At 50.0% G+C, this 111,859-nt stretch carries 136 protein-coding genes, 5 tRNA genes and 1 pseudogene (1 of these 142 running past the window's edge); 121 read left to right on the forward strand and 21 right to left on the reverse strand.

The window, feature by feature from the left end:
- The first annotated feature begins 180 nt into the window (after positions 1 to 180).
- Genes NST04_RS28320 through NST04_RS28335 form a run of 4 tightly spaced genes read left to right on the forward strand, consistent with a single transcriptional unit; the run spans position 181 to position 4,729 of the window.
- On the forward strand, positions 181 to 1,815 hold the full coding sequence (locus NST04_RS28320; RefSeq protein WP_341187236.1) for an ABC transporter substrate-binding protein: 1,635 nt from the start codon (positions 181 to 183) through the stop codon (positions 1,813 to 1,815).
- Positions 1,816 to 1,843: 28 nt separating this feature from the next.
- Positions 1,844 to 2,797, forward strand: a complete 954-nt coding sequence (locus NST04_RS28325) for an ABC transporter permease (RefSeq protein WP_445321983.1) — start codon at positions 1,844 to 1,846, stop codon at positions 2,795 to 2,797.
- A 12-nt stretch (positions 2,798 to 2,809) separates the two neighbouring features.
- A complete protein-coding gene (locus NST04_RS28330; protein ID WP_341187237.1) occupies positions 2,810 to 3,739 on the forward strand; it encodes a carbohydrate ABC transporter permease in 930 nt (309 codons plus the stop codon).
- Between the two features lie 54 nt (positions 3,740 to 3,793).
- On the forward strand, positions 3,794 to 4,729 hold the full coding sequence (locus tag NST04_RS28335; protein ID WP_341187238.1) for an AraC family transcriptional regulator: 936 nt from the start codon (positions 3,794 to 3,796) through the stop codon (positions 4,727 to 4,729).
- A 356-nt stretch (positions 4,730 to 5,085) separates the two neighbouring features.
- Here the strand turns inward: NST04_RS28335 and NST04_RS28340 are convergent, their stop codons facing one another.
- Both NST04_RS28340 and NST04_RS28345 read right to left on the reverse strand, forming a co-directional pair.
- Positions 5,086 to 6,081 carry an S-layer homology domain-containing protein gene (locus NST04_RS28340; RefSeq protein ID WP_341187239.1) on the reverse strand — a complete coding sequence of 332 codons (996 nt, stop codon included), beginning with the start codon at positions 6,079 to 6,081 and terminating at the stop codon, positions 5,086 to 5,088.
- A 77-nt stretch (positions 6,082 to 6,158) separates the two neighbouring features.
- A complete protein-coding gene (locus tag NST04_RS28345; protein ID WP_341187240.1) occupies positions 6,159 to 6,998 on the reverse strand; it encodes an aldo/keto reductase in 840 nt (279 codons plus the stop codon).
- Positions 6,999 to 7,746: 748 nt separating this feature from the next.
- Between NST04_RS28345 and NST04_RS28350 the strand changes: the two genes are divergently transcribed.
- From NST04_RS28350 to NST04_RS28460, 23 genes are all read left to right on the forward strand, one after another.
- Positions 7,747 to 8,364, forward strand: coding sequence for a winged helix-turn-helix domain-containing protein (locus NST04_RS28350; RefSeq protein WP_341187241.1), 618 nt, complete (start codon positions 7,747 to 7,749; stop codon positions 8,362 to 8,364).
- Between the two features lie 120 nt (positions 8,365 to 8,484).
- Positions 8,485 to 8,940, forward strand: coding sequence for an SRPBCC family protein (locus tag NST04_RS28355; protein WP_340756364.1), 456 nt, complete (start codon positions 8,485 to 8,487; stop codon positions 8,938 to 8,940).
- An 8-nt stretch (positions 8,941 to 8,948) separates the two neighbouring features.
- Positions 8,949 to 10,271 (forward strand): beta-ketoacyl-[acyl-carrier-protein] synthase family protein, encoded by a 1,323-nt coding sequence (locus NST04_RS28360; RefSeq protein WP_341187242.1) that lies wholly within the window; start codon positions 8,949 to 8,951, stop codon positions 10,269 to 10,271.
- Positions 10,268 to 11,515, forward strand: a complete 1,248-nt coding sequence (locus tag NST04_RS28365) for a beta-ketoacyl-[acyl-carrier-protein] synthase family protein (protein ID WP_341187243.1) — start codon at positions 10,268 to 10,270, stop codon at positions 11,513 to 11,515. Before NST04_RS28360 ends, NST04_RS28365 begins: the two co-directional genes overlap by 4 nt.
- 60 nt (positions 11,516 to 11,575) lie before the next feature.
- Entirely contained in the window at positions 11,576 to 11,794 is a 219-nt protein-coding gene (locus tag NST04_RS28370) for a phosphopantetheine-binding protein (protein WP_341149271.1), read from the forward strand.
- Positions 11,791 to 12,171: a holo-ACP synthase gene (acpS, locus tag NST04_RS28375; RefSeq protein ID WP_341187244.1), complete on the forward strand. Its 381-nt coding sequence runs from the start codon at positions 11,791 to 11,793 to the stop codon at positions 12,169 to 12,171. Before NST04_RS28370 ends, acpS begins: the two co-directional genes overlap by 4 nt.
- A 20-nt stretch (positions 12,172 to 12,191) precedes the next feature.
- Entirely contained in the window at positions 12,192 to 13,391 is a 1,200-nt protein-coding gene (locus tag NST04_RS28380) for an MFS transporter (RefSeq protein WP_341187245.1), read from the forward strand.
- 10 nt (positions 13,392 to 13,401) lie between these two features.
- Entirely contained in the window at positions 13,402 to 13,782 is a 381-nt protein-coding gene (locus NST04_RS28385) for a cupin domain-containing protein (RefSeq protein ID WP_341187246.1), read from the forward strand.
- A gap of 50 nt (positions 13,783 to 13,832) precedes the next feature.
- A complete protein-coding gene (locus NST04_RS28390) occupies positions 13,833 to 14,798 on the forward strand; it encodes an amidohydrolase family protein (protein WP_341187247.1) in 966 nt (321 codons plus the stop codon).
- 8 nt (positions 14,799 to 14,806) lie between these two features.
- Positions 14,807 to 15,568, forward strand: coding sequence for a cyclase family protein (locus NST04_RS28395; RefSeq protein ID WP_341187248.1), 762 nt, complete (start codon positions 14,807 to 14,809; stop codon positions 15,566 to 15,568).
- Positions 15,569 to 15,621: 53 nt separating this feature from the next.
- Entirely contained in the window at positions 15,622 to 15,930 is a 309-nt protein-coding gene (locus NST04_RS28400; protein WP_036723289.1) for a TIGR04076 family protein, read from the forward strand.
- Positions 15,931 to 15,946: 16 nt separating this feature from the next.
- Complete coding sequence (gene hemW / locus NST04_RS28405; protein WP_341187249.1) at positions 15,947 to 17,314, forward strand: radical SAM family heme chaperone HemW; 1,368 nt, start codon at positions 15,947 to 15,949, stop codon at positions 17,312 to 17,314.
- A 14-nt stretch (positions 17,315 to 17,328) separates the two neighbouring features.
- Positions 17,329 to 17,646, forward strand: a complete 318-nt coding sequence (locus NST04_RS28410) for a carboxymuconolactone decarboxylase family protein (protein ID WP_341187250.1) — start codon at positions 17,329 to 17,331, stop codon at positions 17,644 to 17,646.
- On the forward strand, positions 17,636 to 19,018 hold the full coding sequence (hemW, locus tag NST04_RS28415; protein ID WP_143804436.1) for a radical SAM family heme chaperone HemW: 1,383 nt from the start codon (positions 17,636 to 17,638) through the stop codon (positions 19,016 to 19,018). The genes NST04_RS28410 and hemW (NST04_RS28415) overlap by 11 nt, the downstream gene beginning before the upstream one ends.
- Complete coding sequence (locus NST04_RS28420; RefSeq protein WP_341187251.1) at positions 19,015 to 20,457, forward strand: U32 family peptidase; 1,443 nt, start codon at positions 19,015 to 19,017, stop codon at positions 20,455 to 20,457. Before hemW (NST04_RS28415) ends, NST04_RS28420 begins: the two co-directional genes overlap by 4 nt.
- Positions 20,454 to 21,626: a flavodoxin family protein gene (locus tag NST04_RS28425; protein ID WP_341187252.1), complete on the forward strand. Its 1,173-nt coding sequence runs from the start codon at positions 20,454 to 20,456 to the stop codon at positions 21,624 to 21,626. The genes NST04_RS28420 and NST04_RS28425 overlap by 4 nt, the downstream gene beginning before the upstream one ends.
- A 39-nt stretch (positions 21,627 to 21,665) precedes the next feature.
- Positions 21,666 to 22,424, forward strand: coding sequence for an alpha/beta fold hydrolase (locus tag NST04_RS28430; RefSeq protein ID WP_341187253.1), 759 nt, complete (start codon positions 21,666 to 21,668; stop codon positions 22,422 to 22,424).
- A 2-nt stretch (positions 22,425 to 22,426) separates the two neighbouring features.
- Positions 22,427 to 23,710, forward strand: coding sequence for a B12-binding domain-containing radical SAM protein (locus NST04_RS28435; RefSeq protein WP_341187254.1), 1,284 nt, complete (start codon positions 22,427 to 22,429; stop codon positions 23,708 to 23,710).
- A 26-nt stretch (positions 23,711 to 23,736) separates the two neighbouring features.
- Complete coding sequence (locus NST04_RS28440) at positions 23,737 to 25,023, forward strand: B12-binding domain-containing radical SAM protein (protein ID WP_341187255.1); 1,287 nt, start codon at positions 23,737 to 23,739, stop codon at positions 25,021 to 25,023.
- A 4-nt stretch (positions 25,024 to 25,027) separates the two neighbouring features.
- Complete coding sequence (hemW, locus tag NST04_RS28445; protein ID WP_341187256.1) at positions 25,028 to 26,326, forward strand: radical SAM family heme chaperone HemW; 1,299 nt, start codon at positions 25,028 to 25,030, stop codon at positions 26,324 to 26,326.
- Between the two features lie 204 nt (positions 26,327 to 26,530).
- Positions 26,531 to 27,148 carry a hypothetical protein gene (locus NST04_RS28450; protein ID WP_341187257.1) on the forward strand — a complete coding sequence of 206 codons (618 nt, stop codon included), beginning with the start codon at positions 26,531 to 26,533 and terminating at the stop codon, positions 27,146 to 27,148.
- Positions 27,149 to 27,850: 702 nt separating this feature from the next.
- Positions 27,851 to 28,654, forward strand: coding sequence for a hypothetical protein (locus NST04_RS28455; RefSeq protein WP_341187258.1), 804 nt, complete (start codon positions 27,851 to 27,853; stop codon positions 28,652 to 28,654).
- Positions 28,655 to 28,793: 139 nt separating this feature from the next.
- Positions 28,794 to 29,198 carry a VOC family protein gene (locus NST04_RS28460; RefSeq protein ID WP_341187259.1) on the forward strand — a complete coding sequence of 135 codons (405 nt, stop codon included), beginning with the start codon at positions 28,794 to 28,796 and terminating at the stop codon, positions 29,196 to 29,198.
- A 53-nt stretch (positions 29,199 to 29,251) separates the two neighbouring features.
- Here the strand turns inward: NST04_RS28460 and pyk are convergent, their stop codons facing one another.
- Entirely contained in the window at positions 29,252 to 30,682 is a 1,431-nt protein-coding gene (pyk, locus tag NST04_RS28465; protein WP_341187260.1) for a pyruvate kinase, read from the reverse strand.
- Positions 30,683 to 30,821: 139 nt separating this feature from the next.
- Between pyk and NST04_RS28470 the strand changes: the two genes are divergently transcribed.
- The 13 genes from NST04_RS28470 to NST04_RS28530 all read left to right on the forward strand — a co-directional run bounded on the left by NST04_RS28470 (position 30,822) and on the right by NST04_RS28530 (position 41,426).
- Positions 30,822 to 31,724 (forward strand): LysR family transcriptional regulator, encoded by a 903-nt coding sequence (locus NST04_RS28470; protein WP_341187261.1) that lies wholly within the window; start codon positions 30,822 to 30,824, stop codon positions 31,722 to 31,724.
- Between the two features lie 58 nt (positions 31,725 to 31,782).
- Positions 31,783 to 32,556: a creatininase family protein gene (locus NST04_RS28475; protein WP_341187262.1), complete on the forward strand. Its 774-nt coding sequence runs from the start codon at positions 31,783 to 31,785 to the stop codon at positions 32,554 to 32,556.
- 125 nt (positions 32,557 to 32,681) lie between these two features.
- Positions 32,682 to 33,602 (forward strand): helix-turn-helix transcriptional regulator, encoded by a 921-nt coding sequence (locus NST04_RS28480; protein WP_341187263.1) that lies wholly within the window; start codon positions 32,682 to 32,684, stop codon positions 33,600 to 33,602.
- A gap of 93 nt (positions 33,603 to 33,695) precedes the next feature.
- Positions 33,696 to 34,613: a DUF2785 domain-containing protein gene (locus NST04_RS28485; RefSeq protein WP_341187264.1), complete on the forward strand. Its 918-nt coding sequence runs from the start codon at positions 33,696 to 33,698 to the stop codon at positions 34,611 to 34,613.
- The gene (locus NST04_RS28490; protein ID WP_341187265.1) at positions 34,610 to 35,272 is read left to right on the forward strand and encodes a Type 1 glutamine amidotransferase-like domain-containing protein; all 663 of its coding nucleotides are present in this window, start codon (positions 34,610 to 34,612) and stop codon (positions 35,270 to 35,272) included. Before NST04_RS28485 ends, NST04_RS28490 begins: the two co-directional genes overlap by 4 nt.
- Before the next feature lie 102 nt (positions 35,273 to 35,374).
- Positions 35,375 to 35,833, forward strand: a complete 459-nt coding sequence (locus NST04_RS28495; RefSeq protein ID WP_341187266.1) for a RidA family protein — start codon at positions 35,375 to 35,377, stop codon at positions 35,831 to 35,833.
- A gap of 26 nt (positions 35,834 to 35,859) precedes the next feature.
- A complete protein-coding gene (locus NST04_RS28500; RefSeq protein WP_341187267.1) occupies positions 35,860 to 36,852 on the forward strand; it encodes an HD domain-containing protein in 993 nt (330 codons plus the stop codon).
- Positions 36,853 to 36,974: 122 nt separating this feature from the next.
- Positions 36,975 to 37,460 (forward strand): ferritin-like domain-containing protein, encoded by a 486-nt coding sequence (locus NST04_RS28505; RefSeq protein ID WP_341187268.1) that lies wholly within the window; start codon positions 36,975 to 36,977, stop codon positions 37,458 to 37,460.
- Positions 37,461 to 37,775: 315 nt separating this feature from the next.
- A complete protein-coding gene (locus tag NST04_RS28510; protein ID WP_341187269.1) occupies positions 37,776 to 38,309 on the forward strand; it encodes a GNAT family N-acetyltransferase in 534 nt (177 codons plus the stop codon).
- 232 nt (positions 38,310 to 38,541) lie between these two features.
- Positions 38,542 to 39,135 (forward strand): zinc dependent phospholipase C family protein, encoded by a 594-nt coding sequence (locus NST04_RS28515; RefSeq protein WP_341187270.1) that lies wholly within the window; start codon positions 38,542 to 38,544, stop codon positions 39,133 to 39,135.
- Positions 39,136 to 39,732: 597 nt separating this feature from the next.
- Positions 39,733 to 40,290 carry a helix-turn-helix domain-containing protein gene (locus NST04_RS28520; RefSeq protein ID WP_341187271.1) on the forward strand — a complete coding sequence of 186 codons (558 nt, stop codon included), beginning with the start codon at positions 39,733 to 39,735 and terminating at the stop codon, positions 40,288 to 40,290.
- A 30-nt stretch (positions 40,291 to 40,320) separates the two neighbouring features.
- A complete protein-coding gene (locus NST04_RS28525) occupies positions 40,321 to 40,800 on the forward strand; it encodes a YbaK/EbsC family protein (RefSeq protein WP_341187272.1) in 480 nt (159 codons plus the stop codon).
- Positions 40,801 to 40,973: 173 nt separating this feature from the next.
- Positions 40,974 to 41,426, forward strand: a complete 453-nt coding sequence (locus NST04_RS28530; RefSeq protein WP_341187273.1) for a GNAT family N-acetyltransferase — start codon at positions 40,974 to 40,976, stop codon at positions 41,424 to 41,426.
- 383 nt (positions 41,427 to 41,809) lie between these two features.
- On the opposite strand, the gene NST04_RS28535 is transcribed toward NST04_RS28530, so the two are convergent.
- Entirely contained in the window at positions 41,810 to 42,520 is a 711-nt protein-coding gene (locus tag NST04_RS28535) for a hypothetical protein (RefSeq protein ID WP_341187274.1), read from the reverse strand.
- Positions 42,521 to 43,016: 496 nt separating this feature from the next.
- Here NST04_RS28535 and NST04_RS28540 point away from each other — a divergent pair, with 496 nt between their 5' ends.
- Positions 43,017 to 43,376: an SH3 domain-containing protein gene (locus tag NST04_RS28540; RefSeq protein ID WP_341187275.1), complete on the forward strand. Its 360-nt coding sequence runs from the start codon at positions 43,017 to 43,019 to the stop codon at positions 43,374 to 43,376.
- A gap of 70 nt (positions 43,377 to 43,446) precedes the next feature.
- Here NST04_RS28540 and NST04_RS28545 read toward each other — a convergent pair whose 3' ends face one another.
- Positions 43,447 to 43,680, reverse strand: a complete 234-nt coding sequence (locus NST04_RS28545; RefSeq protein ID WP_341187276.1) for a helix-turn-helix domain-containing protein — start codon at positions 43,678 to 43,680, stop codon at positions 43,447 to 43,449.
- A 114-nt stretch (positions 43,681 to 43,794) separates the two neighbouring features.
- Here NST04_RS28545 and NST04_RS28550 point away from each other — a divergent pair, with 114 nt between their 5' ends.
- Positions 43,795 to 43,983, forward strand: coding sequence for a hypothetical protein (locus tag NST04_RS28550; RefSeq protein ID WP_341187277.1), 189 nt, complete (start codon positions 43,795 to 43,797; stop codon positions 43,981 to 43,983).
- 174 nt (positions 43,984 to 44,157) lie between these two features.
- Positions 44,158 to 45,291 carry a GGDEF domain-containing protein gene (locus NST04_RS28555; protein WP_341187278.1) on the forward strand — a complete coding sequence of 378 codons (1,134 nt, stop codon included), beginning with the start codon at positions 44,158 to 44,160 and terminating at the stop codon, positions 45,289 to 45,291.
- 90 nt (positions 45,292 to 45,381) lie between these two features.
- Here the strand turns inward: NST04_RS28555 and NST04_RS28560 are convergent, their stop codons facing one another.
- A complete protein-coding gene (locus NST04_RS28560; protein WP_341187279.1) occupies positions 45,382 to 45,954 on the reverse strand; it encodes a CGNR zinc finger domain-containing protein in 573 nt (190 codons plus the stop codon).
- Between the two features lie 171 nt (positions 45,955 to 46,125).
- On the opposite strand from NST04_RS28560, the gene NST04_RS28565 reads away from it, so the two are divergent.
- Together NST04_RS28565 and NST04_RS28570 are read left to right on the forward strand one after the other, a co-directional pair.
- Positions 46,126 to 46,620: a DinB family protein gene (locus tag NST04_RS28565; protein ID WP_341187280.1), complete on the forward strand. Its 495-nt coding sequence runs from the start codon at positions 46,126 to 46,128 to the stop codon at positions 46,618 to 46,620.
- 111 nt (positions 46,621 to 46,731) lie between these two features.
- A complete protein-coding gene (locus NST04_RS28570; protein ID WP_200869223.1) occupies positions 46,732 to 46,902 on the forward strand; it encodes a hypothetical protein in 171 nt (56 codons plus the stop codon).
- Between the two features lie 191 nt (positions 46,903 to 47,093).
- Here the strand turns inward: NST04_RS28570 and cmpA are convergent, their stop codons facing one another.
- A complete protein-coding gene (cmpA, locus tag NST04_RS28575) occupies positions 47,094 to 47,231 on the reverse strand; it encodes a cortex morphogenetic protein CmpA (RefSeq protein ID WP_143804182.1) in 138 nt (45 codons plus the stop codon).
- Positions 47,232 to 47,350: 119 nt separating this feature from the next.
- On the reverse strand, positions 47,351 to 47,710 hold the full coding sequence (locus NST04_RS28580; RefSeq protein ID WP_036697237.1) for a hypothetical protein: 360 nt from the start codon (positions 47,708 to 47,710) through the stop codon (positions 47,351 to 47,353).
- 119 nt (positions 47,711 to 47,829) lie between these two features.
- On the opposite strand from NST04_RS28580, the gene NST04_RS28585 reads away from it, so the two are divergent.
- Complete coding sequence (locus NST04_RS28585) at positions 47,830 to 48,315, forward strand: SprT family protein (RefSeq protein WP_341187281.1); 486 nt, start codon at positions 47,830 to 47,832, stop codon at positions 48,313 to 48,315.
- On the opposite strand, the gene NST04_RS28590 is transcribed toward NST04_RS28585, so the two are convergent.
- On the reverse strand, positions 48,312 to 48,953 hold the full coding sequence (locus NST04_RS28590) for a pentapeptide repeat-containing protein (protein ID WP_341187282.1): 642 nt from the start codon (positions 48,951 to 48,953) through the stop codon (positions 48,312 to 48,314). The genes NST04_RS28585 and NST04_RS28590 overlap by 4 nt on opposite strands.
- A gap of 36 nt (positions 48,954 to 48,989) precedes the next feature.
- Positions 48,990 to 49,418 carry an Lrp/AsnC family transcriptional regulator gene (locus tag NST04_RS28595; protein WP_341188074.1) on the reverse strand — a complete coding sequence of 143 codons (429 nt, stop codon included), beginning with the start codon at positions 49,416 to 49,418 and terminating at the stop codon, positions 48,990 to 48,992.
- Positions 49,419 to 49,556: 138 nt separating this feature from the next.
- Here NST04_RS28595 and NST04_RS28600 point away from each other — a divergent pair, with 138 nt between their 5' ends.
- The 6 genes from NST04_RS28600 (at position 49,557) to NST04_RS28625 (ending at position 53,992) form a co-directional block, all read left to right on the forward strand.
- Positions 49,557 to 50,309, forward strand: a complete 753-nt coding sequence (locus tag NST04_RS28600; RefSeq protein ID WP_341188075.1) for an MBL fold metallo-hydrolase — start codon at positions 49,557 to 49,559, stop codon at positions 50,307 to 50,309.
- A gap of 85 nt (positions 50,310 to 50,394) precedes the next feature.
- A tRNA-Asn gene (locus NST04_RS28605) sits at positions 50,395 to 50,470 on the forward strand.
- A 6-nt stretch (positions 50,471 to 50,476) separates the two neighbouring features.
- Positions 50,477 to 50,565: transfer RNA gene (locus tag NST04_RS28610), tRNA-Ser, on the forward strand.
- A gap of 353 nt (positions 50,566 to 50,918) precedes the next feature.
- Positions 50,919 to 51,953, forward strand: coding sequence for a Gfo/Idh/MocA family protein (locus NST04_RS28615; RefSeq protein WP_341187283.1), 1,035 nt, complete (start codon positions 50,919 to 50,921; stop codon positions 51,951 to 51,953).
- A 20-nt stretch (positions 51,954 to 51,973) separates the two neighbouring features.
- Positions 51,974 to 52,897, forward strand: a complete 924-nt coding sequence (locus tag NST04_RS28620; protein WP_341187284.1) for a helix-turn-helix domain-containing protein — start codon at positions 51,974 to 51,976, stop codon at positions 52,895 to 52,897.
- Between the two features lie 12 nt (positions 52,898 to 52,909).
- Positions 52,910 to 53,992: a Gfo/Idh/MocA family protein gene (locus NST04_RS28625; RefSeq protein ID WP_341187285.1), complete on the forward strand. Its 1,083-nt coding sequence runs from the start codon at positions 52,910 to 52,912 to the stop codon at positions 53,990 to 53,992.
- Between the two features lie 282 nt (positions 53,993 to 54,274).
- On the opposite strand, the gene NST04_RS28630 is transcribed toward NST04_RS28625, so the two are convergent.
- Positions 54,275 to 55,099: a CPBP family intramembrane glutamic endopeptidase gene (locus NST04_RS28630; RefSeq protein ID WP_341187286.1), complete on the reverse strand. Its 825-nt coding sequence runs from the start codon at positions 55,097 to 55,099 to the stop codon at positions 54,275 to 54,277.
- 548 nt (positions 55,100 to 55,647) lie between these two features.
- Here NST04_RS28630 and NST04_RS28635 point away from each other — a divergent pair.
- The 16 genes from NST04_RS28635 (at position 55,648) to NST04_RS28710 (ending at position 70,078) form a co-directional block, all read left to right on the forward strand.
- Positions 55,648 to 56,553: a branched-chain amino acid ABC transporter permease gene (locus NST04_RS28635; RefSeq protein WP_341187287.1), complete on the forward strand. Its 906-nt coding sequence runs from the start codon at positions 55,648 to 55,650 to the stop codon at positions 56,551 to 56,553.
- Positions 56,554 to 56,565: 12 nt separating this feature from the next.
- Positions 56,566 to 57,534 (forward strand): branched-chain amino acid ABC transporter permease, encoded by a 969-nt coding sequence (locus NST04_RS28640; protein WP_341187288.1) that lies wholly within the window; start codon positions 56,566 to 56,568, stop codon positions 57,532 to 57,534.
- Positions 57,503 to 58,285, forward strand: coding sequence for an ABC transporter ATP-binding protein (locus NST04_RS28645; RefSeq protein ID WP_341019197.1), 783 nt, complete (start codon positions 57,503 to 57,505; stop codon positions 58,283 to 58,285). Before NST04_RS28640 ends, NST04_RS28645 begins: the two co-directional genes overlap by 32 nt.
- Before the next feature lie 4 nt (positions 58,286 to 58,289).
- Entirely contained in the window at positions 58,290 to 58,991 is a 702-nt protein-coding gene (locus NST04_RS28650) for an ABC transporter ATP-binding protein (protein WP_341187289.1), read from the forward strand.
- A 77-nt stretch (positions 58,992 to 59,068) separates the two neighbouring features.
- Positions 59,069 to 60,265, forward strand: a complete 1,197-nt coding sequence (locus NST04_RS28655; RefSeq protein WP_340756286.1) for an ABC transporter substrate-binding protein — start codon at positions 59,069 to 59,071, stop codon at positions 60,263 to 60,265.
- A gap of 240 nt (positions 60,266 to 60,505) precedes the next feature.
- Entirely contained in the window at positions 60,506 to 61,642 is a 1,137-nt protein-coding gene (ald, locus tag NST04_RS28660; protein ID WP_341187290.1) for an alanine dehydrogenase, read from the forward strand.
- 169 nt (positions 61,643 to 61,811) lie between these two features.
- Positions 61,812 to 61,886 (forward strand) — tRNA-Glu (locus tag NST04_RS28665).
- 4 nt (positions 61,887 to 61,890) lie between these two features.
- Positions 61,891 to 61,973: transfer RNA gene (locus NST04_RS28670), tRNA-Leu, on the forward strand.
- A gap of 184 nt (positions 61,974 to 62,157) precedes the next feature.
- Positions 62,158 to 63,051: a polysaccharide deacetylase family protein gene (locus tag NST04_RS28675; protein ID WP_341187291.1), complete on the forward strand. Its 894-nt coding sequence runs from the start codon at positions 62,158 to 62,160 to the stop codon at positions 63,049 to 63,051.
- A gap of 106 nt (positions 63,052 to 63,157) precedes the next feature.
- Positions 63,158 to 63,430, forward strand: coding sequence for a hypothetical protein (locus NST04_RS28680; RefSeq protein WP_341187292.1), 273 nt, complete (start codon positions 63,158 to 63,160; stop codon positions 63,428 to 63,430).
- 139 nt (positions 63,431 to 63,569) lie between these two features.
- The gene (locus NST04_RS28685) at positions 63,570 to 65,114 is read left to right on the forward strand and encodes a response regulator (RefSeq protein ID WP_341187293.1); all 1,545 of its coding nucleotides are present in this window, start codon (positions 63,570 to 63,572) and stop codon (positions 65,112 to 65,114) included.
- Between the two features lie 2 nt (positions 65,115 to 65,116).
- Positions 65,117 to 66,040, forward strand: a complete 924-nt coding sequence (locus tag NST04_RS28690) for a cache domain-containing protein (protein ID WP_341187294.1) — start codon at positions 65,117 to 65,119, stop codon at positions 66,038 to 66,040.
- Complete coding sequence (locus tag NST04_RS28695; RefSeq protein ID WP_341187295.1) at positions 66,019 to 66,846, forward strand: sensor histidine kinase; 828 nt, start codon at positions 66,019 to 66,021, stop codon at positions 66,844 to 66,846. Before NST04_RS28690 ends, NST04_RS28695 begins: the two co-directional genes overlap by 22 nt.
- Positions 66,847 to 66,990: 144 nt before the next feature.
- Complete coding sequence (locus tag NST04_RS28700) at positions 66,991 to 68,337, forward strand: ABC transporter substrate-binding protein (protein WP_341187296.1); 1,347 nt, start codon at positions 66,991 to 66,993, stop codon at positions 68,335 to 68,337.
- A complete protein-coding gene (locus tag NST04_RS28705) occupies positions 68,337 to 69,269 on the forward strand; it encodes a carbohydrate ABC transporter permease (protein ID WP_341187297.1) in 933 nt (310 codons plus the stop codon). The genes NST04_RS28700 and NST04_RS28705 overlap by 1 nt, the downstream gene beginning before the upstream one ends.
- Positions 69,266 to 70,078, forward strand: a complete 813-nt coding sequence (locus tag NST04_RS28710) for a carbohydrate ABC transporter permease (RefSeq protein WP_341187298.1) — start codon at positions 69,266 to 69,268, stop codon at positions 70,076 to 70,078. Before NST04_RS28705 ends, NST04_RS28710 begins: the two co-directional genes overlap by 4 nt.
- Before the next feature lie 218 nt (positions 70,079 to 70,296).
- Here NST04_RS28710 and NST04_RS28715 read toward each other — a convergent pair whose 3' ends face one another.
- On the reverse strand, positions 70,297 to 70,494 hold the full coding sequence (locus tag NST04_RS28715; RefSeq protein WP_036697411.1) for a hypothetical protein: 198 nt from the start codon (positions 70,492 to 70,494) through the stop codon (positions 70,297 to 70,299).
- 146 nt (positions 70,495 to 70,640) lie between these two features.
- Between NST04_RS28715 and NST04_RS28720 the strand changes: the two genes are divergently transcribed.
- On the forward strand, positions 70,641 to 71,006 hold the full coding sequence (locus NST04_RS28720) for a helix-turn-helix domain-containing protein (protein WP_341019215.1): 366 nt from the start codon (positions 70,641 to 70,643) through the stop codon (positions 71,004 to 71,006).
- An 84-nt stretch (positions 71,007 to 71,090) separates the two neighbouring features.
- Positions 71,091 to 71,173 (forward strand) — tRNA-Leu (locus NST04_RS28725).
- 119 nt (positions 71,174 to 71,292) lie between these two features.
- On the opposite strand, the gene NST04_RS28730 is transcribed toward NST04_RS28725, so the two are convergent.
- A complete protein-coding gene (locus NST04_RS28730) occupies positions 71,293 to 71,772 on the reverse strand; it encodes a glutathione peroxidase (RefSeq protein ID WP_341187299.1) in 480 nt (159 codons plus the stop codon).
- A 185-nt stretch (positions 71,773 to 71,957) separates the two neighbouring features.
- Here NST04_RS28730 and NST04_RS28735 point away from each other — a divergent pair, with 185 nt between their 5' ends.
- The 5 genes and pseudogenes from NST04_RS28735 to NST04_RS28755 form a co-directional block, all read left to right on the forward strand.
- Positions 71,958 to 72,377, forward strand: a complete 420-nt coding sequence (locus tag NST04_RS28735; RefSeq protein WP_076082511.1) for an organic hydroperoxide resistance protein — start codon at positions 71,958 to 71,960, stop codon at positions 72,375 to 72,377.
- A 279-nt stretch (positions 72,378 to 72,656) separates the two neighbouring features.
- The gene (locus NST04_RS28740) at positions 72,657 to 72,935 is read left to right on the forward strand and encodes a hypothetical protein (protein WP_036727511.1); all 279 of its coding nucleotides are present in this window, start codon (positions 72,657 to 72,659) and stop codon (positions 72,933 to 72,935) included.
- A 126-nt stretch (positions 72,936 to 73,061) separates the two neighbouring features.
- Positions 73,062 to 73,460, forward strand: a complete 399-nt coding sequence (locus tag NST04_RS28745) for a thiol-disulfide oxidoreductase DCC family protein (protein ID WP_341188076.1) — start codon at positions 73,062 to 73,064, stop codon at positions 73,458 to 73,460.
- Positions 73,461 to 73,655: 195 nt separating this feature from the next.
- The gene (locus NST04_RS28750; protein ID WP_341187300.1) at positions 73,656 to 74,816 is read left to right on the forward strand and encodes a hypothetical protein; all 1,161 of its coding nucleotides are present in this window, start codon (positions 73,656 to 73,658) and stop codon (positions 74,814 to 74,816) included.
- Positions 74,813 to 75,700 (forward strand): annotated as a pseudogene (locus NST04_RS28755) (CpaF family protein); the annotation flags it as partial. The gene NST04_RS28750 and the pseudogene NST04_RS28755, both read left to right, overlap by 4 nt.
- A 79-nt stretch (positions 75,701 to 75,779) precedes the next feature.
- Here NST04_RS28755 and NST04_RS28760 read toward each other — a convergent pair.
- The 4 genes from NST04_RS28760 to NST04_RS28775 all read right to left on the reverse strand — a co-directional run bounded on the left by NST04_RS28760 (position 75,780) and on the right by NST04_RS28775 (position 78,991).
- Positions 75,780 to 77,261 (reverse strand): recombinase family protein, encoded by a 1,482-nt coding sequence (locus tag NST04_RS28760; RefSeq protein WP_341187301.1) that lies wholly within the window; start codon positions 77,259 to 77,261, stop codon positions 75,780 to 75,782.
- Positions 77,262 to 77,278: 17 nt separating this feature from the next.
- A complete protein-coding gene (locus NST04_RS28765) occupies positions 77,279 to 78,160 on the reverse strand; it encodes an ImmA/IrrE family metallo-endopeptidase (protein WP_341187302.1) in 882 nt (293 codons plus the stop codon).
- Positions 78,161 to 78,247: 87 nt separating this feature from the next.
- A complete protein-coding gene (locus NST04_RS28770) occupies positions 78,248 to 78,589 on the reverse strand; it encodes a hypothetical protein (protein WP_341029149.1) in 342 nt (113 codons plus the stop codon).
- A 39-nt stretch (positions 78,590 to 78,628) separates the two neighbouring features.
- Positions 78,629 to 78,991 (reverse strand): helix-turn-helix domain-containing protein, encoded by a 363-nt coding sequence (locus NST04_RS28775; protein ID WP_341029151.1) that lies wholly within the window; start codon positions 78,989 to 78,991, stop codon positions 78,629 to 78,631.
- A gap of 159 nt (positions 78,992 to 79,150) precedes the next feature.
- Here NST04_RS28775 and NST04_RS28780 point away from each other — a divergent pair, with 159 nt between their 5' ends.
- From NST04_RS28780 to NST04_RS28910, 27 genes are all read left to right on the forward strand, one after another.
- Complete coding sequence (locus NST04_RS28780) at positions 79,151 to 79,378, forward strand: helix-turn-helix transcriptional regulator (protein WP_341029155.1); 228 nt, start codon at positions 79,151 to 79,153, stop codon at positions 79,376 to 79,378.
- The gene (locus NST04_RS28785) at positions 79,379 to 79,564 is read left to right on the forward strand and encodes a hypothetical protein (RefSeq protein ID WP_341029156.1); all 186 of its coding nucleotides are present in this window, start codon (positions 79,379 to 79,381) and stop codon (positions 79,562 to 79,564) included.
- A 129-nt stretch (positions 79,565 to 79,693) separates the two neighbouring features.
- Positions 79,694 to 80,209: an XRE family transcriptional regulator gene (locus NST04_RS28790; protein WP_341029157.1), complete on the forward strand. Its 516-nt coding sequence runs from the start codon at positions 79,694 to 79,696 to the stop codon at positions 80,207 to 80,209.
- Between the two features lie 9 nt (positions 80,210 to 80,218).
- Positions 80,219 to 80,491 carry a hypothetical protein gene (locus tag NST04_RS28795; RefSeq protein ID WP_341029158.1) on the forward strand — a complete coding sequence of 91 codons (273 nt, stop codon included), beginning with the start codon at positions 80,219 to 80,221 and terminating at the stop codon, positions 80,489 to 80,491.
- Positions 80,488 to 80,760 carry a hypothetical protein gene (locus tag NST04_RS28800; protein WP_341187303.1) on the forward strand — a complete coding sequence of 91 codons (273 nt, stop codon included), beginning with the start codon at positions 80,488 to 80,490 and terminating at the stop codon, positions 80,758 to 80,760. Before NST04_RS28795 ends, NST04_RS28800 begins: the two co-directional genes overlap by 4 nt.
- 1 nt (position 80,761) lies before the next feature.
- Positions 80,762 to 81,013, forward strand: coding sequence for an AbrB/MazE/SpoVT family DNA-binding domain-containing protein (locus NST04_RS28805; RefSeq protein WP_341187304.1), 252 nt, complete (start codon positions 80,762 to 80,764; stop codon positions 81,011 to 81,013).
- A 326-nt stretch (positions 81,014 to 81,339) separates the two neighbouring features.
- Positions 81,340 to 81,585 (forward strand): hypothetical protein, encoded by a 246-nt coding sequence (locus NST04_RS28810; RefSeq protein ID WP_341187305.1) that lies wholly within the window; start codon positions 81,340 to 81,342, stop codon positions 81,583 to 81,585.
- Positions 81,582 to 81,812, forward strand: coding sequence for a hypothetical protein (locus NST04_RS28815; protein WP_341187306.1), 231 nt, complete (start codon positions 81,582 to 81,584; stop codon positions 81,810 to 81,812). Before NST04_RS28810 ends, NST04_RS28815 begins: the two co-directional genes overlap by 4 nt.
- Before the next feature lie 32 nt (positions 81,813 to 81,844).
- A complete protein-coding gene (locus tag NST04_RS28820; protein ID WP_341187307.1) occupies positions 81,845 to 82,147 on the forward strand; it encodes a hypothetical protein in 303 nt (100 codons plus the stop codon).
- Complete coding sequence (locus NST04_RS28825; RefSeq protein WP_341187308.1) at positions 82,144 to 84,132, forward strand: AAA family ATPase; 1,989 nt, start codon at positions 82,144 to 82,146, stop codon at positions 84,130 to 84,132. Before NST04_RS28820 ends, NST04_RS28825 begins: the two co-directional genes overlap by 4 nt.
- Positions 84,133 to 85,191, forward strand: coding sequence for a recombinase RecT (locus NST04_RS28830; RefSeq protein ID WP_341187309.1), 1,059 nt, complete (start codon positions 84,133 to 84,135; stop codon positions 85,189 to 85,191). It abuts the gene before it with no gap.
- A gap of 3 nt (positions 85,192 to 85,194) precedes the next feature.
- Entirely contained in the window at positions 85,195 to 85,902 is a 708-nt protein-coding gene (locus NST04_RS28835) for an MBL fold metallo-hydrolase (RefSeq protein ID WP_341187310.1), read from the forward strand.
- Between the two features lie 17 nt (positions 85,903 to 85,919).
- Positions 85,920 to 86,084, forward strand: coding sequence for a hypothetical protein (locus NST04_RS28840; RefSeq protein ID WP_341187311.1), 165 nt, complete (start codon positions 85,920 to 85,922; stop codon positions 86,082 to 86,084).
- An 11-nt stretch (positions 86,085 to 86,095) separates the two neighbouring features.
- Complete coding sequence (locus tag NST04_RS28845; protein WP_341187312.1) at positions 86,096 to 86,986, forward strand: hypothetical protein; 891 nt, start codon at positions 86,096 to 86,098, stop codon at positions 86,984 to 86,986.
- Positions 86,964 to 87,308, forward strand: coding sequence for a hypothetical protein (locus NST04_RS28850; protein ID WP_341187313.1), 345 nt, complete (start codon positions 86,964 to 86,966; stop codon positions 87,306 to 87,308). Before NST04_RS28845 ends, NST04_RS28850 begins: the two co-directional genes overlap by 23 nt.
- On the forward strand, positions 87,301 to 88,722 hold the full coding sequence (dnaB, locus tag NST04_RS28855; RefSeq protein WP_341187314.1) for a replicative DNA helicase: 1,422 nt from the start codon (positions 87,301 to 87,303) through the stop codon (positions 88,720 to 88,722). The genes NST04_RS28850 and dnaB overlap by 8 nt, the downstream gene beginning before the upstream one ends.
- 14 nt (positions 88,723 to 88,736) lie before the next feature.
- Positions 88,737 to 88,901: a DUF6906 family protein gene (locus NST04_RS28860; RefSeq protein WP_341187315.1), complete on the forward strand. Its 165-nt coding sequence runs from the start codon at positions 88,737 to 88,739 to the stop codon at positions 88,899 to 88,901.
- Positions 88,898 to 89,101, forward strand: a complete 204-nt coding sequence (locus NST04_RS28865) for a hypothetical protein (protein ID WP_341187316.1) — start codon at positions 88,898 to 88,900, stop codon at positions 89,099 to 89,101. The genes NST04_RS28860 and NST04_RS28865 overlap by 4 nt, the downstream gene beginning before the upstream one ends.
- Positions 89,102 to 89,229: 128 nt before the next feature.
- Positions 89,230 to 89,763 carry a crossover junction endodeoxyribonuclease RuvC gene (locus NST04_RS28870; protein WP_341187317.1) on the forward strand — a complete coding sequence of 178 codons (534 nt, stop codon included), beginning with the start codon at positions 89,230 to 89,232 and terminating at the stop codon, positions 89,761 to 89,763.
- 2 nt (positions 89,764 to 89,765) lie between these two features.
- The gene (locus NST04_RS28875) at positions 89,766 to 90,818 is read left to right on the forward strand and encodes a hypothetical protein (RefSeq protein WP_341187318.1); all 1,053 of its coding nucleotides are present in this window, start codon (positions 89,766 to 89,768) and stop codon (positions 90,816 to 90,818) included.
- Positions 90,819 to 90,848: 30 nt separating this feature from the next.
- Positions 90,849 to 91,289, forward strand: coding sequence for a DUF5348 domain-containing protein (locus NST04_RS28880; RefSeq protein ID WP_341187319.1), 441 nt, complete (start codon positions 90,849 to 90,851; stop codon positions 91,287 to 91,289).
- 33 nt (positions 91,290 to 91,322) lie between these two features.
- Positions 91,323 to 91,553 (forward strand): hypothetical protein, encoded by a 231-nt coding sequence (locus tag NST04_RS28885; protein WP_341187320.1) that lies wholly within the window; start codon positions 91,323 to 91,325, stop codon positions 91,551 to 91,553.
- 3 nt (positions 91,554 to 91,556) lie between these two features.
- On the forward strand, positions 91,557 to 92,183 hold the full coding sequence (locus NST04_RS28890; protein WP_341187321.1) for an HNH endonuclease signature motif containing protein: 627 nt from the start codon (positions 91,557 to 91,559) through the stop codon (positions 92,181 to 92,183).
- On the forward strand, positions 92,167 to 92,613 hold the full coding sequence (locus tag NST04_RS28895) for a hypothetical protein (RefSeq protein ID WP_341187322.1): 447 nt from the start codon (positions 92,167 to 92,169) through the stop codon (positions 92,611 to 92,613). The genes NST04_RS28890 and NST04_RS28895 overlap by 17 nt, the downstream gene beginning before the upstream one ends.
- Before the next feature lie 12 nt (positions 92,614 to 92,625).
- Positions 92,626 to 93,093: a 2-oxoglutarate dehydrogenase E1 gene (locus tag NST04_RS28900; protein ID WP_341187323.1), complete on the forward strand. Its 468-nt coding sequence runs from the start codon at positions 92,626 to 92,628 to the stop codon at positions 93,091 to 93,093.
- A 170-nt stretch (positions 93,094 to 93,263) separates the two neighbouring features.
- Complete coding sequence (locus NST04_RS28905; protein WP_341187324.1) at positions 93,264 to 93,593, forward strand: LexA family protein; 330 nt, start codon at positions 93,264 to 93,266, stop codon at positions 93,591 to 93,593.
- Positions 93,594 to 93,679: 86 nt separating this feature from the next.
- Complete coding sequence (locus tag NST04_RS28910) at positions 93,680 to 94,180, forward strand: hypothetical protein (protein WP_341187325.1); 501 nt, start codon at positions 93,680 to 93,682, stop codon at positions 94,178 to 94,180.
- Positions 94,181 to 94,223: 43 nt separating this feature from the next.
- On the opposite strand, the gene NST04_RS28915 is transcribed toward NST04_RS28910, so the two are convergent.
- The 3 genes from NST04_RS28915 to NST04_RS28925 all read right to left on the reverse strand — a co-directional run bounded on the left by NST04_RS28915 (position 94,224) and on the right by NST04_RS28925 (position 95,902).
- Positions 94,224 to 94,736: a Pycsar system effector family protein gene (locus tag NST04_RS28915; RefSeq protein ID WP_341187326.1), complete on the reverse strand. Its 513-nt coding sequence runs from the start codon at positions 94,734 to 94,736 to the stop codon at positions 94,224 to 94,226.
- A gap of 4 nt (positions 94,737 to 94,740) precedes the next feature.
- Positions 94,741 to 95,442, reverse strand: a complete 702-nt coding sequence (locus NST04_RS28920; RefSeq protein ID WP_341187327.1) for a hypothetical protein — start codon at positions 95,440 to 95,442, stop codon at positions 94,741 to 94,743.
- A gap of 241 nt (positions 95,443 to 95,683) precedes the next feature.
- Positions 95,684 to 95,902, reverse strand: coding sequence for a DUF2188 domain-containing protein (locus tag NST04_RS28925; protein WP_341187328.1), 219 nt, complete (start codon positions 95,900 to 95,902; stop codon positions 95,684 to 95,686).
- 105 nt (positions 95,903 to 96,007) lie between these two features.
- Here NST04_RS28925 and NST04_RS28930 point away from each other — a divergent pair, with 105 nt between their 5' ends.
- From NST04_RS28930 to NST04_RS28955, 6 genes are all read left to right on the forward strand, one after another.
- Positions 96,008 to 96,619: a restriction endonuclease gene (locus tag NST04_RS28930; RefSeq protein ID WP_341187329.1), complete on the forward strand. Its 612-nt coding sequence runs from the start codon at positions 96,008 to 96,010 to the stop codon at positions 96,617 to 96,619.
- 451 nt (positions 96,620 to 97,070) lie between these two features.
- The gene (locus NST04_RS28935) at positions 97,071 to 98,243 is read left to right on the forward strand and encodes a hypothetical protein (RefSeq protein WP_341187330.1); all 1,173 of its coding nucleotides are present in this window, start codon (positions 97,071 to 97,073) and stop codon (positions 98,241 to 98,243) included.
- Positions 98,244 to 98,550: 307 nt separating this feature from the next.
- Complete coding sequence (locus NST04_RS28940; RefSeq protein WP_341187331.1) at positions 98,551 to 99,027, forward strand: hypothetical protein; 477 nt, start codon at positions 98,551 to 98,553, stop codon at positions 99,025 to 99,027.
- A 42-nt stretch (positions 99,028 to 99,069) separates the two neighbouring features.
- On the forward strand, positions 99,070 to 100,371 hold the full coding sequence (locus NST04_RS28945) for a site-specific DNA-methyltransferase (protein WP_341187332.1): 1,302 nt from the start codon (positions 99,070 to 99,072) through the stop codon (positions 100,369 to 100,371).
- A gap of 81 nt (positions 100,372 to 100,452) precedes the next feature.
- On the forward strand, positions 100,453 to 100,980 hold the full coding sequence (locus tag NST04_RS28950; RefSeq protein WP_341187333.1) for a hypothetical protein: 528 nt from the start codon (positions 100,453 to 100,455) through the stop codon (positions 100,978 to 100,980).
- A 226-nt stretch (positions 100,981 to 101,206) separates the two neighbouring features.
- Positions 101,207 to 101,392, forward strand: a complete 186-nt coding sequence (locus NST04_RS28955; RefSeq protein WP_445667963.1) for a hypothetical protein — start codon at positions 101,207 to 101,209, stop codon at positions 101,390 to 101,392.
- On the opposite strand, the gene NST04_RS28960 is transcribed toward NST04_RS28955, so the two are convergent.
- Complete coding sequence (locus tag NST04_RS28960; RefSeq protein ID WP_341187335.1) at positions 101,389 to 101,520, reverse strand: hypothetical protein; 132 nt, start codon at positions 101,518 to 101,520, stop codon at positions 101,389 to 101,391. The two genes, NST04_RS28955 and NST04_RS28960, sit on opposite strands and share 4 nt — an antisense overlap.
- Positions 101,521 to 101,627: 107 nt before the next feature.
- On the opposite strand from NST04_RS28960, the gene terS reads away from it, so the two are divergent.
- The 13 genes from terS to NST04_RS29025 all read left to right on the forward strand — a co-directional run.
- Positions 101,628 to 102,533, forward strand: coding sequence for a phage terminase small subunit (gene terS, locus NST04_RS28965; RefSeq protein ID WP_341187336.1), 906 nt, complete (start codon positions 101,628 to 101,630; stop codon positions 102,531 to 102,533).
- Positions 102,520 to 103,836, forward strand: a complete 1,317-nt coding sequence (locus tag NST04_RS28970) for a PBSX family phage terminase large subunit (RefSeq protein ID WP_341187337.1) — start codon at positions 102,520 to 102,522, stop codon at positions 103,834 to 103,836. Before terS ends, NST04_RS28970 begins: the two co-directional genes overlap by 14 nt.
- A gap of 159 nt (positions 103,837 to 103,995) precedes the next feature.
- Positions 103,996 to 105,318, forward strand: a complete 1,323-nt coding sequence (locus tag NST04_RS28975) for a phage portal protein (RefSeq protein WP_341187338.1) — start codon at positions 103,996 to 103,998, stop codon at positions 105,316 to 105,318.
- Positions 105,311 to 106,141, forward strand: a complete 831-nt coding sequence (locus tag NST04_RS28980) for a phage minor head protein (protein WP_341187339.1) — start codon at positions 105,311 to 105,313, stop codon at positions 106,139 to 106,141. The genes NST04_RS28975 and NST04_RS28980 overlap by 8 nt, the downstream gene beginning before the upstream one ends.
- 467 nt (positions 106,142 to 106,608) lie before the next feature.
- Positions 106,609 to 107,841 carry an XkdF-like putative serine protease domain-containing protein gene (locus tag NST04_RS28985; RefSeq protein ID WP_341187340.1) on the forward strand — a complete coding sequence of 411 codons (1,233 nt, stop codon included), beginning with the start codon at positions 106,609 to 106,611 and terminating at the stop codon, positions 107,839 to 107,841.
- Between the two features lie 20 nt (positions 107,842 to 107,861).
- A complete protein-coding gene (locus NST04_RS28990; RefSeq protein WP_341187341.1) occupies positions 107,862 to 108,809 on the forward strand; it encodes a major capsid protein in 948 nt (315 codons plus the stop codon).
- Positions 108,809 to 109,114 carry a Rho termination factor N-terminal domain-containing protein gene (locus tag NST04_RS28995; RefSeq protein WP_341187342.1) on the forward strand — a complete coding sequence of 102 codons (306 nt, stop codon included), beginning with the start codon at positions 108,809 to 108,811 and terminating at the stop codon, positions 109,112 to 109,114. Before NST04_RS28990 ends, NST04_RS28995 begins: the two co-directional genes overlap by 1 nt.
- The gene (locus NST04_RS29000; protein ID WP_341187343.1) at positions 109,092 to 109,478 is read left to right on the forward strand and encodes a hypothetical protein; all 387 of its coding nucleotides are present in this window, start codon (positions 109,092 to 109,094) and stop codon (positions 109,476 to 109,478) included. The genes NST04_RS28995 and NST04_RS29000 overlap by 23 nt, the downstream gene beginning before the upstream one ends.
- Positions 109,475 to 109,801 (forward strand): hypothetical protein, encoded by a 327-nt coding sequence (locus NST04_RS29005; protein ID WP_341187344.1) that lies wholly within the window; start codon positions 109,475 to 109,477, stop codon positions 109,799 to 109,801. Before NST04_RS29000 ends, NST04_RS29005 begins: the two co-directional genes overlap by 4 nt.
- Positions 109,794 to 110,312 (forward strand): HK97 gp10 family phage protein, encoded by a 519-nt coding sequence (locus tag NST04_RS29010; protein ID WP_341188077.1) that lies wholly within the window; start codon positions 109,794 to 109,796, stop codon positions 110,310 to 110,312. The genes NST04_RS29005 and NST04_RS29010 overlap by 8 nt, the downstream gene beginning before the upstream one ends.
- Positions 110,309 to 110,782, forward strand: a complete 474-nt coding sequence (locus NST04_RS29015) for a hypothetical protein (protein WP_341187345.1) — start codon at positions 110,309 to 110,311, stop codon at positions 110,780 to 110,782. The genes NST04_RS29010 and NST04_RS29015 overlap by 4 nt, the downstream gene beginning before the upstream one ends.
- Positions 110,779 to 111,045, forward strand: coding sequence for a hypothetical protein (locus tag NST04_RS29020; RefSeq protein WP_341187346.1), 267 nt, complete (start codon positions 110,779 to 110,781; stop codon positions 111,043 to 111,045). Before NST04_RS29015 ends, NST04_RS29020 begins: the two co-directional genes overlap by 4 nt.
- A protein-coding gene (locus NST04_RS29025) for a phage tail sheath subtilisin-like domain-containing protein (protein WP_341187347.1) crosses the window boundary here: on the forward strand, positions 111,026 to 111,859 show its 5' portion. The gene runs 519 nt beyond the window's last position; 834 of the gene's 1,353 nt are visible here — the first part of the coding sequence; it begins with the start codon at positions 111,026 to 111,028; its stop codon lies off the right edge, out of view. Before NST04_RS29020 ends, NST04_RS29025 begins: the two co-directional genes overlap by 20 nt.

Raw genomic sequence — 111,859 nt, forward strand, 5'->3', positions numbered from 1 at the left:
CCTGAATTCAGCTGCTATTGCAGTCAAAAAGGTCAATATACGATGATTAAAAGGTAATATACGGTGAGACAGGGTGCAGAAGAAAAATTATAATAATGATAACGCTTTCGTGAATATGGCGACGAAGGAATGGCTTGTATTACCGATCATTTATGAATTCCTACTAAGGGGGTAAGTCAAATGAGAAAAAAGAGTATTCTAGCCTTGGTGCTGGCAGGCTGTCTGGCAGGACTATCACTCGCAGGCTGCAGCAGTAAGGGGAACAGCTCAGATGTGGGGAATGACAGCAGCAACACGCCGGAGGGGAAAACAAAGCTGAAGGCGATTATCGTGAAGCATTCACTGACCAAAGATGTCACGCAAATGAAATGGCTCGCTGAAATAGAGGAGAAGGCGAATGTCGAAATTGAATGGCAGCAAATCTCTGCGGACTGGGATCAGAAGAAGAGTGCCCTGTTTGCCAGCGGCGAAATCCCGGATCTGCTGTTCAATGCGACCTCAAATTCCGATTTTGTGCAATTCAACGGATTATTCGAGGATCTGGGTCCGTTGATTGAGAAGGACGCTCCTAATATTCAAAAGATGTTCAGCGAGCACCCGGAATTGAAAACGCTTGCTACACAGATTGACGGGAAGCTCTACGGCACTCCGCGTTATAAGGGCATCTGGCCCGGCTCCACTGCCTCGATGTTCATTAACAAAACCTGGCTCGACAATCTCGGCCTTCAGGTGCCTACGACCTGGGATGAGCTAGAAACTGTGCTGCTTGCCTTCCGCGATGGCGACCCGAATCAGAATGGGGACAAGACGGATGAGATTCCGATGGACTTCAACCCGATTGGCTGGGACTTCACGCCGAAGCTGCTGCTGGGCAGCCTGGGGCTGCCTCTGTCCAACGGAGCGAGCGACGGCTATTTTACAGAAGGGGCACAGGTTAAGAATTTCTATGTAGATGAACGGTTCAAGACGCTCATGCAATTCCTGCAGAAGCTGTACAGCCAGAATCTGATCAGCAAGGAAGTGGTCACGCAGGATTACTCCAAATATCAGTCCGTTGCCCGCGGGAATGGAACTACGGCTAAGGTCGGATTCACCTGGGGCTGGGAGACAGGGGACCGCTTCGGCAACGAGTTGAAGGATCAATATGTTACCCTGCCGCAGCTGAAGCAGCATGCAGATTCTACGAATGAGCTGTACTGGAGCAATGACTACTACTACCAGAATTACGGCTCTAATGCGGTGTCGGTCAGTGCCCGCTCCAAGAATAAGGAAGCTGCGATGCGGTTCATTGATGCTTTTTATGAGCCGGTTGTCAGCTTGCAGGTTCTGTTCGGCGGGATGAATGACACGGATAAGGGAATCAAGGATAACGGGGATGGCACGTATGCGATTCTTCCTCCGGCGGATGCATCCCTCGACCCGGGCTCGTGGAAATGGACGAATTCGTTCGCCGATAACGGCCCGATGTACATTGCTGATGCACTGAAGGACAAGGTGACGCTTGGGTCCGATATGCAGAATGTGCTGAAGGAGAAGGCCGTCTATGATGAGCTGCTGAACAAGGCGGACGAGAAGAGCAATGTCTATCCGCAGAACTTCATGAAATACAGCACGGAGGACACTAACACCCTGGCCATGAATCAGGCGAACGTCAATAATATCACGGATCAAAAGTGGGCGAACTGGCTGACCACCAAGGTTGACATTGAGAAGGAGTGGGCGGCGTATGTAGCCTCAGTCAATAGCTCCGGTCTTGAGCAGAACCTGCAAATCCGCCAAAAGGCTTATGACGAATACCTCTCGACCTTGAAATAGTGGACTCGAATGGAAGGGGCGCTCCCAAATGAAACCAGCACAGACCACGGTGCCGCATCAGACGCTGCGCGGGAACGGATGGCTTCGTAAGCAGGCGGGGCATTATCAGCTATGGCTGATGGTGCTTCCTGCGGTCATTTATATCGCCATTTTCTGTTATGGTCCGATGTACGGTATCCAGCTTGCTTTTCGTGAATTTGATTTCAGCAAAGGACTGACGGGCGGGGAATGGGCCGGACTCAAATATTTCGAGCAGTACTTCAACAGCCCGATGTTCTGGCCTACGCTGCGAAATACGTTTATTATTGCCTTTTTCTCCATCCTGCTGGGCTTCCCGATGCCGATCCTGCTGGCGCTGGTGGTCAACTCGATCCGCAGTAACAGACGCAAGCGTATCCTGCAGACTACGGTGTATATGCCTTACTTCATTTCCACCGTTGTACTGGTCGCACTATTGCAGATTATGCTGTCTCCTACCACCGGTCTGATTGACGGCTTCCTGAAGGCGCTGCACCTGATCCCTGCGGATACGAATCTCATTGGTGACCCCGGCGCCTTCGTCCCGGTGTATGTCATCTCTGCCATCTGGCAGGCCTGCGGCTGGAACAGCATTATCTTCATCGCCGCCCTGTCCTCGGTGGATGCGCAGCAATATGACGCCGCCCGGATTGACGGGGCAAACCGCTGGCAGACTGTATGGCATGTCGAGATTCCGGCGATCCTGCCGACCATTATTATTTTATTGATTATGAATATGGGCAGCATACTCAGTGTAGGCTTCGAGAAGACTTTTCTGATGCAAAATAGTCTCAACAAGCCTGTCTCGGAGGTCATCTCCACGTATGTCTTCAACGTGGGCGTGAAATCCAACCAGTTCAGCTTCGGTTCAGCAGTCGGACTATTCAATACCCTGATCAACTTCACGTTCCTGATGCTGGCGAATGCACTGGCCAAAAAAACTTCAAAAATCAGTCTGATGTAAGGAGGAAATGGGATGTCAAACAGTCAAGCCGCTCATTCGCAAAAGATACAGCATTCGGGCGGTATCGCAGACAGGCTGTATACGCTGGTGGTTGCGGTTATAAGCATCGCAGCGTTCATTATGGTCGCGTACCCGCTGTATTTCATCATCATAGCTTCCGTCAGCAATTCTACCATGGTGAATCAGGGGCAGGTTATTCTATGGCCCAAGGACATTAACCTGTACGGCTATGAGCAGATATTCAAGGACACCCGGATCTGGCAGGGGTATAAAAATACAATTATCTACACGGTGCTGGGCACGCTGCTCAATCTGCTGGTCACGCTCCCTGCGGCGTATGCCTTGTCCCAGCGGAAATTCCGGGCACGCAGGTTCATTATGCCGCTGTTCGTGATCACGATGTATTTTGGCGGGGGAATGATTCCCACCTATCTGCTGATCCGTGACCTGAATCTGCTGAATACGCCTTGGGTAATGATTGTGAACGGCGCCATTAGTGTATACAATCTGATTATTACAAGGACCTTCTTCGAGACCGCTATACCGGAGGAGCTGCAAGAAGCGGCTACCCTGGATGGCTGCTCGCATTTCCGCTACTTCATCTCGGTGGTGGTTCCGCTGTCCAAGGCGGTGATCTCCGTCATCACGCTCTACTATGTGGTGGGTCACTGGAACGACTTCTTCAACGCTCTGCTCTATATCAATACGGATAGCTTACAGCCGCTGCAGATCGTCCTGCGCAATATTCTGTTATCCAATCAGGCGTTTGCGGGCGGAGCCGGATCAGGTGCCGGGGCCGGTGCGGGCAGCTATGCCCAGCAGTTCGCGGATCAGATCAAATATGCGGTCATTATCGTATCGACGGTGCCGGTGCTGATTATCTATCCGTTTATCCAGAAGTACTTCGAGAAGGGTGTAATGATCGGTGCAGTGAAGGGCTGAGTGCATAGCTGACGCTGCGGCAGTATCCGGTGGGCCGGGAGGGAGGGAACCTCAGTGAAAAAAAGTCTTGAACTGCTCGATTCCATCGGCGAACCCGTATCTCAGGATATGAAGGAAAAGCTTATTCATGGCAGCAGACAATTCCGTATGAGCGTGCATGTAACCAAGGTAGCTAAGGTGAATAATCTGGTGCTGTACTCCCACTGGCATGAGGAGCTGGAGCTGCTGTTCATGATTAAGGGTACGGCCAAGTTCCATGTGGGACAGGAGAAGCTGGTCGTCCAGAGCGGAGAGGCGGTCTTCATTCAGCCCAATATGCTGCATTCGGCGATCCGCGTGGATCAGGAGGAGATTATTTTCTGCGCGGTGCTGGTGCACTTCAATTTCCTCTCCAGCCTGGAGAGAGACAAGATTCAGCAGCAGTTTGTATCCCCGCTCTTCCTCGACAACCGGCGTTATCCGCTGCTGATCGGGCGGGAGCTGGAGGAGAAGCTGCGGCTTATCCCACTGCTGGAGGAGGTGCGTGATCTCTATCAGCAGGAGTCGCACGGCTATGAGATGCTGATTAAGGCCAGGCTGTTCGAGGTGCTGTATCGGCTGGAAAAGTGTGCGGCTGAGCATCCGCGGGCAGGACTGCCGGGGCAGTCCCGGGGCGGCAACAGCTCGATGCTGGCCAAAAAAACGCTAGCCTACGTCCAGCAGAACTACAGCAAGCGGATCACGCTCTCCGATATGGCTCAACAGGTCAATATGAGCCCGTCGTACTTTTGCCGCTTCATGAAGAAGCAGTTCGACCTGTCGCCGATGGACTTCCTGAACGAATACCGGATCTCGGAGGCGGTCAGCCTGCTGGAGACCACGGATAAGAAGATCATGGAGATCTCCGGCATAACCGGCTTCAGCAATGTGAACCGGTTCACGGAGATGTTCAAGAAGACCTACGGCTGCCGGCCAATGGATTACCGGAACCGGCTGCGGCAGAGTAAGTAGGCGTACAACAAGAAGAAGCTGTGCCAAAAGCCATGAAAAGGCTCCTTGGGACAGCTCTTTATTGCGGAGTAGGATCAACGTGGGCACTTGGGTGGACGCTCCGCGAACGAAACGTTGTTCCAATCGCTGTGCTCTCCAGATTTTTTTCATTCCCCTATTCGGTGAAAATCCGGAGACCAAGGCGACCGCTGACGCTTTTACACAATCGTTCCGTTCTCTCCACTGTTTAAGCGGTATACGAAATACCCAACCCTAATAGACAGAAAGCAGCGATTCTCCAATAACGGAAGAATCGCTGCTTTTGTAAAGTTTTTGAGGGATTTATCTACCTCTAGATAGAGAGTACGTAGAAAATCTTACTTCGCTGGAGCCGATGGCTCAAGCCAGCGCGAATCCATTACAGGCTCAGCGGTTGCGGTGTAGCCTTCAGGCAGGTAAGTGGATACCGTGCCTTTGGTAATGACTTGCGGATACATTTTATCCGGGTCAGGCAGGGTTACCTTGAAATAAATTACGGCTTTGGTGGCGCTGGTGAATTCGATACGCTCTACTGTCAGGCCGTAACCGGGGTTAGGCAGATTGTCAACGGTGATGGTGGCTTTGTTGACGCCTTCCGCGGCTTTGTCCAGGACTACATCGGAGACGTAATTGTTAGCCGGAACCGGCTCCGGCTCAGAAGGCTCATTGCCCGGATTGTTCGGCGTAATCACCCGGTCGGCGAATTCAGCGGCATCATGGATCATGACAGCGGCTTCAGCGCGGGTAATCGCATCGGACGGACGGAATTTTCCGTTATCCAGTGTGAGCACCTTCGTATTCAGCAGCACCTGCAGGCTGTAATTCACCTCTGGAGTAAGCTTATCGCCATCCTCAATCATGAAGAACATTTTAGTTACAGGGAAATTACCCTTGCTCTGCAAGGCTTGGGTCAACAGATGGGCGAATTCTGCCCGGGTCATCGGTGCATTCGGGTTGATATCCTTTGCCAGTGTCAGGCCACTCTGCTTCGCAAGGGCGAAGGAGGAGGCGTACCAGGCATTATCTTTTACATTGTCAAAAAGCTGGCTGGCCTTAGTACTGCTGTCGGAACCGGCTTTCGGTGCAAGCGCCAACCCTTTTACAAGAAACTGAACGGCTTGCGCATTCGTCACTTTGGCATTGGGGGCAAACAGGTCGTTCGTAATTCCGTTAATTACACCAGTGCTATGCAGTGCATTGATCTTGGTTTCGGCTGGATTTCCCTTGAGGTCCGAAAAGGCAAATGCGGACGCTCCGAAGGATAAACTGGCAGCCAGGATTCCGCACGCGATGCTCATTTTTTTTGCGTGCTTCGTTAGATTAGTTGGTTTCATTGTGCATCACCTCTATATACTCAGATGGTTCTTTACGGCGAAAAGTTGCAGTTGTCCGAAAAATAATATTTAAAAACTTAGGACAACGGGATAAACCGGGTGGACCACAGGTACAATTTATTTTGCGGATCGGTAAATCCTCTTTTATTCTGATCCAGGGCTGCGATTCTCTTCATCTCTTCATCGGACAGGGAGAAATCAAACAGCTCCAGATTCTGTTTCAGCCTTGCAGGTGTAACCGACTTCGGAATCACAGCGATACCCCGCTCAAGGTTCCACCTCAAGATAACTTGCGCCGCTGTCTTATCATATTTGGCTGCCATTTCGGTGAGTACAGGGTGGGCAAGCATCTCCTGGCTACCGTGTCCAAAAGGGCTCCACGCGACATGCTGGATACCGTGTCCCCTCATATAGTCATGAAGCGGCCCTTGCTGGAGCAGCAGGTTCGTCTGGATTTGATTCACTGCGGGGACAATCGTCCCCTGCTTCATGACCTTGTCCAGATGCTCCGGCTCAAAATTGGACACCCCGATCGCCCGGATCTTGCCCTCCTTGTATAAAGACTCCATGATCTGCCAGCTTTCCAGATAGTGCTTGGCCGGCCAGTGGATCAGGTAGAGATCGACATAATCCGTTTGGAGCTTCTGCAAGCTTTCTTCAAAAGCTTTACGGGTCTTTCGCCCCAGGTCCGTGCTCCATACTTTGGTCGTAATAAAGAGCTCGCTTCGATTGACGCCCGATTTCTGAATAGCCCTGGCGATCAGCTCCTCGTTGCGGTAAGCTGCTGCCGTGTCCAGATGCCGGTACCCGCTGCGGAGCGCCCATACTAAAGCGTCTTCATGATTGTCTTTGATGTTATACACACCGAGACCCACCTTCGGCATCTGGACTCCGTTATTCAAAACGAAATGTTCCATTTCGCATCTTCCTTTCCTTCTAAGTTCAGATAACAATCCCTCTTGGTGAACGATTATAGCATAAGAAGGCAACGAATCATCATTGGGAAAGAAAATCGAGACGGATGTACTTCGTAGGATTTTGAAGGGGAAATATAGTTCTGCAGACGGCTGATTGTATTTCCTGCAATAGAAAACTCATATTTGACCGTGAAATGTGATTCTATTGTATTTCGTACAGTAGAATATTGCATTTTGGGCGAAAGATGGCCTTTGTTCAACATTCTGTTGTCTCAAATACAATAGAATCTATTTGGAAGCCTTTTTTACAGCATTCTATTGTACAAACTACAGTTGCTACCGTTCCAGCGTAGTCGCATGCTGATGGTACGGTGCCGCCATTATGTTACCAGCGATATGCTCAAGTGTATTCTGTACAACTAAATCGTCCACTGTAGCGTCTAATTTCCATTTAGTTGTAAAACATACACTTAAGTAAAAAAGAAGCGGAGGGGAAGTTTGGAACTGGATTATCACACAATGCCAAACTTTTAAATTGTTCATTTTTCGAATAAGAAACTATGATATTTTTCCTTTTTAATCCCATAAAATACTATATTATAGGAAATGTAATCTTGGGGAAACAAGCTTATTTGAGAAGAATGGGATTGGAGAGAAGTTCATGCGTGTTGCGCTGGTGTGTTGTGCAGATTCCACAGAGCCTTGTGAGGATTGCAGGTTTAAGAGTGTTCATTCTTTTTTTGCACAGGTGTACGGTTGTAAGGTATTACATTTCAAGGAGCTTGAGGCGCTGGTCGATATTGTGAAGGAAGGTCTCCGGCTCGATGGTGTGGTGATCAGCACCCCTAACTTCAACCCGGGCTTCATTCACACGATGCAGTACCTGCAGGAGATGCTTACGCTGAGAATATTCTTCATTGTAGAGGAGATCAGCGCGCACGGTACCCCTGTCCCCTTTCCTTCCAATCATATGTACATCAGCAGCTTTGAGCGTTACGGCTTCCAGGAGGAATTGTTCAGCCGGTTGCGCTGCTGGTTCGACGAAGGACTGGGCCTCCCCGCACACCACACCAGACACATCAAGGATATCGCCCTTCATCTGCACTCCAAATCCCTGAAGGTCGGAGAATTCGTCATTGAGCTTACCTGTAAAGAGTTCGAACTCCTGGAGCTGCTGCTGGAATGCCAAGGCCAGTACATCCCCACCGAGCAGATTCTGCACCAGCTGTGGGACAGGTATACCTCCCCTGAGATTGTGAGGCAGTACGTATACAAGCTGAGGCACAAAATCGAGATCATCTCCGGACGAAGCGACATCATCCTGTTTCGCCGGGGGATCGGATATTCGGTGAACCCATTGATCTGACAGAATTCTGTCAGGTCTTTTTTTATAACTGTAAATTAACGCAAGCTTAACAGCCGGGTTATGTCCCCTTCCGGGCTTAGGCGTTACGATGTCATTAATACGAATGGGGAGGCAGATGAAGTGGCAACGATTCAGAACAGTATCTGGATTCATGCAGACCGGATCACCGTATTTGAGCGGACGAATGATATTGCGCACTGGACAGATTTATTCACGGAATACAAGGAGACGCGGGTGCTGGAGCAAGGGGACGCCTACATCCGGTTTGAGCTGACGACACATCCCGAGGGGAACCGGCCTTCGCGCACATGGGAATCGGAACGCTGGCTGGACCGGCCGAACTTCCGGATTACGGCCAGACGCCTTGCGCCGCTGCTGCCGTTCAAGCATATGAATCTGGAATGGCTCTATGAGGAGAAGGACGAAGGGACATACATGACTTGGATTCAGGAATTCGAGGTAGATCCGGCAAGCGGGCTGACCGGGGAGCAGGTGGAAGCGCATCTGAACCGCACGACCAAGGAGCAGATGGCAGCGATCAAGCATAATATCGAGAAGCAAACGGTTCGGAGCTGAGGGCTTACATGGAGAAGGTAACGGGTAGAAGAGTCGTAATCACCGGAATGGGGCTGCTTACCCCGCTGGGGAATACGCCGGAGCAGTTCTGGAGGAACAGCCTGCAGGGCAAGGTAGGATATGACCGCTTGCAGGGCTATGAGCATATAGCGTTAAAAAGCCGTGTTACCGGCACAATACCGCAGTTCGAGCATTTGGGCCGGACAGCCGATGAAGCGCAGCGGGCAGGCATGGGGCGGCCGGGTATTCTGGCGGTCAACGCCGCGAGAAGGGCGGTTGCCGATGCGGGGATTGTGTTCACGAAGGAGCTGCGGGAGCGTTCCGGGGTCTGCATCGCCAATGCGATTGCCGATACCCCGTTCTCGGAGCAAACCTTCCTGCGGATGACGGAGGGCGGGCAGGGGCCGATTGATCATGGACTCTGTCAGGAGGATTTGTACCGCAAGGGCATGTTTTCTTATATTGCCTTCGAAGTGGCGCATGAGTTCGGACTTCAGGGGGAGGCGCTGGTCATGTCTACGGGCTGCACGGGCGGCATTGATGCGGCCGGTTATGGATATGAGTCGATTACAGCCGGGGAACATGACGTAATGATCTGCGGCGCAGCGGAAGCACCGGTCAGCTCCATGACCATTTCCTCCTTCGATGCCATTGGTGCGTTGACCTCTAAGTTCAACGATGATCCGCAGCGGGCTTCGCGGCCGTTTGAGAAGAACCGCAGCGGCTTTGTTCTCAGTGAGGGCTGTGCTGTTGTGGTGCTGGAGGAGCTGGAGCATGCGCTCCGGCGGCAGGCGCCGATCTATGGCGAGGTGACCGGATTCGCAAGTACGAATAACGCTTTTCATATGACCGATCTGCCGCAGGACGGGGAGGCGCTTAGTCTGACGATGAACGAGGCGCTGGGCCACGCGGGCCTGACAGCGGAGGACATTCAATATATCAACGCGCATGGAAGCTCGACTCCGCAGAATGATGCTTTTGAGACCGCCGCTTATAAAAGAACGTTCGGAGAGCTCGCCTACTCCATCCCGATCAGCTCCACGAAATCGATGGTAGGCCATCCGCTCTCAGCAGCGAGTGCCATTGAGATTGTACACTGCCTGCTGGCCTTGAACGAGGGATATATCCCGCCAACCGCGAATCTGGACGAGCCGGACCCGGCCTGTGATTTGAACTATGTACCGAAGCATGCGATACAGCGCGACCTGTACCATATTCTGACCAATGCCAGCGGATTCTCCGGCATTCACTCCGCCATGATCCTGGCAGCGAACGAATACAGTAATCAGGCGGGCAAGCTTCAGACTGAACAATGGATGTGCAGCCTATGAAGAATACAGTATTCGTAACCGGAGTAGGAATGGTGGGGCCGTGCGGGAATAGTGCCGGGGCCTTCTGGGAGGGACTCCTGAGCGGCCGCAATTATATGACTCCGCTCCAGCTTGAGCATACAACCGGAGCGGCCCCTCCCTTCGCGGGACAAGTCAGCGGGATGGAGCCGGAGCGGGTCATCTCGAAACGTCTGCTCAAGAAATGCTCCCGCTTCTCTGTGATGTCGATCCTGGCTGCGAAGGATGCCATGGATGATGCGCACTGGGAGCTGGATCAGATGAGCCGCGAGCGGATCGGCATCTTCGTCGGCAACAATTCCGGGGGCTGGGAGAGTGCCAGAAATGGCCTGCGTGTCCTGCACACCGAGGGGGCGCCCTTCATTGATCCGAATCTGGCGAGCAACTGGTTCCCGGCGGCGGCACAAGGGCACATGTCCCTCGCCTTCGGCATCAAAGGCTACAGCAAGACTGTGATCGCCGACCGGAGCAGCGGTCTGCTCGCCATTGCCTATGCGGCCAGAGCCATCCGCAGCGGGATCATCGATGCGGCCATCGTGGGCGGAGCCGAGACGCCGCTTGATCCGTGGGCGTTGTCCTTCTATAACACGGAGGGGCTGCTGAATCTGAAGGCGGATCGCCCGCAGACGGCATACCAGCCATTTGTGGAGTCGCGGAGCGGGATGACCCTGGCTGAAGGAGCCGCGTTCCTCTGCCTTGAATCGGAGCGTAGCCTTCAGAAGCGCGAGGCCTCCCGCCGGGTGAGGGCAAGCATCCAGGGCTTCGGTTTTACCAACGACGGTCAGGCCGCAGCCCCGCCTGAGGAGAGTGTAGCGCAGTGTGCCAGGGCGATCCGGCTGGCGGTCGGGCATTCGGAGACGCAGCCGGAGAGAATCGGCTATCTGTCGCTGGACGGGGCGGCCTCTGCCCGGGAAGACGGAATTGAATGCTCGGCCATTCAGGAGGTGTTCGGCAGCAGCGCAGCAGATAAGTGGGCGGGCTGCCCTAAGACCGTCTTCGGCAACACGATTGGAGCGGCAGGGGCGTTCGATGTCGCACTGAGCGTGCTGGCCATGAATCACGGGGAGCTGCCCGGTCTTCCGTATCTGGCGGAAGCGGTGCAGGACAATGGCTTGAACTTCGTTCCGGGGATCAGCAGCCGGACCGCTGTGGAGTCTTCGCTGATTATATCCAGAGGAAGGGGTGGTGTCTCTTCGGCACTGGTTGTGAACAAGGAAGAGCTCTGAACCGTGAATTGTTAAGCAAGAAGCGTAAGGCCTATTAACTCTAACGGGAGGGTGTATCTAATGGTATTCGAGAAGGTAAAAGCGATCATTGAGGATATTGGCATTGAGGAAGAAATTACGGAATCATCGCGGCTCTATGACGATCTGGCGTTGGATTCTACAGAGCTGGCGCTGGTCTCTACAGCACTATCCAAGGCTTTCGGCATCTTCATTGAGAGCCGGGTGCTCAAGACTTATTCTGTAGCGCAAGTGATGGAAGCCGTTGCCTTGAAGGCATGATCAGAGGAATCGGCATGGATCTGGTCAGCATCAGCTTCGTGGAGCAGATGCTGGCCAAGTGCGGTGAACTCTTCATCCAGCAGTACTATTCATTGGAAGAAAGGGAACTGTTCGCCTGTAAAAAAAGACATGCGGAACAGTTCCTGGCCGGCAGATTCGCCGCTAAAGAAGCGCTGCTGAAGGCCATCGGCACCGGAATGAACTGTGAGCTGGACTGGAATGAGCTGGAGTTCCTGAGCCTTCCCAGCGGCCAGCCCTATCTGGTCCGCAGCCGAAGACTGGAGTCTTATATACAGCAGCAGGAGAGCATCCACGTAAGCATTAGTCATCACGGTGATTATGCTGCTGCATTCATCATTATTGAGAGCAGTCAATGACTGTGAGGAGGACGAATCACATGAGCAACAACAAAATATTCACACTACTCGCCATCAACATTCTGCTTGTATTCTCTATTATGGTCAGCATCTTCCCAATCGCACCCCTGATCAGCAGTGATCTCGGCATGACCTCCGGCGAGATTGGAACCATAGCGGGTATTGCCTCGCTGGTGATGACCTTTCTGTCCATTCCGTCTGGTGTCTTCGCAGACAGGTACGGGCGGAAGAAGATTATTATCGCCTCCATGGCATTATCGGCAGTGGCTGTATTTATGGTGGCTGCATCCCACGGAGTGCTGCTGTTCACGGCTGGATGGCTGCTGTTCGGCTTCGCCAGAGGGTTCGTGTCCACGCCGATCTTCGCGGTGGTGATGGATGTGTGCAAGCCCGAGGAGCGGGGCCGGGCGATGGGTATTGTGTCCGGGGCGATTGGCGCCGGTTCGGTGCTGGGGTATGTGCTTAGCGGGCTGCTGAGTAATTATTTCGGCTGGCATACCTCCTTCGCGGTGCTGGCTTCACTGCTGCTGCTGTCTACGCTAGTTACCACAGTGCTGCTGCGGGAGACCGGAGTCAAGAATACAAGCCGGAGCATCGGGCAAGCCTTCAAAAGCTCCTTCAAATGGCTGGGCGTCCGCGAAATTCTGCTGGCAGGCATTGTGGGAACCCTGTGCTTCATGGTAGGTGTCTTCACTACCTTCCTGGTGCCGTTTGCGGCTAAGGAACAGGATATCTCGCTGGTGCTGCTCAGCCTGCTGTTCATTCCGTATGAAGCAGTAGCCTCGTTCGGGGCGGTCTTCATCGGCTGGATCTCGGATAAGGTAGGCAGACATGCGCCCCTGATCTGGGCCCAATCGATCTGCGTGGGAGCGCTCGTGCTGCTGTATGCGCTGGACTTCAACCCCTGGCTGCTGACCTTCGGCTATGCGCTGATCGGGCTTACGGAAGGGCCGATTATTACCCTGGTCAACACGATTATTACGGATAAGGTAATCAAGATTAATCCGATGGAAATGGGTGCGGCCTTAGGAACCTTCCGGACCCTTCAGGGAGTCGGGATTGCATTGGGGTCTACGCTGGGCGGATTCTTCTACAGCCGGATCGGAACGCATCCCAGCTATCTGGTGGCCGCCGGACTCATGGTGCTGACAATTCTGATCTCGCTGAGTCTGGGCAAAAAGGAAAAAGCAGGTGTCACCGAATATAAATCTGCGGGATAAGGGGTGCAGTATGAATCAGGTGAAAGTGAATACAGTGGTCCATATGGAGGAGGTGCCGGTGGTTCATGCCAGAGGCGGGCAGATGCGTGTGCTGGCGAGTCCGGTGACTGTCGGGTCCACCCAGCTGATCATGGGCCATGTTCTGCTTCAGCCGGGAGAAGAGATCAAGGAGCATCTTCATGATTACGGCGAAGAGAATGTCTTCGTGATCCGGGGCCGGGGAACAGCGTTCATCGAGGATATTCCGCATGCCATCCGGGAGAATAGCCTGTTCATTGCGCGCAAGGGTGAGCGGCACCGGGTAGTCAATGAGGGTCCGGGCGAGCTGGAGCTGGTCTTCGCCACGGCGCCGCTGGCCCCCAGGCCGGAGATTGGGCACAGAGAGGTCTAACCTCCCTTCTAGGCAATACCAATTCTAAGCAAAGTGGTGAGAAGACAAACGTGAAGAGTGATCTTGTGATTGTTGATACCCATGCCCATTTCGCCGTCAAGGAGAATAAGAGCCTGGAGCTTAGTCTGGCCGGAGCCGGGACGGTCCCGGATTACAAGAAGCAGAAGGGCTTCGATGATTTGCAGTATTTGAAGAAGATGGTGGGGGCCACGCAGGAGGACTTCGTCGATGACAACAATCTGCTGGAGGATTACCTCGCCTGTATGGACGAGAACCAGATTGCCATGAGCTGGGTTCATCAGCTTAGCTTCGAGGATGTCTACGGCTATGAGGTGCTGTCCAATGAGAAAATCGCCGAGGCGGTCCGCGCTCACCCCGACAAGCTGCGCGGCTTCGCCAGCGTCAATCCCTATAAGGGGAAGGAAGCGCTGGCGGAGCTGGATTATGCCATTAAGACGCTGGGCATGCAGGGCTTCAAGCTGAACCCGAATGATTACGGGGGCTTCGTCCTGAATGACCAGGGGCTGCTGTATCCGCTGTATGAGCGGTGCAGCGAGCTGGGGATTCCGGTCAGCGTGCATACCGGGATTACGCCGGGCAGTATTTTTCGGATGAAGCATAATTACCCGATTCTGCTTGATGATGTTGCTGTGGATTTTCCGGACCTGACCTTGATTGTGGAGCATATGGGCCATCCGTGGAATGACCTGTGCTATTACATGGTCGGCAGACACGACAATATGTATGTGACGATCACGGCGGTAGCCAATATCCTGATTCACAATAACCCGAAGGTATTCCGGATGGAGCTGGCCAAAATGATCTCGGTCTGCGGCAGCCACAAGATCCTCTGGGGCTCGGACTGGACGGTCACCCCGAACATCGCCGAGGTACTGAATTATATGCAAAAGGTAGTGATCCCGCTGCCCATGAAGCTGATGATGGGGGTGAAGGAGATCAAGCGGGAGGATGTCCAGAACATCCTGGGACGTAACGCACTCAGAATTATGAAGTAGGTGAGAACTTGGCAGTCCAGTTCATTGATTTAAGTGTGCCGATGGAGCAGAATCCGGGCGAGCTGGCCCCGTACGGGTTCGAGCAGACCGGACATCAGGAGGGGGCAGACCGCTTTGCCCGCCAATTCGACGGGAGCCGGAAGGACTTTCCGGGCGAAGAGTTCCTGAACATGGAGATGATCACCGCGTCCACGCATACCGGGACCCACTTCGATGCCCCCCTGCACTTCGGCTCCACGAGCGAGGGAGAACCGGCAGCGTCCATTGACGAGGTCCCGCTGGAATGGTGCTTTGGCGACGGGGTGGTACTGGATTTCACCCATAAGCAAGCAGGAGAATCCATCGGGCAACAGGATATTGAACAGGCGCTTGAGCGGATCGGGTATACACTGAAGCCGCTGGATATTGTGCTGATCCGTACAGGTGCGGACCGGCACTGGGGAACCCCCCGGTATCTCACGGATTATCCGGGCATGAGCAGGGAGGCTACAGCATTCCTGACCGGGCAAGGCATCCGGCTGATGGGCATCGACAGCTACGGGTTCGACCGTCCGTTCAAGCATATGATCAGCGATTATAAGCGGACCGGGGATAACGCCTATCTGTTCCCCGCCCATTTCTGGGGACGGGAACAGACCTATTGCCACATGGAACGGCTGGCGAATCTGGACCGGATTCCGGTGGCGTACGGGTTCAAGATCGCTTGTTTTCCGATCAAGATCAGGCAGGCCGGTGCGGCCTGGGTACGGGCAGTGGCGATTATTGAGTAGCGTATTACAGGTTAAGTGAAACGAATCACATAATCCAAGAGGAGGAATTAGGGATGAATTATGAATTTGAGCTTAAGGTTACGGGTGTTAAGGGGCATTGCCGGGCAGGACATAAGGAAGGGGATATTATGAAGGTCTCCCCGCTGAACGCTGGCAATCTGTGCGGAACGGCATTTCATGCGGTCTTCCCGATGCTGCTGGCGCTGAACATGGATGCGAAGCTGCCGTGGGACCCGGAGGGCAACATTGTGCATTCGGCCTGCCCGGATATGCGTAACCAGATGACGATGGAAATCCGCCGTATCCCGGTGGAGCCGTCGGAGGATTCTCCTTATGCCGGACGGATGCTGCAATCCAAATGAAGGGAGGCTGCTCCAGATGAATAGAGCGAAGCCATACGTTGAAATGTTCAAGGAGAGAGATTCGATCTGCGTCTCGCATTACCCGGTGCCCGTCTCACAGCACACAGAGCCTGAGGTCCGGGCGTTGATGGAGCTGGATCAGGTGAATACCAAGGATACACCGGTAGCGCTGTATCTGCATATTCCCTTTTGCGATGCGACCTGCTCGTTCTGCCCGTTCAACCGCTATCTGAAGCGGCAGGATCAGGTGGACCGCTACCTGGACGCTGTCCGGCAGGAGATGGACAGCTATGCAGCTACGCCATTTGGCAGCAGTATTACGGTCTCCTCTATTAATCTCGGCGGCGGAACACCCTCCTGCCTGTCCTCGGAAGAGCTGACCGGACTCCTGCAATACTTGAAGCAGTCCTTCCGTGTGGAAGAGGAGGCCATGATCTTCATCGAAGGCAACCCCCGGAATTTCACAGCTGACAAGCTGGAAGCCTTGGCCTTGCAGGGGCTCAACCGGATCAGCGTGGGCGTGCAGACCTTCCAGGAGGAGCTGGCCGAGGTGCTGGGGCTATACCACAGTGTGGAGGATTCCTTCGGGCTGGTGAAGAATGCGCGTAACAGCGGCATTGAGAATGTCGGGATTGATCTGATGTACAATCTGCCGGGCCAGACGCTGGATCAATGGCGGGCGGATATTCTCACCTCCATCGAGCAGGACATTGATCATATCTGCGTGATTTCCTTCTGTGTGGTGCCGCATACGCAGATCGCCTCGCGTATAGCGGACGGGAAGATTCCGGGCATAGGGGATGTCTACCGGGAGATTGAGCTGTATACCATCGCCAAGGAGATGCTGCTGGAAGCCGGATATGAGCAGTACAGCGTGATTGATTTCGCCAAGCCGGGCAAGACGGACCGCCACGCCACCCTGTACTTCTCGGAGCAGGCGCATATGATCGGCATTGGCGCGGCTGCTTTTGGCATCATTAACGGCTATATGTATATCAACAGCGGCAATCTGAATGAATATATGACCCGCGTGCAGGACGGGCTGCTCCCGGTCAATTGCGGGGAGAAGGCCGATGAGCGGGAGCTGGCGCACGGGGCCATGGCCAAGGGCCTGCGGATGCTGTCCGTTAACCGTGCCGGGTTCGTGAAGATGTTCGGGAAAGAGCCGGAGGAGCTGTTCCCGGAGACGATCGAACGTCTGGTGCAGGACGGGCTGCTGATTCAGGATGCGGAAGGGATTCGGCTGACGGAGGACGGTATTATATGGGGCAACAATGTGAGCAAGCAATTTTTCTCCGCCAAATATGCGGATTATGGGCTTCAACACCGGATGAAGCTGGCCAAGGGACGCCCGGTGCAATCGGTACAATCGGTACAATCATAAGGAGGGTATAGCTGATGAGCGAGATGTTGATGAGAGTTAATCCGCAGGTGGGGAACGCTTTTGAGAGCATGTGCAAGTCGATTGAGGACACGGGGACACTTGACCCCAAGGTGCGGGAATTGATCCGGCTGGCTTGCGTGGTTACAGACCGTTCTGCCTATGGCATCCGGCTGCATGCAATGAAGGCTTATGAGCTAGGGGCGAGCGCGGAGGAAGTGACGGAGACGGTGATGAATTGTCTGCCTGTGGCAGGTATTGAGGCGGTCTCTTCCGGTCTGGCTGCGGCCTTGTCGGCAGTGGAAGCTAAGCGGGGTGTTCATCATGTCGGTTAAGACCACGGCCTACGAACGCTTCTACAACGTCTATCCTCATAGAGATCCAATCTGTGTGTCTCACTATCCGAACCCTGTGACCGAGGTTGCCCCCGCTGATATTTATGGAACGATGGGCCTTGGCGGCCAGCCTCCGGCGGATAATGTGGGCGCAGTCTATGTGCATGTTCCCTTCTGCGCTTCGGTCTGCATCTTCTGTCCTTTCAATAAGATGGCCTATCAGGAAAAGCAGGTCGAGCAGTACATGGAGGCCGTCAAGGCCGAAATCGGCATCTACGCCTCTTCCCCGTATGGTTCGCAGTCCACGATCAGTGCGGTGACGTTCGGGGGCGGTACGCCTTCGGCTCTGTCGGCTGAACGGATGGTCGAGATGCTGAAGAGCGTCCAGGCGAGTTACCGGGTGACGCCGGATGCGCAGATCTCTTTTGAAGGCAGCCCGGCAACCTTGACACTGGAGAAAATGCAGGCTATCCGCGCCCAGGGGGCGAACCGGATCAGCATCGGCATCCAGACCTTCAACGATAAGATGGGGCATCATCTGCGGATGAGCCATGATTCCCGGCGGGCCTTCGAGGTGCTGGAGGAAGCGAAGGAAGCGGGCTTCGAGAATATCGGCATTGATCTGATGTACAACCTGCCTGAGCAGACGATGGAGGAATGGCTGGAGGATGTCCGCACAGCGGTGCGGCTCGGCATCGACCATATCACGGTATTTTCACTGTGTGTAGTACCTTTTACTGCCCTGTTCAAAATGATCAAGGAAGGCAAGATTCCGCCTACCGGCAGTGTCGAGCTGGAAGTGGATATGTATCTGGAAGCCAAGCGGCTGCTCCAGGAAGAAGGCTATGTCCAGTACAGCGTATGGGATTTCGCCAAGCCGGGCTTCGAGGACCGGCATGTTCTCTTGTACTATACCCAGCAGAAGGATCTGTTCGCACACGGTCCGGCGGCCTTCGGGTACGTCAACAAGCTGATGTATATCAACCAGGGGGATATCCAGGAGTACAGCGACCGGCTCCAGCAGCAGTTCCTGTCCGTCTTCATTGCCAGTCAGGCTGATGATTTGGAAGCGATGCACGGGATGATGGCCAAGGGTCTGCGGATGCTGTCGGTGAAGCGGAAGGATTTCGCCGGAATGTTCGGATATCAGCCGGAAGAGGTCTTCGGTCAGACGATCGATGATCTGGTAGCCAAAGGCCTGCTGGAAACGGATGAGCATGAGATCCGCCTGTCGGACAGAGGGATTGTCTGGGGCAACAACGTCTGCAAGGAATTCTTCTCGGAAGCGAACCAGCAGACCTTCGAGAGCCGTGTGAAGCTGGCACGCGGACAAAAGCCGGCTGAGGCTGCCGGAGAGGAGCTGAAGGGATGAAGCTGTCTGTCGGTACCAACTTCGATGACCGGTTGCCCATCTTGCTGAAGGATTCGCATGTGGATGTCTTCTACGGTAAGCTATCCTCTGATCTGGTGGGCGGCGGGAGACCGACCTTCGCGCTGCCAACGATTGACCGGGCGAGGGTGGAAGAGCATGTGAAGCTCCTTCATGCCTATGGCTTCAAATTCAATTATCTGCTGAATGCCACTTGTCTGGATAACCTGGAGACCACAAAGGACTTCCATTACCGCCTGCGCGAGCTGCTGGAATGGATCGGCACGCTGCAGCCGGAATATGTGACCGTATCCCTCCCGATGCTGATTGATATGGTGCGCACCGCGCTGCCCGATGTGAAGATCAGCCTGTCCACCTTCGCCAATGTGAATACGCTGCGGCAGGCACAGTATTTCGAGGAAAAGGGTGTCAGCGAGATTACTCTGCCCGAGAGCCGCAACCGCGACTTCGCCTTCCTGGAGAGCCTGCGCAAGAATACCCGCTGTGAGTATCAGCTCATTGCGACCAATGACTGTATGCTGGATTGCCCGATGCGCCACAATCATGCGAACTTCCAGAGCCATGCCTCGCAGTGCAATCATGTAACGGAGGGCTTCGCGCTGGATTATTATATGCTGCGCTGTACGGAGCGCAAGCTCCAGCATCCCGAGGAGCTGCTGAAGTCGCAGTGGATTCGCCCGGAGGATATGCATATCTATGAGGAGCTGGGCTATCACAAGTTCAAGCTGACCGAGCGGATGAAGACCACGGAGAAGATTGCGGCTACCGCGCAGTCCTATTCGCAGCGGAAGTATCAGGGGAACCTGCTGAGCCTGCTTAATTCGCGGATGGCAGAGGCTGACTTCGAAATGCCCAACTTCTCGAAGAATATCAAGGAGGAGTTCGCTCCGTCCGAGAAAATGAGACAGGTCTACCGCCTGCTGTTCAGCTTCCAGGCCAGCATCGACAACGAGAGCCTGGAAGGCTTCCTGGAGGGCTTCCGCTCGAAGCGCTGCGACCGGATGGATTGTGACAAATGCGGCTACTGTGCCGAATGGGCCAGCCGGACGGTGTCCATGGCGAAGCCCGGGGACGAGGCGCTGAAGGAATTCGAGCAGCTGTTCGCGGCGCTGGCTTCGGGAAGCTTCTTCGATTCGGCGGCCGGAGGAATGAAGGTGGCCTGGAGCGCGGAAGGCGAGAGTCTGTTCGACGCGGTCATCGGGCGCAAGCCGGAATTCATCCGTGATATGGCGAGACCTGAGATTCGCAAGAAAGCCGAGGAGCTGGCCGCAGCGCGCGGAAGCGCCCAGGTCGTAAGACATGATGTCGCCAAGGCGAACGTGCTGTGTACCCCGGCTGACTTCCGGATGTTCGCGCTCAGCGATCTGCGGTCGCTGGGCTTCGATACGGCTGAGCTGGACTTAGAGGAGGCGGCCGGATGAAGAAGATCATCGGGCTCGCCGGGTCCATGAAGAAGCGCCACAGCTCCAGTGAATACCTGCTCTCTGTTGCGCTTGAAGCCGCAGCGGAGCAGGGGGTGCAGACGGAGCTGCTGCGGCTGAATGATTACAACATTCTGCCCTGTGACGGCTGCGGCAATTGCATGAACGGCAAGCACTGCCACTTGCTGAAGGACCCGGAGGACCAGTTGACGGAGCTGTACGACAAGCTGAAGGAGGCGGACGGCTTCGTCTTCGCCTCTCCGGTCTATGCGCTCTCGCTTCCGGCCGTCTGGAAGAACTGGATCGACCGCTGCGAGCCGTGCAGCGACGAGGATCTGGACTTCGAGTACTACAATTATGACCGGGTAGCCGGGGTGAAGGGCAAGGCGTTCAAGGGTAAGGTCGCCGGACAGATTGTTGTCGCAGCGGGACCGGGGCATGAATGGGCGCTGGCCTCGCTGATGCCCTGCTTCACGGCGATCAAGCTGTCGATGATTGCCAGCGCAGGCATCAGCCTGATTGAATATGACGGGCAGCCTGGCATCCGCAAGCGCTCCTGGAGCAAGCCGATTGAAGAAGCGGAGGAGGCGAAGATGATGGCCCGGGCTGTCGGGATGCGGGTGGCCTCCTCCCTGGGCTTCTCTTACTTCGACCTTCCCGGGCAGTCGGGAGGGGGGCAGGTGAACGGTGATCCGGGGGAGAGCCACGGGCAGGGGCTGGCGAACCTGGAGCAGAGCGAAGCCTGGTCTGCCTTCCCTGTGCAGGACGTCCGGGATAAGGAGGTTACGCTCGGTGAACTCGCTTCGCTTCAGCCAAGGATCTTCGTCATCGGCGATCAGCAGGCCAGCCTCCGCTGCGGGCCGCTGCTGGAGCAGCTGAAGCGGCAGTTCGGCGGGACCGCAGACTGTGCGCTGATTGCGAGGGTGGGGCAGCTGCCCCACTTCATCACTCATGAATTCGTGAAGGAGAAGACAGGCCAGACTGTTCCCGGCTTCACGCTGTACTATGACTGGGAGGATAAGCTGGCCTCGCGCTGCACCCTGGCGCCCGGACAGCCGGCTATTCTGGTAGGCAGAAGCCCCGGGGAATGGCGGCTGTTTGCAGTAGATGAAGCGGACGGCCGGGATATAGACCGGGTCGTGGACTATCTGGAGGAAGCTGTCGTATGAGCGGACCGGCCGGAAAGTTCAAGGGAGGATATACACTACATGTTGAAGACTAAGGGGATACCTTTACATTGCAGTATTCAGGGTACCGGGGAAGCCGTTCTGTGCCTGCACGGCAACCGCGACTCTTCGCTCGTCTTCCGTGATTTGGCCATGGCGCTTGCGCCTCATTATCAAGTGCTGTGCGCGGACTTGCGTGCACACGGCCAGTCGGAATACGACGGTCCGGCCTTCACCCTGGAGGATATGGTCGATGATATTCTCAGGCTGCTGGATGAGCAGGGGCTGAAGCAGGTCTCGATCATCGGGCATTCCCTGGGCAGTACGCTTGCGCTACTGCTCTCCGCTCGTGAGCCGGACCGGGTGAAGAAGCTGGTATTGATGGGGGCTGCGGCCACCTTCGCGGTTCCGTTCAAGCGGCCGGAGCACGGGGAAGAGATCACGCCGGATACTGTGCGGCAGACGAATGCGGCGGCGGTTCCGTATTTTTTCACCGAGGGCCATGAAGCAGTTCAGCAGCAGATTCTGGAGGGCTGGTCCCGGCTGCCTGCTGCGACCCACCGTCTGATGATTCAGATTAAGCATCCCGATCTCCGCCCGGTCCTGCAGGGCATCCGGCAGAGATCGCTGATTATTACCGGGGAAGCGGACCGGATTACGCCGCTGCACAAGGCGCTCGAGCTGAACCGGTATTTGCCGGACTCCCGGATGCATACGGTTCCAGGCGCCGGACATTTTATGTTTCTTGAGGCGGGCGGGGATGTAGCTGCTGCCACGCTCACTTTTCTTAAGGGGGAGTGAGCATGGGCAGAGTGCTGCTGATCTCGGCGAATACGGAGAAGCGGCCGCCTGTATTCCCGCTGGGTCTTAGCTATATTCACGCCAGTCTTGTCGCTTCCGGCTGGGAGGCAGGCATGCTGGACATGACCCAGCTGGATTATACCCGGGAGGCCGTTACGAATTACCTTAACGCTTATGCGCCCGATTACATCGGCTTGTCGATCCGTAACCTGGATAATTGCTGCATGCAGTATCCCCGGAGCTTCGTGGATCAGGTCTGCTTGATGGTGGATTGGGTCCGGGAATGGAATAGCAGGGCCAGTATCATTCTGGGAGGGGCGGGCTTCTCGCTCCTGCCCAGGCAGTGGCTGCAGGAGACGGGAGCTGATTACGGCATTGTCGGTGACGGCTGTGACAGTATCGTGGAGCTGCTGGGCCAGCTGGAAGCGGGGCAGGTGCCGTCCGCAGTAAGCGGGCTCATGTTCAGAACAGGGGCCGGGGAATGGAATTACTGGTCACCGTATGCGCCTGAGCAGCTGGATCAGGAGTACTTCCCCAGCCGCAGCGGATTTCTGCACAGCTATGATGTGGAGCGGAGGGTCCGTCATAATGTATTGACTAAAAGGGGCTGTGCGCTAAGCTGCACCTATTGTGCTTACCCGTCACTGGAGGGCCGGGCCGTCCGCCTGCGGTCGCCTAAGAGGATTGCCGATGAGATTGAGCAGATGGTGGTGCAGTATGATATCGGTTCTTTTGATTTCGTGGACAGTGTGTTCAACTATCCGCTGGAGCATGCCGAAGAAATCTGCCGGGAGCTGATCGGGCGGACACTTCCGTTATCCTGGGGCTGCTTCCTGAATCCGAGGTTCTTCACGGCAGCGTTCGCCGGTCTGCTTAAGCAGGCCGGGTGTACGGAGGTGGAGTTTGGCATTGATTCAGGCAGCGATATCTGCCTCAGGTCGTTCAAGAAAAACTTCCGGCAGGCCGAGATCCGGACGGTGGTCCAGCTCTGCCGCGATCAGGAGCTGGACTTCAGCTTCTGCCTGCTGATCGGGGGGCCGGAGGAGACGCCGGAGACCTTGCACGAGACGCTGGATCTGATGGAGGAGCTTGCGGTGCAGCGCATCTTCGGCTTGTTCGGCATCCGTATTCTGCCGTCCACCGATATGTACAGCTATGTAGGTTCGCCGGAGCCGGATGAGTTGCTTCATCCGAAGTTCTTCATGTCCCCGCAGCTGAGTCTGGAGCAGGCGAACAGCATCTGTGCGCCGTACCGGGAGCGTAACCCGGACTGGATGTTCATTTGAATGAGGAAGACAGGGTGGAGTGAAGCATGAGAATACTGGTGGTGTCTACGAATACACTGCTGAAGCCGCTGCCGGTCCTTCCCGTCGGAGCGGGAATGGTCTACTCGGCTCTGACCGCTGCCGGATTCAGGACACGCTTTCTGGATCTGGCCTTTGTGGCTGAGCCGCTGGAGGCACTCCGCGAGGAGCTGCGGGTCACTGGAGCGGATCTGATCTGCCTCTCGGTGCGCAATATCGATAATCAGGTGATCCAGCAGCCGGAGAGCTATCTCTCTTTCTTACAGCAAGTCATGCAGGTATGCCGTACTTGCAGTTCAGCCAAGGTACTGCTTGGCGGGGCTGCAATGCTGGTGATGCCGGGCGAGCTGGTGAAGGAGCTGGGGGCGGATTACGGCATCAAGGGGAGCGGGGGCGAAGCGGAAGCGGTGCGGCTGGCCCGTGAGATCGAGCGGGGGCAGGCCCCGGAGACAGGTACGGTTCGTCATGCAGATCCCGCCTATCACCCGGTGTACAGCCGTATTCCCCCGAAGTCGCTGTTCGCTCCGCAGTATTTTATCCCCAATCCCCGCATCAAAAAAGCTTCGATGGGCTATCAGGCCTCCAGAGGCTGCAGCCGGCACTGCATCTATTGCTCGGAGGGCTACATGAATCCCGGTGCCTGCCGGATTCCTGCGGAGCAGTTCAGCGAGGATATGAAGATTCTGGAGAACGGCTATCAGGTGCATAATATCACTTTTGTAGACGGGGTGTTCAATCATGAGGTGGAGGAGACGGTGGAGTTCTGCCGGCTGATCGGCCGCACAAGCCCCGCGCTGGAATGGAGCTGCGCGCTTACCCCGGCCCATATTACCGGGGACTTGATCCGCTCGCTGAAGGAGAACGGCTGCCGCTTCGTGGATATCGGAGCCGACTCGGGTTCGCGGCAGATGCTCCGGCGGATGGGCAAGCAATTCACCCCGGAGCAGCTGGTTGAACTGGGACGCCTGCTGGAGCACTATCAGCTTCCCTATTCGGTATCGTTGCTGTTCGGCGGGCCGGGAGAGAATGCGGATACGGTGCAGGAGACAGTACAGGTAATCAATCAGATGAACCCTGTGTATATTCTGGCCAGCCAAGGCATCCGTGTCTACCCTCACACCGCACTCTACCATATCGCTCTACAGGAGCAGGTGATCCGGGCTGAGGATAACTTGCTGTTTCCGGCCTACTATCAGTCCAAGGATTATAGTGCTGACCTGCTCACCGATGCTCTGTCCGCATCACGCCATATCTATAAGGATATGCTTATGAATTCAATTGGAGGAAGGACTTGATAGAATGAACAAGCCTGTGTACCCGTTCCGGGAGATCGGGATAGGGCATTATCCCATGGGGAACACTCCGGTGTCTCCGGAGGACAGCAAGCGCCTGCCGTCCCTGATGAACCTGAATCAAGCTGCGGCAAGCTCCAAGCTGGCCTATGTACATATTCCGTTCTGCGATTCCATCTGCCCGTTCTGCCCGTACCCCAAGGCGTTCAACGAGCAGGGAGCCCGCCAGGAATATCTGACTGCGCTGTTCCGCGAGCTGGAGATGTATGGAGAGACGCCGCAGATCCGCAATTGCTCAGTGGAGGCGCTCTATATCGGCGGCGGAACGCCGAGCGTGCTGGACGAGGAAGAGATCACCGCTCTATTCGAGCAGCTCCAGGCCACGCTTCCCCTGCACAGCGTTGAAGAAATCACGTTCGAAGGCAATCCCGCCTCGTTCACCGCTGCCAAGCTGAAGCTGCTTCAGGCGCTTGGGGTGAACCGGATCAGTCTCGGGGTGCAGACCTTCAACGATGAGCTGGGCAGACGCCTTGGGCTGCTTCAGACCGGTGAGGATTCCCTGCGCAGTATTCAGGATTCCAGAGCAGCCGGGATCACCAATGTCAGCCTGGACCTGATGTACAATCTGCCGGGTCAGACGATGGAGGAATGGCTTGCGGATCTGGCGAAGATAGTGGAGCTGGACATCGGCCATGTCACACTATTTCCGCTGAAGATCATTCCCGGCTTCGGTCTGGCTAAGCGCATTGCCAGCGGTGAGCTTCCGGCCTGCGGCGGACTTGAGCTGGAGCAGCAGATGTATGTGGAGGCTTGCCGTTATCTGGAGTCGCAGGGCTATGCGGTGGAATCCACGTATGATTTCGTACGCCCGGGAGGCCATCATGTGTATAGCCGCAAGCATTTCGACGATTACCTGGACCTGCTCTCTGTGGGGCTGGGGGCGTTCGGCGATGTGGGCGGCTATGCCTACCAGAATGTGAAATTACTCCCTGAATATGTGAAAAAGATTACATCCGGAGACCTCCCAATTGCTTTAGGCTACGAAGTGAAGGCAGAGGATCTGCCCAACCAGTTCCTGGCCATGGGCCTGCGCCGTACAGCAATTGACCGCCAGCAGTTCCGCCGCAAATTCGGTGTTTTCCCGGAGGAGCATTTCCCGGAGCTGTTCGACAAGTTCGTGAAGGAAGGGCTGGTGGAGATCCGCGAGGACACGATTGCGCTGACGCGTTTCCACGGGCTGTTCTGGGGCAACAATGTATGTAAGGAGTTCTGTGAGGAGCAGATCAAGATGGCTTTTCCAAAATAATGGAGGGGTACTGGAATGAACAGTAAAATGAGCAAAAACGTCTTCTACGGCGATCTTCAGGAGGCCGGGAAGTATGCGGAGCTGGAGCAGCGCCTGATGGGCGAGTCGAACCTGCCGGGGCCGCGGGCCAATCTGGGGGCGGCTTCCGCCTTCGCGGACGCCTTCGCGTCCGACAGGGTGACGGACGAAGCGTGGGAGCTGGTGGTGGCATGGAGCGTCAAGCCGGAGACGGAAGCGCCGACCGACGATGCCCGCGAGTTCCTGCCGTTCTGCGCGCTCCAGGCAATGGGGAGCTATTACCGCTATGCCGAGCCTGCCCGCCGGGAGATCATTCTGGAGCGTTGCCGGGCGGCGATGAATGACGCCCGCTGGCGGATGCGCGAGGCGGCAGCGATGGCGCTGCAGCGCATCGGGGAGCAGGACTTCAGCGCGCTCCGCGCACTGTTCGACGGAATGAAAAGCACGGCTAACGCGCTGGAGCAGCGGGCCTTCGTCGCCGCCCTGGCCCACCCGCCGATGCTGAAGGAGCAGGCCAATGTCCTGTATGCGCTGGAGCTGTCCGAGGAGATTCTTGACCAGATTGCCGCCAGACAGACCCGCTACGGTGCGGAAGAGTTCCGCGTCCTGTCCAAAGGTCTGGAGTACGCGCTTAGCGTCTTCGTCGAGCGTGCGCCCGAAGCGGGCTTCAAGATGCTCGCCAAGTTCGCGGTAACCGATGACAAGCGGATGCAGAAGATCGTAAAGTCCAACCTCGGTAAAGCCCGCCTTGCCAAGAAATTCAGCCAGGATGTGGAGCGCATTCAGGTGTTGATGAATGCTTGATGGGGGTGATTGAGGACCTTCGAGTGTGATTAAAGGGACGGGCACGGCTGCTTGGCGGTGTGCTTGGAGGAGAGTCAGAATGCTCGCTATTGCGCCTGTGGTTTGTCTAGCAAGACTACCAGCTTTCGCACTTGGAAGCCCGCGAACCCGTCTAGTCACCCAATTCTGCCCCTCCATGCTCCTTCGCGGACCTGAGGGCCGTTATTTTTAAACAAACCTTGTTTTTTGCTGTTTGGCGGACTGTGGTGCGCTTATTGTCTCTCTGCGAGGCGTTTTCAGGTGGAATATCCATCAATAAGCGCCCTGTAGTCCGCGAATGCTGGGAAAGTTGGATTTTTCGCGAAATAAGGGCCTCTGAGTCCGCTTGGGAGAATGGGAGAGAACGACACGCTGAGGTCCTAGTCAAATAAAAGTAACAGAGATAGCCGGCCTGCATACTGAAGTATGCGGTCCGGCTTATTTGTACTGTCTACGATGAATAAATCTGATCCGGGAAAAAATTTCAACCCACTCCTATTCCTGATACATCTTTCCTGTATATCTTGTCAGATTCAACTGATCTACATCGTAGTCTGAATCAACTGTTACTGGGCCGTATCATGCAGAGAGGGAAATGGAAACGAATTCCGATGCTCGGTGCATTCTGTGATAAGATGGATTTGACATGAATTCACAACGCTTGTCTTAATGGGGGTCCGCAATATGAATCTTTGGCCGATGAAATTCATTTCAGTTCTAACTTGTTTTGCATTGACGGTATGCGGATGTGCTGGCTTGAAAAGCAAGGAAACGGAGCATTTTACAGCAAGTGATTTCATTATTCCCTTGAACGTTAGCGAAGTGTTGAAGCGTCCAGAGACTGGGGTTATTGAATATTTTCAAAACCGTCGTGAGGATTTTGATCTTCTAGGCAGTTATCTGTTAGAGAATGAAAAAGTGTTCCAGACCCGGCCTGTCATACTTCAACAAGATTATTCCATCGAGAACATCCAAGACCCTGAAATTCAACAAATCGCTCAAACATTGTTTAAAGAAGGTATTGTAAAAAGGATATCCTCCTTAAATGATGACCCTAGTAAAAGTATTGACTTTTTGTGTGATGCCGAAGACAACTTGTATCAACAAGGCATAACCTACCTCAGCCTGCCAGAGATGGCCAAAGGCGATCCTTCGAAATTCAGCTATGTGCATAACTATAAGAATCTGGGCGGCGGCTGGTACTATTATGTCTTCCATTATGACAAACTTAAAAATGAAGATGAATTTCGGAATTTGGCTTGGGCCCAAATCTCAGAAAAGGAAAGAAGCACTTTAACCACGCCAAAAGAGAAAGCCAAAGTGATCCTAGAGTCTGCAAAAAACGTTGGCTATTGGATTGAGGATAGAAAGTCAGATGTTGTTGTATCCGTTCAATTTGATACGGAAATGAACGGCCCACTGGGACCGATTACAATGTTTTTTGATCCAATGACCAAAGATTTGATCGGGGGCAATCCGCGTTTCTAATTATAAAAAGTTCGCGTAAACAGGGGAGGCACTTTTTATGGGATTTAAATCAACCATTTTGGTGGAGATATTCAGGAGCAGCCTTGATGATTGCCAATAAGACCGATTACACTGAAGATGATGTGAAAAAAATGAGGGAATGATTAGCATGGTAAACGGGAAAATCTTAGGAATCGCATATAATGTAATTCCGGTTAAAGATATAAAAAAATCTGCAGAGTGGTTTGTCCATCACTTTGGATTCAACGTTAGAAACGATAGAGGGAACTATTTAAGCTTATTTCGGGATAACCGTCCAATCATAGATCTAATTGAGTCTGATAATGACACAAGAGCAGTTTTTGAGGTGAATGGGCGGACACGGTGGATTATAACATTTTTCACAGATGATATTGTCTCATTACACATGAGGCTGACATCTGAGGGGGTTACGGCTAGACCCATTAGCGATGAAGGTATTTACGGCAAGTTTTTTGTTTTTGAGGATCTGGATGGGAACCTATTTGATGTATGGGAGCATAAGGATTGCGAGTTGAATTTTTGATCTCTGAAAAGTTAGTTCCAATATAGCGGCCCCCGGTTTAATTTTTTCGCTATTCAATCCCCTTCCCCAACTCGATGAACCCGCAGCAGGTTAGTGGTTCCGGTACAGCCTACAGGGACACCGGCAGTGATAAGCACCAAGTCGCCATTGTATACGTATCCGGCAGACCTCGCCAGTTCAACAGCGGCTTCTACGGCTGCATCGGTGCTGGAAGCAGACTCGTCGCGGAGCAGCGGAATTACACCCCAGGTCAAGGAAAGGGCATGCAACACGCTCTCCTTAGTGGATACGGCGATGACTGGTGCAGCGGGCTTGTGCTTGGCGATCATTCGGGCGGTAAAGCCGCTTTCGGTCAGGGCGAGAATAGCCTTGGCGGATAGCGCGAGGGCAGTGCGGACAACAGATTCGCCGATGGCACCTGTTACGTTGACGGCAGCCTCATTACCCAAGCAGTTACAACAGCCATAGCTCCCCAGGACGGACTCAGCGCGTGCGGCGATGCGGGCCATGGTCTCGACGGACTCCAGCGGGTACTTACCTGCGGCAGACTCACCAGACAGCATGACGGAATCGGTGCCATCAAAGATAGCGTTGGCAACGTCACTTGCTTCTGCACGGGTCGGACGCGGGTTCATCTGCATGGACTCCAGCATGTGAGTGGCGGTGATAACCGGTTTACCGGCCAGATTACACTTCTTAATCATGTCTTTTTGAACCAGCGGGACCTCCTCCACCGGCAAGTCCACGCCCAGATCGCCGCGGGCGACCATTAGTCCGTCGGCTACGCTGAGGATGGCGTCCAGGTTCTCCAGACCCTCGTCATTTTCAATTTTGGCGATGATCTGGATATGGTCGGCCTGGTGTTTACTTAGAATATGTTTAATCTCGAGAATATCTGCAGCTTTGCGGACGAAGGATTGAGCGATGATGTCGATATTCTGCTCAACGCCGAACTTGATGTGCAGGATGTCCTTCTCAGTTACGCCTGGAAGACTGGTTTTGATGCCGGGAACGTTAACACCCTTGCGCGGCTTCAGCTTGCCGCCGTTCTTGATGAGGCAGGTGATCTCGGTGCCTTCGGACTTTACGACTTCCAAACGGATTAGACCGTCATCAATCAGGATACTGCTGCCGGGCTTCACATCTTGGGGCAACTGCGTATAGGTAACATGGATGCGATCCTTCGTTCCGAGTACTTCCTCTGTGGTCAGAACCACTGCTTCTCCTGGTACCAATTCCACGTAGTCCGAGGCTATTTTGCCGATACGAATCTCCGGACCTTTGATATCAAGCAGGACGGCCACATATTGGTTTAGTTCCTTGGCTGCTTCCCGGATGTGGCGAATGCGTTCTGCGTGCTCCTCCAGCTCACCGTGAGCTAGGTTCAGGCGGGCGACATTCATACCGGCTTGGATCAGCTTACGTAGCATTTCGGGGCTTTCGCTGGAGGGACCGATGGTACAGACGATTTTAGTTTTACTCATGAAATTCTCTCCTTCATCGATGAATTATTTATCCTTGTGAAAATTTTCCCTTATCCTTACAATAAAGCATAATGATTCATCAGAAAAATATATATAATTTCGTTCTTCATCAATTTTGATGTAGGAGGCAGGTTATCTTATGAATCTTCATGCCCTTAAAATATTTCACACCATCTCTGAAAAAGGCGGTGTCACCCGCGCTGCGGAGGAACTCCGGATCAGTCAGCCTGCGGTTACGGCCCAGGTACGCAATCTGGAGAAGGAATTAGGCATACAGCTATTAGCCCCCAAGGGGCGTGGTATCTTAGTGACCGATGCGGGTCAGATGCTGGCCAGCCATGCCAAACGATTGTTTGCATTGGAGCGTGAGCTGGATGAGGCAGTCCGTGAATACAAGGCCGGGTTCAGTGGAATCCTGCGGATTGTCGCTACTTATCTGCCCGCTAATCTGCTGCTGCCGGAATGGCTGGCACTCTACAAGCAAGAGCATCCTTCTGTAGAGGTGGTTTTGAATACTGCGAATTCTCGGGAGGCGGTGGAGGGGCTGCTACAGTATGATGCCGAAGTAGCTGTATACGGAGGCGGCTGGGAGGAGCAACCGGGCATTGAATGGGAGCAGCTTCTGGAGGATGAGCTCTGGTTCATCGTCCCGAAAAACCACCCATACGGCGGAAAGGAGATTACTTTAGCGGAAATGATGAAGGTTCCCTTTATTTTGCGTGAAGAAGGCAGTTCAACCCGGGAGCGTCTCTTCTCGTTATGCCGGGCTTTGAACGTGAGTCCTCCCAAGGTAGGTCTGCAATTTAATGGGGTGAACGAGATGGTTCGGGCCGTCATCGCGGGCTACGGAGCCATCTTCATCTCCTCCCTGGCGGTAAGGGACAATCTGGAGCGCGGTGAAGTGGAACGTGTGATGGTTAACGGCACTTCGCTGTTAAATCCGATTGCCGTCTGTACCCGGAAGCATGAGCTATTGTCTCCGGCGGCAGCAGCATTTCTCTCACTGGTCCGGGAGCGGTCGAAAGGGTGGGCAAGGAATTAACTTTTCGATGGGGATCAGCTTAGAATTTGTTCAAGCTATCAAATAACATAGATCAACAATGAAGGAGCTAACCATGCTAGATTATACAAATACCACAACAGAATTATCTTTAAGCGGCATTGACACTGTAGTCATATCCGTTGGGGCTACAGAGCAATTTGGGCCTTATTTGCCAATGCATATAGACAGTTTGATTGCTGAGCTTTACGCCAATGAATATGGTAAAGCACTAAATGCATACGTTTTGCCCGTTTTACCCTTCAATACCTCGGAAGAACATGCAGCGTTCAAAGGAACAGTGACTGTTAGTCCTAATATTTTGACTGCTATGCTTGAAGATATAATATTGGGCTTGAGAAGACAAGGTTTCAAGAAATATCTCCTATGTTCAGGGCATGGTGGAGCATATTGGTATAACGCATTTATTAAACATATGAATTATAAATATCAAGATATCATTGTTATTTACCCCGGTTATAACGGTTCGTGGGATAATGCAGTGAAGGCAGCTGGATTAGATGGACGTAATGAAATACATGGTGGCTTAACTGGTGTTTGTACGGCGATGTGGTTATGTCCTGAGCTAGTAAAGTTAGAAGCTATGGGCTCTGAAATACCGGAAGAAAACAATAGATATTCCGATTATATTGGCTGGGACAAACTTACAGAGGATGGTAACTGGGGAGTTTTTATCAAAGGACAATACAGTGAAGAAGAGCTTGCTGCAAAAGGAAAGATCTTATGGATGACGCTGATTAAAGATCAATGTGATGGATTAAAAGAATATCTCGAAGAAGCCTATCTTAGGAAAATCGGGGAGAAGTACAACTAATGAATACCGTAAACATCGTCTACATTGAAACAGAACGGCATTATCGCTATCACTTCAAGTAGCCTTAAATAATGGATAGTAAACCACCCAAAGGAGGAGACGTTCCTTAGCGTCACACACCCATCATGCGAGTCAACCGATTACTCTCCATGCTGCTGATCATCTCCGGTCAAGGTACGGTAACAGGCAAGGAGCTTGCCGAGCATTTCGAGGTATCCTTGCGGACGATCTACCGGGATATTGAGAAAATAAGCGAAGCCGGCATACCGGTGGCATCGACCAGCGGCAAGGGCGGAGGATACTATATTATGGACAGCTATAATGTGAGCAACCTCTTTCTTAATGGGGACGAAGCTCATACGTTTGTAGCTGTAATGAAGAATTTACACGGCTTGTTTGGCCGGAACGAAGCTTTTAATGACATCCTGCTAAAAGTCGAACATACCTATAAGCGGGAATCCAATCAGGATAAACTGACTCTGGATTTGTCCCATTTCAGCATGGAGCAGGAGATTAAGGAGTACCTCGGGATCATAAGTGAGGCCATCACGGAGAATAGGCTACTGGTGTTCGACTACATCAACAGGGATATGGAATACCTGGAGCGGACGGTAGAGCCGGGCTGGATTGACTTTCGTCACGGCCATTGGTATGTGATCGGCTTCTGCCGGGTCAGAAACGACTACCGGAGATTCAAGCTTGTGCGGATCAGGCAGTTAGAGCTGGGGATGTCTTTTGCCAAAAGAGATGTGCCGGATGCGCAGATTGCCGAGGTCATTGAACACAATTATTCGCAGGCGGGCATACAGGTTGTGTTGAGATTCACTTCGCGAATTGGTGCGCAGCTTACCGAGTATTTTGAGAAAGAGAAGATTAGCCGGGGGGAAGATGGCTCCTATCTTGTTACGGATACTTTCCCGTATGAGGAGGGTCTGCTGAAATTCATTCTAAGCTTCGGCAAGGAGTGCGAACTGCTGGAGCCTCGTGAATTACGGGCGGAGCTGCAGCAATATATGCACAATATGCTTCTATCCTACAATGACTGACGCCCTGGTGTCAGTCATTGTGTTTTATAGTAGGGATATCGGCTGGAGAAATACATAACGCCGCTATAACGAGGTTAGGAGTGAACCGATTAGATGAAAGCCTGCATTTTGGACGAAAATATCAATGAATGGGGTACGAAGGACACACGGACAGAACTGATACACAAGCTGCGCAGATTGGAGGCAGAACAGTATATCCTGCGAGAGGGAGAAAGCTTTCAAGACTTCACCGATCTGATGCTGAGGCATATGGGTGACCCGGAGCCTGAGCTTCGTGAGCATATTTACTCTACCTTTTACATATGGCTGAAGCGCGATAATAAGTTCACAGATGAGGAGATGCGGCAGCTATTAACTGTCCTGATGGACGACCAGCATTTGTTCTACCGGATTGGAAACGAGGGCGACCATAGCGTACTCACAAGGGCATTTGCGGTTCTGCCTATCGCTCTTATTATGCAGCGGGACAGGATTCATCCGTTCTTGACGCTAAAAGACTTCCAACATCTAAAGCAGTCTTTGCTACGCTACTACCAGGAGGAGAAGGACCTGCGTGGTTATCTGCCAGCCGAAGGCTGGGCTCATGCCGCAGCTCACGGGGCAGACGCCCTGGAGGAACTGATCCGCTATAAGGAAAGTGACATTGCGGTGCAGCACGAGGTGTTGCAGGCGATTACCGGGATGCTGCATAACGGTGTCCGGATTTTTGACGAAGAGGAAGACGAACGCATGGCTAGTGTTGTGGATACGATGATTAGCGAAACGCTGCTTCCGCAGCAGGAAATCGCCGACTGGATTCATAGCTTGTCGCAGTGCATGGAATGGCCGGATACACGCGCACAGAGAGTCGCCAGAGTGAACGGGAAAAATATCGTGCGCAGCCTGTATTTCAGAACGATTGCCCGGAATGACGGGAATTATCTTACTCTCACCAGTGCCATGCTGACGGCTGAAGCTAAATTAAACTCTTTTAACGAGGCAAATCCAACATATGGAGGTAACGAAGCATGAGTACTCACTATTATTTCAGTTGGTTTAATGATGTTTTGCCAGAGAAGCTGGTTGAGTGGCTGCAGGAGGATCTACAAGACAGACAATCGCTTGTTATGATTAGCGCTCAACCCTCTGATTTTGATGGTGAGCAGATTAACTTTGAGGATATAACAGAATGGACATGGCTCCATCAGGCTAATCTTAGGTTTGAAGAGTATCATTACATCGATTACCGCATGCAGAAGGAAGAGGCCCGGCAATGGATCCAGAACGCGTCGGTTATTTTTTTATGCGGGGGAGATCCTGTTCAGCAGCACGATTTTTTGGCGGAATATGAATTGACGAAGGTGATTAGAAATAGCAATGCCGTGATCTTGGGGGCCAGCGCCGGTTCCTTGAACATGTCTGCCAAATGGGTAACCTCGCATAACGCCGCTCATACCGTTGAAATAGATACAATTCAGGAGGGGTTGGGCTTCGATCCGTTTGCCTATGAATCACACTCGCAACGCGACTATGCCTCGTTCGTCCAAGGCTACCTGTTCCCCTTATCGGAGGAGATGGATGTATATGCGGCAGAGCAGGAGAGTGCGATTCGTGTAAAAGACGGCAAACACGAAATAATGGGTCCGGTATATTATATATCCCGCTCGAAGATTCAGAAAATAAGCGTATGAGTACCGAATAGTATCCGATTGAAGCATTTCTAGACTAATTGTTGCTCCTTACCTCATTGGGTAGTATAATTTTCCAAATATGAGGAGTGAGGGGACTAAAAAATGACTGAACAATCAGTAGACAGTAGAATAGCAACATTAGGAATCGTTCTTCCCCATGCAAGTGAACCAGCAGCTAAGTATGCAAACTTCGTAAAAGTAAACGGGTTATTGTATGTTTCAGGTAAGGGCCCTGCTGGTACGCCTAAAGGGAAGTTAGGTCAAGAGTATACAACGGCAGAAGGTTATCAGTTTGCACGGCAGGCTGGGATTGAAATTTTGGCTGTACTAAAAGCAGCTTTAGATACTCTGGATAAAGTGAAACGAGTGGTTAAAATTCAGGGTTTTGTTAATGCCGACGCTAATTTTGAAGAACATCATAAAGTGTTAAATGGCTGTTCTGATCTTATGCTGGATGTTTTCGGCGAAAAGGGTGTCCATGCACGATCAGTCTTTGGAGCTGTTTCGGTTAGAGACAATCTTCCAATCATCATTGATTCAATATTTGAGGTTGAAGAATAAAGGAGAACCCAGGAGGAACCATTGGAATGGACTTTCGGTTAAGACTTGATGGTGCGTTAGACGAAATTTATGAACCGCTGTGGCAGTTACGGATTCAGCTCACCGATGGAGAAAAAGCGCTGCTCCGAAGCAAAAAGGTGCGGCGGCTTCACTACATTCGGCATGGCGGAGCTTCTTTCATCAATACCCATCATACCTACAGCCGCTTACAGCATACGTTAGGTGTATTTGCGCTTACAGCGCATTTTGAGCCGGATAATCATACATTGCGGGCAGCAGCATTACTGCATGATATCGGGCATGCGCCTTTCAGTCATACACTAGAATCCCTCCCAGGCGTGGATCATCATGAATGGACGCGGGAGGCCGTGTTCTCTAAGGAAATCGTTGATATACTATCCCGTGCAAATATTCGTACAACAGAGGTTATGGACTATATAGATGGATCAAAACGCAGCGTGTTGAGGAACAAGGACGGGGTTCTTCATGCAGATCACCTGGACTCCTTGCTCAGAAGTGCATTTGTCGGCGGTTATCAGACCATATCTACTGGTGAACTTTTAGAAGTGATGAGCTATACAAATGAAAATCTCCAGTTCACACTGGAAGCTGGTGAGCGTGTCACCGGGCTCATATGGGAAGAAGCTCGTTTACAAACTTCACCTGCTAACATCGGCGTAAACGCGATCATGAGGAGGCTGGCTAGCCGCTTAATACATAAGGATGCATTCGAAGCAGCGAAGTTGCCGATCATGATGGATACGCATATCGAGCAGTTGCTTTATAGTGATCCAGACACACGGGAAGAGTATGAGAAGTTGCTCATGGAATCATGGCGAATTCGTGTATCGCGGGAAAAGCCTATTTTTCCAGTGGAAACGGCAGTGTTGAGTAAGCTCTATCTCGCAATGCCGCTCATCCAAGGTGTTGTAATCACTGATATTTCGCAAGACTGCCTCGCTACGATCAACCAACTTAAAGAGCTGCTAGGCACATACTACGTTTGGTGGGAACGTTAATGTATTAGAATCGGTTACACCCGTTTTCGAACTGTGCATCAAACCTTTCTCAAATAATCACACTCTGGGCTTCTGTGCATATAATTGATGATGTGATTATTTGTATTTCTGGAGGTTTAGCCATGCATAGGATGTATCCTTATCCGTATTGGTTTAGAGCACAATTCGTCCCCGTTTGGGCCACTACAACACAAGAAGCACTTGAATTAATGAGGAATGCCGTACAAGGCGAACGAAATGATGAACTTTTTTATGATCAACTCATCAAACTGGCTCCGAACCAAGAACAAGTTGATGTGATTACCTCTATCCGGAATGATGAAAGAGGACATAATCAAATGTTTCGGCAAATGTATAGGGAATTAACAGGACATGAAGTAACAGGAGTTAGCAACGAAGCTCCGGATAATGTTAATTCTTATATTGCCGGATTGCAACAAGCCTTCCAAGGCGAATTATCTGCTGTTGAGAAATATCGAAAGATATGGTTCGGTCTTCCGTACGGCATTTACAAGGATACTCTGTATGGCATTATTCTGGATGAGCAAAAACATGCGGCTAAATATAACAATCTCCTGATACAAAACCTAGCTGCAAATCAGTCCTGAATCAGTCCTGAATCTGTCCTGATCCCTCCCACGCATAGGCCTCTTCTCTCACAAGGAGCGGGGGGGCCTCTTCGTTATTTTAATAGTGAAACTTACAATTGAGAAGTGAACGCTGTGGATGCTAGAGTAATGCCGATTGGTAAAACATTTTCTTTTGGCTCCCCGGTTATATATACATTTTGTAAAAAGTGCGGAGAAGTAGCCTCCATTAGAATTAAAAATCCGGATAAATTTTGACTATAAGAGTACTCTCACAATCTTGAGGAAAAAATTGAAGTAATATTATTTATATCAAGATTTAAAGGGAGGTAATTTATGTTGAGCGTGCAGTATAGAAAATTAGCGATTGAAGATTGTGTGCTATTAAATGATATTAATCCATCACAATACATAAATAATGCATGGAGAGAAGTTGATGGAAAACGCCAGTTAGTCAAAATCAATTATCAAGATTCTGATTGGGCTAATGGTTATGAACACCACTTCAATAGTCTAAAAGCAACTATTTCAAGTAACGGTGAAGCGGTTGGTGCTTTTGATGAAAATAACAAATTAATAGGGTTCGCAGCATTAAATCGTGAGTTCTTTGGTGAAAATTATAAATACGTTCTATTAGACCAGTTATTTATTTCATTAGAGCATAGGAATAAAGGAATTGGTAAAAAGCTATTCTTAATAATCGCAGAAAGAGCTAAAGCGTGGAAAGCAGATAAAATATATATTTGTGCCGGTTCTGCCGAGGAGACGGTTGCATTTTATTTTGCAATTGGCTGTAAAGAGACGGTAGAGATAAATAAGAAACTATACGAAAACGATCCAAACGATTATCAATTAGAGTTTCTGCTTTAGTGGGATAGTAGTCTATTCAACTAACGAGAAACGTTGTTTCATTCTACACAGCGGCAGTTTATGACTCTGTTTTTTAGTTCAGAGCTGCCGCGACAAGCTGAATTTTCTCACCGTTTTATCCCGCTCTTACCGAACAGTATACGTCAAAAGTTTATCCTTACTCTGGATAGGTTACTTTCAGGAAAATGAGGTGTCTATATTGGGCTCTAGGATAATGCACTACTGTATTACTGTGCAACTTGCAGAGAAGTTGAAAATCAACTCAGAGGTTTTACATCTCGGTGGACTTGCTCCAGATGCTGTTGGTTCTAACGATCAATCAAAAGACAAATCACATTTTAGAACACCTAAGGAAAATGGAAAGAAACGCATCAACTTAGGCTTGTTTTTAGAGAAATATGGCGATCGGATGCAAGATCCATTCTATCTTGGATATTTCAGTCATTTGGTCGCAGATTATTTTTGGTACGACTGTATAATGGTAAAATACTTTAAACCGCTTAGCACGGAGGATCGTCGGAAAGCAGGGGAAATCGGTTATTTGGATTTTTGGATATTAAATGCAAAGCTAATTCACCACTTTAAATTAACGAAATGCAAGCTGGCGATTGAACACAATGAAATGGACTTAATTGATATGCATGCTTTATCTGGTGTTATCGATCAATTTGAAGCTGATTTTATAGCTGATCCTATTGCGGAACATTCACCGCTGGGACTATATACTTTTGAAGATATTCTCTCTTATATCGATCGTTCAGTTAAGGAAACAGTTAGTAGATTGTCGGAGGTGCAATTTGAAAATAAAGATTGTCAGGAAAGATAGGCAAATTATTATTAATGATTACTTTCATCTCGGTGGAGCCCCCGAACCAAATAACTTCTGTAAAGCATGCAACAATGTCCTTTTCTATTATGATAGATATGATGCAACCTTTTGTGCGTATTGTAATGTATGGATTACTCCGAATTGCGGAAAAGGTGATTGTTATTATTGTAACACCAGACCTAATACTCCCCTTGATATTATAAGTTAGATTGATCATTCAGCTATCAGAGAATAATAATTCATTTCAATTCTGCCATCTTAAAAAGGGTGGCTTTTCTTGATTTTTATTAATCAATAACGTAGTTTAACAGAGCTTTCGCTTAAATACAGATCACCTACCAAGGCTACCTCACAATTGATTCATTCTTCACAGTATGCGTCTACTGTTCACTGGCCTCATCTCGTGCAGAGTACATAAATGAAATTTCCCATTCCTGCTATTGAAGAACGACAAGTCGAAAAGATTTATCGCCATGGATTGCACCTTTGTTCATTGATGAGAATGAGAGTGGACGGGGTTTGAGTTAATTCACGGAACGTATTGTATAGTATTACATTTGTATATTATAATGAACAAGAAGGAGGTGCTATTTATTGAATGCTATACACATCAGGATAGGAAACAACCTGCAGCGTATTAGAAAGAATAGGCAGTTAAGCTTAGATAAGCTCGCTGATTTAACGAAGGTTAGCAAAGGTATGCTTCATCAAATTGAGCGGGGAGAAACGCAGCCCACAGTGACCACCGTATGGAAAATTGCTACGGGACTCAATATTTCGTTCTCATCTCTGCTTAAAGAGGATGACGCAGTAGTATCCATTGCTACGCGAAAAGAAATTCCAGATTTAACAGAAGACAATGGAAAATGTAGAGTGTACTTACTGTTTCCGTTTGATCCGCAGACACGTATTGAAACGTTTACGATTATTCTCAGCCCTACTTGTAACTATGTTTCATTCCCGCACAATGATGGGGTTCAAGAGTATATCACGGTTACCTCCGGAGTGTTCAGTCTACAGATTAAGGACGAAATATACGAATTACAAGAAGGCCAGGCTATAAAATTCACAGGCAATGTTGAACACCGTTATATCAATAAAGCGGACGAAGATGTGACGATACAAGTGATTATGCATTATATGGATTCTTAATTGCATGTAATGATTAAGGAGGAATACACGTTGACAAGTCAACTTAAAGATAGTGCCCAGCAGGTTCAAAACAAACTATTGGAGCTGGGGTATGCAAATCAAGTTGTAGAACTGCCTGACAGTACACGAACTGCACAGGAAGCTGCCGATGCGATAGGCTGCGAGGTTGCACATATAGCGAAGTCCATTATCTTTCGGCTCAAAAATGAAGATAAACCCTTATTGGTTATAGCAAGCGGAGTCAACCGGATTAACGAAAAACAAATTACCAGCCATCTGAATGACAAATTGGGAAAAGCTGACGCTGATTTTGTACGTGAACACACAGGATTTGTGATTGGAGGCGTACCGCCTTTAGGACATAAAGAGTCAATACTCACTTTTATTGATGAAGACTTGTTACAATACAGAGAGATATGGGCTGCTGCCGGACATCCAAGAGCAGTGTTTCAATTAACACCCGAAGAATTAATTCAAATGACAAACGGACGAGTCATCTGTGTAAAATAAATTGATGTTTACCTTTCTGTTAGCTCGCTAATGGGGATGTTAGTTCTGTGTGGCGAGTACGCCCCCCAAGTTAGGGCAGTGGTAGTTTGGTTTTATTCAACTTTCACCTGGTTTTTAAAAAAGTCTATTTGTATAATTATTCCATACGCAGCCAGTCAAGAGGAGGAATTAATATGCACATTCAGACAGAGCGGCTCAGCATTACCCCTTTTACCCAAGAAAATTACATAAAAGTATCAGAAACCTATTCTGTTAGAAATCATATCATTAACTATTTGGATAAGCTTAAAGGGGACCCTGAATTGTTAGGCTGGGGTGCATGGTTTGTGACCTTAACGGATAATCATCAAATTATCGGTGACATTGGCTTCAAGGGAAAGCCCGATCATCAAGGAACTGTAGAAGTGGGATTTGGCCTTATTCCTGAGATGCATAATATGGGTATAGCCACTGAGTCGGTAGGAGCTATTATAGAATGGGCCTTATCATCTAAAAAAGTCCAAAAAATTGTGGCCGAGTGCCTTATCGATAATATTCCGTCTATCAGAGTTCTGGAGAAATTGAATTTTACACGAACCGGAGTAGAGAACGGAATGATTAATTGGAGTCTGATATTCAAACCATAATGCTCATGATATAATCCCAAAAAAGGGGGGATTGCGTTGAGCGGGTTCATAATCGTTGTTCTTATTTTTATTATATTATTTGGAGTATTCAGGAAAAAAAGGTGAGTCCGCTTGACCTTCAAGCTGTATTTGTGGGAGATACCCGCTGTGCGGTGATTGGCGATGTGGGTTCAACCGATATGCTTGCAGTCTTTGGATAAATACCGTCACCTGTGGTATGAGCAGGCAGCGCCAGATTACATTGCTAAGGACCTTCTGGATGCGGCAAAATGCATGGTAGATACAATAAAGCGGACCACGCCTGAGTAGGCAGTGTTGTCCGCTTTGCTTTTTTACAGCTGTATGTTGGAGCGGAGCAATTCTGAATGTCTAGCTACGCTAGATTATTGCACATTTTCTGGGTTGAACTCCTTTAGGCGGATCAAAGGCTTTTTCCTCTGAGTTCCTTTTTTCGTTGTGGTATGTCCTTGTTCGTCCGTTCTTCTCTCAATAAATTGTCCGGTCAGATAGTTAACGTCGTCCTCGTCCGATTGCTCTATGGTAGTGGCTCCTGTAAAGTAGCTACCGCTAGTGGAACCGATCAAAAACCAATCCTTATCTTGATACCGGAATCTATATTTGTTATACCATCTCCAGTTGCTGCCCCCATAATCGCTAACCAGGACAGATCCTCTATTAATAGTAATGCTATCAAAAGGATCTCCCCAGATGCCGCCCTCATCCGCCTGCAAAATGACATTTTCAGCGATGATGGATAGCGTGTACGTATTGTTTTTGCTGCCAAAAGCGATTAGAAGGGATCGCGGAGACACCTCTCCCTTGACTGAATTCTTCTCTATGACCATTGCAAGATCGGAGATACCGTCTTTATTTAGATCACCTTTGGCAATGGCCTTCTCTCCCAGGAAAGGCTCCAAAATGTGCCAACCTGTCGGAAGTAGTGCATTGATGTTATCTGCTTTGGCCGCTGGTTTTGGGGTATGGGGTGGCGCTGCTTTTGCTTCTGCAGTTTGTATTTGAGAAGGATCATTACACCCCAATATGTAGCTTAAAAGGGCAACAATACCTACGGACCTTACTATTAGTTTTTTCATCGAGTCAGTTTCCCTTCTTCTTCATGTGTTTTAGCTTAGTGCGTGTACCTTCACTAGTATATCGAATGGATTGATGAACATGTAATACCTTGGACACAACAAAAAAACTACAATATTGAGAGATTTATAGTTATGCAGAATTACTTGCGATGAATTAAAATGGAAAAAGAGAGCCGGTGCGAATGCCAAGCTCCCATGAAATTCCCGGGAGCTTCGCACCTCAGAATTTGTCGAATCCCTGAAAGATTGAGGGTGCAAGTTGAATGTCAATGTGTGATTCATGCTCTTTTGATATAATATTAAGGGAAAAGAAGTGAAACGATAGGGGAAAGGCATCGGTTATGCTCTTTTCCGCTGTCGCACTCTACATGAGTGCGTGGATTGAAATTTTGGTAACTGCCATTGGAAAAATGACCAAGGAGTCGCACTCCGTAGGGAGTGTGGCCTGAAGTAAATACCGGCCTTACACACTAAATGCGAATGGAGGTATCCTACCTTGCAACGATACACCGTAATCAAAGCTCATACATCTAATTATCCTGATCCAATCATCCTGCAAAAAGGTCAAGAAGTTTGGTATGGCAGGGAGGATACCCAATTTCCGAATTGGATTTTTTGTAAATCAGTCCCTACTAACAAAGAAGGGTGGGTGCCGAAGCAGATTTTAACTTCTCCAGATAGCCAAGGCATCGCAACAGTTACTGAAGATTATTCCGCGCATGAACTAACCGTTGCTCAAGGGGACTTATTATGGGGGCTGAAGCACTTAAACGATTGGACTTACTGTAAAACGGATAATAACGAATACGGTTGGGTCCCAGCTTTTTGTTTATCTGACTTACACGAATCTGGTTAGCTCCATCTTATAAATAAAAGCACTGAATATCTGCGCAGCCGCAGGACTCAGTGCTTTTTTAAATCCTATCCTATTCCTTCCGGCGTACCTCAAATAAATCGTTAGGGCTGACTTCAAAATGGAGGCATAGCTTCATGATTAATTCTGCTGATATTTTCTTTTTATCCATGTTGGTGTTATGCACTAATTCCATAAGGGTTGTTCTTCGGTGTCCGATTTCATTGGACAATTTTAGTACTGAGATATTGTGTGCCTTTAAAATTTGGTCGAGTTTACAGTGCAGTGTATACTTATCAAATTCCATGGGGACCTCCTAATAATAATGAATGCACTTTCATAGTGCATGTTGTATGTTGTTGATATAGAAATTGAACTTTAAACGTGCAGTTTCTGGAGGTAATCAAATGGAGGTTGCTCTATGTCCAAACGTCGCCCTCGCAAACTCAATATTCAAGCTATTCTGGACATATCCCGGAAAAACTTAGTGTGGCCAGAGCTAAATGGATTACCCGATACGATCTACTACTATCATTTGACTGATACGCTGGGACGTAAATGGAAGACAATTGGTTGTCATGTTACGGATGCGATTAAATACGATTGTTAACGTTAATCATTATAGCATTGACCACTTAAGAAGCCTTGTTCATAGTATTGCTCAATCCCCACTAACCCACCCCCCGTACATATCCCACAAGTGAGTATCCGCCCCGGACCCTGGCATGTTAGAATAGGAGCAATGTGTACATCCTATGTGTGAATTTAATCGGGGGGGCAACAGGTGAGAGCGTTGAGATTGAGAGATTACATGGGCCCTTCGGAGACTTCGGCGCACCGGCAGGCGAAGTGGGTCAAGCGGTTTCTGTATACGTATTGGCTGGTGATTGCTCTGCATTTCCTGGCCCAGCTGGGGTCTTTTGTATGTTTGCCATATCCCATGGGAGCGCATGAGTTCTACTACGATGTGCTGCTCTATCCGACCTTGCTGATGAGTGCGGTGGTGGGGATTACGCAGCTTGTGGATATTGCGGCACCGAAGTATTCCTTCGTGCTGCTGTTTGTGGCGGGGACGATTATCGCGATGATGATTATTCATCTGAATATGGACATCCGGATTATCGGGGCGCTGATGCTGCTGCCGATTATTGCGTCGGCGATTTTTTTTCGGCTGGATCTCACCTTGTTCACCTCTGGCCTGCAGGCGGCGGCCTTCTTCATTCTCTACCGCTGGGATTATTGGTTCAAATATTATCTGACGGATTTCGACCTGATTGCGATTCCCCTCTTTCTGCTGGTCGGCACGCTGGTGGCGGGGATTGTCATTATTAACGGGCGTGAGCTGGCAAGCGATCTGGAGGCTACTCTGACGGCGAAGCAGGACCTGATGATTGAGAATGCGGTGATCCGCAAGCTGTCTACCACTGATGCACTGACAGGACTGTATAACCATATATCTTTTCATGAATTCTATGAAAAAGCGCTAGAATACGGCAGCCAGGGTGCCCCGTTCCATCTTGCGCTGGTGGATATCGATAATTTCAAGCAAATTAACGATAAGTATGGACACCGTACCGGAGATATGGTGCTGGCGCGGGTCGCCCAGATCATTAAGGACCACATCTCGCCCGCAGATATTGCGGCCCGCTACGGCGGGGAGGAGTTCGCGATCCTGCTGTTCGAGAAAAGCTTCGAGGAAGCTTACGCACTGATTGAACAAGTCCGCCAGGAGCTGTCGCATACGTCCCATGAGGAGATGGAGCAGCGGGCGGTTACTGTCAGCATCGGACTGCAAAGCTATGCCGAAGGCATCTCCAAAGAGAAGCTGTTCGAGGAAGTGGATCATCTGCTCTATACCGCCAAGCATTCCGGCAAAAACAAGACCCTGACCCCGCTGACGCAGCGCAGCGCTGTGTAGGCTGGGCCCGCTAAGTCTGTTAACGTTCCGATCTTCCGCAGCCTCTACGCCTGCCTGTTCACAGCCTAGCCGCTTCACCCGACACCCAGCTTACTCCGCCGGACCTTCGTCAGCCGCTGCTTTCTTGCGTGCCCGGAACCGCCGGACTTTCATCAGATTCCCGCACAGCTTGTCGTCGCAGTACCGCTTCGAGCGGTTGCGGGTATCGTCGTAATAGACCCAGAGACAGTCGGGATTCCCGCAGATACGGAAGCGAGAGGGCTCCTTCTCCAGCAGCGCAGCCGCAAAAGAGGCGGCAACCTCCGCCATAATCTGCCCCCAGTCCGCACGCTGCGGCTGGAGGGAGATCTCGGCTTCACCTGCTGCCGTCCAGACCACCTGACGTACAACGGGCCCGTCGCTCATGTACGTATTTAACTGCGCAAGCAGCGCTGTAGACGGAGACTCTCCCGCGACCAAACGCTGCAGCTCGTCCCATAACAAGCCGCGCAGGCCTTTCAGCTGCTCCAGATCTTCCGGCCGGTGAAGGGCTGCCGCCGGCAGCTTGTGCTCCGCCAGCCATTCCGCCAGCCATTTGGGGTCTTCCAGCCGGTCCTGGTCTGTGCTACGGTCACTGGTCCGCCAATTCCGCCAATAGCTGTTCATGAAATCTACCCACAGCAAGCTTCATCTCTCCCTTCACATGATCTTTCCCTTGATTGTAACAGTTAAAATTAAGTTATGCTAGTTACTTGATACGCTCCGCCGATTATGTTACATTGCTTGTGTAACTGTTATTCGGCTTGTTTAGTCGTTACCGAAGCTTGTGTACCTATAATTACAGGAGGGATATAAATGGAAAATAAAATTAGCGATGTACTGGTCGAGAACTGGGATTATGTGATGGATGTGGAGGATTGGCAGCCGCCGCTGGGTGCGGCGCTTGAAGGTGTGGACAGTGAGCAGGCACTTTGGAAGCCGGAGGGAGCTGCGGGCAATTCGATCTGGGAGAACGTTAACCATCTGACGTATTATAAGGAGCGTCTGCTGCGCAAGCTCAAGGGAATGGAGAAATTGCCTGATCTGGAGAGCAATGACGCTACATTCACTGTGACAGGAAGCGGAGAAGAGGACTGGAAGCAGGCGGTAGACAAGCTGAAGTCCATTCATGCCTCGCTGCGCGAGATTATTGTAGCTCTGGAGGAAGGCGCTTATGAATGGGGCGGCTCCGGGCATGCGCCGGGCGAAGAGGTCATGAGCCTGATTCTGCATGATGCCTATCATACGGGACAGATTGTACTGGTCCGCAAGCTGCAAGGCTCCTGGCCTGGCACCCGCCGTTTCGATTAAGCGCAGCAGCCATATTTTACAAGTGATCTGTTCGTAGGCAGCTCTGTTTCAGCTCCAAATCCCCGGGTTAATGGAAGACATGCAGCTATCAACGGAGAGGAGAGATTGAGGATGGAGCCGAATTACAAGGACAGAAGTGTTGAGGTTGAACGGACAGAGGTGCACCGCAAATCGGATTCCAGTCTTGTCGCATCCACGTTCATTAAATATGCAGCTTACATTATTATCACCTTCGGAGTTCTGTTTTTCCTGGTGAAATATGTATTCCCGATGTTCAAATAAGCCAGTTGCCCAGCCAAGTGCAGACTTGGACGGATTCACGCCAAAAAGCCACGAACCCCCTCGGGAGCTCGCGGCTTTTTGTTCAAATATAAGAATGAATATGTTTCACGCTATACATTATCCTTCTGTTTCCCGCCGAAACGGTACCGTCCTGTAAAAGGACGGCAAAGCCGTTTCCACTTACATAACGGCTATACGTTCTTCTGGATCATCTCGTGGGAATCGGCGGTATTCCGGTAAAAGAACCAGCATTCATTCAGCAGTCTAATCTGACGGCAGTCCTTCTTGAGATAGGCCTTCATGAGCTGTTGGCGAAGCCATTGTGGCAAGGGTACCCCTCCTCTGCATGCTTCCTGTGTATAGATAGCATATGGGGGAATACGCCCAAAGGTGCACGGTTAGTTTCAGGTAGCCAAGCCGAATTTCACAAGGACGCCCGGAACCGGCGTTACTGCACCCGTTCTTCTTCCTCTTCGTACCATTGTTCAAGCTGGGCCTGAAGCGCCCGGATTTCGGTCAGCAGTGAGATCAGGGGGTAATGCTCCTCTTTAATAGAGGCAAAAGCCTGCTCCAGCCGGTTAATATACGCCAGCCCCGACTCCAGATGATGCTCTTCGCGCAGCAGCTCCAGCGCCTCGCATTCGGCCACCGCCCGCGGCAGTCCGGGTACATTCTCGGCTGTCAGCTTGTCAATTTCTTTGTTCAGTCGCAGATTGAGGGCGCTTAGCTGGTAAGCATATTCCTCCGGCATCTCCACGAATAGCAGTTCCTGATCCTGCTGCATGATTACGTACCGCATTCTCGGCATCTTTCATTCTCCCTCCGGACTTGTCTTCCTTCTTGACAGTGTAGCCCATAGGCAAGTTACAATTCAAGTAGAGATCTAAATTCAGGCAGAGAGGACCGTGAAGGAACGCTATGACCAGTATGAGCAACGAAGAGCTGCAGCAATGGATGGAGCAGGTGTCGCTGAGCAGCTTTGGCGTGCCTTTCCGGCATACGGCGAGCTTTAACAGCAGACTTACGACAACCGGCGGACGATATTTTACCAAGAGTCATAATATAGAGATTAACCCCCAGCAACTGGAGATGTACGGACGGGAGGAGACGGAGAAGATCATCAAGCATGAGCTCTGCCACTACCACCTGCATCTGGCGAAGCGGGGGTACATGCACCGGGATGCCGATTTCAAAACACTGCTGGCCCGCGTCGGCGGCAGCCGGTATTGTCAGACCCTGCCGGGTGCCAAGGCCCGCAAGCCGCAGCCTTACCGGTATAAGCTGGTATGTATTGCCTGTGCCACCGAGTATCTGCGTAAGCGCCGGGCCGATCCCGGGCGGTACCGCTGCGGTAAATGCTCCGGCAAGCTGAAGCTGGTTGCGCTAGAAGCAGGCGCGGGCCCGGCTACTTAATTTTTGATAACCAGACCTAGTAGTCCGGCAAAAGAAGCCGCCTGCTCCGCAGAGATGATGCAGCCCTCCAGATCCTGAAGATCCACCAGGAGGCCGGTGAACTCGCAGTCGCTCAGGTCAACACCCTTCAGCTTGCAGCCGGCCAGCGTGGCCTGCTCCAGATTGCATTCCGAGAAATACAGGCCGTTCAGGCTGGACTGGTAATAATCCGCGCTGGCCAGCGAGCTGCGCTCGAAGGAAGCCCCTTTGAAGTTGGCGAAACGGAAGACCGCGAATTCCCCGATACATCCGGTGATGGATACATTTTGAAATCGTGCTCTGGTGAAGTCTGTACCGATCATGCGGCAATCCCTGAATTCGGTCCGGTGTATGAAGGCGTCGCTGAAATCCACATTGGACAGGTCGCAATGATCGAAGATTACATCGGTAAGCTCAATGCGCTGCAGCGAGGATTCCGTGATGGTAACGTTTTTGAAAATAGTCTTGTCGAAAGCTACCCGGGTGGCCTCCTGATATTCAATGAGCGCTCCTTCAATGAGGCAGCGGCTGAATTCGTCTTTGGAAGCAAGGGTGTGAACGTCCTGCGGCGTAAGTAGCCCGGGATCTGAGATTCTGGGTGGTTCTATCTTGTTACTCATATCGGCCTCCTTGGCATTTCCTATCCTTATTTGTCCTTATTTGATCTGGCCCATGTCCAGGTTGACCCGGTAGTTGCCATACTTCAGCAGTTCATCCAAAATAGCGTTCAGCGCCTCCTGATCCACAGTACGCACCCGCATCCAGTAACAGCCCTCCCCGCTGATGCGGTACAGCTCGGTGACACTCTCATGGGCCTTCGCAAAAGCCTGAAAAGGCGGATGATCCTTATTGCTGCTCAGAAAAACCGTGATAAAGGCGTGAATGCTCTGGCCGATCCACAGCGGGTTATAACGGATGGTGTAGCCCTCAATGATGCCAAGCTCCCGCATTCTGCGGACACGTGCGCCTACAGCCTGGCCGGTCAGATGGACCATCGCCCCGATATCCTTATGGCTTAAGGTGGAGTCTTCGATAAGGAGCTGGAGGATGCGGTAATCGGTATGGTCAATGAGATAGGGGGTCATTTTCTGCAATTCCTTTCCGGGTGAAAGCATATCGTAAGAATCTCTTTCTCGGCACAATGTCTTCTCTTCTTGCCCTGATTTATACTTATTGTATCAGAAAGTGAACATAAGGTAGACATCCGGGAAGAGGTGCATATGATGAAAATAAAGCTGATCCGCCACGCCACCCTATGGCTGGAATACGGCGGTGCAACGTTTCTGATCGATCCCATGCTGAGTGCGCAGGGTGTGAATCCGCCGATTATGAATTCAGGCGATGACCGCCGGAATCCGCTGGTGTCATTGCCCGGTCCTGTTCAGCAGTGGCTGGAGCCGGATGCTGTGCTGGTCACGCATCTTCATCAGGATCACTGGGATGCAGCAGCGGCAGAGCAGTTGTCCAAGGCACTGCCGGTGTATTGCCAGGAAGGTGACGGGGAGCGAATTGCTGCCCAGGGCTTTGGGCGTGTTACAGAGATTAAGGACGCCGGCTCTGTGTCCTTCGGCGGAGTAATTCTGATACGTACAGGAGGGCATCACGGAACAGGGGAGATTGGAGAACGGATGGGCAAGGTCTCCGGTTTCGTCTTCCGGGCAGAGGGCGAACCTGTGCTGTACCTGGCTGGAGATACGATCTGGTGCGAAGAGGTTCAGCAGGTGATAGCCGGGGAAGTGCCGGAGGTGATTATTGTCAATGCCGGGGGTGCCAGCTTCCTGAGCGGAGGTCCCATTACCATGAACGAACAGGATGTGGTGGAGGTATGCCATTCCGCTCCGTCCGCTTCGGTGATTGCTGTGCACATGGATTCAATTAACCACTGCCATGTAACGAGGGAGCTATTGATGCAACGCCTTGAACAGGAAGGCTTGTCCGGCCGTGTTGCCGTGCCACTGGATGGAGAGTGGATCTGATTATGTAAACGATCTCACAATCTCTCGCGACCCGCTTGACTAACCTGTAGAATCATGATAAATTAATCCTTGTTCATGTTAATGTTCCCTGATAGCTCAGTTGGTAGAGCACTCGACTGTTAATCGAGTTGTCACAGGTTCGAGTCCTGTTCGGGGAGCCATTACTTGGAGAGATACCCAAGTGGCTATAAGGGGACCCTCTGCTAAGGGGTTAGACTGCGTAAGCGGTGCGAGGGTTCGAATCCCTCTCTCTCCGTTTTGATTAAACTTCCCTGCTAGGGATGAGAACCCTTGGTGGTTCGTTGGAGCATAAGCTTCGTTAGCAATGGCATCGCAATCTCTCGCGCAGCGAGAGTATCCCTCTCTCTCCGTTTTGATTATACTTCCCTGCTGGGGATGAGAACCCTCGGTGGTTCGTTGAAGGAGCTCATATTGAGCTCCTTTTTTGCGTCTTTTCAGCAGGAGCGGCTGAATCCCTGGAAGATACGATTGTCCTGTCCGATGTCGTAATTCCATATAGTCGATGTCGCATTTATCTACTAAAAATCCTGCTTGTTATATGATACTTTATAGGTGATGTCAGAATAATGTATATGGAGGTGCAGGCGGGTGAGCATTAGGATTGGCAAGATTAGCTTTTGGCATGTACATGCCTGGGATTATACGAAGCAGGCCCAGGAGCATGGGGATACGGAAATTGCTGCGGTATGGGACGAGGATGCGGAGCGGGGCAGGAAGGCGGCAGAGAGCTTGAATATCCCGTTTTATGATTCTTTGGAGGACATGCTTGCCCGGAAGGATATCGATGCCGTGATTGTCGACGCGCCAACCCATATGCACCGGGAGGTCATGATTGCGGCGGCCAGAGCAGGCAAGCACATCTTCACCGAAAAGGTTGTAGCTGCAACGCTGAGTGAGGTTAATGAAATCCTCTCCGAGATCGCGGAGCATGGAGTGAAGCTAACCGTGTCGCTGCCGCGGCTAAATGACGGTTATACGTTATCGGTTACAGACATTCTAAGCCAGGGACTTCTTGGGCAGATTACGTATGTCAGAGTCCGCTTATCCCATAACGGCGCAACGGCCAACTGGCTTCCCGAGCATTTCTATAGCCTTGAACAATGCCAGGGCGGTGCCTTGATTGATCTGGGATGCCATCCCATGTACCTGACCAGACTGTTCCTGGGTCAAGAGGTGACCGGGGTAAGCGCGAGCTTCGGATATGTGACGGGCAAGGAAGTGGAGGACAACGCAGTAGCGACGCTCTATACGGATTCGGGAGCAATCGGTGTAGTGGAAGCTGGCTTCGTGAACAGCTACTCCCCTTTTACCATAGAAGTGCATGGAACGGAAGGAACTCTATTGTATGGAACGCCTGAAGCAAAGCTGCTCGTCAGAAGTAATAAAGCGGCAAATCAAGGGGCTGCCTGGAACGAGACGCCTGTACTGGCCAATCGTGAGAGCGCTTTTGAGCAGTGGGTAGCCCACATCCAGAACAACACGGTTGCTTCTGACAATATTCAAGCGGCAACAGAGCTTACCCGGTTAATGGAGGCGGCGAATCTCTCAGCGAAGGCAGGACGGGTGATCCGGTTAGCCGAACTGAAGTCTTGTCTTGATCCATTATCCGGGTACAGTGCGTAGCCTATAAGCGGGAGGTTAACATGAGCCCTTTTCCCTTCGAGATTATGTTTGAGAAGATGGATCTGCTGGAAAGACTGGATATTTCTATCCTGTGGGGACATTATGAAATTTCTGTTCTCCGGTTTCATTTGACCTCTTTTCCGCCGGGGAAGGTTATTGATTTCCATAACCATGCTGAATTTGAATTTCATTTCATACCGCGGGGCAAAGGAACGGTCATTCTCGGCGATCAGCAGTATTCTTTGTCGGAGGGAATGCTCTATTTGACCGGACCGGGAGTGATGCACCGTCAAGAAGCAGATGCGGAAGAGTCGATGGAGGAGTTATGTCTGCATATCCATATTGCGGAGAAGCCCCGGGACGATGCAGACCCGTGGGAGGTTGCCGAAGCGGAGGAATGTGTGGAGAAGCTGAGAAACCTGCCGCTTGTCCCTGCACAGGATTATCACAGGGCGATGAAGTGTTTTTTGGAAGCCTATGAAGCCTGTGACGGCAAGCTTGCGGGATATTACACATCCATCAAGCATCTCGTGATTAGTATCTTGCTGAAGGTAACCAGAGCTTATGATACAGGCGGGATGGGAGCTGCGGCACCCGTACGGGACATGCTGTCCTACCGCTATCAATATGCTGTTCAGTACATGGAAGCGAATTATTCGGCAGCCGTGACGCTGGAGAATGTTGCGGAGAAGCTGAATATCAGCGCAAGGCAGCTGCAGCGGATATTTAAACAGACCGATCCGGATCAAACCTTCAGCCGGATTCTTGAGGAGATCCGTTTGAAGGCTGTGTGCAGCAAGCTTGAAGCCAGTAACCTGTCGATCGAACATATTGCGGAGTCTGAAGGGTTCACCACTGCGACCTATCTGCATTCAGTATTCCGCAAGCGGCTGGGCATGACCCCGGCTGCATACCGCAAGGCTAGACAAATACATGAACAGTGAGGATGAGTGACGATGGGCAAAGTGTATCGTGTTGGGGTTATCGGCTGTGGAGGGATTGCGAACGGGAAGCATTTGCCGGCCTTAAGCAGACAGGATAAGGTTCAAGTGGTAGCTTTTTGCGATATTATCAAGGAACGGGCTGAAGCGGCTGCTGAACAATACGGCAGTGCAGATGCTGCTGTCTATACGGACTATCACGAATTATTGAAGGATGCTTCCATTGATATTGTTCATGTGCTTACTCCTAATGATGCGCATGCGGAAATATCCATTGCGGGCTTGGAAGCGGGCAAGCATGTGATGTGTGAGAAGCCCATGGCCAAAACAGCGGCGGATGCCAAACGTATGGCTGAAGCAGCGAAGCGTACAGGGAAGAAGCTGACTATAGGGTATGACAACCGGTTCCGGCAAGACAGCTTGTATCTGAAAAAAGTCTGTGAAGCAGGCGAGCTCGGCCATATCTATTATGCGAAAGCGCATGCGATCCGGCGTAGAGCGGTCCCTACCTGGGGAGTATTCCTGGATGAGGAGAAGCAAGGGGGCGGCCCGCTTATTGATATTGGAACCCATGCGCTGGATCTGACGCTCTGGATGATGGACAACTACAAACCAAAGGTTGTGCTGGGAACCAAATACCACGAGCTCTCCCAAAAAGAAGATGCGGCCAACGCCTGGGGACCTTGGGACCCGAAGAAATTCACCGTGGAAGACTCGGCCTTCGGGATGATTGTGATGGAGAACGGCGCAACGATTACGCTGGAGGCGAGCTGGGCGCTTAATTCGCTGGATGTGGATGAAGCCAAGTGCAGCTTAAGCGGAACCGAAGCGGGTGCGGACATGAAGAACGGTCTCCGGATTAACGGGGAGAAGCATAGCAAGCTATACACGAATGAAATTGAGCTTGGTGCCGGAGGAGTAGCCTTCTATGATGGCAAAGAAGAGAAATCTACGGATATCGAATTAAGAAAGTGGATCGAAGCGATCGAACAGGATAAAGATCCGGTCGTCACTCCTGAACAGGCTTATGTAGTCTCACGGATTCTGGAGGCCATCTATGAATCGGCACAGACGGGGAAAGCCGTATATTTGGACTAGGCGGTCATTGCCCGAGTCAAATCTCAGATTTCGTAAAAGCTTCAAATGTTAAAAAAGCAGCGATTCTCTTATGGGAGAATTGCTGCTTTCTGTTTTTGGTCCATTGATGTTTGGACGGTTTCTTTTTTTGTGTTAAAAAATCTGTTTTCGCATCCCGCTTAAACAGCGGAGCGTCCTCATCGACACAAACGTCCATCTAACTCCAAAACAAGGGGTATCCCAGCCATTTCATGGCTTATGGACACCCTCTTATTGTTTATATATTTTTTGCCGAATTGCCATTTACAATCTGACATCTAGCGTAGATCTTCTGTAGAAGAACCACGCTGCAATCACGAGCGTAGCAGCCACCAGTATCCCGGACTCGCCTGTCCAGAGAAATGCATTCTTCCCGCTGGTGTAACGGTCGAAAGCATCCTGAATGATAGCATTCCACGAGGCATGGAGCAGAACGGCCGGCCATATGCTCCCAGTGCTTAAGCGCAATAGACTAATAATGATGTTGAATGAGCTGATGGTTACCATGAACAATACGATCGATAAGGCCAGAGAAGGGCCGGAATAGTAGCTGCCGATTAGAATCGCGGGGATATGCCACATGCCCCAGATCAGCCCGCTCATGAGAATAGGCTTCGGGACGCGGGCCCCAATAAGCCGGGTCAGCATGTAGCCTCTCCAGCCTAACTCTTCTCCGGCACTGCTGATGATTCCCATCGCGGTTCCGACGGACATTTGAATCAGGATTGCCCAGACCAGCGAACCGATAACGTTGCCATTGTGTCCGGTATACTCCGCCAGTCCTGTGATCCAGACAGTCCCGTAGGCCAACAGACCAACCGCCACCGGCAATAACAAGATGAATGGAATCGCCCTGAGCGTGCGCCGTCCCCCGGACCTCAGGGAGATATCCGCGAAGCCCTCACGCCGCAGGATACGGGTGAGTATGGAGGAGATCCCGGGCGCCCACATCAGCAGCAAGCCGTACACAGGCGTTACAGTAAGGGCCAATATGTAGCTTATAACCGTAAGGGGTATAAGAATCAGGAAGAATACTAGCAACCCTCTCCTGGAAGATTGGACGGTCTCCTCTTTTTCGATGGTGCTCATTTCAATTTCACTCCTTTGGATGTGTGTAATGCTTGGTAGAGTATAGCAACGAACGGGAAAGTGAGGAACAACCCGGAGCCCAGCAGCCCGCCCGGACCTTGGCCCAGGTATCGATGAGACTGTAGATGTAGGGGGGGCTTTTATACGCATAATCTTGAACTCTGCTACCGCACATTGCTGGTTCAATCCGTTACCCCTTTAATTAATTGAAGGAATGATGCTGTAAAGAGACAAATGTTATATTAATTACGCAGAAAAAAAGTATTGTATAAGAAAAGGAAACAACTTCTAAAACGTTCCTGCTTGAAAATCCTCTGTTTTTCTCCTGTTTTCTGCGCATTTTTCGAAAACCTATATTATCCTACCGAATCCTACATATATCATGTTATGTAATATAACACCAACTATTGAATTTTGTATTAATTCCCACAATTATTAGTGACGATTGTCTGACCTTGTGTTAATATAAATGACATCATAATCCAAGAAAAGAGAAACAGCACAGAGAAAGGGGTATACAAGATGAATATGGGGAGAAGGGGATGGCGATGGAGTATTTCATTCAGCAACTAATAAACGGGATATCCGTAGGCAGCATTTACGCTCTGATCGCCCTTGGTTACACAATGGTGTACGGTATCATCAAGCTGATTAATTTTGCGCATGGCGATGTATTTATGGTAGGGTCGTTCATCGGTCTGTACAGTGCCAAATACCTGGCGAATGCCGGATTGCCGCCGATCGTTGTACTGCTCTTGTCGCTGATCATCTCGATGACCATCAGTGCATTGCTCGGTATCAGCATTGAACGTCTGGCGTATAAGCCGCTTCGTAAGTCCACTCGAATTGCAGCGCTGATTACAGCGATCGGCGTATCCTTCCTGCTCGAATATACCGGAGTCTTGATCCTCGGGCCGCAGGCCAAGGGCTTCCCGGATATTATGGATAAGAAGCAGTATCATCTCTTCGGGTCTTCTATCCAGGTCGAATCCAATCAGATCATGATTCTGCTAACAACGATAATTCTTATGCTAGTGCTGCAATATATCGTCAGGTACACCCGAACGGGCAAAGCCATGCGGGCCGTATCCTTCGATGTGGAAGCGGCGCGGCTGATGGGTATCAACGTAGACCGCACCATTTCAGCCACCTTCGCGATCGGTTCAGCGCTTGCCGCTGCCGCAGGCGTGATTTTCGGAATGACGTACAATTCGGTTGATCCTCTTATGGGTGTCATGCCCGGGCTTAAGGCTTTTGTCGCGGCAGTGCTTGGAGGGATTGGAAGTATTCCGGGTGCGCTTGTCGGCGGATTGCTGCTGGGAACGGTGGAGACAGAGATTTCTTCGCTCGGGTTCTCCTCTTGGCGTGACGGTGTAGCTTTTGCGGTACTGATTCTAATCCTTATCTTCAAACCATCCGGACTGTTCGGCAAGAATGTCCGGGAGAAAGTGTAGGGGGAAGCTGCCGTGACAAAGATAAATAAAAAGTTCTGGCTGGGCCTACTTGTCGCCCTTGCGTTCTATGGAATCGTAAAAGTTCTTTTAACAACGGGAGTTCTTAGTGATGTGAATCAGTCTATGCTGCTTCTCATCGGGGTTAATATCATGCTGGCCGTGTCGCTGAATCTGATTACCGGGATTACCGGGCAGTTCTCCATTGGCCATGCCGGGTTCATGTCGGTGGGTGCGTATACCTCGGCGATTCTTACCCTTGACTACAATGTGCCGTTCATTCCTGCGATTCTTGCGGGTGGGCTGCTGGCTGCGGTATTCGGTGTATTGATCGGGATGCCTACACTCCGGCTTAACGGAGACTATCTCGCTATTGCCACGCTGGGGTTCGGTGAGATTATCCGCATTATTATGCTGAATACGGAATATGTCGGCGGAGCTTCAGGGCTCAGCGGTATTCCGGCCAAAACGACCTGGACCATGCTCTTCTTCTTCACTCTGATCTCAGTTGTACTGATTAATAACTTCATTAGATCTACTCACGGCCGGGCCTGTATTGCGATCCGCGAGAATGAGATTGCCGCGGAGGCGATGGGGATTAATACGACACGTTACAAAATCATCGCCTTCACCATCGGTGCGCTGTTTGCCGGAATGGCGGGCGGCCTGTCGGCCCATACGTTCTATGTCATTACGCCGGGCAGCTTCAACTTCCTGAAGTCTTTTGAAATCATCGTCATGGTGGTTCTCGGGGGGCTGGGCAGTACGGCGGGCTCTATCGTGGGTGCGGTGTTCGTTACCCTGCTGTATACCTACTTACGTGAATTCCCGGAATGGCGCATGATTATCTACTCGATAGTGCTCATTCTGATGATGATCTTCCGTCCAAGCGGCCTGCTTGGCGTAAGCAAATTCTCACTAGGCAAGTTCGGTAAAAAGGAGGCGAAGGCAAATGACGCAATCAAGAGCAGCGGTACTCCTTGATGTGAAAGCGGCCAGCCGGGCCTTCGGCGGACTGAAGGCGGTCAGCGAGGTATCTCTTCATATTGATAAAGGCGAGCTGATCGGCCTGATCGGGCCCAACGGTGCAGGTAAAACCACACTATTCAACCTGTTGACCGGAGTGTACCCGCCATCGTCGGGCAGCATTCTTTTGAATAATGAGTCTATCGGCGGGATGAAGCCCTACAAGATCAATCATAAAGGCGCTGCGCGTACGTTCCAGAACATCCGCCTGTTTACGGCTATGACGGTGCTGGAGAACGTCAAGATTGCCTTCCATCAGCATGCGAAGCACTCGTTGTTCTCTTCGATGCTACGTCTGCCGAAGCATTTCCAGGGCGAAGAGGAGATTACCCGGAAGGCGATGGATATTCTCTCCATCTTCAATCTGGCTGATCAGAGTGAAGAGGTAGCGAGCAACCTGAGCTATGGGAATCAGCGGCGTCTGGAGATTGCCCGGGCGCTTGCGGCCGGACCCAAGCTGCTGCTGCTCGATGAGCCGGCAGCCGGGATGAACCCGAATGAGACGCGTGACCTGATGAACCTGATCGCCTGGATCCGGGAGGAGTTCGACCTGACCATTCTGCTGATCGAGCATGATATGTCACTGGTAATGGGAGTCTGCAGCCGCATCTACGTGCTGGACCGCGGAATCCTGATCGCTGACGGCACGCCGGCGGAGATCCGCAACAATCCGAAGGTCATCGAAGCGTATTTGGGACAGGAGGCGTAGCGCCATGCTTACAGTACAAGGGATTAATGTATATTACGGAGCGATTCATGCCTTGAAGGATCTCAGCATCACCGTGAAGCAGGGGGAAATTGTGACGCTAATCGGTGCCAACGGCGCCGGCAAGTCAACGTTGCTGAAGACGCTCTCGGGGCTGCTGAAGCCGAAGACAGGAAGTATTGAATTCCTGGGTAAATCGATAACGAATCAAAGTGTACAGGCGATTGTCAAAGAAGGGCTGATCCATTGTCCCGAAGGACGGCGCGTATTCGCTAATATGTCGGTCGAGGAGAATCTCGAATTGGGCGCTTACCTGCAGGATGGAAGCAGTCTGGCTGCGGACTTCGAGAAGGTATACAACACCTTCCCGCGATTGCTTGAGCGCAAGAAGCAGCAGGCGGGAACCTTATCCGGGGGGGAGCAGCAGATGCTGGCGATGGGGCGGGCAATTATGGGCCACCCGAAGCTGCTGCTGCTGGATGAGCCGTCAATGGGGCTGGCGCCGCTGCTGGTCCAGGATATTTTCAAAATTATAAAAGAAGTCAACGATGCCGGAACCACTGTATTGCTGGTTGAGCAGAATGCGCATCAGGCACTCAAAATCGCTGACCGCGCTTATGTCCTGGAGACAGGCCGGGTAGTGCTTGAAGGGGATGCCGAGGAATTGGCCGACTCCGATGAGATCAAAATGGCTTATCTCGGGCACTAAACAGGGGTATCCATCCTATTAGCAGCATCACAGATACAACATATATAAACTAAATAATCAGGAGGCTGGGAGAAACTATGAAGAAAATTGGGGCCATTATCTTGTCAACAGTATTGACGGCGGTATTAGCATCCGGCTGCGGCAACAACACAGAGAACAGCGGTAACTCTGCAAGCGGCGGCAACACGGCCGGAGGCACCATCAAGATCGGGGCTGACCTTGAGCTCACAGGCGGTCAGGCTTCTTTCGGCGACTCCGCATCCAAGGGCGCGAAGCTGGCGGTTGACGAGATCAACGCCAAAGGCGGTATACTCGGCAAGCAGCTGGAGCTGGTAGTTGCAGACAATGCATCGAAGTCTGAAGAAGCTACCCAGGCGGCACAGAAGCTGATCACCAATGACAAGGTCGTGACCATCATCGGCGCATCCACTTCGACCAACACGCTGGGGATCGTTCCGGTAGCTACGGAGAAAAAGATTCCGCTTGTCTCGGTAGGGGCTACCAATCCGAAGGTTACTGTGGATGAGCGCAGCGGCAATGTCAATGAATACGTGTTCCGCGCGGCGTTCATCGATCCGTTCCAGGGTGAGGTAATGGCTAACTTTGCGCTCGATTCCCTGAAGGCTAAGACGGCTGTCATCTACACCGATACTTCGTCCGACTACTCCAAGGGTCTGCAGAAGTTCTTCGAAGAGACCTTCAAGGCTAAAGGCGGCGAGGTGCTGAGCCAGGAGTCTTACCAGCAGAAGGATTCGGACTTCAAAGCAGTTCTGACCCGCATCAAAGCAGCGAACCCGGATGTCATCTACCTGCCTGGTTATTATGAAGAAGTAGGTAAAATTGTGAAGCAGGCCCGTGAAATGGGCATCACCGTTCCGTTCCTGGGCGGCGACGGCTGGGATTCCCCGCAGCTGGCGGAAATCGCCGGTGCCAAAGCGCTGGAGAATACGTTCATGTCCAATCACTACTCGCCTGAAGATACAGCACCTGAAGTAACCAGCTTCGTGGACGCCTACAAAGCGGCTAATGGCGGAGCGGTTCCCGATGGTATGGCGGCCCTGGGCTATGATGCCCTGAAGCTGGTGGCTGATGCGATCACCCGTGCGGGTGAAGCTGATCCGGCCAAGATCACCGAAGCGCTGGCAGCGACTAAGGATCTGCAGCTTGCTACAGGCAAAATCACCCTGAACGACAAGCATGACCCGGTCAAAGCGGCGGTTGTGCTGAAATTTGTTGACGGGAAGCAAACCTTTGAGACCAAGGTTAATCCTTAAGGAGCGAAATTGCATATACTAAGGTGAAGGGAACGGGAACCGGTCCGCAGGAGGCCAGGGGGCCTCTTGCCTCACCTTAACCGTGAAGAGGAAGGCCCCGAAGGGGAGCCTTTCTTTTCGCATCTCACAAGGATAAAATGTTGACTATACTTACACAACTAAGCAGATGCTTCCGAAGCGAGTTGTGCCGGTGAGATATCAAGGAAGGCTATGCTTATACAACTTTGAGGGGGAATCGGCATGATTATTGGCGTACCCGCAGAAATCAAGAATAACGAGAACCGCGTCGCCATCACCCCGGCCGGGGTGGAAGCGCTCCGGAAGGCAGGTCATGAAGTCTACATCCAAGCCTCAGCCGGAGCAGGCAGCGGCATGGGTGACAAGGAATACTCAGATAAAGGTGCAGTGATTCTGGATACGGCTGCCGAGGTCTGGAGCAAGGCAGAGATGATCATCAAGGTGAAGGAGCCGCTGCCGGAGGAGTACGGTTATTTCCGCAAAGGGTTGATTCTCTTCACCTATCTGCATCTGGCACCTGAAGCAGAGCTGACCCAGGCGCTGGTAGAGAGCGGTGTGACCGCCGTGGGCTATGAGACCATTCAGCTTGAAGACGGCTCGTTGCCGCTGCTGATTCCAATGAGTGAGGTCGCCGGACGGATGGCGGTGCAGATCGGTGCCGGGCTGCTGGAGAAGCCGCATGGCGGCAAAGGTGTTCTGCTCGGCGGGGTACCCGGTGTTCAGCCGGGTGAGGTCGTCATTGTCGGCGGCGGAATTGTCGGCACCAATGCGGCCAAGATAGCGCTGGGCATGGGGGCGCGCGTCACCATACTGGATCTGAATGCGGGCCGTCTGCGCGCGTTGGATGATATTTTTGGCGGACGGCTGGTGACCGTGATGTCGGATTCCTATCATCTGGAGCAGGCTGTGCGCCGGGCGGATCTGCTGATCGGAGCGGTGCTGATTCCTGGTGCCCGTGCGCCGAAGCTGGTTAAAGAGTATATGGTGAAGCAGATGGAAGAGGGCTCTGTCATCGTGGATGTTGCAATTGATCAGGGCGGGTCGATCGAGACCATAGACCGGATCACCACACATGAGAACCCGACGTATGTGAAGCATGGCGTAGTCCACTACGCCGTAGCCAACATGCCTGGAGCGGTCGCACGGACCTCGACCCTGGCGCTGACCAACGTAACGATCCCCTACGCGCTCCAGATCGCCAATCTGGGCATTCATGCGGCTGCGGCGAAAAACGCGGCGCTTGCGCGCGGCCTGAATGTGGTAGCCGGACAGGTGACCAATGCTGCGGTGGCCGGGAGCCTGGGGTATGAATATGCGGATGGAATCGCAGCGCTGGCGGCGGTTGGCGAGGGGCAGTGAGCGGCAGAATTAGCTGAGTTGTCCTGCGGGAAGGCAGGGCAGGATTCGGGGAGAATCAGGGGCAAATCGCCTGTATTCTCCCGATTTTTTTGTTAGAAATAATGCTTGTCAAATCGGACAAGGTTTGATATACTCATTTTTGTTGTGACAAACACAATAATGCTAATATGGCTCGTTGGTCAAGGGGTTAAGACACCTCCCTTTCACGGAGGTAACATGGGTTCGAATCCCATACGAGTCACCAATATGCGGTAGTGGTGGAATGGCAGACACGCTATCTTGAGGGGGTAGTGGGTGTATACCCGTGGAGGTTCGAGTCCTCTCTACCGCATATCATTCAAATGAGCAAAAATCCTTGGTAGTTCAAGGGTTTTTGCTTTTTTTGCGAAAAATATTGTTTGACTATTTTAATTTTATTTTTCTGAAACAGTAGAGATACGCACATTATAATGTGTTTTGTATCTCTACTGTTTTTCTTTTTTGATTGCAAAAACCTTATTAAGGTGGAGATCTTTATGATAAGCAAATTAGGTTTTTCTTCAGATGACCGTTTGTTAATAATTAATGCTGATGATTTCGGAATAACTAAGGGAACTAATGAAGCGATTGTTAGTTTATTTGAACAACAAGCTATAACCTCAACATCTATAATGTTTCCCTGTCCAGCAGCACGGGAAGCCCTTGAATTAAGTAATCAAAACATTCTAGATAATATCGGGATTCATCTTACCTTAACAAGCGGTGAGCATCATTCATATCGTCCAGTATTTCAAGAAAGACCCTTGCGAAGTTTAATCAATGGGGATGGCAACTTCCATAATGATATTTCGTACTTAGAGATAAATGCTGATGATGAAGAAGTTAGAATTGAATTAGAGGCTCAAATACAAAGTGCAACTATGTTAGGAATGGACCCAACTCATCTTGATAGTCATGGCGGTAGTCTTATGGGTTTATATGCGGGCAATGATTTTTTAGAGATAACCTTTGATCTATGCGAGAAATATCGTCTCCCCTTTAACTTACCAACAAGAATAATTGAACAACCATTTTTTAATAACAAGCAAAAAGAAACTTTTCGCATTAGAATTAATTCAGGAAGAAAACGTGGGATCTTGTTTATTGATGATGTAATTTCTTTGCCCTACTGCTGTAAGCCCGCGGAATATGAAGAAATGAAGAGACAGTTGCTCACGCTACTAAAAAATATTAAGCCCGGTATAACACAATTAACTATACATCCATCGAAAATAACTGAAGAATTGAAGTCTGTAACGAATTGTTATTTTGAGCGTGGGATTGAGTATCTTTTACTAATAGATCCTGATATTAAGAAAGTGCTTAAAAAAGAGAAAATTAATTTAGTCTCATGGAAAGAAATACGTGAACTACAAAGAATTCTAACCTGATCACGCTCTAGCTGGTGACAAATGAAGAGTGGAGCTCTATCGTATAATCCTATCAATCTTGGAGACAATACTAGTAAAAGCCTTACCTGGGAGGTAGTCTACGGTAATGAATTACTCTGAGATCTATGATCTTCACCTTCAATTGTTAAAAGCTTACTCTGCCCATAACAACGGAGAGTACTCGGCCTATCAAAGGGAAATCGATTATTACACGAATCAGCTGCGTTTTGCGGAGGATATAGTGCAGCGGGTTTTTGTTCTGAACCAGTTAATCAAGATTCATGAGAAAGAACGGGATGACCTGATTAGGTGGTGTTCAGAAGCCTATTTTCATAAAAAATACGATGTGAATGACTCACCGGACGGCATTCTTGGATAATGCCAGCGGTGAGTTTTTTTGTGTGGAAGACCACGCCAATCTGCAAGTCATGAAGGAAGTCATTTCCATTGACAGCCCTTCCAGGTTCCGTTATACCTGCATATATATCAGGATTCGACAGGAACGGGGGATTTCTACAGTGAATTCATTGATTTCGGTCATGCTTGTGGATGATGAGCCGCTTGCACTTGATCATGTCTACCAATCGGTTCCATGGGAGGAAAATGGCTTCCGGGTGGTCGCTCAGGCGACCAGCGGGCGCATGGCATTGCGGAAATTCGAGGAGCTGCGGCCGCAGATTGTCATCACCGATATCTCCATGTCACCTATGGATGGTTTGGAGCTAGGACGGCATGTGGTCCTGCTTGCCCCTAGAACTCGGCTGATCTTTCTGACTGCTTACCGTGACTTTGATTATGCCCGTCAGGCATTGGAGCTGCGCGCAGCCCATTATCTGCTTAAGCATGAGATCAGCCGGGGCCGCCTGCTGGAACCCTTGAAGCTGCTGAAGGAAGGGCTGGCAGCGGAGGCCGCCGAGGAACAAGGGCATGGACATGCGCTCCATATTCTGCTGAAGGATATGCTGGCCGGCAAGTATCAGGCTCCAGCAGGGAATCAGGAATCAAGGCTGCACCGCCTCGTGGCAGACTATTATCAGGGTCAGCCCGGACTGCTGTATTTCGAGCTGGAGGCTGCATTGAGGCTGGACGGCAGCCGGAGTAATGCACGCAGTGGCACGGCCCTCGTATGGAAGAATGTCGAAGAAGAGATCCGCCGTCAGTCAACGGACTTGGAAGAGCTTCAACTTCTGGAGATGGATGAAGGCGGATACATCTTGCTGTTGAAGTTATCCTCTTCCAGCAGTCTGCTGCTCCAGCATTATAACTTGCGGCAGCTCGCGGCCCAAGTTCTGCTCTGCTTAGAGTCATTCTATCGGGGGAACCTTCCCAGAGTGATAATATCCGCAGGTAATGGCGCAGAACTGCCGGATCGCAGATATGCTGCGATGAGGCAGGCCTATGATTATTCCGTGTTTTTGCCGCCCGGTGCTGTATTTCTGCTGGAGCAAGCCGCTTCTCCCAGAGAAGCTACCAGTATAGCCTTAGAGACCAGACAATATCTTCTATCCCCCGAACCCTATCTGTTGGAACGGCTGAAGACAGGTCTGGACCATATCGCCGCTCAGGCTTATTTGGGAGATTTGCGCGCCGTCATGGAGGAGATCAAGGGTGCAAGCCGCAAGGACGGAAGCATCAGCCCTGATCAAGTACTGGGTACAGACGCGAGGCAAGTAGTTAACAGCTTGTACCGGATGCTTGAAGAATGCTTGCAGCAGCGGCAGAGCCAGAAGCAATATTCCCGCTGGGTCAACAAGGCGATGGAGTATGTTGCCGGGAATTACGCCGATCCCGATCTGTCCCTGGAGACGGTTGCGGGCCATCTGCAGATCAGCAGCATCCATCTTCGGACAACCTTCAAGCGGGAGACGGGCCAGTCCCTGCTCGACTACACGACGGAATATCGGATCGGGCTGGCCAAGAAGCTCCTGCAGACCGGTGAATACAAGATCTACGAGGTATCGGAGAAAGTAGGGTACAAAACCAGCCAATACTTCAGTCAGGTCTTCAAAAAAAATACGGGTATACAGCCCAAGGATTTCCTGCAGCAGAGGGGCAGCGAATAGTCATGCGAAAAATTAAGAATAAAATTCTCGGCAGCGTTATTCTGATCGTTACGCTGTCTGTAACGGCCATCAGTGCACTGGCGTACGAGCAGTTCTCTTCGATTCTTGAAGCACAGGCCCTCCGTGAAGATACCATCCATCTGGAGCAGACCACGAATCAGATGAACCACCTGATTGACGATGTGCAGAAATATGCCGCCAATATGGTCAACGATGAGCTGCTTCAGCGGTTCGCTGCAAGATTGAACTACTTCTCTACGTATGATGAGCTAAGCGCATACAGAGATGTCGTCGTCCAGTTGACTAAATTCAATGTACTGCGTGACTACCTTGAGAGCTCGGCCATCGTCCGCTCGGACGGCAAGATTTTCTGGTCCTCGCTGTATATCGACCCTTATTTTGAACGGCTGCTGCAAGAGGATTGGTATCAGGAAGCGCTGAAGAGCGATGCTAAAAGCGGGTTCACAGCTCCCCATATTATTCTCGACCCCGACAGCAAAAAAATCGTCAGCTTCTTTATCCGTTTCGATCCCCAGTATGGCGGAGTGCTGCTATTAAATATTGATTACACTGCTTTTGAGAGTCTATTCCAGTACTTGGGCCAGTCCTTCGACCAGGTAGCCTGGATCGGCCCGGGGCAATCATTGCTCTACCAGCAAGGCGCCGCTACAGAGCTGCCTGCCCCTACGCTGAGCGCAGACAGCCCGGACATTCAAGTCGTTAAGCATGACAAGGGCTATTATCTGGCCAGCGCTTTTGAGAAATCGGACTGGTCAGTCTCCACGTTCACCTCCAACGAACGGTTCTATGAATGGGTGGGTTATATTGTCCGCTACTGGGCCATCTTCCTCGCCTTGTGTCTGGCGCTCTGCTTCCTGTTGTTCCTCCCATCATCTCGAATATTATGCGTCCGATCCTGCAGATGACCAAAGCGATGAAGCAGGTGTCTATGGGCAACTATAATGTTCAGCTCTCGTTCCGCAGCAATGATGAGCTGTCTGTGCTGAAGAATGGTTTTGAGACGATGCTTGGTGATATTGAGCGGCAGATGAGCGAAAGGGTGGAGCAGGAGCGCTGGAAACGTAAAATGACGGCAGAGCTGTTATTCGCCCAGATCAATCCCCATTTTATCTACAATACTCTGAATACGGTTGTGTATCTGGCCCGCAAAAAGAATTACACGGCTATTGAAGAAATGGTTGAATCCTTCATTGGCATTCTTCATGATGCTGTCAATATCGGCGATACCAGTCTGTATATCACGGTGGAGCAGGAGATGAACATTATCAATCACTTCGTAACCATTCAGAAATACCGGTATGCAGACCGGTTCGAGGTAATCTGGAGCGTAGAAGATGAAGCGAAGGGAGACTATATTCCGAAAAGCCTGATTCAGCCGCTGGTGGAAAATGCTATTTTTCATGGGTTTTCAGAGAAAGAGACTGTGGGCCGTATAGAGATCATTATCCGCAAGCGCAGCGGAAGGCTGCTGGTCTCGGTCAGAGATGACGGCTGCGGCATGAGCCAGGAGAAAGCCCGGTCTATTATGAAGGGAACGCTGCCGCCCGCGCGTCTCCCTTCAGGGGCGATGAAACAGATTGGACTATGGAATATCAGGGAACGAATTGAGTATTTGTACGGGCAGGAAGGCCGCCTGGTTATCCGTTCAAGTGAGCAGGGGGGCACCAAAGTATCTGTTCTCCTGCCCGTCCGGCAGCAATCGTCCGAGTGAAAAGCACTATCATTATTTATACAAAATCATCAGATCGTCTAATTGTTGGGTGATCCCTTCAAGCTTATAGTTCTACTATACAGACGGACGGAAGACATTACAGCAACCGCCCGCTGTCACAACAGATGCAAGGGGGATCTTAATTTGCACAATCTGCTCAGTAAAAAAACATCGGTTATAGCGCTTTTTCTAACGTTATGCTTCACCTTGGTGCTGGCCGGCTGCGGCAACGGAAGCAACAATACTTCGGGAGACTCGAGCAGTACAAATAGTACGGATCAGTCAATTGATCCTGCGAACGTTTCCGGTAAACTAACCGTATGGGGCTGGGACAAGGCCTGGTTCGAAGGCACCGGAGTGAAGTTCAACGAGAAGTTCCCGAATATCAAGCTGGAGTTCGTTGAAGTCTCGGCTGGGGATTATCTGAAAAAAATCCAGACCTCCATCGCTGCCGGCTCCGGTCTGCCGGATATTATCTGGGGAGAGGCGGCCTTCCGCGGCGCTCTGTATGAGCTTAACGTACTGCAAAGCTTGTCCGAAGAGCCCTACAAATTCGACACCTCCAATCTGCTTGACTTCGAGCTTCCGCTGCTGACGAACAGCAAGGGAGAGCTTGTCGGTCTGGAGCAATCGGGTTCGCCTGGAGCACTGGCTTACAAGCGTGATCTGGCTAAACAATACCTCGGTACCGATGATCCGGATGCATTGACCGCCATGTTTACTGACTGGGATGCCTTTATTGCCAAGGGCAAGGAAGTCTATGAGAAAAGCGGCGGCAAGACCTTCATGCTGGGAAGCCTGATGGATGCGTATACCATCCTCTCCAACCAGGGTACAACCGCAGTTGTAGACGGAACCAAGGTGAATACCCAAGAGCTGCTAAGGATATTCACTCAGCTGCAGTCCATCCGCGACAATAACACAGAGGGCAAGCTGGCGATGTGGTCCCCAACCTGGAATGCTTCGTACTCGCAAGACAACGTGATTTTTTATCCGGCAGCGAACTGGTCTCCAGAATTCGTAATTAAGCCTAACGACAAAGCCAGTAATGGCCGCTGGGGTCTGATGGTGCCTCCGGAAGGCGGATATCCATACGGCGGTACTACTATCGGTATTTGGAAGGACAGCAAGAATAAAGCGGCGGCCTGGACCTATCTCAACTGGCTGTTAGGCACGGACGAAGGCGCTGAAGCCAACTTCGCTGTCTCTGATTACATTTTGCCGTTGAAATCCTTCTTCAAGGATACCTCCAAGCTGTCATCCGGGGCGGATGAATATTTCGGCGGACAGGATCTAGGGAAGTTCTGGGTAGAGAAAGTATTCCCGAACATGAAGTCCAAAGCGGTGACAAAATACGATCAGGATATTTACAGCTCGTCGGAGCTGGTGCTGCAGGTCATGGCACAGGATAACAGCTTCGATGCCAAGCAGGCGCTGGATAAGTGGGAAGAGCAGCTGAAGAAGAACCACCCAGAGCTGACATTTGAATAATGATGCAGAAATCAAATGGAATCAGCAGTAAAAACAAATGGCCGTACCTGTTCATTACCCCTTATTTCTTGTCCTATGCCGTACTGAGCTTGTTCCCAATTCTCTTCACTTTATATATCAGTCTTACGGATTGGGATTTGTACGGCAACCGGAATTTCATTGGACTGGGCAATTACACACAGCTGTTTTTTCATGACGCCTTCTTCTGGAAATCTCTGCTCAATGTCATTATTTTCATGGCGGTATACCTTCCGGCTCTTGTCCTGATGGGCATGCTGGTAGCCAGCCTCATCGAGAGCAAGCTGATCCGCCGCAAAACCTTTTTCCGGCTCAGCGTATTCAGTGCCTATATGACAACACCGGTCGCAGTCGGGATTATCTTCTCCCTGTTGTTCGACTGGCAAGGCGGGTTCTTCAATAATATGCTGATGGAGCTGGGCCACATTCAGGAGAAGATCAACTGGCTGGGCTCGGTCAGTTCCTCCCGCTGGGTAGTCATTCTGATGGTATTCTGGAAAAACCTCGGGTATTTCGTGATGTTCTACACGGCGGGAATGGCCAGTATCGATACTTCCATCTACGAGGCGGCAGTGATTGACGGTGCATCCTCCAAAGATGTGTTTACGCGCATCACCATTCCGCTGCTGAAGCCGATCAACCTGTTCCTGATCATTACCTCTATTATTAGCGGCTTGCAGCTGGTGGAAGAACCGATGCTGCTGTTCAGCGGCTGGTCTTCGGGCTCCAGTATGGTAGGAGGGCCTGATGGCTCTACCTTCACACCAATCTGGTATATGTTCGACGCTTCCTTCAACGGCAGTGCGTTCAAGTACGGTAAAGGGGCGGCTATAGCTTACGGCACTTTCCTGTTCATCGCCCTGTTCTCGGTGGTTGGCATGAAATGGATCAACAGGGACGGTGAAGACAAATGAGAGCGAAGAAGTTCTTTACCGTATTGCTGCTTAGCCTGATCGCTATCGCGTTTCTCTTCCCGTTCTATATGATGATTGTGATGGGAACTTATTATTCTGAGGACTTGTTCAAGCAGCTACCGATTCTGCCCAGCGGATATCTGCTGGAGAATCTGAAGACGATCATGTCTGCCAGCTTCCTGCGAAATTACTGGAACAGCTTCTATGTTGCTGTATTGTTCACACTGGTGACGGTCGGGGTCGCCTCGATTACCGGGTTTGCTTTTGCCAAATATGAATTTAAGGGTAAAAATGCACTGTATGGCTTCATTCTTCTGACGATGATGATCCCCGGTCACCTGGGTCTGATTGCATATGTGATGGAGATGAAATGGTTCCACCTGAACAACACTCATGCGCCGCTGATTCTGGCCGGTCTAAATAATGCCTTCGGCGTATTTTTCATGACCCAGTTCATCCGCTCTTCTGTCCCGACAGAGGTCATTGAGAGCGCAAGAATCGACGGCTCTTCGGAACCGGGTATTCTCACCAGAATTGTTATTCCTTTTCTAATGCCTGCGATCAGTACCCTGGGGTTAATCTCCTTCCTTGGGTCCTGGAATGGTTATCTGCTGCCGCTGGTGACGATCAACAAGCCCGAGCTGTACACATTGCCGCTGGGAATTGCTAATCTGTCTACCGTCTTCCGCACGAATTATTCAGCCAGTATTCTGGGGCTTACGCTGGGTACACTGCCGTTGATTATTCTCTTCCTGTTCGGCTCGAAGACCCTGGTCAGAGGACTTACAGGCGGAGCGGTCAAAGGTTGAACATAATGAATAGGTAATCAACCGGAAATGACAGGAAAGAAACCTCTCTTGTGGTGAAATGGATTACGCTCAGCCATTTCACAGGAGAGGTTTCTTTGTGCATGAATAGAGTGGGCGGGAAAAGAAGGATTTTGCCAGGACTAGATGGAATAAGAGTAGCTACAAGAAGAATAATCCTAAGATTGCTCACTTAGGGAGAACTACTGCTCCAACTGGAATTAAGATGGCGGCAGGTTCAACAACTCCGCGACTTGACGGCGGTATCTGTCTGCCTTGCGTGTGCCGTGAATCAGGTTGGACAGCCGATAGGGTGGGATGTCGTGTAATTCACAGAATTTCTTCTGATCCAAGTGCAGTTCTGCCAGACGTTGCTTAATGGCCCAGCCGTAGGCAGTAATAGGGCGTTTGCTGTTCAGATTGCTCACCTCGTATCGACTATCCAGCCGCTATGATATAAAATAGGTAAAGATATAATAATAGTTAATTATATACTTTTTTACGTCATTTTTCAATAAAAAATAACGTTTTTGCGTATTATATTTTTGGAGGAGGCAGTTGGCTGATGCAATCCATCTATGAACGTATTGAATTATTGATTAAACGGCAAGGAATTACAAAGAAATCTTTCTGTGCACAGCTCGGGATCAGCACCGGCAATATGGGAGACTGGAAGCGCGGCAAATCTACACCCGGTACACATAAGTTGATTGAGATTGCTGCATTTTTTCATGTGAGCTTGGATTGGCTGATCCTGGGTAAGCAGCCCCAAACGATTCAGGAAAGCGGCGAGGATTATTTTTTTGGCCAAATGCGGCAATTGAATTGCCAAACCGAAGAGCTGCTGCCGGAGGAAAAGAACTTTATTAAGGAATATCTGGCCTTCACGAAGTACCGCAAGGATCAGGATGCAAGCGGCGAAAAATCTTAAGCCGGCACCTTTACTTTTGAGTGCAACCGATTTATAATATTGAATGTTGGCCTCAAACAATGCATCAACGTTTAGACACACCGCGCGGTAGTGGTGGAATGGCAGACACGCTATCTTGAGGGGGTAGTGGGTGTATACCCGTGGAGGTTCGAGTCCTCTCTACCGCATATTTTTTCATAAAAGCCGAGATCCTTGATGATTCAAGGGTTTCGGCTTTTTTTGAACGCAAAAACACCCTTCGCACGGAGCTAATCCGGGTATGAAGGGTGTTTTTGTTGAACCCGCTCTAGCGCAGCAGCTTCTCGATATCCTCTTCGATCTGATCCGGTGTGGTCTGCGGGGCGAACCGCTTCAGCACACGGCCTTCCTGGTCCACCAGGAATTTGGTGAAATTCCATTTGATACTCTTCGAGCCGAGTAATCCCGGTGCCTCTTTGGTCAGATACTTGAACAGGGGATGGGCGTCGGCACCTTTGACATTGATTTTCTCGTACATCGGGAAGGATACACCGTAATTGATCTCACAGAACTCGGCAATATCCTCGCTCTCACCCGGCTCCTGTCCGGCAAACTGGTTGCTGGGGAAGCCCAGAACCTCAAAACCGCGGTCTTTGAATTTATCGTACACTTCCTGGAGACCCTTATATTGCGGGGTAAGTCCGCACTTGCTGGCTGTATTCACGACGAGCAGAACCTTGCCTTTATATTTGGAGAGTGATTCTTCCTGGCCCCGCAGGGTGTTGGCTTCAAAATCATGGACATTCATGAATGATTCCTCCCGAACATTGATTTATCACAATTTAATTGTACACTATTCACCGCCGGAAGCAAGTTTTAAAAGGTAACAATCTGCCGGGTCGTTTCAAAAATGTGAGGTTGTTTAAGTTAAGGATAAGTGTTCTTACAAAATTTGTGTTAAAAAGGAGAGAGTTAAAGATGAGTACATTGAAACTGAAACCCCTATATACAGCTACAGCCAAGGTTCGCGGAGGCCGTGAAGGTTCGGTGGAATCGTCCGACGGAGCGCTTAAGCATGATCTCAAAATCCCGAAGGAGCTTGGCGGTCCTGGTGGTGCAGGCACAAATCCGGAGCAGCTGTTCGCGGCAGGCTATGGTGCGTGTTATGAGAGTGCCCTTGCTAATATTGCCCGTAAAGAAGGCGTAAAGCTGCAGGATGTTGAGATTACCTCGAATGTGCTGATCGGCAAGGACGAGAGCGATGGAGGTTTCAAGCTGGCCGTGAAGCTGGATGTGAAGCTGCCGGGCATTGAGCGTTCTGTGGCAGAGGACCTGGCCAAGAAAGCACATGATTTCTGCCCGTACTCCAAGGCGACCCGCGGAAATATCGAGGTTGAACTGAACGTTCTGTAGAGACAGACAGCAATGTTAAATGGAATAGCATGGTTATTTGTAAGACCAGACATTGGATGTCTGGTCTTACATTATGTTGTGCGCAGAGACACGGGTAGGAATGGACAAAGCTGGGAATAATGGCTAAATAGAGTCTGAGAAGGCCGGAAGTGTAGTAAATAGCTTGCAGGAGCCTGTACTTTGGTTGACATCACCCCGGAAATTCTTTAATATGTCTAAGTATCTGTTAATGTCGCGCGTGCTATTAACTACCAAAAATTTAAATAATGGGTGATGAAGATGTCTTACAAACCGAGTATTACGAATGTGACCAAAGCCAGCAGCAATGATAAGGAAGGATTGTATGAGTTCATTATCAAGCTTGCTGACGGAACGGAGTGCCGCGCGTTCTACAACCGGTTTCCGGAATGGAAAATGACGAACATCAGCCGCCTGCTCAAGACTCCTTGTCCGGTATGCCGCAAAGATTTCATCTGCAAATGCATGGAATCCTTCACTGCTGATTTCGAAGAGCAAATGACCGGGGACGAATGGATTAACAAAGCAATTGCTGAATAATTAGACGAACGGACGTTGTAGGCGCGGGAGCTATCCCGCGTTTTTTGTTTTTTTCAAAAGGGGATACGAATGTTACACTATGCTTAAGAGGAAGGGGGTGGCGGTGTGAATGAGGAGCGGAAGGAAATGCAGGGTGAATCTATTGTATTGATTGATGGGGTCTGTCATCTGTGCCAGGGAATTGTCCGGTTCATTATTCCGCGTGATCCCAAGGCGCACTTCAAATTCGCCTCCTTGCAGAGTGAAGCGGCCCGGGAACTGCTTAAGGCAGGCGGTCTGCCTGAGCAGCAATTAGACACTGTGGTGCTGATAGAGGACGGCAAGTATTATACGAAATCGGCAGCAGTGCTGCGGATTGCCCGCCGACTCCGGTTCCCGTGGCCTGCTGCATATGTGTTCATCCTGATTCCGGGGCCGCTGCGTAACGCGATGTACAAGATTGTGGCCAGGAACCGCTACCGCTGGTTCGGACGGGATGAGCAGTGTCTGCTGCCGACACCGGATATGAAGCGCAGATTTCTGTAGGCTGGAAGGGGGATTCTGAGGGATTCTCTCAAATAGTGGTGAAAAAGCTATTGCTGACTTCTTATATATATGCTACTATAGCAGTAAATTACAGGAACAGTAACGGAAGCACCGTTCAATGACCGTATTCACGGTTATTGGCGGTGCTTTTTTGCTGTTCTTTTTCTTATGTATTCAAGAGAGGAGGAGAATTTCATGACGGCAAGAATCGTGCTTGCAGTCCGGGAGAGCCAGTATATTGAACCGCTGCTTCATTATCTGCACCACAGTGAGTATGGGGAGATGCTGCGGATTACGGCTTTCAGCAAATTGGACACTTTTATGGAATTTATGACAGGTGACGAGCTGCCGGATGCGGTTGCCGCGGACCCGGCCTTCATTGAAGCCTGGCTGGTGGAAGGGAGAAGTACCGTTCCCTGGGCCGTCTTAAGTGAAGGCGGAGAATGGCCGAATGGCCGGGACTTGGCGGGGGGGAGGCATATTGCCAAGTATCAGGCATTGCCGCCGCTGCTGGAAGCGATTCTCCAGCTGAGTGATCTGAAGCGGGTTCGGACGGCTGCTCTGCCTAAGGAAGCAACGCTGCTGCTCGGCGTCGTCTCGGCCAGCGGCGGCAGCGGCAAAACCACGGTAGCGTTGAACATGGCGAAGCAGCTTGGAGCGGTTGGCCTGTCCGTATTCTATCTGAATCTGGAGAGTGTGGACAGCAGCGGCTTCATTCTGCGGATGCCGGGCAGCCATGTTCCCGGTCTGGAGCGGCTCTTATATGAGCTTAAGGCCGGAGGATCAGAGAATAAGGGAGGAAGAGGGCAGCCGAAATGGAGCGATTATGCGTTCAGACATGAGAGTCTGCGGTGTGATGCTTTCCGGCCGGTGGAGAATTTCAAGGAGATGCTCCAGATGTCCCGGCAGGACACAATGGATCTACTGGAGGGGCTGGCCGGAGCCGGAAGCTATGATGTGGTTATTGTAGACACCGGTGCTATTGAGGAGGAACGGGCTCAGGCTGTGCTGAACAGGTGCGGCATTCTGCTGTGGGTGCTGAAGAATGACCAGGCCAGTATCCGTAAGACGGAACGCTGGCTCGATTATATTGCCAGTCCGCACTCCGGCATGCAGCCGGAGCTGGTGGACAGGAGCCGATTTGTCATGAACGGCTGTACCGGAGCGGAGAATGAAGGGGCGCTATCCGCAGCACTCCGGCTGGATGCGGTACTTCCGTATATTCCTTCCTGGGGGTTACAACATTACGGAGAACTCTGCCTGAGCTCTCCTCAATTCATCGATGGTATTGAGCAGCTCTCCAGAGCTATAGTAGAGCCTGAATTACCCGTGGTGTTCACCGGGATTCCTGTATGAATGAAGAGATGTTCCGCGTCCTGCGCAGCGACATCCGGGCAGGACTGGATGTTACCTCGGTCATCGGGAATGATGAGCTGGCTGCTTATATCGAACGGATCATTCTGGAGCGGGAGCAATTACGCCTCCTGACTGCCCAGGAGAAGCTTGAACTGGTGAAGAAGCTGTTTGATTCCTTCCGGGGACTGGATATTCTCCAGCCGCTGGTGGATAATCCGGCGATCACCGAGATTATGATCAACAGCCATGAGGAGATTTTTATTGAGGAAGAGGGCATGATCCGCAGACTGCCGCTGGCTTTTGAATCGGGGAGCAGGCTGGAGGATATCATTCAGATTATCGTCTCGGGCGTCAACCGTGTGGTCAATGAGTCCTCGCCGATTGTGGATGCGCGGCTGCAGGACGGTTCGCGTGTCAATATCGTTTTGCCGCCTGCCGCGCTGAAGGGACCAGCTATGACCATCCGCAAATTCCCGGAGACACCGATGACGATGGAGGAGTTGGTGAGGCGTGAAGCGCTCTCAGTGGAAGCGGCTGAGCTGCTGCAGATTCTGGTTGCTGCCAAATACAATATTTTCATCAGCGGGGGTACCGGCTCAGGGAAGACAACCTTTCTGAATGCCCTCTCCCAGTACATCCCGCCGCAGGAGCGCGTCATTACGGTGGAGGATTCGGCAGAGCTACAAATTGTCACCGTTCCGAATCTGGTCTCTCTGGAGACCCGGAATGCCAATACGGAGGGACGGGGGGAGATCACCATCCGTGACCTGATCCGCACCTCGCTGCGGATGCGGCCGAACCGTATTGTCGTCGGCGAGGTGCGGGGAGCTGAATGTCTGGATATGCTGCAGGCGATGAACACGGGCCATGACGGGAGTCCCTCTAATATAAAATGGCAGCCATCAGGAAATAGTGTCAGTACCATATTGACATAGATGGGTCCCCATCGATTATAAAATGGCATTAATTAAACAACACCTCTTGAATATAGGCATCAAAGAACTTGTTTTTAACACCTTTCGGGTGCGTTAGGTCCGTATTCACTTCAATACGGTTGAAAATTGTGTAGACATAATCCTTTTTCTCATCATCATCTAAATAGTGCCAAGCCTCCGCCAAGCCTGCTAGTTCTACAAGTTTAGGAATACCAGATAATGATTTTTGATTACTGGCAATTCTCTGCCGCACTTCTTTTTCTGCTGCATCCTCTTCAGTCATCTTTTGCCGGACAGCTTCTTTAGTTATCAAGCTCTCCACAAACATGTACTGCCACTTCTCTCGCCGCTCTGCAATTTTTGCCAGCTCTCGTTTGGCTTTATCGATCTCAGTCGTCTTCTTACTTTCTTCAGCGGCCATCTCCAAGGATTCCATCTTGAGCTTGTCCATATCTTCTTGAACTTTATTGATGTATTCCATGACAAGGTGCTCCACATGCACCTGACGAAAAATAGGCATATCACAGGTGTTGCCATGGTGCTTGTTCGAGCAAATGTAGTATTGTGTCCGGACTATTCCTTTTGTCGTTGAACGCTTTGTCGTGAGCCGCCCAAACATGGCTCCTCCACAGCGACCACAACGTAGTACTCCGCTGAACCAATACGTTTTAATTTGACTGTACCCACCGTGCGTTTTACGATCCATAAATTTTTTAGTCTCCTCATATTCAGCCCGAGTAAATATCGCCGGGTATGGAGAATCACCGTACAGATTCTTTACTCTCTCGTCCCGCTTAGAATTCACATATTTACCTTCTGCAGTTTTAGAGCCTAATCGGATGATTCCAGCATAAAATGGATTCTCAATCGTATATGCAACTGTTGCAGAAGTCCACTCTTGGCCTCTTCGTAGTTTACCCGCACGATTTAGCCGCATAGCGACGGATTTATATCCCAGCCCCGTCATATATAAATCTCTGGCTTCACGAATGAGCACACTTTCCTCGGGGATTAATTTGCCTTCTTGAGTGTACCCATAGGGCAATACACCTCCTGGTCTACGTCCTTCGCGCACCATCTGCTCAATACCAAAGCGCACGCGCTCTGAGATCGTCCCACGCTCCCACTCAGCCATTGCACCGACGAGTGTGATAAAGAACCGCCCCATAGCTGTAGTCGTCTCAAAAATCTCTGTAGCCGATTTGAACTTAACGCTGTAGAGATCAAACGTCTTCAATAATGCGTGGAGATCCGCAACGGATCGCGTAAGTCGGTCAAGTTTATAGACAAGCACCACCTCGAACTTTTTATCCTCCATGTCCTGCAGCATTCGTTTCATCTCGGGTCGGTTAAGATCTTTTGCGGAATAGCCATCATCGATGTAAAAGTCATAGATTTCCCAGTCCTGCGATTCAGCAAAACTAATTAAACGAGTACGCTGACCCTCAATGGAGAAACCATCTTCAACTTGCATATCCGTAGAGACGCGTATATATATGGCTGTTTTCAAAACCAACACTCCTTGTGTTAAAAATTGAGGGCGTCATCGACGGCTTCTATCGGTAGAATGAGACGTGTCACGTTCTGGCCATGTCGCCAGGCTACACGTGACAAGTTGATCGTTACGTATCCTCTTTGATTTGGGGGGAGGGATAGATCGCCAGGGAGAACGGTAGCATCTTGTCTGGAGCGATAGAATGACGAATCATGAAGCTTGTAGGATCGCTCCACATTGAGAAGCAAAGGCTCATCCCAGTTGAACCCGTGACGTTGCTCGATGACCAAGGCTTCCGGGCGGGAGAGATCTTCTAATCCATACAAGGAACGAATACGAGGCTGCTGGAGGTAATCGAGGCCAGTCATAGAGGATTCGTTAATGGTTGTAGCATGATTGTCCGAAGACTTCCCGGTATATGTAAAGGTCGACATTAATTTTGACTCGGTTATTCGATCTTCAATTTGATTGAGGCGTAATTTAACAAAATCCAGATATACGTGGAATTCGCTGACCAGCAAGCTAATCACTTGACTTCGGTTCACGGGCAACTGCATCTGTTCAAGCATATAGAATGGGATCATTGCATATAGAGCGAACTGATTCGCATCATATTCCTGGGCTTCACGGAACAGTTCCGGCATCCACCGCTGATCGCCGGAGTGACGAATTACATGACAAAGCTCGTGGAAAAAGATCTTTCGCTGCTCAATGTAATCATCCCGCCTGTCGAGAAAGATAACCTTATCCTCATTTTCGCTGAAAGGGCTATTATCGTGATAAATGATGTCTATTCCAAAGGTCATCGCGATTTTGTCTATATCAAGATCGTGTGGAGTCAAGATGCCACCTAACAGGTACTGTTCCTCAATCCATTGTTCCAGAGGAGTTCTGAAGTAGTTGGAAAAAATCATGTAATAACCTCCGTTATGGGTACATACGTTCTATTTTTGTGTGAAAAGAAAAGCCATTGCTGGCTTTTTTGATTTTTAACAGAATTACTAATTATCTTCCATCCAACGATAGGCCCAGATATGATAGCCTCCGGATATCAATAAACTAAAAATAGTAAGAACTACAGAAGCGCCCGAACTATCAAACCAAGATCCTATGATCCAACCGACTGAACCGCAGCCAACTGTTAATAAGATTAATAAAGCAAGTCTAGTTTTTTTATAAATTGCAAGCAAGATTGAGCCTAACAAAATTCCTCCAAAGACCCACCAAGAAGAGAAGTAGAAGCCAGAAACAACAGAAACAATGAATATTTCGGCAAAAAACCAGTTTGCTCCCTCTTCGCTTTGCTTTGCTTGGTTAACGCCTGTTCTAACTTCATTTTGCACGCTATCACCTGAATACTCTCCATCGGTTGGAGGATTTGCTCATAATTTTTGATTAGTTTGCTCAGCAGCACGTTTCTTCATCTCTCTATATCGCAAGAGAGCTGCTTCCATTTCTTCAATCTCATCAGATGTGTAATTATCTGGACCACCAAAGAAAGACATACTTGTATTTGGTCTTTTACGTATGTTTGAACGCCCACTTAAATAATCGGTGTCGACATCAAATATGTCAGCAAGCTTATTCAGAGTGTCGATCGGTGGCAGTTTAGTTGCATTTTCATAGGCAGTATATGTAGGTCTTGCTATACCAACAAGATCAGCTACATACTCTTGTGTCCATTTGGAATCGGACTTTTTTAATTTCTCTCTCTCAGCCTTTAAACGCTTAGCGACTATTTCCATATACACCACACCATCTATAAGAATAAAGCTATTATAACGTTCCTTATAGGAACAATAAACGAATGTTCCTATAAGGATCAAATTTAGTTGACATGTTTCTTAAAGTAACATATAATCGCATTATCAAGTTACTTTAAGGAACAATTGGAGGTGTGAATCTTGCGAATCTGGTTGAAGGAACTTCGTGAATTATTAGAAAAAACTCATGAACAAGTAGCCGACGAAGCTGGTATTTCTCGAAGTTATTATACAAATATTGAAGCTGGAATTAAAACTCCAGCAGTACCAGCTGCAAAAGCAATTGCTAAGGCATTAGATTTTCCATGGGAAAATTTTTTTAATGAAGAATGTTCCTTTAAAGAACATTCTGTTGAGGAGGTGATCTAAATGAAGGAGAAACGGCTCCCAAAAATAACTGGAGAGGAAACGGTGGAACATTCAAAAGGACCGCATAACCCAGGGATGTCACAACAGGCATGGGATAAGCTCCACCGCATGCTGGCAGAAACGAACATCAAGTATCAAGCGGAAATCGCAGCTGGCCGGGAATCTAAGGAAGAGAGTGCGGGATAGAGGAAACCCGCCGAGCTGTACCGGCTACGGCGGGTGGGGGATTCGGCAAGGGGAATTGCTTAAGAACATTATACTTCAGGCCTATGTCCGATATAACCCACAAAACCGGACAAAGGAGGGGATCAAAAGTTGGCAATCGGACAATTCGGACCAGCATTAGAACAAGCACTGAAACGATCAGGTGACACTCGGGAGAAGGCGGGGCTCATTGTTAACGCTGATGCATCATTAGTAGGGAAAATTGCACGAGGGTCCAGAAAAGCTTCCAAACCGGTCATGAGAGCAGCGGTTGAACATTACGATGATGGACAACTCTTTCTGGCTGCGGCGGCGGAAGTCACCGGGGGTGCTTCTGCTCCTTGGCTGGATAATGTGGACCTACATCGAGCCAGCGTGTTAATCAAAACACTCGAAGAGATGAGGGAAGTGCTGGACGCTTCGGGGCTAGCTCCGATCAGCAAGACCAATGAGCAGATTAATGACACTGAGCGCCAGCAGATAAAAAGGCTGCTTATGGAGACGGTAGAGGCAATTACAGCGCTGACTCATCTGGCTGCAGTGTTATGTAAAGAGTATTCCTTCAGTTGGTTGGGAACTTGGAAAGAGCACCGGGCTGAACTGAAAGCTAAAAAATATATGAAATGAGGGAACACCGTGGAAAGAGAGCAATTGGTTGCCGAAGCGCGGCGAGTTGGTGAAGCTGCAAAGCATAACCTTCAGTTGATCCGTCAGAATCCGGATGCAATGTTGCCGGGGGAACAAGATTTTGCGGAGGGTTATCTGAACAATATGATTCGTGTAGCTGAAGCTGAAATGAAAAATGACCGCCGGCCAGGGCAGTCACGTGGTTTGAAATCTCGGTTAGAGAATCTCTTGGTGTCCATTTTAACCCCGAAAAGTGAAAAGCGCAAGGAGGGTGCAGCGTGACTGAGCAGCAGATTAAAGATTTCGGTCAGGCGCTGGCTGAAAGATTCAAACAGGTGAGCGATGAAAGGGCTGCTGCTGAGATCCGGTTCCGCGAATCGATTTATTCTTCAACATCAACCCGTTATGAGGTTCTGGAGCTGGTGCGCAAACGGGATATTGCCCAAGCTAATTATGATACATGGGATGAGGTCACTTCTAATCTTCCTCCTGAGCTCCAAACTGCCTTTTCTGAACATTATCAAAAAATAAAATCTACGGAGGCTAACTAATATGAAATCTACCGGAATTGTACGCAAAATTGATGAGCTTGGACGGATCGTTATTCCAATTGAGTTGCGCAGAACGATGAATCTGGAGATTAAGGACCCCGTGGAGATCTTCGTGGACGATGACAAGATTATCTTCCGCAAGTATGAACCAGGCTGCGCAATCACTGGCAGTCAGGATAACTTGATTTCTTTCGAAGGGAAGCTGTATAGCCGGGCGATCATTCAGCAGTTGGCTGCGGCAGCAAGAATTTAAGTGTGATAGACAGCGGCCTCGGCCCCTGTCTTGGAATGTCGGACCTTAGAAATAACCTTTCCTCCGTCCGGGATTCCAAGATGCGGCTGACGCATCCAAGGTGGTGGCGGAAAATGGAACGCAACGCCTGAGAGTCTTGAAATAGGGTGTAAATCCCGGCGTTTAAGTTGTCGGCAGAAGCCGGCTATAAAATCCAATGCGGCTTTGCGGTGAAGTCAGGTCCGGGCATTGCGCCTACCGGCGACCTACGAACAACTATGTGCAAACCGATGCCGGGTTCAAGTCCCGGCCCACCTTGATCTTACATAGGAAGGAGGATAAGAATAATGAGCTTACAGAAGCGGATTGAGAAAGCGGTCCAGACTCTAAAAGATTTCCAAAATGCAGTAGACGATGCGAAACATCAGACTGGTGATATCTTAATCAGCATTTCGGACTTTATCGATGATGATCTGGATGACTTGGTTGAGGAACTCAATGAAATATCAAGCGAAGTCGGAGATGTGGAAGAAAAGCTGGAAGTGCTCGGAATTGCGCTGGATGAACTTAAGGAAGGAAGTGAGTCGGTTTGAACATTGACACAGGCGAATTGATCCGCCTTAAGCAGTCTCAGCCATTATCGGGTGGATTTGTACCCATTCCACGGGAGTTGCAGCGCGAAGCCAATAAGCACCTTGGTGATAAAGACAGCGTGATTGTTGAACGTTCATCTAATGGACCGCTGTCCAAATGGGCAAAGGTGCAACGGAAGAAGCGCCGGAAGGCGGTTCGTGAATCTCGCAAGCAAAACCGCAAATAAAAAACGCCCCGTTGCACCGGGACGCCTGCTCTTTGAAAACTAAATATCAACTTGCCTCCATCTTAGCAGGTGGAGGCGCACTACACAAGAGGGAGTGGTTGGCAATGGGTATGGCAACATCTTTTGACCCAAATGGTAAGCCAGTCGAAATTAGCATTGATCCGAAAAACCATTTTTGTCCTACAGTAATTAGCTTACGGACTGAAGGGTATTCTGTGCAGCTCCACTTATCTGATGAAATCATAGCGGAGCTGGCCTATATGGTCAATACACACATCGACAATATCAAATATCCTCAGTCGGTACAGCCGGCAGAGAAGGAGGAGATCGCTTGAAGCGTATCAATTTGGAGCGCCTGACGCTCCGCAATTTCAAAGGAATCAAAGAACTTGTCCTCGCCGTCAACGGCGGGGACGCTGATGTCTATGGCGACAATGCCACCGGGAAGACAACGATTTTCGACGGTTTTGTCTGGCTTCTTTTCGGTAAGGATTCTCAGAACAAGGCGGATTTTGAGATCAAGGGTTTGGATGGGGCGGGCAAAGTCCTTCAGCACAAGCTGGAGCATGAGGTCGAGGGAGTGTTCCTGATCGACGGCCGCCGCCGTACCTTCCGCCGGGTTTTTACGGAAGACTGGACCAAGAAGCGGGGTTCAGCCACTGAAGAGTTCACAGGACACACCACTTCCTACTTTATAGATGGTGTTCCTGTCAAAAAGGGAGTGTACTCCACTGAAGTTGATTCTCTCATTAAAGAGGAACTCTTTAAGCTTCTGACTTCACCTTCTTACTTTAACGAACAACTGAAGAAGGAGGATCGCCGGAAGACACTGCTGGAAGTGTGCGGTGACCTGACAGATGCAGAAGTGATTCACGAAAACAAGCTTCTTGCCCCTCTCCCCGGCATCCTAAGTGACCGTGACCTTGACTCTCACAAGAAGGTGATCTCCTCCCGGTGCACCGTGATTAACAAGGAGATCAAGGAGCTGCCGGTGCGGATCAGTGAGGTGCAGCGGCAGATGCCGGATGTTAAGGAGTTAGATGAGGAGCTGCTGAAGGAAGACATCACAATGTTCCGCCTTCGGGTTGAATCCAGTGAAGCTGAATTGTCCCGCATTCTCTCCGGGGGCGAGGTGGCCGTGAAGGAGAAACGGCTGCGAGAGATTGAAGGTGAGCTGATTGCCATTAAGAGCCGTATGCAGTCGGATGTGCTGGATAAGGTTGCTATTAAGAGAGATGCAGTCAATCAAATGCACATGGAGGTCAACCGGTACCGCCGGGATATTGAGGATAAGCAGCAGCGCATCCAGAACAACGAGCGGCTGGCCGCAGGGCGCCGGCAGGAAGCAGATCGGCTGCGGGCTGAGTTTGCAGAACTGAAGGGTTTGACCTTTGAACCTGCCGGTGATCACGATGCTCACTGCTCCGCCTGCGGGCAGTCCTTACCTGAAGATCAGGTCAAGGCTGCCCATGACAAGGCCCAAGCGGACTTTAATCGCAGATTGGCTGAACGGAAGGAACGTATTAACGCTTCCGGCAAAGCGGCGGTCACAGAAGCTCAGAAGTTTGAACAGGAGGCCAAGCAGCTCCAGATCGATATTGAAGAGCTTAGTAAAACCTTGGCTGCTGTGCAGACAGAGATCACCATGGCAGAAGCTGAACTGGTTGAACTGCGAGCGGGCGTAAAGGACCCTGCAGCAGATCCGGATTATGCCAGCAAACATGCTGAGGCAGCGACAGTGCAGCAGCAGATCAGAGATCTTAAAGCTTCCTCTGATGAAACTGCAGCGTCTGTTCGGAACGATATCCGGCAGCAGCGTTCCGAGATTGAAGAGATGGAGCGTGACCTTGCTAAATTCGATGGTGTCCGCCGTGCGCAGTTGCGTGTTACGGAGCTAGAGAACCAGGAACGGGAGCTGGCTGCTGAATACGAACGACTGCAGCATGAACTGTTCCTCTGCGAGGAATTCACCAAAACCAAGGTCAGCATGTTGGATGCCAAGATCAACAGTAAATTCAAGCTCGCTCGGTTCCGCCTCTTCGAAGATCAGATCAACGGCGGGATTAAGGAAGTCTGCGACACGCTCTATAAGGGCGTTCCGTATGACGGCGGCCTGAACAACGCAGCCCGCATCAATGTCGGCCTGGACATCATCAATACGTTGGGTGAGCATTATGGCTTTAGCGCTCCGATCTTCGTAGACAATGCCGAAGCTGTTACCAAACTAATCGGAACGGATGCTCAGGTCATTCGGCTGGTTGTAAGTGAAGCAGATAAGAAGCTGCGCATCGAGACGGCAGCAATACAGGAGGCGATTTAATTGAGCACTACAGATCAAGCAAAGCAGCAGGCAGCTCCGACTACGGTTGCCAAAAAGGAACCTACCCAATCGGAACGCTTCATGACAAAGGTCATTTCCGAATTCGGTTCCAGCGTCGGTGAAGTGGCTCTTACCAACTTCCAGAAACGTCTGGCTCAGAATTATTTCATCGCTCTGGATGCTATCTTGAAAACTACCGAGGAGAAACGGCTGAGGAAAGCTGAGAAGTATCGCGATGCTTTGCCGGTTACTTGGCAGAACGTGAACATGGAGAAGCTCGCTCGTGATGTCGTGGCGATGGCACGGGTCGGATTCGACCCTTCTCAGCCTAATCATATTAACCCTATTCCTTATAAAAACAAGCATACGAACAAATACGACATTACCTTTATTGAAGGATACCGCGGTATCGAGCTCAAGGCTACGAAATACGGACTTGATGTTCCGGATCATGTGACCGTTGAATTAGTTTATTCCACAGATAAGTTCAGACCGGTTAAGAAGGATTCTAAGAATAAATTTGAAGGCTATGAATTTGGAATTGTTAATCCCTTTGACCGTGGTGATATTATCGGGGGCTTCTATTATCATGGTTTCTCCAGCGCTCCTGAAAAAAATAAACTCGTAATCATGACAAAGAAGGATATTGATAAACGTAAGCCGGATAAGGCTTCTCCTGAATTCTGGGGTGGTGAGAAGGACAAATGGGAGAATGGTAAAAATGTCGGTAAAGAACCGGTAGAAGGTTGGCCGGAGAAGATGGCCTGGAAGACTGTTTACCGCGCAGCTTATGGAGACATCACTATTGACTCCCAGAAGATCGATGATGACTATCTGCGTCTGAAGCAGATGGAAAGCGAATTTGCTGAGGTAGAGGTGGATGAGGAAATCCGGGCAAATGCAAATAAGACCATTATCGATGTTACTCCGAATGATTCACCAGTCGGTACACCTGATAGTCAGTCAGCCAATACTGCAGCCGACCCAGACCCATATGATTTTTCTGGGGATGTTCCATCGAAGGATTCAGTTGTTTCAGATGATGAAGTACTCTTTTAGCCCATGATAGATATCCAGTGTCTCGGCTCCAGCAGCGCCGGCAACGCCTACCGTATATCGGATGGGGACACCGCGCTCCTGCTGGAAGCCGGTTTTCCTTATAAGTCGATTCAGCGGGCACTCAATTTCAGAATGTCGGACATTGCCGGTTGCTTGATCACACATGAGCATCTTGATCATAGCAAGGCTGCTCCTGACATTATGCGAGCAGGAATCAATATTTACACCAGTGCAGGGACAGCAGCTGCCAGAGGGCTGTCAGGCCATCGTCTAAAGGTCATTAATGCGCTGGAGAAATTCACGATAGGCACATGGACGATCCTACCGTTCGATATCCAGCATGATGTTGAAGAACCATTGGGCTTCCTGCTGGCGAATTCAGCGGGCGATAAACTGGTCTTCCTGACAGATACCTATTACTGCCGGCATCGCTTCAGCGGCCTGACTCACATCATGGTGGAATGCAATTACTCCCGCGATATCGTCAATGAGCGGGTGGCTGCCGGCCACTTGCATCCAGCACAGAAGAAACGGCTGCTTCGTTCCCATTTCTCTCTGGAGAATGTGAAGGAGATGTTAAAGGTCAACGATACCCGGAATGTCGAGGAGATTTGGCTGCTGCACTTATCTGATGGGAACAGTGATGCCGAGCGCTTCAAGAAAGAGATTCAAGAGACCACCGGCGCGCTGGTTCGAGTAGCTGACCGATGATCGAGGACAAGCCACTCATGAAGAGCATGATGGGCGAGCGGATCTGGAAGATCATGAAGGTGGACCAGGAAGAGTTTAAGCGGGAGACCCGGGAGTATTTCGCCCGTGGTTATCCCGGTTTTACGGTCAAGCGGGTGAAGTATCCTTTCGTTTACCTGCAAGATGATAGAGATAGAAAATAGGGGATGATTTAATGCCCGATGGCAGTTACCCGTTTCCCATGTACTCCGGATTGTTGGAGCCAGAACACTACAAGAAAATAGGCAGCGCGATATGGCTTTTCCTCTGGTGCGTCAGCTCCACGACTTCCGAGAAGGAAAGGGACGGAATTGTATGGGGCATCGTCCACGGAAATAAGCCATGGAAGCTTTCAGAGCTTGCAGAGCCATTCGGAGCCACTGAGAAGACTGTGAGCCGCTGGCTAAATACTTTGGAAAGCAATGGTTATATCAAGGTCACCCGAGCACCTTACGGACTCATAATCAGTGTTCATAATTCTAAAAAATGGGCTGTTGAGAGAACAGACAAAAATGTCCGTTCTGAGGAAGAGAGTGGACAAAAATGTCCGATCTCTCCCCCTAGTGAACAGACAAAAATGTCCGATCTCCCGGACAAAAATGTCCGATCTAATAAAGATATTACAGAGATATATAAAGATGCTGCTTCTTCTGCTTCTGACGAAGATGACATTTTGAAATTAGCATCTCAAGTCGAAAGGCATTTTTGTCAGAAACGTGGCAAGGGGGTTAGTGTCTCCCCTTTAGACTTTTCTGAAATCAAGCTTATGATTGCGGATGGCATGCCGGTCGACTTGATTAACCGGGTGGTGGATGAATCCTTTGACACCTACAAGCCGAAGCACAGGCGTGACGAGATTCGAAGCATTACTTATTGCATCCCTCGCTGCTATGACGAGTGGACGAAGTTGCAGCAGGAAGAGCCCATAACAGTTGCGGTGCCGCACGTACCTGTCGCCATTGGGAGTCCAAAGCCGCAGCGAATAACTAAGCAGCAGCAAGAACTGGAGGATTTGCGAAGACGAGCAAGGGAGGAAAAGCAGCGTGGACAAAGCGCAAGTATATGACTTGCTCATTGAGATCAAGGAGAATTATCCGAACTTCGACGTTAGTCCTGAAAACGTTGATCGGCACTTGAAATACCTTCATGATTTTTCCTTCGAAGCTGCAATGCAGAATGTCGATGAGCATGTAAAAACTGGTAAGTATTACCCCAACATTGCAGAGATTCGAGGTAGTCTCGGAGAGCAAATCGAGCGGGAGCAGATGAAAGTGCTGACTGAACAGCACTTTGCTAATCTCGACACCTGGAGCACCAACAGCAAGCCGCCGCCTGAAGGGTATTGGGACGATGTAAAACGGAAGATTCGGGGCGAGGCAAATGCTTAACCAAGAACAGATGCTTGAACAGATGGGGATTCAGCCGCCGGTTGACCTGGAGGCTGAACAAGCGGTCCTTGGAGCCGCGCTCTTGGACCAGACGGCTTTTGAAGCTGTTGCTGACATCTTGCAGGGTGGAGAATTCAGTGACCAAGGCCATGCCCGTATCTTCCGGGCTATGCGCAAACTGAACGACGCCGAACTGCCGATCGATATGGTCAGCTTAACCTCACAGCTCAAAGACAGCGAGGAGCTTGAGAAAGTAGGCGGTGTCAGTTATCTGGCACGGATGGCCGGAGCTGTTCCTACCGTGGCGAACGCCGGGTACTACTCTGAGCGGGTGCAGGAAATGTTCCTTCGGCGCCAGGCCATAGACACTGCAATGGACCTTCTGCGCAACGCAGGAGAGGAACAGGACGTGAAGGGCTTCATCGCGATGGCGGAACATGCTGTATCGAAGCTATCTGATCAGTCAGTTCCGGTCCGGGAGTTTGCCACTATGAAGGACGTCCTTATGCAGGTTTGGGAAGATGCCGAGCAGCGGTACAGCGTACGGGAAACATCACAAGGGATCACCGGTATCCGATCCGGGTTTGACGATCTCGACAAGATGACTTCCGGATTCCAGCGTAATGATCTGATTATCGTTGCTGCCCGGCCATCGGTGGGAAAGACAGCGTTCGCCCTGAACATCGCTCAGAACGTGGCAGTCCGCGCCAAAGAGACTGTTGCCGTATTCAGCCTTGAGATGTCCAATGCTCAGCTCGTACAGCGCATGGTCTGTGCTGAAGGCAACATCGACGCCAGTCGAATGCGGACTGGACACTTCGAAGAAGATGATTGGGAGAAAATGGCTGTTGCTATGGGGTCATTATCTGAGGCTGATATCTACATCGACGATACTCCGGGTATTACCGTTAACGAGATTCGTTCCAAATGCCGGCGGCTCAAGAAGGAGAAGGGGCTTGGCATGATCGTCATTGACTACCTGCAACTTATCCAGGGCAGGGGGCAGCGGGGTGTGAACCGGCAGGAAGAGGTTTCCCAGATCTCCCGCACCTTGAAGCAGCTTGCACGGGAGCTTGAAGTACCGGTTATCGCTTTGTCCCAGCTCAGCCGCGGCGTCGAGCAACGTCAGGACAAGCGCCCGATGATGAGTGACCTTCGTGAATCAGGTTCGATTGAACAGGATGCCGATATCGTGGCCTTCTTGTACCGTGACGACTATTACAACCAAGATGCAGAGAAGAAGAATATTATCGAAATCATTATTTCTAAGCAACGAAACGGCCCGGTGGGCACTGTGGAATTGGTGTTCTTAAAGGCTTTCAACAAATTTGCTAATTATGAGCGTGCTCATTCGGAACAGCCCCAGCCACCTGCGGGGAATGTGAAGGATATGAACAAGCGCAAATGGGCGTGAGGGAGAGGATCTGAATGAAGCAGGGGAAGCGTCCAACCAGGAAACAGAAAATGATGTTGGCAGGTCTTGAACGGGTCGATCCGAAAAGCTGGCTGATAGAGCGTGATACACCTGAAGAACTTGTCTTGGTTAGTCGTAAGACAGGGAAGCTCAAGAAGATCAAAAAGGGCGTTTCATGAGCGGGCGTAATTACTGGCATGTGTATAACTGGATGCGTCGGCATTATATCGCCACGGGCGCAGTCGCGGAGCGGATGGAGCTCCTAGAAGAGTTCGCGGAGCTGGAGCCAGTGGAGATCGACGAAGGCATCACAGAATTCGAACTTGCGGTCGGCAAGCGGAAACGGGAGGCGGTACCGGATGGCAAGGAGTACACATAATCCCATCGATCCATTCTTCCAGCAGCGACATTCCTTTTCTATTTGGGATGACGGCGGGCAAATGGTTGGGACAGTATTTGTTCTGGATGTGGCAATGATGCCGAAACGGCAGAAAGGGAGATACAACTATGAAAATCCTGGGCATCGATCACGGAACCAATTACGCCGGCTGGGCAACCATGGAAAAAGGTAAGCCACTGGAATTCGGGCTAAGAGACTATAGCAAGATTGCCATGCCGCACGTTTTGGACGCCATTTATCAAGATACATTTCGGATTATTGAACAGGAGCTGCCTGACGTGATCGTACTCGAGAGACCGGTTCACTTCAAGAATGCATCCAGTGTAATTGCCTTGGTTGGAGCTTTTTCAATGGTGACACTGGCAGCCTTACATCTGGAAATCAAGATTGCGCATGTTCGGCCAACCGAGTTAAAGATGCAGACGGGAAAAGGCAATGCAGACAAGGAAACTGTGGCCATCGAGATGCAGATGCTGTTTGGGCTTGATTATGACGATCTTGCCGTACCGGTTCTCTACAAAAAGAACGATCCCAAAGGCAAATACAAGAAGGGGGAAGTGCAGCAGCGTCTGTTCGACCCTTCTGACGCTCTTGCGCTTTGCTGGGCTTATCATCAAAACCATAACAAGGGAGTGGCGTAATCATGAGTTATATCAATTTCAAAGGCACTGTTAAAAAAATCAATCTGAAGTCTGCAGAGGAGACGGAGATTACCATCAGTATTCCGGCCGCCGAACTGGATGGGCAATACAATACTCTTCAAAGCATGCTGGAGCTGAAGGTAATTGGTGGTTTGGACTCTCAGATCGTTACCTACAAGGTCCTGAAAAACGCTAAGACTGGAAAGCCACTCACGAAATACACTGTTGATGGCAGTGGGGTTGTATCGGCAGCAGAACCGGAAGGTGAACAGCTCTCCATGGATTTAGGCTTGCCAGCTGAACAGATCGAGGTCAAGGCCGATCCGGAGCAAATTGATCTTGGAGTTATTCAGGATTTCATTCTCAGCGGGTTGGCACCGAGGTTCGACGACATGGATTATGACTTCCATGAGATTACGGAACGTCTCGTCAGCGGGGACACCTACTTGAAAATTGCTGCTGATATCGGCATGGGAGTAGGCGTGTTTGTGGTCATGGTGGACGATTACCGTAAGCGGGTTGCGCCTATGGCAGCCAAGTGGAACGAATGGCGAAAAGGACAAGCGCCTGTGGCGCCACCCACAGTGGAACCTGCGGCTGAAGACGCTGATCAAACCGAAGGTGAAACTGAGAGTGAGCAAAGTGGTGGCGAAGGCGATAATGCCGAACTGGAGCCTAAACAGCCGGACGGTGATGGTCAATCCGGAAGCAGTGATCCGGAGGAAGCCAAGGGCACTCCTGTGGCTGATGGTCAAACTGGTGGAGGTACTGGTGAAGAACCTGATGCAACTGAAACTTCTCCGGGAGAAGAGGTCAGTAAGGATGATCTGGAAGCATTCATTCTGACCAACCGACCTGTTTACGATGATATTGAGATTAACGGCACGCCGATCTTGTTCCCGGAGCTGCTGCAGGAGCGTTTGGAGAAGAACAAGACTTGGAAGGAGATCGCTCAGGAGAAGGAAGTCAGTGCATCAGTGCTGTCGGCCAAGTGGGGGGCCTACAAGAAGCGGGTTGAACGGAAAATGATGAAGGGTGACGGGGGAGCAGCGTAAGCTGCTTCTTCTCTTACAGGAGGGATGAAAATGAATAATCAAATTCTAAAGGAGCTTGTAAAGCTGGAACCACAGATCAAGTGGGTCACGAACATGATCAATGAGGCTGAGGCAGCCTGGCCGACTCATTATGACCGGACCCAGCCGGATGATATGTATCTCCGGGGGATGTTCTATCAGATTCAAGACAAGCTGAACGATGCTCGGCGTCTGATTCGGTTTACGGTAGCTCCGGTTTTGAAAGAGGGGGTTCTGCACAAGCGTTCAGATGGGCGGTACGGCCTGCAGGACGGTACTTACTTTTCCAGCAGTGGTTATATAGAGTATCTGCTGACGGAGCCTGGGGAAGATGCCAGATGGGTTAGCTCACGGGTTGAGCACGACGGAGAGGATTACTGCATTGTGGGTAGGAAGGGGCTCTCCCTTCAGGGGCTGCGGGTTCGGGTTAAGGAGATTCCATTATGGGACTGAAGGCGCCGGATTTAAATCAGAGGGAGGTTAATCATGCGGAACACATTAGGGGATCTGAATAATCACCTATTTGCTCAATTGGAGCGGCTGAGCGATGAGGAATTGACTGGCGAAAAATTAGCGGACGAGATCAGCAGAGCGAAAGCAGTGACAAGCGTTGCTTCACAGGTTATTGCAAACGGATCTCTGGTGCTGGATGCCATAAAGATGGCTGATGACAAGATGAATGCAAATACGTCCATTCCTAAGATGCTGGAGGGATGATCGATGTTTCGATTTACTCCTGAGCAGAAGGAGTTCGTCAGTACAAATATACAGGGGCGATATGTTCTGGAGCTGACTGCAATGTTCAATGAGAAGTTCGGTGTCAAGCTCCAGCCTTCGCAAATGCGAGCCTTCATCAAGAATAAGCGGCTGAAAAGCGGTATCGATGCCCGGATCAAACCGGGGAACATTCCATCCAACAAGGGCAAGAAGAAGCTGTGGCCAGGCGGTGAAGCGACACAGTTTCAGAAGGGGCATAAGCCTCATAATTACGTCCCTGTAGGATCAGAGAGGGTTAACGGGGACGATTATGTCGACATCAAAATCGCAAATCCGAACAAGTGGCGCGGAAAGCACCTGATCGTTTGGGAGCAGCACAGCGGACTTACGGTTCCAAAGAGGCATGCAGTCATATTTGGAGATGGGGACCGGCGGAACTTTGATCCAGATAACTTAATCCTGGTTACCCGCGGGCAGCTGGCCGTGATGAACAAGCGAGGTCTTATCCAAAAGGATGCTGAGCTCACGCGGAGCAGTGTGATTCTAGCAGATATTGTTCAGAAGATCAGTGAGAGAAAGCGGATTAAGCGTTATTCGAAAGGAGCTCCATGTGATGGAACAAGAGACTGAACTGATTGAGAAGCACCTGCAGGATGGCAGGATTACCAAACACCAAGCAACAGTGCTGATAGCCTATTTCAAAACGGGCGATCTGCAGCAAACTTTGAAAGCTGTTGGTTCCTCCTACAATTCTATTGCTTCCACGCTGACCAATTTAAAATTAGCTGGAGTTTTGGAGAAGGAGAGTAGGAGATCTCCCTACAAGATCCGTGACGGTAGTGCGCAGGCAGCCGTCATGGAGAAGTTGGCCATTAATAAGCTTACGGTACAGGGTGACATTCAGATAAGCGATTATGAGAGGAATTGGATGCTTGAACATTATCCAAAGCTGAAGCACAAACGAGGAGCTGCTGCGGCAGCTCTTGGTTGTGACCGGTGGCGCGTGTGCCAGCTGGCTATAGCACTGAAGTTGGATAAGAGGAATGTTTCATCCGGATAAGGAGGGGTACACATGAAGACTATTACAATAATCCAGCCTTGGGCAACATTGATAGTTGTCCTGGAAAAACAGTATGAAACTCGTAGCTGGCTTACCAACCACCGGGGAAACATTGCTATCCACGCGGGAAAGAAGATAGACCAGGATGCTTGCCAACAGTCTGAGATTAAAGCCGCGCTGTCCAGACACGGATACACAGCCGAAAACCTGCCGACTGGTGTGGTTTTGGCAACAGCTCAACTGAAGGAATGTTGGAAGATCGTTCGGCCAAATTGGCAGGCAAAAACAGCCCCAGTTGAGTTGAACGCCTCTGATGGTCGACGGCAGTTATGGGCCGGCTATCTTGGGGACAAAAAGGAATTTCTCTTTGGAAACTATGATAATGGTCGCTATGCTTGGGAACTGGCAGATGTAAAGCAGTTACCAGCGCCGATCCCAGCTAAGGGGCAGCAGGGGCTATGGAATTGGATGGAGATATGAAATATGAGTAGTGAGTGGAAGTGTATGGAATGTGGAGCTCCCATAGAATATGAACCGGAATATTGTTGTAACGGGCGCGAGTGTGGATGTATGGGGCTACCCATTGAGCCGCCATTGTGCAATGACTGCTGGGACAAAGTACTCGGCAAAGGGGAAGGAGCCAAGTAATCATGACAAATAGACCTTTAACAAAACGACAGGAGGAGACGCTGCAGCTTATAAAAGGCTTTATCGCTCAAAAGGGATATGCTCCCTCGGTTACCGAGGTGGCGGATCTCCTGAAGCTAAAGTCTCGTTCTACAGCGCATTCGCTGGTCAAGCAATTAGTAAACAAAGGGTATTTGGAGAAGACGGATTTTGAGGTTAGGACGCTGCGGGTGGTGGGGCAGAAGGAAAGTGATTCGCTCGAGTCGTATGAAGCGTTGCGTCAAGAAAATACGCGGCTGCTGCAGGAGAACATGGAGCTGCGGAATAAGCTGGCTGTCAGTGAAAATCGATAATACAAAGACCCCCATATCCTTGGCCGGGGCGGGGGTCCTTCTACCAAACTATTCCTCTTGACATTATAACACAGGGGGAGTAGGGGATGGCGATGGCATGGGGGATTTTTGAGCAAAGCGAGCTTTTCCCAAAAGCAAACGAAGTTGAGATTAAACGGACAAAATTTCTGCTTAGTAAATTTAAAAGCATGACGTTGCTGATGACTGACTATGAGAATAACACAAAAGATCTGCAGCAGGTTGGCATCGATGGAGAAGTAGCACGACGGATAGATGAGGATGAATTGCATGCTGACAAGTCTGCTAATGCTGTCATTCTAATAGAAAAGCAAAGATGGGTATATCAGCAGTATCAGCTCTATACCGGAGCTATTCGGAGAGCAACTGGTCTTATTCAGGACAAAGAAGCGCGCAATGCTATTCAACATAGGTATATTGAGGGGCATTCATTTAAAGAGACGGTGTTATTCTTCCGGTACGGGCTTAGTGACAGTACTGTTAGACGCAAACTACTTGAAGGGACGGAAAGTGTCGCTAACACGTTGAAATTAATGGGTTTTTTTGAAAAAGATAATTCAGAGTTTTAAAAAATAAAAACCGATTCTGTTTAAGAGTCGGTTTTATGAATGATTAACTTAAGAACCAAGTCAAACTCGCACCTACAACGCTAATACCTAAAGTTTTGTAGGCAAGTCGAATCCAGAAGTACTTCTTTTTGCAAATTGTTGCTATGGAGTGATTTTGCTTCATGAGTTCTTCAAGGAAATTAGTATTATTTTGAAATTTTCGTTTCATTTCTGTCACATAATTGTCATCGGTATCAAATGCTGCAATTCCACCCCAAGAGTGATATTTACTTTTGTCGATCAGATATCTTGGCCATATTGCCCTGCCTAAAAAATACATTCCAGCTACAATGCCTAAAAGAAAGACCAAATAAAAGTAAAATGGGTAGCCAAGGGGGGCTTCTGCAATTCCCTTATCCCACAATTTTTTCATTTCAAGAGAAAAAAATGCGAATACGACACCAACAACACTCAGAGTTATGCCGGCTTTGCTGTCAGCAAACTTAATATAGTCAGAAATGTATACTGATTGGTGCTTATGATAATCAAATTGTTTTTCTTCATCCATATTACTCATTGTTTCACGCTCCATACCAGTATTGCTCGGTTGCAGACCGCAGATTCGTCGGAAGGGTTCGTACATTTTCAGCTTTTCCAGTAACGGCTTTATACTGAAACCAAATATCACGATCCATTCCGACAGTAAATCCGCTATCCTTAATAGTCTTCTCAAGCTTGTGCGCTACGTTTACCCCATGGCCAATACTAATAATCTCGTGATGATTTTCATCGCCAATAGTTGTTGCTACAGTTGATTGACCACTCCACATACTTATTCTAAAACCACTATAATTTTGGTTTCTCATATAAGTTTGAATGTCATTAGCCGTGCTAGCCGCTCTTCTTCTACAGATCGCAAAGGATTCTTCTGCATTCTGTAAAAAGTGAGCACTGATTCCGTCTCCAGGAAACTTCTCAACGATACCATTATTACTATAAATGATATTAGTTAAGCTTTTGAACATCTGTGAAAATCTATCAATAAAGTCTTGTTCTCCACGATCTCTAATGCTAACTGAAGAGCCTTCCAAGTCAAAGACAAACGTTACACCAGGGATTGGAATAACAGCATTATCCTTTATACCGATATCCGTAATAGAAAAATGCTCACGAATGATCTCTTCATCTAAACTACCATGTATTGATCGCTTAGTCAGCATACCCGCTTGAAACAATTTGTTTAGATCATTAGTATTAAGAGATTTTTTTAAAATGTTTTTCATTAAAATTCCCCCAATTATTAATTAATCTGGTGATTTCTATAACTTGTCCTCTGAGTTTTTATGAGAACCTTAAGAAATAACTAAAAATGAATACAATGTGACCGTATGTTGGTTGTAAGTTGAACGCCAATTGACGCCTTTTTCTTGATACTATGATAACGTGGAAATTAGGCAAGAGTGAAACGCATGGCTGCACTTGCGGTACACAACCGGGGCGTACCTCCTCTTGCCTTTTCTTTGCTTAACCTTTTGGTGGATAAGGATCCTTTCCGTGGCTATCCTTATCCTGGATCTTTCCGTCTTTACCATGAATAATTAACTCAGTTCCTTGACTCTTTGTAATTGCTCTACCAGCATCGACGGCTTCCTGTTTTGTTCTTGTGACAACAGTCGCTTTACTATTTCCTTCACCTTTTACTGCCCATCCGTCTTCATGAGGAACTACGTGTTGATTAGGCATTTCTACACCTCCCTTCTTAGGTCTAAAGTTCGACATTGAAGGAGGAAATTCCTTCCTTTATGACGAATATAGACACATACGATCATATTTGTGGAGGGGTTTCAAGTGGCAAGAAGAAAGAGCAGGGCAAAGCAGGAAGAAGAGCTTTTTCAGGGATTAGCTGGCTTAGCAACAATGGGATTAGCACTCGGAGGATACTATTTAACCAAAACCTTACAGGGTGCTATAGTTGGAGCGGCTGTCGGTGTGGCTGTTGTAGTTACATTGATGATTGTGATAGGGCAAAAGCGGGCGGAACGCTTAAAGAAATCTGGTATTGCTGAGATTGACAAAATGGAAGGTGTTCAATTTGAACAATACCTTGGTCACCTATTCCGATCTCAAGGATACAAAGCTGAAGTTACACAAGCTGCCGGTGATTACGGTGCCGATCTGGTCCTATCAAAAGACGGGAAACGAATTGTTGTCCAGGCAAAGCGGTACAGTAAGAATGTTGGACTGAAAGCAGTGCAGGAGGTACGAGGGGCAGTTTCGCATTATGGTGCATCAGCTGCTTGGGTTGTAACGAATAGAGATTATACTGAACAAGCCTACAAGCTAGCAAAGTCAAATAACGTGCGTCTCATCGGCCGTGAGGAGCTTATCGAAATGCTTTTGCAAATGAGAGAGAAGATGGCAGCTACTAGAAAAGTCAATAATGCTAAAACGAGTGCTTAAGCCAAATAGTGAGCAATATAAAGTACGAAGCATGAAACTATGTGATGAAGCCGTATTTTCACTGCTGTTGGTTTTGACTCATATTTCACTAGCTCTGTAAAATGGTCTTGTCCTCCTTTGTTACAAAGTCCCTAAAGATTTTAAGCAAAGAGCGCAGCGCATTTGCTGCGGATGCGGAGCGGACGCCACTGATCTGGCCATTCTCCCAGCACATAGTAACTGTATACATATTCCGAAGTCGCTCATTTTTGGGCGGCTTTTTTATATTGGGGGAATTGATTTGAAGAATAAGCAGAAGCAGCAGCGTTTAAAAGATCCGCCCCAGCAGTCGGCTAAGTGTAAAGGCTGCATATGGGGCCGATGGGAAGGGACAGCACAGTTTTGTTCTCGACCAATTTGCATATTAAAGGTAAAATATCCCTAGATAGATTTTATTATTTGGGGGTAGAAAATGAAAGTCATGCTTAATGAACCTGTAGTAAATACACCAACCTATTATGGTTTGACTATTTCTCAGTGGGTTACACTAGGAGCTGTTTTAGTTACACTTATTGTTGGGTTAATCAATTTGTTTAGCAGTTTACGAACGAATAAGAGAACCACGTTTGTTAACGCAGTAACTTCAGAACGGGTAAAGTGGATGGGGCAACTTAGAGAATTAATTTCTGAGTATTTACAGCTCACTACTTATTATGAGCGAAAGCCGATTTTAAAAGGAAAGGAACATGATGATTTTTTTGAAAGATTAGTTTATTTGCAACACCGCATCAAACTCCATATGAATCATACTGGTGAGCCAGATCGTGAGATAAACGAATTAATAAAGAGAATAAATGAAAAGATTTTTGAAATATACCAAGCGAATGATTTGCTTAAAATTCCACCTGAAGATCGCTTGCAGCATTTGCTCTCTTCATCAAATGAAACATTTAAAAAGAAGCTCATTCAAAAACAAAAAGAAGGCACTTTATCGCAGGTACTTAATTCCGAAGAAAGTAAAGAAAATGTTATTCAATTTCTTAATGAAATTATTGAAGAATACAACAAAGAGTTTAAACAGAAAAATGGATATTCAGGTAGAAATCAACTTGAAAAGGATGTCCAAGATCTTGTTGATAAGACAACTGAATATTTAAAGATCGAATGGGAACGAGTAAAGGATGAAGCAAACAAAGGGAGGTTAAAGAAGCAGAAGGCAAAAAAAAAAGTGGCTGAAATAGAAAAAAAAGAGAACGATGATGTGTATGAATTCTACAAATATTTAAAAAAACATAGAGTATGGCTAACTACTCGAAAACGTCTTGATAATGTAATAAGCAAATTAGAATCAAAAAAAGATTTGGATAACAATCAAATAAATAAATTGAAGGGATATAGCAATTTGGAAATTGTTGACAAAAATACTACTACTAGTATTTATACAACTTTAATATCACTTGTAATGGCGGTATTTGTAGCTACTGCTCTAAAAAACAGTAATAGTGGCGATTTAGTTTTTTTTGTCGCTTTAATTGCAATTGCTATTTATGTTATTTTTCTATTAATTCTGTCAGTTAGAAGAGACAATGCTAACATTGTAAAAGAAGGGTTAGATTATTTTATTGCTATAAACAAAGACAAATAAAACATTGCACCTTCGGGTGCTTTTTTCATGCCGATATATGACCTTCTGTAAGTCGTTCTGAGGACTTTTATTCAGGAACGTGTGTTTGTGTGGCGATGCGTAAAAAAGGGCAAGACGGGCAGGTTCCCTCCGTCTCTGTCTTGATTTGCGCCTGACCAAAGATGAAAAACCGACTCAACTCAAAGGCAAGGGAGTCCGAGAGCAGTTTTCTTCCTTGACCGATATAGCCTATTGTCTGATACTGGAAAAGAGTCTATGTTGAATCGAGGTGTTGTGGTTGAAAGTTTCATCTGTTTTTGCTGAAGGTATGGAGGCAATAGAGCGACGAATTAAAAATAAAGCGAGTAACTTTTATGCTGATTTAGCAACGAAAAATGTTCAACGTAGTACGTTTGCCGTAACTGGAACTGTAGATGAAATAGCTAAGGGCCTAAATTTAGAAATAAAAGAACTGTTCACGCGGCTTCATCAATTAAGAATATGCTCAGCAGAGCTAAAAGTTATCAGGAATGATCTATACTCCTTTGTAGATAAGATGTTCGGGGAGTGGAAGGAAGTATTAATAAAACGGAATGTTTACAAAATAGGCGGTGAACAGTATCACGAACAGTTCGTAAACAATAGAGTAACGGAAGTGAAGGTTAATATAAATTTAGAGTTCTTAATAGTAATGGAAAAAATAAAGGCCCGTCGAAGACAGTTAGTTTGGGATATAAGTAAGATAGGCATTACAGCAATAGTAGGCGGTTTTATTGGAGCATACATTAAATCATTTTTTCCATAAGCACCCTAACCGGTGCTTTTTATTTTGGGAAGGAGCATTCATATGGACATCAGAATCATACCGATTGACCAGCTCAATGCAGCCGTCTATAACCCTCGCGTTGACCTTCAGCCTGGAGATCCGGAGTACGAGAAGCTTCGCCGCAGCCTGGACGAATTTGGGTACGTTGACCCAATCGTCTGGAATGAGCAGACCGGTAATATGGTCGGTGGCCATCAGCGTTACAAGGTTCTGGTAAATGAGCAGAACTGCACGGAACTGGCTGTGTCAGTAGTAAACCTTGATCCTAAACGTGAGCGGCTCCTGAATCTGGCGCTGAATAAAGTATCTGGCCGCTGGGATGATGAAGCACTGGCGCAGCTGCTTAGTGAGCTGCAGGAAGGCGGGGCTGACCTGGGGTTGTCCGGTTTTGAGCCGGATGAGATTGGGGAGCTGATTGAAGAGTTTGCGAACATACCTGATACCGAGGTCGATCAACCGGTTGTTGAAGATGATTTCGACGTCCAGGGAGCTCTCGATCAGATTAAAGAGCCGGAAACATGCCGCGGTGATGTATGGCAGCTTGGCCGGCATATTCTCATGTGTGGTGATTCTACGAGTGCCGAGGATGTTGCCAGGTTGATGGACGGGACGAAAGCGGCGCTGGTTGTCACGGACCCGCCTTACAATGTAGCGGTGCATAGCGATTCTGCCCGCCTGGCTGAAGCCGGGACCAGCTCAATAATGAACGACGATATGCCCGCAGAGGAGTTTGTGGGCTTTTTGCATGCCGTCTTTAAACAGTACGCCGTAGCCATGGAGCCGACAGCAGCAATCTATGTCTTCCATCCATCATCCTATCAACGGGAGTTTGAGGACGCAATGAACGCCGCAGGGATTACCGTCCGCTGCCAGTGCGTTTGGGTCAAGAACGTGGCTACGTTCGGCTGGGCGCAATACCGCTGGAAGCATGAGCCGATCTTTTATGGCCATATGAAGGGTAAGGCCCCGGCATGGTATGGCGATCGTACTCAGACCACGGTCTGGCGGTCCGGCTTACTGGCAGAAGATCCACTCCCGGAAACGGTTTGGGAAGTTTCGAAGGGGGATGTAACCAAATACGTTCACCCTACTCAGAAGCCCTTGGAGCTGTTGTCTATACCGATCCGGAACAGTAGCCGGCGCGGAGATACCATCACTGACTTCTTTGGCGGCAGTGGCTCCACCATGATGACCTGTGATCAGCTTGATCGCTCCTGCAGAACAATGGAGCTTGATCCGGTATTTTGTGATGTGATCAAATTGCGATATCAGGCTACGACTGGGATTGAGCCAATACTTCTTTTTCGTCACCACTCCGATTGAAGCTCTAATAGAAGAGTGACTAAAGGTACTATTCGCCATGTTAAATTCTTGTATAATCGAGAAGGTGAATAAAGTATTGAGATGCCAAGTCAAATAAGAAAGTGGGTTGCTTTCATGCGTGGTGGCGGCGATGTCATTGCTATCATTTTAGGTATCATATTGGGCTTTAGGGCTTTGTATCGACTGTTTAAACTAAAAAAATATCTTAGGTTTACTCTTTCTGCATTGTTTTGGTTTGGTTATCCTCTTATCATAATTAAACTGTTCTCATTTATCCAACAGCAAGATGATGATCATATAAGAACTTGGCTGGCTATGCCGGCTGTGGTAACGACATTAATATGGCTATTCTTTGGATTAATGATGAACAAAAAGGTAGAGAATATTGAGCTTAACATTAACTATAAGGATGATTTATCCCTAAAAAGAAGAATTATTGGGTTTTTCATATCGATACTGGCGTTGTTCGCTTGGATAGCTGGCTTCAATTCTTACTTTGGTGAATCTGAAGAATTCGATATCCTTGGATCATTCATCATAAGTATGGTATTTTGGTTCGGAAATATGTATCTCTTTACAGGCAAGCCATTTGAGAAAATCGACGATTAATTATAGTCCTATTAAACTAACAGTTTGCATTATACCGCCCTATTATGGCGGTATTTATTTTGCCAAAAATAAAAGGAGGACGCGTGAACGTCCTCCGCACCACCAGGGTATCCCCCGGCTGAGACAGCGGCGCGCCACGCGTGGCATTTCCAGACATCCGCTGTCTCGCATTCCATTATGCTGGAAAGTTGAGGGGAACACAATGGGAACAAAAGATAAAGTTTTAATGCAGCATGAACTCGAAGTCATGGCCGGTATCCTGGAAAGCAAGGCGCAGTACCGCAAAATTGTTAAGGCGGGCATAGCCAAGTGGGTCAAAGACTTCCAGGACGGCCGGATTGAGATTAAGACGGTTGACGATCTGAAGAAGCTGATTGAGATAGATATTGAGCTGCAGAAGGATGAGATTTAATCAATAAAAAAACGAGCTGCATTTTGCTCGTTTTGTATATATTTATTCTTTAATTTTTTTTGAAAAAGTGTAACCAAGACACATAATGCATAAGCAATGATTTTTAACTCCAACTCATAGCGATCCATTTCAACATCAACCTTTCTTAGAAGGTATTATAGATCCAGAATTTCCACTTTGCTTAAAGCCTATACCAGCTAGAACATTATTAATTGGAGGTGAGGTGAGGAATGTAATGGCAAGAAGACGCAGTCCCGAGCGGGACAAGGCAAAGCAGATGTGGCTGGAGAGCGGCGGGACGATGAAGCTAAAGGACATCGCCGTTGCTCTTTCTATTCCAGACAGCAAGGTCCGTAAGTGGAAGACGATGGACGGTTGGGAAGATGAACTGAAAGGGAGCGCCCTGCCCGAATTCAAAGGGAGCGCTCCAATTGAAGTGAAAGGAAGCGCTCCACTTCGTGGCGCTCCCAAAGGGAACAAGAACGCTGTCGGGAATCGTGGCGGCGCTCCCCCGGGGAATCAAAACGCGAAAGGAAACAGCGGCGGAGCTGGTGGGCCGCCTGGCAACAAGAAGGCCGTCACTACCGGTGAGCATGAAACGATCTGGCTGGATACCCTGACGGAAACCGAGCAGCAGCTCATTGACCATGTGGACACTGATCCGATTATCCAGGCGAATGAATCCCTTTTCCTTCTTACAATCCGGGAACGTCGTATGATGCAGCGAATTAAATCCCTGATGGATGGCCTCTCTGAAACCGAGCGCAATGTCTTTTATGAGCTTAAGGCTATCAAGGAAGTCGCTACAATACATGATGAGAAGACCGGCATCACGAAGAGGATTCCACATGCCCGAAATGAAATGATGGAATCCAAGATCGAGGAGAGGGGATTCCGAAAGCTGGACGACATTGTGAAGCTGGAAGAGGCGCTGACCCGCATCCAAGACAAGAAGATCCGGGCCATAGAGCTGAAGAACCGGCTGACTGATGACGAGAAGCGAATCCGTATTGAAACCATGGAATATGAGCTGCAGATGCTGCGCGGTGGTGGAGGTAAGGAAGACTTCGAGGATGACGGCTTCATCGATGCGCTGAAGGGCATGGCGGCGGGAGTGTGGAACGACGATGGCGAAGCTTAAACTCAAACCGCCGGCGTTCAAGTGGTCTCCTTTTTCGCAGAAGCAGCTCAAGGTGCTGACTTGGTGGACGCCGGAAAGCCCACACCATGATAAGGACGCAATCATCTGTGACGGTTCGGTCCGGGCAGGGAAGACGGTCTGCATGTCGTTCTCATTTATCGCCTGGGCGATGGATACCTTCCGAGGTGAGCAGTTCAGCATGTCGGGTAAGACCATCGGTGCGCTGCGGCGTAACGTGATTGGGCCGCTGAAGCGCATGCTGGCCAGCCGTGGGTATCACGTTCACGATAACCGATCTGAAAATGTATTAACCGTTACCCGGGGGCTTATCAGCAACCGGTTTTTCTTGTTTGGTGGCCGAGATGAGAGTTCGCAGGATTTAATTGCCGGTATTACGCTGGCCGGCATGTTCTTTGATGAAGTAGCACTCATGCCTAAGTCCTTCGTAGACCAAGCGACCGCCCGTTGTTCGGTGGATGGTGCTAAGCTGTGGTTTAACTGCAACCCCGCGGGCCCTTATCATTGGTTCAAGATGGAATGGCTGGACCAACTTCAGAAGAAGCATGCGCTGCATCTGCACTTCACAATGGAGGACAACCTGTCTCTCTCCGAACGGGTGCGCGAGCGGTACCGGCGCATGTACAGCGGGATTTTCTATCAGCGTTACATTTTGGGTCTGTGGGTTATGGCTGAAGGGGTTATCTTCTCCAAGTTTGATGACGCTGTCCATAAGAAGGCGCGGGACTGGTTCCCGGTCAAGTTTAACCGTAAGTTCATTTGTATCGACTACGGGGCCAATAACCCGACAGCGTTCCTGAAATACGGTGTTCGCGGGAACGTCTATTATGAGCTGGATGAGTACTATCACAACATCCGTCACAAGGGTGAGAAAACGAATGGTGAATATGCGGATGACCTGGAAGCCTTTCTTGACGGCGATGAGTATGCAATCTTCATCGACCCGTCAGCAAAGGCTTTTATTATTGAGTTGCAGAAGAGGGGTATTGCCAACATACGGGCCGCTGTGAATACGGTGCTGGATGGTATTCAAACCGTATCCAACCGGTTCCAGCGCAATGAATTATATATCTGTGCTGATAACACCAATTCCCTTCAGGAGTTGGTGTCTTATGTATGGGATGAAAAAGCCGCCGAGCGCGGTGAGGACAAACCCATTAAGCAAAATGACCATACCTGTGATGCGCGCAGGTATGGAATTCATACGGATTACCTGCTGCAGCGTGTGAAGCAGCGGAAAAAGGACAGAGAGGAGCGATCAGATCATGGCGTGGGGTGGGTGTAATGCATGAGTGGTGATGCACAGTGGTTCCAGATATCAAAAGGAGAGGACCGACATATCCCCTCCAGTGCGCAGCTGCCGGATAGCTTCGAAAACCTCTACGACCCGCATGGGCTACTGCCGTTCCCTCCTGGCAATGACCCTGCATCTTGCAAGTTGTTGGTGAAAAATAGCAACATCATCCCGCAGTGTATCGAGGCGTATAAACGGAACATTGCTGGTTATGGTATTGCCTTGGAGTACATTCCGGGGGAGAGCGACCAGACGGCACTGGAGGAGTGGAACAGGGCTGACAAGTTTCTGGAGACCTGCAACCTGGAGGATACACCGGATGAGATCATCAGCTCTCTCATTGAGGATATTGAGAGCAGTGGGAATGCAAATGTGGAGGTTGCCTGGCCTGCAGGCAGTGAGTTCCCTACACTGTACCGAATCAATCCGAAATTCGTTCGTTGTACCCGGGAGACGGATAAGGTGACCATCAAGCGGAAGCGCCTGATCCGGTCATCGAAGAAGGTTGAGGAGTTCTCGCAGGATATTTACGCTCGTAAGTATGCAATGAAGCGCGGGCAGTCGGTGGTGTGGTTCAGGTCGTTCGGAACGGAGGGACAGGGCAATCAGATCATTCCCCTGAAGCTGGGTAATGACGGACCATACGGAGAGCCCCGCTGGTTTGGGAATGCGCCGGGCGTGGTCGGCAGCCGGGAGGCCGAGGAACTGAACGTTTCCTACTTCAGTAATGGCCGCATGCTGTCCATGCTGCTGACCGTTACCAATGGCCGGCTAACCAAGCAATCCATGGAGCTGCTTCGGAATGTTAAGGGGGCGCAGTCACAGGGCGGCATCTTGTATCTGGAAGCGATCGGGGAGGAGACCGGCGGACCGCTGGATGAGAAAGTGGAGAAGGTGGCCATCAAACTCGACAAACTTAATGATTTGCTCCAGCAGGATGCCTTGTTCCTGGAATACGGTAAGGACAAGAAAGCCGACATTCTATCATCGTTCCGACTGCCTCCGATCCTGGTTGGCCAGAGTTCCGATTATAACCGGGCTACGGCGCAAGCCGCGCTGCGCTTTGCGGAGGAACAGGTTTTTGAGCCTTACCGCAAGTGGATTATGGATGAGATCTTCAACAAACGTTTATTCCCGGCCATGGATATCTTTCGGGTGAGGGCGACCCTGCGCGGGCCGCGCATCATTGACCCAGAAGACCGGAAGGCATTGCTGGACTTTATTGCAGACAACGGTATTATGCTAGTCCGGGATTTGATTCCGATTGCCGAGGAAGTACTGGATACTACTATTGATGAATCCAAGTACAGCACCGAATACCTAGATACACCGATCGCCCAACTACTGAACAGCCAGTCGGCTATAACCGTGCCTGAACCTGACTCTGATGTGAACGATCTGCAGGAACAGGTGGCCACGATTGCCAAGCGCCTGCTGCGGCAGAGTCATGATGAGGTAGTCGGCCATGTGTAAGGATTGCTGGGAGCTCATCGCAAAAGCGGACGACACCGAGTTTCTGGATAGCCTGGAACTGACCCATGCGGAGCGGGCCGTGCTGGAGGAGTTGTATAAGCAGGGAGAGAATCGGATAGTCGAGATCCTTGAGCTGCAGGGGAAGGCCCTGCATGATGCAATTGAGGAGCTCAGCGAGGAGCTGCTGATTGATATCGGGGAGCTGGGCAAGGTTTTACAGTCCGTACAATCCGGTGATTTGTTCACAGTCCAGTTCGAGCAGGCGGTATATGACTCCTTCACTCCGTTGTTCCATTTGGCTGGTGAATCGGAGCTGACGGTGCTGAATACCGACAAGACCTGGTCCACGAAGAACAAGGCGGCGTCCCGGTTCGCCAAGAAGCTGCAGAAGCTTGTTCCGGATATGAACGGCACCAGCGCGGATGTCATGACCCGTTCCTTCCAGAAAGCCATCAAGGAGGGGAAGACACCTTCCGAGCGGGCGCTGTTGGTCCGTGAGATCAGCGCTGCTGCTGCCAAAGGTGATGCCGGCCCATTCAACATGGAGCGGGCTATTACCGTATCCCGGACAATGAGCACGGCTGCTGCCAACGGCGGTAAGCTGGAGGGCTGGAAGCAGTCCGAAGTGGTCAACGGAAAGAAATGGCGTTCTTCCAAGGGAGATCGGACCCGGAAGACGCACCGTAAGGCGAACGGCCAGGTGCAACCGCTGGACAAGCCTTTTGAAGTCGGTAAAAGCAAACTGATGTTTCCGGGAGATCCGAGCGGGCGGCCGGAGGAAATAATCCGCTGCCGCTGCACTATGCAGTCGGTACTGGAATAACAACAAAACCCAGTAGCCTGGCATAGCTACTGGGTTTGTCTCACGCTTTTATACTTCTTACTCTTGCAATTACCGATTACGGGAGCCCTATAGTGGGGCGTTGCCCGTCCAAGTATGGCGACTGGTCTTACAGCACGCGGGCTGAACAATCAGTAATACTCCAGATGCCACTGAAGCTTCTTTAAGAGTTGCCATGACTTATGCAGACGTGACCCTGCAAAAAACTGAGACCCTATTAGCACATGACATTTAGAAGATATAAATTATTCCACATGTAGCTTACCCTGCTAATTTCAGCGGTGACACTAGATTGTGAATATAACTATACCTCTAAACAGAAGAACGAGGGTAGGTCAAAAGTTTAGTCAACTTTGACCACTCCCTTCCAAATTACAGAATTTAGGCTCTATTAAAATATATATTCTTTTGGATAATTTTTCAATAGCGAAAGGAGGTGAGAACAGAATATGACCTTTAAACTAAAGGACGCCAAAATCACGCACATCTCCCTGGTGGACAAGGGAGCGAATGGCGTACCATTTGCCATCATCAAAGATGCCGGGAAGAATGCCATCCAGAAACAGGTGCAGATCGCTAAGATTGATGATGACAAGCGGATAGTCAAAGGCGTGGTGTATCAGCCGGATGTGGCAGACGCCCATGATGATCAAATGGACGAAGTCGAGATTGAGAAGGCAGCTCATCTCTTCCTGGAGCAGCAGCACACCTACAACATCGATAAGCAGCACGATCTCGAAGTTGACAAGGGATTTGTTATTGAGTCTTACATTGCTCCCTGTGATATGACACTTGGTGAGCAGCAGATCGCGAAGGGCTCATGGGTGGCAGCCGTGAAAGTGACGGACGATGACACCTGGGAGGCCATCAAGAAAGGCGAGATTACCGGATTTAGCATGTGGGGTGTTGGGAAGCGGGAAGAGATCGAGGAGGAAGAGGAGGTTTCCAAGGGGATTTTGAGCCGAATAGCCAAAGCGCTGGGCCTGAGTCTGATTGAAAAGGGTGCCGTCGCAGACAAATATCATAAGAACCGGAAGAACCGAGAATTTTGGGCGGCGCAGGATGCCCTCAACTCGGTTCTTTTTAATTGGGACACTTGGCAGAGTGGCATGGAAACCGATCCGGAGACCATCCGGGAGGCCCTTCAGGACTTTGTTGATATTGCTGAAGATGTGCTGACCAAGGAAGACATCGTCAAGGCCATTGGCTCTCCACCAGAGCAGATCGCCAAGGCCGGGAAGAAGATTTCCGCTGGGAACCTGAAACACATCGACGATGCCATCACCGCGTTGACTGAATTGAAAAATAAGACAGCTCCCGTACAAGAGGAGCCCGAGGAGGAAGACGATTTGAAAGCTGAAGATATTGCAAAGGCGGTTACAGCCGCAATGGCTCCGATCGCCAAGCAGGTGGAAGGCCTGACGGCTGAGATCGCGGAGCTGAAGAAAGAAGAAGGCGTTGAAGGTGAAAAGCCTGCAGGTGCTACTGCTCCGGCTGCGACCGCAGAAGAGACTGCAATCACGGATGCCATTGCCAAAGCCCTGGCACCGCTGAGTGAGCAGATGCAAGCTTTGGCAACAGATGTCCAGTTGGTGAAGAATAGCCGCGGTGCTTCCGCGCAAGGTGAAGAAGAAGAAATCAGCAAATCAGAGAGCTCCGTTAGTTTCGGACGCTTCCTGTAATCGAAGGAGGAATGCATACTATGAAAACAAACGGTATTATCACCAGATCTAGCATCCAGAAATCGACCATTGTAACCACGATGGATCAAAACGCCTTGAACTACGAGGAAGTCGAAGCCTTCACGGACATGGCGTATGAAGCTAACGGCTTCTTGAAAGGCATTCGTCATGAGAACCGAAAGAGTTCTAAAGGCACCATCGACAAGGTCGGTGTGCGGGGCCGGAATATGCGTAGTAAAAAAGAGAACATTATGGCGACCAACACTCCTGGATTGACCTTTCCACAGATTCCATATTCGGTGGAACCGGTGGTGCTGCCTTTCGATATCACTGAAGAGTTTATCCGCCAGACGCAGCGGGTTCGTGGTCAAAACGCTGAAGAGATCATCATGCGCAACATTGCCAACAACTACGGCGAAAATATGCAGGACATTGGCTTTAACGGAGATACGAATACACCTAACACAGACCCAGATTATGAGTTCCTGACGATCAATGACGGCTGGCTGAAGCTGGCCAGAACAACGGGGCATTATCTGGATTGGAGCACACTTTCGGCCAAAGAGAAGACTGGGGTTCTGTTTGAGGTGGAGCGGGCAATCCCGACCCGGTACAGAGCCGGCGGCGTGTTCAAATATTTCATGCACCCGAACACCTTCAGCGAAAGACTTCAGATGCTGGCTGAGAAAGACACCAGTGCGTCGATTCAGCTGCAGATCATGGGTGGTACGAAGAAAATTAATGCCTATGATGTTGAAGAGGTTTGGAGTATGCCGGAAGGTGCCATTCTCTTCACCTATCAACCGAACTTTGCAATGGTCCACACATATGATATGCAAATTAGAAAGACGACTGAGGGCAAGGAGGCAATCTGGACTGATAAGCGCTTCTACGCGATTCACTCTGACTTTGACGCCATCTTTGAAGAGCCGCAAGCGCTGGCCTATGTGGAAGGGGTGGAATTCTAATGCCATATGTGACCTATCGAGGAAGCAACGCTTCCCTTCGGCTGTATAGTATCCGGTTTGAGCCGGCTAAGCCGGTACTGGTGGAGGATGAGGCTGCGCTGAAGCACTTGCGGGAGAATTCAGATTTTGAAATCCATGAGGATAAGATTATTCCATTGGAAGATCTGACTGTTTCCCAGCTGAAGGACAAGGCGAAGAAGGCCGAGATCGATGGTTTTACTGACCTGAAGAAACCAGAGTTGATTGCTGCCCTAAAAGCGCTGGAAGGCGGCGATGTGCCGGATGTTAACAACCGTACTCCTTAAGGGACGCAGCCGCGTCAGCGCCGTACAGGAGGCTACTGACATTCAGCTCGTTCAGTACATCGATGATGCGCAGACTCGGATCGAGCTGTATTTACCCGTACCTTTCCCACTGGTGGCAGACAAACAGCTCATGCTGGCTTGGGTTAAGCTGGCGGAGTCTCTGGCCCTGCAGGATAGCGAGGAATATTTGGCTTCCGTCGCCCGTGGATATTCTGCGGAAAGTGATGGAGCCTGGACATACACCCGGCAGGCCGTAGAGGGAAAGACCACGGGCAATTCCGATGTGGACTCCATTCTCTTCCTGTGGGTCAAAAAGCAGCAGTCCGGGCCGGATGACGGGAACATCAAGGCCTATTTGCTATGAATCACCGCATGAATACCCCGCTGGCGGTATACCGGGTCGGCCGTCAGCAGGATGCGGACAACCTGTTCAGCGATCGGAAGGCGGGGAAGGTCGCGGATCTGAAGTGTTTCGTTGTTAAGACGCAGACAGATGCAAAGGCAGAAACCACACCTGTCATTTACATTGTGAAGAAGACAATCGGGGTTCCGAAAACAGCGGACGTCCGGATCAGTGACGAAGTGTTACTGTTCGGGCGCAGGTATCTTGTGATAGACTCCAACCCGCGCCGTTACTGGTGTGAGCTACTGGCGACTTGCGAGGTGAAGGGCAGTGAACATGCATGATTTTGACGGCCTGGCGAAGAAATTCAAGAAGCTGAGCGACGAAGGGGTAAATCAGATTCTCCGGAATATCGCGGAAGCTGTGGGCGAGACGCTGCTGAACCTGATCATCGATGAAATCGACAAGCAGGACCTCATCGACACCGGAACCATGTGGAATTCCTTTACCCGCGGAGCCGACGGCAGCGTATGGGAATGGGATGTCGACCGTAACAGCATTACGCTGGAGGTCGGGTCAAATTTGGGGACAAGCAGCAGCGATCCCAGTAAGCGCGGGTATCCGCGACTGCTGAATGACGGTTACACCATCCACAAAGCCCATTTCGTTCCGGGCTATTGGGCGTCCAACGGAACATTTGTCTATGACCCCAGAGCGAAGGGTGGATTTATGGCCAAACCACGTTCTTTCATCGGCCGGCATTACTTTGATATTGCAGTGAAGGAGTTGGAAGGCGGGATGAACGCGCTGATCATGAAGCGGTTGGAGAAAGAGCTGGGGAGGATGCTGTCATGATGGATGTTGGATTGAAAGCCTGGGCAGAACTCGTGCAGCGGATATACCCGGGGCTGCCGATTCTCCGAGATCGTTCCCTCTGGCTGGCGGGGCAGTTTGATCGTCCGAGCGTGTTCATCGAGACAGACCTTGTCTCTGATAAAACTCATACGCCGCGGGCAGACCGGATCATCGAGGATGTGGGCTTAGTTTTCCACTATGACAACGATCGTAGCGGGACAGAGGACGCAGGAGAGCCGGTCCCCTTGGATTTATCTCCCTTCTTTTTGTACCTCCGTCAGCAGCGGTTCTGCGTGGTCTCAAAGCGCTTCGGAATTATGATGGTGATTGAGGCACCGCGTACAAGGCCGCTGAATGACCGGATGGAAGTGACCTTCAGGTATTCATACTTGTTGAATATCCCCAAGCCGGTTGTCGAAAAAATCAACACCTTCAATACTGAGTATGATGGAAAGGAGCTTGAATCGTGAGTAATAATAATACCGGCCGGGGGCCGCGGCAGCAGCTGCCAAAACCGGCTCCCACAACGTCTGAGGATCTGAATAAACGAAGCAAGCAGGAATGGATTGAGAGCGCAGTTGTCTTGAAACGGGAACGTTTTGAGATTGCCGGCGCTCTTTTTGATTGTTCGAATGATGCCCTGCTCTCCCAGCAGGAGGTCACTCGTAAAGTGGAGGCCTATTTGGGCCTGACAACAAAGGAGGAAACAACGAATGTCGATACAACGGAGTAGACCCGGCGCATATGTTGAGCTGCAGGCGATTGCGAAGTCGCGCGTTCTGTCGGTATCTGGCCGCGTGCTGGTGCTGTACCAAGCGGAGTGGGGCCTGCCGAATAAAGCCGTGGATATGGCGGATCAGCCGGAGCGGTTCAAGGAAAGCGGACTGCAGGTAGATGAGCTGGAGCTGGCGGCTGAGAGTGGCGCGACAGTAATCGGTTACCGGGTGACTAACGGTAGCGAGAAGGTCGCTGCTGCAGCGGTGGATGGCAGTTACACTATTGAAGCCCGGTATCCGGGTACGCGTGGGAACGACTTTGAGTATATGATTCGTGCTGCCCTGGTAGATTCCAGTAAGAAGGAAATTGTCATCCGGGACACCAAAGGCATCTTTGACACCGAGACATTTCTTGTAGCCGACAAGTCCGAAGCCGTTGAGCAACTGAAGAAATCCAATATGGTCCGGTTTAAAAGCACTGGTTCAACGGCTTGGGCAGATGTGGCCTACACGAAGCTGAACGGTGGAGTCACCGGTACCGCAGCCATTACTGCAGCAAACTGGAGCGGCGTCTTCAACCGGATTGACGGTCTGGTTTTTGACGTTGTGTATCTTCCTTCTGCGGAAGCTGCTGTCCAGGCAGCGGCCAAGCAGTGGCTGCTGGATCGCCGGACCAAGGCGCGCAAGCTGGCACAACTAGTTATTGCTGGTGCCGCTTCTGCAGACGACGACATCGAGATCCATAATACCCGCAGCCGTGCTGCAAATGCCCGCTTTATTATTAATTGCTCTCTGGCCGGTGAACATACCAACGGTAAGACCTATGACTCT

Origin of the sequence: Paenibacillus sp. FSL H7-0756 (genome assembly GCF_038006765.1) — a bacterium.
Lineage (GTDB): Bacteria > Bacillota > Bacilli > Paenibacillales > Paenibacillaceae > Paenibacillus_AQ.

Bases quoted from the DNA above. Each gene is read 5' to 3' on its own strand.
- NST04_RS28630 (WP_341187286.1), bottom strand. From the start codon at position 55,099: ATGAGCACCATCGAAAAAGAGGAGACCGTCCAATCTTCCAGGAGAGGG.
- NST04_RS28810 (WP_341187305.1), top strand. From the start codon at position 81,340: ATGAGCTTACAGAAGCGGATTGAGAAAGCGGTCCAGACTCTAAAAGAT.
- NST04_RS28545 (WP_341187276.1), bottom strand. From the start codon at position 43,680: ATGGAATTTGATAAGTATACACTGCACTGTAAACTCGACCAAATTTTA.
- NST04_RS28960 (WP_341187335.1), bottom strand. From the start codon at position 101,520: ATGGATCGCTATGAGTTGGAGTTAAAAATCATTGCTTATGCATTATGT.
- NST04_RS28845 (WP_341187312.1), top strand. From the start codon at position 86,096: ATGCCCGATGGCAGTTACCCGTTTCCCATGTACTCCGGATTGTTGGAG.
- NST04_RS28420 (WP_341187251.1), top strand. From the start codon at position 19,015: ATGAAGCTGTCTGTCGGTACCAACTTCGATGACCGGTTGCCCATCTTG.
- NST04_RS29015 (WP_341187345.1), top strand. From the start codon at position 110,309: ATGATGGATGTTGGATTGAAAGCCTGGGCAGAACTCGTGCAGCGGATA.
- NST04_RS28990 (WP_341187341.1), top strand. From the start codon at position 107,862: ATGAAAACAAACGGTATTATCACCAGATCTAGCATCCAGAAATCGACC.
- dnaB (WP_341187314.1), top strand. From the start codon at position 87,301: ATGCTTAACCAAGAACAGATGCTTGAACAGATGGGGATTCAGCCGCCG.
- NST04_RS28750 (WP_341187300.1), top strand. From the start codon at position 73,656: ATGACGGCAAGAATCGTGCTTGCAGTCCGGGAGAGCCAGTATATTGAA.
- NST04_RS28905 (WP_341187324.1), top strand. From the start codon at position 93,264: ATGACAAATAGACCTTTAACAAAACGACAGGAGGAGACGCTGCAGCTT.
- NST04_RS28535 (WP_341187274.1), bottom strand. From the start codon at position 42,520: ATGAAAAAACTAATAGTAAGGTCCGTAGGTATTGTTGCCCTTTTAAGC.
- NST04_RS28410 (WP_341187250.1), top strand. From the start codon at position 17,329: ATGAGCGAGATGTTGATGAGAGTTAATCCGCAGGTGGGGAACGCTTTT.
- NST04_RS28895 (WP_341187322.1), top strand. From the start codon at position 92,167: ATGGAACAAGAGACTGAACTGATTGAGAAGCACCTGCAGGATGGCAGG.
- NST04_RS28510 (WP_341187269.1), top strand. From the start codon at position 37,776: ATGTTGAGCGTGCAGTATAGAAAATTAGCGATTGAAGATTGTGTGCTA.
- NST04_RS28600 (WP_341188075.1), top strand. From the start codon at position 49,557: ATGAAAATAAAGCTGATCCGCCACGCCACCCTATGGCTGGAATACGGC.
- hemW (WP_143804436.1), top strand. From the start codon at position 17,636: ATGTCGGTTAAGACCACGGCCTACGAACGCTTCTACAACGTCTATCCT.
- NST04_RS28500 (WP_341187267.1), top strand. From the start codon at position 35,860: ATGGACTTTCGGTTAAGACTTGATGGTGCGTTAGACGAAATTTATGAA.
- NST04_RS28885 (WP_341187320.1), top strand. From the start codon at position 91,323: ATGCGGAACACATTAGGGGATCTGAATAATCACCTATTTGCTCAATTG.
- NST04_RS28710 (WP_341187298.1), top strand. From the start codon at position 69,266: ATGAGAGCGAAGAAGTTCTTTACCGTATTGCTGCTTAGCCTGATCGCT.
- NST04_RS28495 (WP_341187266.1), top strand. From the start codon at position 35,375: ATGACTGAACAATCAGTAGACAGTAGAATAGCAACATTAGGAATCGTT.
- NST04_RS28480 (WP_341187263.1), top strand. From the start codon at position 32,682: ATGCGAGTCAACCGATTACTCTCCATGCTGCTGATCATCTCCGGTCAA.
- NST04_RS28635 (WP_341187287.1), top strand. From the start codon at position 55,648: ATGGAGTATTTCATTCAGCAACTAATAAACGGGATATCCGTAGGCAGC.
- NST04_RS28400 (WP_036723289.1), top strand. From the start codon at position 15,622: ATGAATTATGAATTTGAGCTTAAGGTTACGGGTGTTAAGGGGCATTGC.
- NST04_RS28690 (WP_341187294.1), top strand. From the start codon at position 65,117: ATGCGAAAAATTAAGAATAAAATTCTCGGCAGCGTTATTCTGATCGTT.
- NST04_RS28475 (WP_341187262.1), top strand. From the start codon at position 31,783: ATGAAGGAGCTAACCATGCTAGATTATACAAATACCACAACAGAATTA.
- NST04_RS28675 (WP_341187291.1), top strand. From the start codon at position 62,158: ATGATAAGCAAATTAGGTTTTTCTTCAGATGACCGTTTGTTAATAATT.
- NST04_RS28740 (WP_036727511.1), top strand. From the start codon at position 72,657: ATGTCTTACAAACCGAGTATTACGAATGTGACCAAAGCCAGCAGCAAT.
- terS (WP_341187336.1), top strand. From the start codon at position 101,628: ATGGCAAGAAGACGCAGTCCCGAGCGGGACAAGGCAAAGCAGATGTGG.
- NST04_RS28940 (WP_341187331.1), top strand. From the start codon at position 98,551: ATGGAGGCAATAGAGCGACGAATTAAAAATAAAGCGAGTAACTTTTAT.
- NST04_RS28775 (WP_341029151.1), bottom strand. From the start codon at position 78,991: ATGGAAATAGTCGCTAAGCGTTTAAAGGCTGAGAGAGAGAAATTAAAA.
- NST04_RS28860 (WP_341187315.1), top strand. From the start codon at position 88,737: ATGAAGCAGGGGAAGCGTCCAACCAGGAAACAGAAAATGATGTTGGCA.
- NST04_RS28705 (WP_341187297.1), top strand. From the start codon at position 68,337: ATGATGCAGAAATCAAATGGAATCAGCAGTAAAAACAAATGGCCGTAC.
- NST04_RS28485 (WP_341187264.1), top strand. From the start codon at position 33,696: ATGAAAGCCTGCATTTTGGACGAAAATATCAATGAATGGGGTACGAAG.
- NST04_RS28650 (WP_341187289.1), top strand. From the start codon at position 58,290: ATGCTTACAGTACAAGGGATTAATGTATATTACGGAGCGATTCATGCC.
- NST04_RS28580 (WP_036697237.1), bottom strand. From the start codon at position 47,710: ATGCCGAGAATGCGGTACGTAATCATGCAGCAGGATCAGGAACTGCTA.
- NST04_RS28505 (WP_341187268.1), top strand. From the start codon at position 36,975: ATGCATAGGATGTATCCTTATCCGTATTGGTTTAGAGCACAATTCGTC.
- NST04_RS28945 (WP_341187332.1), top strand. From the start codon at position 99,070: ATGGACATCAGAATCATACCGATTGACCAGCTCAATGCAGCCGTCTAT.
- NST04_RS28360 (WP_341187242.1), top strand. From the start codon at position 8,949: ATGGAGAAGGTAACGGGTAGAAGAGTCGTAATCACCGGAATGGGGCTG.
- NST04_RS28985 (WP_341187340.1), top strand. From the start codon at position 106,609: ATGACCTTTAAACTAAAGGACGCCAAAATCACGCACATCTCCCTGGTG.
- NST04_RS28435 (WP_341187254.1), top strand. From the start codon at position 22,427: ATGGGCAGAGTGCTGCTGATCTCGGCGAATACGGAGAAGCGGCCGCCT.
- NST04_RS28325 (WP_445321983.1), top strand. From the start codon at position 1,844: ATGAAACCAGCACAGACCACGGTGCCGCATCAGACGCTGCGCGGGAAC.
- NST04_RS29005 (WP_341187344.1), top strand. From the start codon at position 109,475: ATGAATCACCGCATGAATACCCCGCTGGCGGTATACCGGGTCGGCCGT.
- NST04_RS28880 (WP_341187319.1), top strand. From the start codon at position 90,849: ATGAATAATCAAATTCTAAAGGAGCTTGTAAAGCTGGAACCACAGATC.
- NST04_RS28980 (WP_341187339.1), top strand. From the start codon at position 105,311: ATGTGTAAGGATTGCTGGGAGCTCATCGCAAAAGCGGACGACACCGAG.
- NST04_RS28370 (WP_341149271.1), top strand. From the start codon at position 11,576: ATGGTATTCGAGAAGGTAAAAGCGATCATTGAGGATATTGGCATTGAG.
- NST04_RS28840 (WP_341187311.1), top strand. From the start codon at position 85,920: ATGAAGAGCATGATGGGCGAGCGGATCTGGAAGATCATGAAGGTGGAC.
- acpS (WP_341187244.1), top strand. From the start codon at position 11,791: ATGATCAGAGGAATCGGCATGGATCTGGTCAGCATCAGCTTCGTGGAG.
- NST04_RS28320 (WP_341187236.1), top strand. From the start codon at position 181: ATGAGAAAAAAGAGTATTCTAGCCTTGGTGCTGGCAGGCTGTCTGGCA.
- NST04_RS28490 (WP_341187265.1), top strand. From the start codon at position 34,610: ATGAGTACTCACTATTATTTCAGTTGGTTTAATGATGTTTTGCCAGAG.
- NST04_RS28385 (WP_341187246.1), top strand. From the start codon at position 13,402: ATGAATCAGGTGAAAGTGAATACAGTGGTCCATATGGAGGAGGTGCCG.
- NST04_RS28330 (WP_341187237.1), top strand. From the start codon at position 2,810: ATGTCAAACAGTCAAGCCGCTCATTCGCAAAAGATACAGCATTCGGGC.
- NST04_RS28950 (WP_341187333.1), top strand. From the start codon at position 100,453: ATGCCAAGTCAAATAAGAAAGTGGGTTGCTTTCATGCGTGGTGGCGGC.
- NST04_RS28565 (WP_341187280.1), top strand. From the start codon at position 46,126: ATGGAAAATAAAATTAGCGATGTACTGGTCGAGAACTGGGATTATGTG.
- NST04_RS28935 (WP_341187330.1), top strand. From the start codon at position 97,071: ATGAAAGTCATGCTTAATGAACCTGTAGTAAATACACCAACCTATTAT.
- pyk (WP_341187260.1), bottom strand. From the start codon at position 30,682: ATGAGTAAAACTAAAATCGTCTGTACCATCGGTCCCTCCAGCGAAAGC.
- NST04_RS28995 (WP_341187342.1), top strand. From the start codon at position 108,809: ATGCCATATGTGACCTATCGAGGAAGCAACGCTTCCCTTCGGCTGTAT.
- NST04_RS29010 (WP_341188077.1), top strand. From the start codon at position 109,794: ATGCATGATTTTGACGGCCTGGCGAAGAAATTCAAGAAGCTGAGCGAC.
- NST04_RS28440 (WP_341187255.1), top strand. From the start codon at position 23,737: ATGAGAATACTGGTGGTGTCTACGAATACACTGCTGAAGCCGCTGCCG.
- NST04_RS28380 (WP_341187245.1), top strand. From the start codon at position 12,192: ATGAGCAACAACAAAATATTCACACTACTCGCCATCAACATTCTGCTT.
- NST04_RS28470 (WP_341187261.1), top strand. From the start codon at position 30,822: ATGAATCTTCATGCCCTTAAAATATTTCACACCATCTCTGAAAAAGGC.
- NST04_RS28620 (WP_341187284.1), top strand. From the start codon at position 51,974: ATGAGCCCTTTTCCCTTCGAGATTATGTTTGAGAAGATGGATCTGCTG.
- hemW (WP_341187249.1), top strand. From the start codon at position 15,947: ATGAATAGAGCGAAGCCATACGTTGAAATGTTCAAGGAGAGAGATTCG.
- NST04_RS28745 (WP_341188076.1), top strand. From the start codon at position 73,062: ATGCAGGGTGAATCTATTGTATTGATTGATGGGGTCTGTCATCTGTGC.
- NST04_RS28345 (WP_341187240.1), bottom strand. From the start codon at position 6,998: ATGGAACATTTCGTTTTGAATAACGGAGTCCAGATGCCGAAGGTGGGT.
- NST04_RS28595 (WP_341188074.1), bottom strand. From the start codon at position 49,418: ATGACCCCCTATCTCATTGACCATACCGATTACCGCATCCTCCAGCTC.
- NST04_RS28530 (WP_341187273.1), top strand. From the start codon at position 40,974: ATGCACATTCAGACAGAGCGGCTCAGCATTACCCCTTTTACCCAAGAA.
- NST04_RS28805 (WP_341187304.1), top strand. From the start codon at position 80,762: ATGAAATCTACCGGAATTGTACGCAAAATTGATGAGCTTGGACGGATC.
- NST04_RS28920 (WP_341187327.1), bottom strand. From the start codon at position 95,442: ATGAAAAACATTTTAAAAAAATCTCTTAATACTAATGATCTAAACAAA.
- NST04_RS28590 (WP_341187282.1), bottom strand. From the start codon at position 48,953: ATGAGTAACAAGATAGAACCACCCAGAATCTCAGATCCCGGGCTACTT.
- NST04_RS28430 (WP_341187253.1), top strand. From the start codon at position 21,666: ATGTTGAAGACTAAGGGGATACCTTTACATTGCAGTATTCAGGGTACC.
- NST04_RS28915 (WP_341187326.1), bottom strand. From the start codon at position 94,736: ATGAGTAATATGGATGAAGAAAAACAATTTGATTATCATAAGCACCAA.
- NST04_RS28835 (WP_341187310.1), top strand. From the start codon at position 85,195: ATGATAGATATCCAGTGTCTCGGCTCCAGCAGCGCCGGCAACGCCTAC.
- NST04_RS28890 (WP_341187321.1), top strand. From the start codon at position 91,557: ATGTTTCGATTTACTCCTGAGCAGAAGGAGTTCGTCAGTACAAATATA.
- NST04_RS28765 (WP_341187302.1), bottom strand. From the start codon at position 78,160: ATGATTTTTTCCAACTACTTCAGAACTCCTCTGGAACAATGGATTGAG.
- NST04_RS28875 (WP_341187318.1), top strand. From the start codon at position 89,766: ATGAGTTATATCAATTTCAAAGGCACTGTTAAAAAAATCAATCTGAAG.
- NST04_RS28955 (WP_445667963.1), top strand. From the start codon at position 101,207: ATGCAGCATGAACTCGAAGTCATGGCCGGTATCCTGGAAAGCAAGGCG.
- NST04_RS28970 (WP_341187337.1), top strand. From the start codon at position 102,520: ATGGCGAAGCTTAAACTCAAACCGCCGGCGTTCAAGTGGTCTCCTTTT.
- NST04_RS28900 (WP_341187323.1), top strand. From the start codon at position 92,626: ATGAAGACTATTACAATAATCCAGCCTTGGGCAACATTGATAGTTGTC.
- NST04_RS28550 (WP_341187277.1), top strand. From the start codon at position 43,795: ATGTCCAAACGTCGCCCTCGCAAACTCAATATTCAAGCTATTCTGGAC.
- NST04_RS28910 (WP_341187325.1), top strand. From the start codon at position 93,680: ATGGCGATGGCATGGGGGATTTTTGAGCAAAGCGAGCTTTTCCCAAAA.
- NST04_RS28455 (WP_341187258.1), top strand. From the start codon at position 27,851: ATGAATCTTTGGCCGATGAAATTCATTTCAGTTCTAACTTGTTTTGCA.
- NST04_RS28865 (WP_341187316.1), top strand. From the start codon at position 88,898: ATGAGCGGGCGTAATTACTGGCATGTGTATAACTGGATGCGTCGGCAT.
- NST04_RS28585 (WP_341187281.1), top strand. From the start codon at position 47,830: ATGAGCAACGAAGAGCTGCAGCAATGGATGGAGCAGGTGTCGCTGAGC.
- NST04_RS28730 (WP_341187299.1), bottom strand. From the start codon at position 71,772: ATGAATGTCCATGATTTTGAAGCCAACACCCTGCGGGGCCAGGAAGAA.
- hemW (WP_341187256.1), top strand. From the start codon at position 25,028: ATGAACAAGCCTGTGTACCCGTTCCGGGAGATCGGGATAGGGCATTAT.
- ald (WP_341187290.1), top strand. From the start codon at position 60,506: ATGATTATTGGCGTACCCGCAGAAATCAAGAATAACGAGAACCGCGTC.
- NST04_RS28680 (WP_341187292.1), top strand. From the start codon at position 63,158: ATGAATTACTCTGAGATCTATGATCTTCACCTTCAATTGTTAAAAGCT.
- NST04_RS28340 (WP_341187239.1), bottom strand. From the start codon at position 6,081: ATGAAACCAACTAATCTAACGAAGCACGCAAAAAAAATGAGCATCGCG.
- NST04_RS28695 (WP_341187295.1), top strand. From the start codon at position 66,019: ATGCGTCCGATCCTGCAGATGACCAAAGCGATGAAGCAGGTGTCTATG.
- NST04_RS28365 (WP_341187243.1), top strand. From the start codon at position 10,268: ATGAAGAATACAGTATTCGTAACCGGAGTAGGAATGGTGGGGCCGTGC.
- NST04_RS28655 (WP_340756286.1), top strand. From the start codon at position 59,069: ATGAAGAAAATTGGGGCCATTATCTTGTCAACAGTATTGACGGCGGTA.
- NST04_RS28460 (WP_341187259.1), top strand. From the start codon at position 28,794: ATGATTAGCATGGTAAACGGGAAAATCTTAGGAATCGCATATAATGTA.
- NST04_RS28925 (WP_341187328.1), bottom strand. From the start codon at position 95,902: ATGCCTAATCAACACGTAGTTCCTCATGAAGACGGATGGGCAGTAAAA.
- NST04_RS28425 (WP_341187252.1), top strand. From the start codon at position 20,454: ATGAAGAAGATCATCGGGCTCGCCGGGTCCATGAAGAAGCGCCACAGC.
- NST04_RS28870 (WP_341187317.1), top strand. From the start codon at position 89,230: ATGAAAATCCTGGGCATCGATCACGGAACCAATTACGCCGGCTGGGCA.
- NST04_RS29000 (WP_341187343.1), top strand. From the start codon at position 109,092: ATGTTAACAACCGTACTCCTTAAGGGACGCAGCCGCGTCAGCGCCGTA.
- NST04_RS28625 (WP_341187285.1), top strand. From the start codon at position 52,910: ATGGGCAAAGTGTATCGTGTTGGGGTTATCGGCTGTGGAGGGATTGCG.
- NST04_RS28645 (WP_341019197.1), top strand. From the start codon at position 57,503: ATGACGCAATCAAGAGCAGCGGTACTCCTTGATGTGAAAGCGGCCAGC.
- NST04_RS28785 (WP_341029156.1), top strand. From the start codon at position 79,379: ATGAAGGAGAAACGGCTCCCAAAAATAACTGGAGAGGAAACGGTGGAA.
- NST04_RS28570 (WP_200869223.1), top strand. From the start codon at position 46,732: ATGGAGCCGAATTACAAGGACAGAAGTGTTGAGGTTGAACGGACAGAG.
- NST04_RS28720 (WP_341019215.1), top strand. From the start codon at position 70,641: ATGCAATCCATCTATGAACGTATTGAATTATTGATTAAACGGCAAGGA.